Below are 85,742 nucleotides of genomic sequence, written 5' to 3' on the forward strand. Positions count from 1 at the left end.
CTTGACCGTTTCAGTAAGATTTCTTTCCTGTCGGTTCGGTAAATGCCAGTCCATTGCATACTTCCCGATGACTAATGTCAGTTCAATATCAGGTAGTTCTCTTAGAATCTTCTTGCGCCAGGTTTCTGCACAAATAGCTTTCGGTGCCAAGTCACCGGATTTTCCTTTGCCCGGATAGCAAAAGCCCATTGGCACTACCGCCAATTTTTCCGGATCGTAGAAAGTATCTCGATCAATGCCAAGCCAATCGCGCAGCCGATCGCCACTAGCATCATCAAATGGTTTTCCCTTGTGATGGGTGATTTGACCCGGAGCCTGACCTGCTACCAATATTTTGGCTTTGGAACTAAATTGCAAAATTGGATTGGGACCCAGCGGCAGATCCTGACAGATAGTGCAGGCTCTGATTTCTTTAAGAAGTTGCTGGTCACTTTGCATATTAATGATAGGTTAATTTAAGTCCATGTCTTCAGTTGATAGGCTTTTTTGTCGCCGGTTATTGGGCATTGGAAATCTAGCTTGTATGCCATCAGCTGCAAATCTTGGCTTTGCGTCGGCTCGCCATGCAAACGGTCACCTATGATTGGAAAGCCTAGCGAAGACAGGTGAATACGAATCTGATGCTTTCTGCCAGTCAAGATCTGAACCGACAACAAACTACGATCTTTGTCCGCATCATACTCTTTTAAAGTGACAATGCTTTTGGCTGGCTTATTATCAATGGGTTTGTCGATGGTTATTGAATCATGAGGGAATTGCCCGTTAACCCAGGCCAGATAATGCTTTTCTACCGTGCGCTTGGCGAACATAGCTGATAAGGCGGCGGCGGCCTCTTTGTTATGGGCAAGGATGAGCAAACCTCTTGCCGCTTTATCCAGACGATGCACCACATAGGTTTGCCGGTTGTAGTCAAAGTGTTCTTCAACCAGTCGACTGATCGAGCAATGATCGCCCCATTTTGAACCTTGTGACCAGACCCCATTAGGCTTATTCCACACCGAGTAATCGCCCTCGTCCGCTATCAACTCAGGTTTTGCTACCGTCTCGCTGAGTACCTGCTCGTTATAATAGAGATGCAGCTCCTCACCTAAGCGCAATCTGGCATTTTTACGACGCAAAGGTCGCGCCTGTTTGCCATGCGACAGCCAGACAGCGCCTTTTGTCATGGCGTCTTTAACTCTTTGCTTTGACAAACCAGTGGCTTGCACCAATAATTCGAGCGGGTTGGTATCATTCAGATCGGCAACGTCATCTAGGTTTATATGTTGCTCAATAATGGTATTCTGTGCGGGTTCTGTCATCATCTTGTGAATTATTTAAGTGAAGCATTCTTTAGCCTTTTATCAAACCGATTCTACAGCACCGCCATCAATACTGGCTGATTTGCCGGTAATTACTGACGTTGGCGAATTGGATCAATTCGATGGCTATTTCTGTTTTGAGCCAAAGGATGCCAATCAAGAGTTACACTTTTACGCCAAGCTGGATGGACATGCAACCGGCTTTTCGCTGGACTTTACTCAAGGGACCATAGCCTGGCGCCGAAGTCATGGCGGTGGCCGCAAGCAACAGATTGCAAAAGCCTGCGGTTTAAAGCATAACTGGCAGCCCTCAATCCTTGATGCGACAGGCGGTCTCGGTCGTGATGCCTCCGAATTGCGCAACCTCGGTTGTCGCCTGCGTATAATTGAGCGTTCACCTTATGTAGCGGCTTTATTGCAAGATGCCATTGCACGTGCCGCCAATCATCCTGAAACCCAGGAGCTTTTTGGTCAAGATTTCGAACTATATCAGGGGCAAGCAAGCGAGCTGATACCCAAGTTATCGTCTGAGCAACAGCCCGATATCATTTATCTCGATCCCATGTTCCCGCCACGCAATAAAAGCGCTGCGGTGAAAAAAGAGATGCGGCTGGTAAAATTACTGGTTGGTGAAGACCCGGATGCCGATGAGCTGTTGCCGCTGGCGCTTGAACATGCCAAATATCGCGTGGTAGTCAAACGACCCAGTTATGCGCCCTATCTTAATCAGCAAAAACCTTCCATGAGCATCGAAAGCAAAGCCAATCGCTTTGATGTTTATGTGAAACAGGCAATTCCTAACTAATCTCTACGAACTAATCTCTGCGAACTTATCAGCCAAACCTATCAGGAGCTCATCATGGCCAAAGCATCTGCCCTACACATTCTGGTTAAAACTGAAAAAGAAGCTCTGGCGCTCAAAGCCAAGCTCGAGAAAGGTGCCGATTTTTATCAGCTGGCCAAACGCCACTCCATGTGCCCTTCGAAAAAACAGGGCGGTGATCTAGGTGAATTTAAGCGTGGCCAGATGGTCAAGCCATTTGATAATGCGGTATTTGCCAAAGGCAGCGAAGACAAACCCTTAATTGGCCCCGTCAAAACGCGCTTTGGCTATCACTTAATCAAAGTGTTATATAAAAGCGGTTAATCAGTTTAGGTCACAGCAAACAACTTATACTGTAACTGCCCTGCTTTCTTATCTTTTAGCTCTGTCCAGTTCTCTGGCACATTCAGTTCCAGCCCCTGCTCCACTTCAATATAGATTAAAGTCTCAGGTTTAAGCCACTCTGCTGCATCCAGCTGTTCTATGACTTTTTGTGCTATCCCTTTATGAAATGGCGGATCAAGGAAAATAATATCGAATGATTTTTGATTGCTTTGAATAAAGTCGAACGCATCGCCATGCATCACATAAGCATTATCAGCGTTGACCAGTCCGAGGTTTTCTTCTAATTGGTGGAAGGCTTTGCGATTAAGTTCTACAAAAGAGGCTTCTGATGCGCCTCTGGACAGAGCTTCGATTCCGATAGCACCGGAGCCGGCAAATAGATCGAGGCAGTTTGCGCCATGAATCTCATTCTGTAGCCAGTTGAACAGGGTTTCGCGAATGCGATCCAGGCTGGGCCTGAGTCCTTCCACCTCAATAAAGCGCAGTTTACGACCTTTCCAACGACCGCCAATCACACGAAACTGACCCACTTTTTTGGCATGCGGTGATGTGGATTTCTTTTTGCTGTCCTGAACAATCTTATTTCGGTTAGCCATAAATGGCCCCTTCTACTCTGGCGTTCAAGTTTGCCCGCTTGCGGTTTGCAAATCTCTTACGCACCTGCCTTGAAAGTGATAGGATAACGCCTTTATAAAGTTAAACAAGTCATTGATACCTTCACTGCCATGAGCGACTCACAATCAAAAGATAAATCAAAACGCGGCCTGTTTGGCTGGTTTGGCAAAAAAGACTCTAATAATACTGAGCAATCCCCTGATACTGAATCTGAGACGCCTATTGAAGAATCGGCTGCTGAAGAGCAACCTCTCGAAAACAGTACTCCTAAAGACCAACGTCTTGATGAAGAACTTTTAGAACAGGCCGAACATGCTCTGGAAGAGCAACTTGAAGAGCAGGTAGAGCATGATATTGAAGAAGCCTACGAACATCAGGAGCATCAGGGAGAAAAGATTGAAGCGGCTGCTCCAACCCTGACTGACCCCAATCAACAACAGTCAAACGACCACCCTGCCGAGAAACAAGGTTTCTTTTCACGCCTCAAAGCCGGCTTAAGTCGCACCCGTGGTCAGTTAGCCGACAGTTTGGCTAATCTTGTTTTAGGCAGCAAAGAAATTGATGATGACTTGCTTGAAGATATTGAAACTCAATTGCTAATGGCTGATGTCGGCGTAAGTGCTACCCGAAAAATTATCGATGATCTAACTGACAAAGCTGCGCGCAAGGAACTCAAAGACCCTCAAGCTTTGATGGATCGTCTACGCCAATTATTGTCAGAGATCATTGAACCTTGTACCCAGCCGCTGGAACTGACTCACAAGCCCTTTGTTATCTTGATGGTTGGTGTTAATGGCGTCGGTAAAACAACCACCATCGGCAAGCTAGCCAAAAAATTCCAAGGTGAGGGTAAGTCCGTGATGCTGGCTGCCGGTGATACTTTCCGTGCTGCCGCCGTTGAACAGCTTCAAGTGTGGGGCGAACGTAATAATATCCATGTCACCGCACAGCACACTGGCGCAGACAGTGCCTCAGTTATTTTCGATGCACTGCAAGCCGCCCAGGCTCGTAAGATTGATGTGTTGATTGCCGATACAGCCGGACGCCTGCATACCAAGTCTAATCTGATGGATGAATTGTCCAAAGTCCAGCGAGTGATGCAAAAACTTGACCCAAGCGCACCGCATGAAGTGATGTTGGTGGTCGATGCAGGCACCGGTCAAAATGCGCTCAATCAGGCTGAGCACTTTAATAAAGCGGTACCACTTAGCGGAATCACCATTACCAAGCTGGATGGTACTGCAAAAGGTGGTATTATTTTTGCATTGGCTGACAAGATGAAAACACCCATTCGCTTTATTGGGGTAGGCGAAGGCATTGACGATTTACGCGAATTCAATGGCCAGGACTTCATTCAGGCCTTATTCGCAACCGATGATAACACTCAACAATAATAGCCTATTAACACACTATGATTGAATTTCACCAGGTATTTAAGCGCTATGAAGGTGGCCACGAAGCTCTCAAGGGAGTTAGCTTCGAGCTACCGGCTGGTGAAATGGCTTTTCTTACTGGTCATAGTGGCGCCGGTAAAAGTACCCTGCTGAAATTAATTGCTCTAATGGAGCGTCCGACTCGTGGCCAGGTCATTCTTGACGGCCAGAATATCAGCAAAGTTAAAGATCGTCATATCCCCTATCACCGCCGCAAAATTGGCATGATCTTTCAGGACCACCGTTTATTATTCGATCGCACCGTTTTCGACAATGTTGCCCTGCCTTTAATTATTGCAGGCGTATCTGATCGTGAAATTCCGAAACGGGTACGTGCCGCACTGGATAAAGTCGGGCTACTGAGTAAAGAAAAGCAGTTGCCTATCCAACTGTCAGGTGGAGAGCAGCAACGGGTGGGCATTGCTCGAGCAGTCGTCAATAAACCTCCACTATTACTGGCGGATGAGCCGACAGGTAACCTCGATCCAGAATTATCTGCCGACATCATGAATTTATTTGCTGAATTTAATCAGGTTGGTGTTTCAGTGCTGATTGCTTCGCATGATCTGGCCTTGATCGCACGTATGAGGCACCCAGTCATTACCCTCAAAGAAGGTCGCACCATCCGTAACGAACTGGCAGAGGCGGCATTTGATGAGTAAATCCAATCGTCAAAATACTTCCTACAAGGTCAGCTTTCTTGATCGCTTCAAGATGGCTATCAGCCTGCACAAAAAAAATGCTGCTAATACTCTTCTTGATGTTTTGCGTCACCCTACCAACAGTTTGCTGACTATACTCGTTTTAGCTATAGCTTTGGCTTTGCCGACTGCTTTTTATGTATTCAGCTCTAATGCTAAAGCCATTAGCAGTAATTGGAGCGGTGGTGTGCAAATGGCTTTATTCCTCAAAGACAACGTCAGTCAGGAGCAGCGAGCTGAATTGGTTCAAGAATTAAGTTTTCGTCCTGAATTTAAGGAGGTTGTTCTAGTTCCTAAAGAAGAGGCCATTGAGGAATTTAAACACCAATCAGGTTTTGGCGACGCCTTGGATTACTTAGCCGAAAACCCCCTGCCCGACAGCATAATTCTAACGCCCTATGAAACTCACTCTGCTGCGGACTTGCTTGAACAATTGGCACAGGAATTAGAACAAGATCCTATGGTGGATCTGGCTCAACTGGATATGGCCTGGATTCAACGTTATCAGGCAATTCTTGAAATTTCACAGAAGATAGGTACTTTTGTCAGTATTTTGTTAGCCTTTGGCGTTCTTTTAATTGTTGGCAATACCATTCGACTGGCCATTTTAAATCGTCGGGATGAAATCCAGGTTATTAAATTAGTCGGGGCTACCGATGCCTTTATTCGCCGCCCTTTCCTGTATACCGGTTTCTGGTATGGACTTATCGCCGCCCTGCTCGCTGCGTTGATGGTCAATATTGTGCTACTTCTTTTACAAAGCCCTTCTTCGACCCTGGCTGAACTTTACAACAGCGGCTTTTCTTTAATGGGACTGGAACCTAAGCAGACATTGGCACTACTGTTAATTGGCGCAGGTTTGGGCTTATTTGGCGCCTGGTTCTCAGTGAGTAAACATCTAAAAGATATTCAACCCACCTAAACTTCTCTGCTTCTTGCTCATCGGACAGCTAAACCACACACTTCACTTTTTTCTCACAGCAAACCTCTATAGTGTCTATCCTGTATTAACTAACTTGTTACCCGCTATTCCCTGAGGTAATACTCAAAATTACCTTATGCTATTTGCTTATAGGCCAGAAGCTTGTTTGAATATGGCCGTTTATTACCTACATGGTATTTAGAGTCTCACTTTATAAAAGGATATCTGTTTATGAAAACCCTGTTTACCCTCGCTTTAAGCACCATTGCCTTAGTTTTTGCCGGCAACGCTGATGCAAAAGCTGCTGATTATGAATTTGACACCGTTCACAGTCAAATTATCTTTAAAGTCAATCACTTAGGTTATTCTAATTCGTACGGTAAATTTCGTGCATTTGACGGTACTTTAAGCTTTGATCCAGAAGACTGGTCAACGGCCAAAACTGAAGTGTCAATCAATACCAAAAGCATCGATCTTGAAAACAAAAAATGGAATGACCATATGCGCAACCCCGATTTTTTCGATGTTGAGCAATACCCAGCCATGACTTTCAAAAGCACCAAGCTGGAAAAGACCGGCGAAGATACCGGTAAATTACATGGTGATTTAACTATTTTAGACAAAACCTTACCGATTACTTTGGACTTAACCTTAAATCAGGCGGGCATCCACCCAATGAGCGAACAGCCACACGTCGGTTTCTCTGCAACCGGCACAATCAAACGCTCAGAGTGGGGCATGATATATGGTGTTCCAGCGGTTGGTGACGAGGTTGATATCATTATCGAAGTTGAAGCGACTGCAAGATAGGCTACTCTTAGTTTAGCCCTGGTCCCTGCTAACTGACTGATTTCTGGTCTAGCAGGGACCCCTTCTTCAAGTTTGTAATTTCCTGTTACAAAGCGTCCATAAAAGTTTAAGAAGTTTCACTTTATTTCTGCTTACGAGGGGTGTAGGTTACTTATTTCAAAGGTACAAACTAGCCTACAGGCCTTATAGAACCTTGCCTGAAACCTCTTTTTGTATGGAACTTTTTTACTGTTTAGCACTCTTAGACTTAGAGTGCCAAAATATTAGCACTCTCACTTAAACAGTGCTAATATTGGCCAATCCTTATTATTGGAGAGAATACATGAGCAACATTTCACCGAGCATGGCATTAGCCGTCCCAACAGGCAGTATTGATGGTTACGTCAGTACCGTCAGCGCTATTCCTGTCCTGTCGGTCGAACAAGAGCAAAAACTAGCGCATGAATTTCACGACAATAACGATCTTGAAGCAGCGCGCCAGTTAGTAATGGCTCACTTACGCTTTGTTGTTTATATTGCAAGAAGTTACAGTGGCTATGGCTTACCACAAGCCGATCTTATCCAAGAAGGTAATATTGGTCTGATGAAGGCCGTTAAACGCTTCGACCCAACAGTCGGCGTGCGCCTGGTTTCTTTCGCTGTGCATTGGATTAAAGCGGAAATTCACGAATACGTATTGCGTAACTGGCGCATTGTTAAAATTGCGACCACTAAGGCACAGCGCAAGCTATTCTTCAACTTGCGCTCCAAAAAGAAAACACTTAACTGGCTTAATAATGACGAAGTTAATGCTGTCGCGCAGGACTTAGGTGTTAGTGAGGAAGAAGTTCGTCGCATGGAAGGGCGCCTAAATGCCCATGATGCGTCGTTTGATGCGCCGAATGCCAGCGATGACGATGATGCGGTTTACGCACCGATTCATTACCTTGAGTCTCCTAATTCAGATCCAGCACAAGCCATTGAACAGGAAGACTGGCAGGATCAGCGTGAAGTTCGCTTAATGTCTGCGTTGAAAACCCTGGATGAAAGAAGTCAGGACATTTTGCAGCAGCGCTGGTTGAGCGATCAAAAAGCCACCCTGCATGACTTAGCAGACAAATATGGCATTTCAGCTGAGCGTATTCGTCAGCTAGAAAAAAATGCGATGAACAAGATTAAAAATGCTATCAGCTAAGTTGATTAACATTTATTATCAAAAAGCGACCAAAATGGTCGCTTTTTTTATGCCCCTGAGTTCTTCGCGCCAATTATCAAAAATTTTACACTACAAGTCAGTTTTGGTTTGTTTTTTAAGCCATTTGTCGACAAATCAATCAATTATTGGTTGATTTTCAACCCTTTTGTCGGGTTTTTATACAACAAATACTTGATCCAGTTCACATTTAGTAGCAAGATGAATTCTGTGATTATAATTAAAAAGCTTGGGGAGGCTTTATGAATCGTCTAAGCACTTTACTACTTGCCAGTACTTTTTTTCTAGCAGCTTGTGGGGGAGGGGATACAAACCCTTCAACTAATGAGACGGCTACCAACACAAATTACGATTGTGTCATTAAATATGGTTGGGAGCCACGTCCACCCTATCAATTCTTACATAACGGCGAAATGCAGGGCATTGATGTTGAAATATTTAAGAAAGCTGCCGATTCCAATCAATGCAATATTCAGTATGTTCAAAAAAGCTGGACCGAACTACTAACAGCTCTCGAAGCAGGTGAAATTGACGTTTTAGGTGGCGCAACAGAAACCCCTGACCGCCAAGTTTATGCTGACTTCTCTGTACCATACAGAAATGAGTCCTTCAGCCTATTTATTCGCGCCACCAGTGACTTTCAGGACGATAGCCTTGCTAGCTTTTTAAGTGGCGGTAATAAGGTTGGGATAACCAACGACTATTACTACGGCGGGGATGTCTATAACTTGATGAACCACCCACAGTATGGCCCATTATTTATTGACGATAACTCCGGCGAACAGAGTTTTTATAATGTCATTTATAGCACCATTGATGGCGTTTTAACGGACCCTATTGAAGGTCGTTATATTATCAAGCGCAAAGGTCTTGATTCACAAATTAAAGAATCCAATGTCAAAATTCCCAGTGAAAACGTATCCTTTATGTTCAGTAAAGAGGGACTGGCTCCTGAAAAGGTCAAAGCTCTACAAGACACTATTAAAGGGATGGTTACTAATAATGAAGTTAATCCGGTAATGGCTAAATACCAATAATCGTTTTACTCTTTGAAGCAAAGCCACCTACGGGTGGCTTTTTTAATATTCATGGCAAGCAAATGGCTCAACTGCCTGGTTTGAAGTGCTGAATCAAATCGGCTAGACTCTCGCAAGTTAGTAGCCTTTTACAATAGATAGACAGATAATGGATAAAAATACTATAAAACTTAGCGTTCTATCTTCATACTGCTGGATAGACTCAGTCGATAACAAGACCCGAAAACTCCATAATTTAGCCACCCGAGCCGACTTCAATAAAATAAGTTTACAGCAAATCCCACCCATCAAGCGCCGTCGATTAAGCGGGCTCAGCAAATTAGCGATGCACAGCTCTCTAAGCTGTCTTGAGCAATATAATTTTAACCCCGAACAATTAATGACCGTTTTTGCATCTCAACATGGTGAGCTCAATAGAACCATCCGCATTGTGAAGAGTATGTTTGAACAACAGGAAGTCTCTCCAAAAGACTTTAGTTTATCGGTTCATAATGCCTCGCTTGGTTTGTTTTCCATTTTTACGGGCAATAAACACCCAGGCACCAGTATTGCCGCAGACTCCAACACTTTTGGTTACGCGCTTTTGGAATGCTATAACCAACTTCAACGCTTTCCCAATAGCCAAGTTTTGTTAACTTGCTTTGATTTAAAAGTAGAACCACCATTTTCAGAGCTTCAAGGCAGCTTATACCCAAGTTATAGCCTGTCATTACTGCTATCCCAACCTACTGATAATGCCCCTGTCGTTTCCTTTTCGTTTACTTCCCTTAGTGAACACCAAAAACCTGAGTTTCCATTAGCTCTTAGTTTTTTTGATTTCCTACACAGTGACAACCAGCAGCAAACTGTAGACAGCCAGGACACCCGTTGGGGCTTTTGCAAACATGCTTTATAAAATCAATTACCTTTGGCGCGTTTTCGCCACCGGGTTGTCTTTCGCTACATTCGGTATTGGTGGATTAATACTATCCCTTTTAGTTTTTCCAGTGCTTGGTGTTTTTAACCGCGATCCATTTGTTCGTAAGCGTAAAGCACGCTATCTAATACACAAATGTTGGTATGTTTTCATTCGCTTTATGCAAGCGCTAGGCATCTTTACCTTCGATTTAGAACAGGCTAAGAAACAACTGAAAGGCGTTAAAGGTAAGATCATTATTGCTAATCACCCCTCCTTAATTGACGTGGTTGCCCTGATTTCCTTAATCCCCAACGCTGACTGTGTCGTTAAACAAGGCATCTGGAATAATTTTTTCCTCAAGCGAGTGGTCCGGGTCGCGGACTTTGTTAACAATGACCAGGATGTAAATAAACTCATACAAAACTGTAACAAAAGCCTACAAGAAGGTTATAATCTAGTGATATTTCCTGAGGGTACCCGCACAGTTCCTAATAAACCCATTAAGTTACAGCGTGGTGCGGCAAATATTGCCATTCGCTGCCACAAAAATCTTTTACCGGTAATTATTGACTGTGACCCTACCACACTTACAAAACAAGAAAAGTGGTATCAGATTCCTCCTCGTAAAGCACAGTTTTCGATGAGGGTTGTTGAGGAAATTGATATTACTCCGTTTGTTCACAATGAAAAAAATGAATCAATCGCAGCAAGACGCTTAACGGAGCACATTAAGACAGTCTTTTTAGAGGAATTGGCACACAATGAAATCCTTAGAAAACGAGATTAAGACAGTCATTATCGACTCGCTTGATCTTGAAGATATTAGTATTGATGATATAGAAACCGAAGAACCGTTATTTGGTGATGGTTTGGGGCTTGATTCAATTGACGCACTAGAACTTGGTTTGGCGCTAAAGAAAAAATTTGATATTAAATTAGATTCGGACTCTGAAGAATCTAAAAAGCATTTCTACTCTGTCAGCACCTTAGCTACTTTTATTGAACAACAAAAAGGAGCTAGTTAATGGCCAGTTTTGATACAAAAGAACACATCTATCAAGAATTAGTCACCATTTTAGTTGATGACTTTGAAGTTGATGGTGATGACATTACCCTCGAAGCAAATCTCTACACAGATCTGGATCTAGACAGCATTGATACCGTCGATTTGGTTATCAAACTTCAAGAGATGACAGGTAAGTCAGTTAATCCTGAGACATTCAAAGCTGTACGTACAATGCAACATGTAGTTGACGCGGTGTATGACCTAGCGCACAACTAATGATGCAAATTTTGTTGAAGACAATAATCGCTATGGTGGTCATTCTATACCCCATAGCCATTTATTTTGGACTACAACATTTCGAGCCAAAATTTATAGCCATGCTGCTGGCTGCTTTAGTTGTTATTAGAAGCTTTGTTGCTCGAGGTAAGCTCTTTCAAGCAATTAAAGGTCTTTGGATTATAGTTCTTATAGCTGGCCTGGCTATTGCCAGTCTAAGTTACTTTCTTAACTCGACCTTCGGCTTACAGCTTTATCCAGCAATTATCACCACCAGTTTTCTGATCGTATTTGGTTATAGCCTATACTCACCACCTTCTATAATCGAAAGAATTGCACGTTTCCAGGATCCTGACTTACCTGAGGAAGCTATCCCTTATACTGTAAAGGTAACGAAAGTCTGGTGCCTATTTTTTATTTTCAACATTCTCGCTTCGCTTTATACCGTTTTCTTTACCACTATCGAAATATGGACTTTGTATAACGGGCTCATTTCATATGTGTTAATGGGGACTTTATTTCTTGCTGAGCTAATTTATCGAAAAATAGTTCATCAAGCAGGGTAGGGTAGTGGTGTGATCGATTCTGTGAATAAATTCCAACAATTATTAACGCAAAACCATCACTATGATGTTGCCTGTGATAAATCTCATAGTTATAGCCACTCACAGTTTCTAAAAGATGTCACTCAGTGTTCAGCCAATATCTCAGAACTCCCACATCAATCCTATTTGTTATTTGTCGATAACAGTTATGACTTCGCGGTAAACTTTATTGCATTGCTTATTCTTCAAAAAGATATTGTACTGACAGCTAATAACAAACCGGAATGGCTTACACATATCAAGCCAAATTTTGATGCTGCCATTGGCGAGGTTTCTCTAGACTCTGTCTTGCCAAGCAAGCACTTTTCGTCTAACAGTGGGCTGAACTCTCCCGATACCTTGATAGTGCCGACTACTTTAAACAGCACAGTTGTGTTTTTTACTTCCGGTTCAACCAGCAAACCAAAATCTATCAGTAAATCGATCAATCAGATCTTAACGGAGGTCAGTGTCATCGAATCAGTTTTTGGTTCATCGGTCACTCACTGCCAGTTCTTATCAACCGTCTCTCAGCACCATATTTATGGGCTCATTTTCAGACTGTTGTGGCCTTTGCTTTATCGTCACACATTTTATGCCGATATCGTTTTATACCAAGAGCAGCTCAAGTCACTATGTCAGGATAAGAAAGCAATTTGCTTAATCTCAAGTCCCGCATTTCTGTCCAGGCAGGATCTCAACCTTGGTACAGTGTCACTCAAGCAGTGCTTCAGCTCCGGAAGCTTATTAAACCATGCCTCGGCACAAACGGCATGCCACCAGCTAGGCGTATTCCCAACTGAAGTATTCGGCAGTACAGAAACTGGCGGTATCGGTTACCGAAATCAAAATAACTCCAATGATGTGTGGACACTTTTTCCCAATATAACTATTCATAAACAAGCAAACCAACCAGCAATTCTGTCCACACCCTATTTAAATCAAACCATCTTGCTGGATGACGACTTGGAGCTTCTGTCTGATCATCAGTTTAAACTACTCGGCAGAATGGACCGAATAGTCAAAATCGAAGAGAAAAGGGTTTCTCTTGATGCCATTGAGCATACGCTAACATCATCATTATTTATTGAAGAAGCCAAAGTCGTCGTATTACAACATCATCGGACATATCTAGGCGCAATAATAGTTCTCAGTGAACAGGGCAGGGAACTTCTTAATCAATACAACAAGAAGCACCTGAATCAACTCTTTAAGTTACAGTTGGCAGAAACTTACGAATCCGTTGCGATACCGCGCAAATGGCGCTACCTTGAATGCTTACCCTACAATACACAGGGTAAATTAACTTTAGAGCAACTTACGGCCCTATTTTGATATGAACTTTCCAGAAATCATTTCTCAAAATGTTAATGACCATCAGCTAGAACTTGAGCTTCTGATAAATCCGGAGCTTGACGCTTTTGCTGGTCACTTCGATCAATTCCCTATCATTCCAGGTGTTGTACAAATCAGTTGGGCACTACATTTTTTTTCCAGTTTGCTCGCCAATCAATCTGAAGCTTCATCGACAAGACAGGTCTCTTCTATTAAGACCCTTAAATTTCAGCACGTCATTACGCCAAACAGCCGGGTTAAATTAGATTTAAGTTTCGATGACAGTAAACAAATGCTCGCTTTTCGCTTTTATAATTCGCAACACCAATATTCCTCAGGAAAAATTTTGCTAACACACGATGAGTCTCAATCTTGATGAAGTCATCTTACTGTATCGTCATTCCGAATTATAACCATACCCAACACATTGAACAGGTGTTGCAGGCCATCGAGCCTTTAAACCTGCCTGTTATCATTGTTAATGACGGTAGTAATCAACAGACGCATCAAGTCCTCAACCAATTGCCTGATCAGTTCGGTTTTCTGCAGGTCATTAACTTAACTGAAAACTCAGGTAAAGGTGCTGCCGTCATGGCAGGATTCTTAGCAGCACATGAACAAGGATTTAGTCATGCCATTCAAGTTGATGCAGATGGACAACATAACCTGAAAGATATTCCAAACTTTATTGCTTTAAGTAATAACTATCCGGAAGCCGTTATTTGCGGTATTCCTGACTATGATGATTCGGTGCCATTAGGGCGTTTAATTCCTCGTTACCTCACTCACTTCTGGGTTTGGGTAGAAACTCTGTCTTTTAAAATCAAAGACTCCATGTGTGGCTATCGCCTTTATCCACTGGCCGAAACCGTGCAGCTTATACAAAGCTCGAATATCGGCAAGCGAATGGATTTTGATACTGAAATATTGGTCAAGCTTTATTGGGCTTCTGTAGAGATTCTTAATCTTCCCACTAAAGTGACGTATCCCGAAGACGGCTCCTCACACTTTAGAATGTTTCAAGACAATTGGCTGATCACTAAAATGCATACCAAGCTTTTTTTTGGCATGCTTGTTCGTGCACCCAAGTTAATGATGCGCCATTTCAAATCGCAGCCAAAACCGCCGGATACTCATTGGTCAGCAACTCAAGAACGCGGCTCCACTTTTGGCATCCAACTTCTGGTCTGGTTATATCGCTTTTTTGGACAGTGGTTGTTTCGTATCGTAATGATCCCTGTCATTGCTTATTTTGTTTTAACTGGCAGCAAAGCGCGTAGTGCATCTCTCCAGTACTTGCAGCGCATTAACACCTATAACCAATCAACCTCCAAGGTTCGTTGGTATCATGTTTATAAGCACTTCTATCAATTCGGTTTAGCCGCTATCGATAAAATCAGAGCCTGGCTTGGTGATGTGGGTTTAAACGATATTACCTTTCACCATCCGCAGGTATTTGATTCCTTGCGTAAACAGAACCCCAACAAAGGTGCTGTATTTATTGGTTCACATTTAGGAAATTTAGAGCTTTGCCGTGCAATCGGTGAGACTGATTCTGCACTTAAAATCAATGCCCTGGTTTTTACTAAGCATGCTTTAAAATTTCAGAAAGCACTTGAAAAGTTTAATCCCAAAGCTTCTATCAACCTGATACAGGTTGACACTCTCGGGGCTGAAACAGCTATCATGCTTAAGGACAAAGTGGATGCTGGTGAAATAATTATTATCGTTGGTGACAGGACTTCTGTCACTCAATATGGACGTGTCAATTATGCACCATTTCTTGGTTATCCAGCCCCTTTTTCGCAAGGCCCATTTATTTTGGCCAGCATACTTGAATGTCCAACTTACCTATTATTCTGTCTAAAGCAGTCTGGACAGTATCATGTTTATCTGGAACCCTTTGCTGAAAGCCTTAAACTAGCTAGAAGAAACAAAAATGAGCAGTTACAATCAATTATTGAAAGATACTCTGAAAGGCTAGAGCATTATTGTTTAAAGGCTCCCTATCAATGGTTTAACTTCTTCAATTTCTGGCAAAAAGATGACCAGCAAAATATTCAACGAAGCGCATTAAAAACACAAGAGACACATCGCCGTGACAGACACTAAAACAAATATCACCTTTGGCCATTCTTCGCTCACCATTGAGCAGATCTGCCAACTCGCTAAAGGCAATGCCACTGCCAAACTTAATTCTGCACCTGAGTTTAAGCACAAGATCGATCAGGGCGCTGACTTTATTAAAGAACTGTTGCGTGAAGATGGTGTAATTTATGGCGTTACTACAGGTTATGGTGATTCAGTCACCACCCCAGTGCCGGTACAAGATACTCATGAGCTGCCACTGCATCTGACCCGCTTTCATGGCTGTGGCCTGGGATCAATATTTTCTGCCGAACACACTCGCGCCATTCTTGCCACAAGGTTAGCATCTTTAAGTCAGGGTTATTCAGGGGTTAGTTGGTCATTATTACAGCAATTAGAGTTGCTACTGCAGAAGGATATTTTGCCACGCATACCAGAAGAAGGTTCGGTTGGTGCCAGCGGCGATCTGACTCCTCTTTCCTACGTTGCCGCAGCGCTCATAGGTGAACGTGAGGTACTCTATAAAGGTCAGACCCAGCCAACGGAGCAAGTGTTCAAAAGTCTAGGTATTAAACCTATCACGCTTCAACCGAAAGAAGGGCTGGCGATAATGAATGGTACCGCAGTGATGACGGCGCTGGCTTGCCTTGCTTTTCAACGAGCGGATTATTTAACCCAGCTGTGTTCACGTATCACATCACTCTGCTCGATTGCATTACAGGGCAACAGCGCTCATTTCGACGAGCTACTGTTTTCCGTCAAGCCACACCCTGGTCAAAATCAGGTGGCGGCCTGGATTCGTGATGACCTCAATCACTATAAACACCCACGCAATTCTGATCGTCTACAAGATCGCTATTCAATCCGCTGTGCTCCGCACATTATCGGTGCTCTGAAAGATGCCATGCCGTGGATGCGTCAAACCATCGAAACCGAACTAAACAGTGCCAATGATAACCCCATTATTGATGGAGCAGGCCAACACGTTCTACATGGTGGCCACTTTTATGGAGGCCATATCGCGATGGTCATGGATAGCATGAAAACCGGCATTGCCAATCTTGCGGATTTAATGGATCGCCAAATGGCTTTATTAGTAGATAGCAAATTCAACAATGGCTTGCCTAATAATCTATCTGCCGCCTCAGAGCAGCGTCGACCGTTAAATCATGGTTTTAAAGCCGTACAAATTGGGGTTAGTGCCTGGACTGCTGAAGCGTTAAAACTGACTATGCCAGCCAGCGTTTTTTCTCGCTCTACTGAATGTCATAATCAGGATAAAGTAAGCATGGGTACTATTGCTGCTCGCGACTGTTTACGTATTTTGGATTTAACAGAGCAAGTTGCTGCTGCTTCTTTAATGGCTGCCACCCAGGCTGTGACTTTACGTATTAAGCAAAGCCAGCTGGATAAGTCATCATTGTCCGATGGGGTTCTTTCTACCTTGGAGCAGGTGTTCGAACATTTTGAATTGGTCAGTGAAGATCGCCCATTAGAGCATGAGCTGAGACATTTCGTTGCCTTAATTCAGGAGCAACATTGGAGCACCTATGCCAATTAATAATAAACAATTACAGTCGCATCCTATCAACGCAGAATATAGTATTGAAGTGCCTTTTTTTGACCTTGATCCCATGCAAATCGTTTGGCATGGCAACTACATTAAATACTTTGAGGAAGCACGTTGTCAGCTGTTACGAAAGATTGATTATGATTATCCGCAAATGAAAGCCTCAGGTTACTATTGGCCTATCATTGATATTCGAGTGAAGTACGTGAATCCAGCCAGGTACGGACAAAAACTACGCTGTATTGCAACCCTCAAAGAATGTGAAAATCGTTTGCTGATTGACTACCGTATTGAAGATCAGGCAACAGGCAAAAAGCTCTCAAAAGGGCATTCCATTCAGGTTGCAGTTACCGCTGATGAGTTTGAAATGCAATTAATATCGCCTATCGTACTTTCTCAAAAACTAGAAGCCTATTATGCATCTTTATAAGCTAACAATACTCGCGTTCTTTTTGTCGTTTGCTTTGCTCGCTACCAGTCAGGCCAGCACCAACGTCGAGCCGAACTGTAGCCTTCCATCCGTCACAGAGCAGGTGCGTGAACAAGCAACCCTTAATCAATTCCAGCAAACTAAACGCATTGCCATTTTATCAAAACCATTAGTCTCCACAGGTTACCTACTGGTATCAGATGACCATGGCATGGTGTGGCAAACATCCGAGCCCCTCAAGGGCACTATTGTTATTAAGAATGGTTCACTTAAACAATTTAATAAGCATGATCAAGCAGTGTCGGCACCAGCCAATTCGAATCAAAAATCCAGTCAGCTAATTACTTCTACTTTTCTTGCTATTTTAGCGGGTGATTTTGCTCAACTTGAGCGCAACTTTTCTGCTCAGCTGATTTGTGACGAAGAGCAGTGGCAAATTAAATTACAGGCCAAACACGAAGACATGCAACGACTATTAACCGATATCACCATTATTGGTAACACCAATATCCAGCAGCTTATTTTTGCTGAAGCTAATGGAGACTCAACGGAGTTAGTATTCACGCCACTTGATGCTCCAGCCACTGAAGAAGCGCTAGGTCTTTATTTTGTCCGCTAAGCTTAAAGTCCTGATTTGGGTCATTTTCATACTGCTCAGCGCAGGGCTTTTTTATAAGCAGCTAAACTCTGGATCAGATTCTCGCTCTCACTCGAGTGCTGGCTTCGACATCGAAACCAACATTCTTGATTTATTGCCAGAAACTGAAGTTGACCCTTTTGCTGAGGAAGCCTTCGCGCAATTCTCGGACAAGAACTTCAAGCAGATTATTATTGGCATAAAAGCAGATAAGGGCACAAATTTTCAACCGCTGGTAACCTCTTTAGTTACACAACTTGAACGAACCCAGTTGATTGAACGATTCAATACTCAAATTACGGACATCGAGCAACAGGCCATTGCTGAGCAGGTTTTTGAGCATCGCTTTCATCTATTGAGTGAAGCAGATCGCAAGCTCATGTCTTCAGCTGGCGCTGAACCCTTTATTGATGACAGCCAACAAGTTCTTTATTCACCGCTCTCTGGTCAGCTACTGAACCTGCTCCCTCAGGACCCATTGCTGTTATCCTATCGCTACCTTCAAAGTTCCTTAAGCCGTAATCAATCAGCCTCTTCTAACGTACAAATAGTCGATGGTCTGACGGTGTTCCCACAGCCAGAACATGATTTGGTCATTCTATCTGCACTATTACAACGCTCACCGTTTGACACAGAAACCCAGGATCGTATAACTGAAATAACCCATAATTTTTCCAGTAGCCACCCTGAAGTCGAATTATTAACAACTGGCGCGGTATTTTATGCAAAATATGCAGCCGCATCTGCCAAGTCTGAAATTTCTACTATAGGACTCGGCTCTTTGATTGGCGTCATTCTGCTGTTAATCGTGGCCTTTCGAAGTATCGCTCCACTGTTTATGACTTTAACCTCGTTAGCTGTTGGAGTCTTTGTTGCCTTCACAGTGGTTCATTATGTCTTTGGATCTATTCATATATTAACATTGGTTTTTGGTGCCAGCCTGTTAGGCGTGGCGGTAGACTATGCCTTTCATTATTTTTCCAGTGCCATCCACCATGCAAAACCTTTGCCTCATATTTTTATGGCGATTTTGATGGGCCTGATTTCCAGCGTGATCGGTTATGCCGCACTCTATATGGCTCCTTTTCCGGGCTTACAACAAATGGCCGTTTTTTGTGCTACTGGTTTAGTCGGAGCTTTCCTGACCGTAGTGCTGTTATTCGATACTTTTCGCTATAAGGTCTCCACGCCATTAGCATTCCTATCAGTGCTCAATACACATTCTTCTGTTAGTCAAAAACTGGCTCATCCTTATATGATATTGAGCTTGCTGTTACTGCCTATTATTGCTGGTTATCTATTAATAAATACATCTCATGATAACGATAATATTCGCCAGTTACAGGCAGCGCCTGCAGAGCTGATTGCGCAAGAATCCACCCTTACTCAAATCACATCAGCACCTGCGACTAATCAATTCTTTTTGTTGCGTGCCAATTCCAGTGAACAACTTTTAGATACCATTAATCAATTTGACAACCAACTTGACCAATTAGTGGCAGACAATGTTATTAGCAGTTATTCGCACCTTGGACACTTTGTCCCGAGTCGATCGCAACAGGAAGCCGATTATAAACTGATCGGTGAGCAACTGACCTTATCCAACCTAAAACCACTGTTTGATATTGGCATACTGGATCAGCAGTCATTTGCTGAACTTAATCGGTCCTATCGCTCCAGCCAAACGAATTATCTACAGCTACCGGAGTGGTTACAGTCACCTATTGGACAACGTCTGTCTTATTTGTGGTTGGGAAATATCGAAGGTAAAGCCACTTCTATTATCAGCCTCTCAAACATTAAAAACATTCCAGTACTTGAGCAGTTAGCTCGGCAAAACCCTGATCTTTACTTTATTAACAAAGTCGACAAAGTTTCACAGCTCTTTACCAGTTATCGTGAGCTAGCTACCTACATGTTGCTACTGGCTGGCTTGGCAATACTGATCATACTGTCGATTAAATACAAACTATTAATTGCCTGCCATGTTGTATTGGCACCGCTACTTGCAGCTTCTGTTGCGATTATCCTTACCATTCTGGTGACCGGTAGCTTTAATTTATTCAGTACTCTGGCACTGTTTCTGGTATTCGGGATTGGTATTGATTACGGCCTTTTTTACGCCGAAGCCAAGTCTCGAACGATTTACATCCACTTGGCAGTTACTTTATCTGCCACCACAACACTCCTATCATTTGGTCTGTTATCACTCAGTGAAACACCGGCTATCCATGCCTTTGGTTTGACCATGCTAACCGGTATATTAACCGTCTTCTTACTATCACCGATTCTTGGTGGTCGTATTTACCACATTAAAGGACTGAACCATGCCTGAGTTAAACTCGCAATATGACGTCATCATCATTGGTGCAGGCCCCGCAGGAAGTCTTGCAGCGTCTTTGTTAACACAAAATAACGTTAGCGTTCTGGTGGTCGAAAAGCAGCACTTTCCACGCTTCTCTATTGGTGAGAGCCTACTCCCACAGTCGATGGTTTATTTGCAAGAAGCAAACATGGTTGATGCCATTAAAGCAGCAGCCCCAGAGCTTGGCTTTCAATACAAAGATGGCGCTGCTTTCTTTGCCGACAATCATCCATGTCACTTTGATTTCGGAGAAAAGTTTACTCCAGGGCCCGGCAGTACCTTTCAAGTCAAACGCGCTCCCTTTGATCAACTGTTAGCACAGGTTGCTGAACAACAAGGTGCAACCTTTTGTTTTGGCCAGCAGGTAACTCAAGTTCGATTACAGGATCCTTGCATCGTCACCTTGCAGGATGAAGATGGTACTAGCCGTGATATCCAAACCCGTTTTATTCTTGATGCCAGTGGTTTCGCCAAGGTGTTGCCCAGACTCTTGGATTTAACGCTTCCCAGCACCTTTCCGGTTAGAAGTTCGGTATTTTGTCATGTGCAAGACAATATCGACTCTAAGACTTACGATAGAAATAAAATTCTTATTGAAACTCACCCTCAATGTAAGGATGTCTGGTATTGGTTGATTCCGTTTGCAGACGGAACGGCCTCCGTAGGCTGTGTTGCTAAGCCTGATTTTTTTGAGAAATTAGAGTCTGAGCAATTAGAGACCGTCTCTAGTTCTCACGAACACTCTTCCCACGAACACTCTGTCCATGAGCAATGGTTCGATGAAGCTGTTAACCAATCCGTTCGCATCAAGCAACTTTTAGCGACTTCCACAAAAGCCAACTCTGTACAGTACATCACGGCCTATTCCTCCAACGTTAAACAGTTGTTCGGTGAGCGCTACGCTTTGCTGGGTAACGCAGGCGAGTTTTTAGATCCGATCTTTTCTTCAGGGGTGACCATCGCTTTTAAATCCGCCAAGCTGGCTACCGATGTTCTATTAAAGCAACTCAACGATGAAGATGTATGTTGGCAGTCAGAATTTGCTGACCCTTTGCAGCAAGGTGTTCAAACCTTTAAGGCTTTCGTGGAATCATGGTATCAAGGGCAATTGCAGGACATTATCCATTTTGATGATGCTCCTGAGAATATTCGTGAAATGGTCTGCTCGATTCTTGCTGGCTACGCCTGGGATACCAACAACCCGTTCGTGAAACACGCCAAACGTCGACTCAACACATTGGGGCAATTATGCGCAACATCGTAATTCTCTTACTGTGCTTATCCATTTGGGGTTGCAACCCATCTTATATAAGCGACCAACATAAGGTGCAAATAGGCCAAGATGTACAGTTTCAGCTGATCCAAGAGCTTCCCTTTAAACATGGCTTGCAGCTTTTACAAAGTGCCCAGATAGACTTTCAGGATCAATCACGTGATCTATTATTTCAAACCGAGGTACGTGACAATCGCTTAATAATGGTCGGACTCACGCCCACTGGGACGCGTCTGTTTTCTATTGAAATGAACCAGGATCAAATCATTGCCAGTGGTTTGCCGTCCAATGATGAGCTGAAACCTCAATATCTGTTAGCTGATATGCAACTGAGTTTATGGCCTGCGGAACTCGTTTCTAAGGCTTTAACTGGCGCCGAGGTCAATCATAGCAAGCCTCTTGAGCGTGTGATTAGTCATAACCAACAGCCGATTATCATTATTCGTTACACTGAACCAGTTTATTATCGGGGCAATATCGAATTTCATCATTTAGAACGCGGTTATCGCTTAAATATTGAGCTTCTATCCCTTGAAGAGATTTCCAATGCCAAATAAATCATCTATTTACCTCAATCATATGGCTCTGATTAATGCGCTAGGGTTCGAGCATGAAGCGGTTTTTTCAAAGCTCATCAATGGCGATACCTCGGGTATGAAGTCTTATCAATCTCCAGCCACCAATAAACCCTTTCTGGTAGGCATGGTCGAGCATAGCTTGCCCCAGATACAAGAGCCTTTTGCTAAACATAATACTCGCAATAACCGTCTGATTCTTCACTGCCTTGAGCAGCTTTCGGAACCTCTTTCCCAGTTGTTAGAAACCCATCCGACTCATCGTATTGGCGTTGTTATGGGTACCAGCACCTCCGGCATTGCAGAAGGTGAGGTAGCACTTCAATCTCATGCCAATAGCGGAAGCTTTCCTGCAGACTTTGATTATTCCCAAATTCAGATGTCATCCCCAGCTAACTTTATTAAAGACTATCTCCAGTTAAAGGGTCCCGCTTATTCAATTTCTACTGCCTGCTCTTCTAGTGGCAAGGTATTTGCTTCGGCTCGTAGCCTTATCGAGAACGACCTGTGTGATGCCGTGATTGTTGGCGGTGCCGATTCGCTGTGTGATATGACTCTCAATGGATTTGACTCTCTGGAAGCCATCTCTCCTGAATTATGCCTGCCCTTTAGTACTAACCGAAAGGGTATCAACATCGGCGAAGGTGCGGCGCTATTTGTTATGTCAAGGATGCCGGCCCCTGTTGCATTATTAGGTGTTGGAGAATCATCTGATGCGCACCACATTTCGGCACCTCACCCTGAGGGGCAGGGTGCTGCCGCTGCTATGACAATGGCACTTAATGATGCGGGCATTACTGCTAACGATATTGATTATTTGAATTTGCACGGTACCGGAACTGAGTTAAATGACCTGATGGAAGGCAAAGCTGTTTCCAGCACTCTTACAGATTCTACCATTGCCAGTTCTACCAAACCGCTTACCGGTCATACACTAGGGGCAGCCGGTGCCACCGAGCTGGCTTTTTGCTGGCTGGCACTATCACAGACTGTTGCACCTTACCGCTTCCCCAAGCACTATTTTGATCAGCAATATGATGAGGCAATTCCTGTTCTCAATCTTGCTACGGAACAAACCACCTGCACCAGCCTGAAGGTCGCCATGAGCAATTCTTTCGCCTTTGGCGGCAACAATGTCAGTGTTATAATCGGCCGTTCATAGGGGGCAGGACTATGCAACAGATACACAGTACACTCGAATCAAAAAAAGCCGGGATATTATCCAAGCCAGTCTCTGAGTTTGTTCCTCACTCATCGCCAATGGTATTACTCGATGAGATTCTGGATTTCGAGCAAAACACTCTCACCGCTCAGTTTGAAGTTACTGCTCAGAGTCGCTTCTATTGCCCTAAACTAAAAGGTATCGAGTCCTGGGTAGGTATCGAATACATGGCGCAAGCGGTTGCCGCTCTGGCTGGGATCAGAGCCTATCTGGTGGATCAACCGGTTAAGTTAGGCTTTCTACTAGGCACTCGTCATTTTGAGATCCATAAAACCTTATTTGCGGCCAATCAGACCTATCGAGTGGTTATTGCCGAGTTATTTATGGATGATTCTGGGTTGGGTGCATTTGATTGTTCAATTCTGCATAATGAGACCCTTGTCTGTCAGGCAAAACTGAATGTTTTTGAGAGCAATGATACCAATCAGCTCCTGAATTAAGAGAACCATTAACACTATGAGTAGAAGAGTATTAGTTACCGGCTCAAGCCGAGGTATTGGTAAAAGTATCGCCCTACAGTTGGCCCAAGACGGTTTCACTGTCACCGTGCATTGCCGCTCCGGACTTGCACAAGCTCAAGAAACCGTTGATCAGATCATCAAGGCTGGTGGTACTGCTAATTTACTTCAGTTTGATATCGCCGACCGTACTCAGACACAACAAACTCTAGAAGCTGATATTGAACAAAACGGCGCTTACTATGGCGTTGTTTGTAACGCTGGCATTACTCGCGATAATGCTTTCCCGGCATTAAGCGATGACGATTGGGATGATGTCATCCACACCAACCTGGATGGCTTCTACAATGTGGTAAAACCCCTGGTCATGCCGATGGTAAGAAATAAGAAAGGCGGACGTATTGTGGTGATGTCTTCAGTTTCTGGTGTTCTTGGCAATCGAGGTCAGGTCAATTACAGCGCCTCTAAAGCTGGCCTGATTGGCGCATCTAAAGCACTGGCCGTCGAACTTGCTCGTCGTAAGATTACCGTCAACTGCGTAGCTCCTGGCTTAATTGAAACCGATATGGTTGATGATGAGCTTGCAAACGAAGCGCTGAAAATGATTCCGGCCAAAAGAATGGGCAAGCCCGAAGAAATTGCAGGTTTAGTCGGCTATCTTTTTTCCGACACCGCCGGCTATCTTACTCGTCAGGTCATTTCGGTAAATGGAGGAATGGCTTAATGTCACGCGTTGTTATCACGGGGATGTCCGGTATTACTGCCTTTGGCGACAACTGGAATGATGTTCAGTCCCGCTTACTTGAAGGTAAAAATGCCGTTCAAATCATGTCCCAGTGGGCTGAGTGCGAAGGCCTGCGCACCAGCTTGGCAGCTCCCGTTGACTATACTTTCCCAAAGCTTCCACGCAAACGAATCCGTAGCATGGGGAGAGTCTCTTTACTCGCCACTTGTGCTACCCAGGATGCTCTTGCTCAGGCGGGCTTACTCGAACATCCGGCACTAACCAACGGCGATACTGGTATTTCCTACGGCTCATCCTCTGGCAGCACCCGCACCATTCCCGTCTTCGGAGACCTGATTAAAGGCGGCCCCATGACCGGCTTTACATCGACTTCCTACGTCGAAATGATGAGCCACACTGCACCCGTCAATATGGGTGTATTCTTCGGCTGTAAAGGACGGATCATTCCGACCAGTAGCGCATGTACTTCGGGCAGCCAGGGTATCGGCTATGCATACGAAGCGATAAAGTTTGGTCGTCAGAAAGTTATGATCGCAGGCGGGGCTGAAGAATTATGTATTACTCAAGGCGCGGTCTTTGACTCGCTTTTTGCCACCTCGGTTGATAACCAGAATCCGCAGAATACTCCACGCCCTTTCGATAAAGATCGCGATGGTCTGGTAATTGGCGAAGGCGCGGGCACATTAATTCTTGAAGATTATGACCACGCCGTAGCCAGAGGCGCTTCCATACTGGCTGAAATCGTCGGCTTTGGCTGCAACTCAGATGGCGCACATGTTACTCAGCCCCAACAACAAACCATGTCACAGGCGATGCAGATGGCTTTAGACGATGCTCAATTATCAGCAGATGCCATAGGTTATGTTAGCGCACATGGTACTGCCACTGACCGTGGTGATGTCGCTGAAACTCAGGCAACTCGACAGGTATTCAACCGGGCTGTGCCTATTAGCTCGTTAAAGAGCTATTTTGGTCATACTCTCGGAGCTTGTGGCGCGATTGAGGCCTGGCTTTCCATCGAAATGATGAACAATAACTGGTATGCGCCCACTTTAAATCTTACCAATCTCGATCCCGATTGTGCTAACCTTGATTATATTGTTGAGAACAACCGCCAAATGGCTCATGACTACATCATGAGCAACAACTTCGCTTTTGGCGGGATCAATACTTCATTGATTTTCAAAAAGGTGTAGCACCAGCTCTAAATCATTAATCCAGCAAGCCCATCTCGCGCTTGATATTGAGAATATCAGAGTGAATAGAGCTCTTTTTAACTCCACGATCTAATAGATCCTGATAAACCGACATGGCCATTGGTTCAGAGCCACCAACGTAAATATCCATATTGGTCAGATCATCATGATCCAGCATAAAAGCATGGTGAACAAAGCCTTTACGCCCCTGCCATTTCTCATCAAGACCTGACAAAACCGGTATAAAAGTAAAATGGTCAAACTCTTCTGCCCAGGCTTGCGGCTCTTCCAGCAAATACAAATCAGCAGAAGTTTGCGCACCCCAATACAGTGTCAAAGCTCTTTGATCACCGTTTTTTAATGCGGTTTTAATAATGGAATGAAAGGGTGCAAAGCCCGTACCGCCAGCAATAAAGACTGCCGGGCGTTCTGAGTCAGTCAGCACACACTCACCATACGGCATTTGCAATCTAACCAGATTTCGATGTTTCAGCTGGCTGACAATCTTGTCGGCTGCGTCATGCCCAGGTAAACGGCGAATATGCAATTCCAGTACATCCTGTAAAGGCGAGCTGGCAATCGAGAAAGGGCACATCGAGCCATCATCTAATTCCAACATCAAATACTGACCTGCGGTGAATGCAGGCAAACTTGCTTCGGTGGGTGTTAACTGTACCCAGTAAACGTCACGGCCAATTCTGCGGACCAGGGTCACTTCGCAATTAACGAAAGTAGCTTCTAAATTTTCAGTATTTTGTTCTGACATAAGACTCTCGAATCATTTCGCTCCAATCAATTATTTATCGTCTTCTGGATCCAGACCAAGCTCTTGCCACATCGCATCCACTTTATCTTTAACGGCTTGCTCCATGACAATCGGTTTGCCCCATTCACGTTCGGTTTCGCCAGGCATCTTATTGGTCGCATCGATACCCATTTTAGAACCCAGGCCAGAAACAGGCGAGGCAAAGTCGAGATAATCAATCGGCGTGTTATCGATCATGGTGCAGTCACGGCTCGGATCGACACGTGTCGTCATTGCCCAAATAACATCTTTCCAATCTCGAGTATTCACATCGTCATCCACCACAATCACGAACTTGGTGTACATGAATTGGCGCAAGAATGACCAGACACCCATCATGATGCGTTTCGCGTGTCCCGGGTACTGCTTCTTCATAGACACTATCGCCAAACGATAGGAGCAGCCTTCCGGCGGCAGATAGAAATCGACAATTTCCGGGAATTGTTTCTGCAAAATCGGCACAAAGACTTCATTAAGCGCTTCGCCCAGAATGGCGGGTTCATCTGGCGGACGTCCTGTGTAGGTCGAGTGATAGATGGGATCTTCGCGCATGGTAATTCGCTCGACGGTAAAGACCGGGAAGCTATCCACTTCATTGTAATAACCGGTATGATCACCATAAGGTCCTTCATCCGCCATTTCGTCCGGATTGATATAACCCTCTAGAACAAATTCCGCGCTGGCGGGAACCTGCAACTCATTGCCAATCGATTTAACCACTTCGGTTTTTTCGCCACGCAATAAACCAGCAAAGCCGTATTCGCTTAAAGTGTCCGGTACCGGTGTTACAGCACCGAGAATCGTAGCCGGATCAGCGCCAAAGGCCACTGAAACGGGGAAGGGCTGACCAGGATTTTGCTGGCACCACTCGCGGAAATCCAGTGCCCCGCCACGATGTGCCAACCAACGCATAATCAGTTTATTCTTAGCAATTACCTGCTGACGGTAAATGCCCAGATTCTGGCGTTTTTTGTGCGGCCCTTTGGTTATGGTTAAACCCCAGGTCATCAAAGGCGCGGCATCTTCCGGCCAACAGGTCTGCACTGGGATTTTGCTTAAATCAACCTCATCACCCTCAAGCACTACCTTCTGGCAAGGGGCTTTTTTTACCACTTTAGGCGCCATATTCAAGACCTGTTTAAAGACAGGCAACTGCTGCCAGGCATCTTTAAAACCTTCCGGTGGCTTAGGCTCCTTTAAAAAAGCCAGCAACTCACCCAGCTCACGCAAACCAGTCAGATCTTCCTTACCCATCGCCAAAGCCACGCGCCACGTGGTGCCAAACAAATTGCCCAGCACCGGAATCGAATGACCTTTGACATTCTCGAATAAAATCGCCGGACCACCTGCCCGCAAAGTACGGTCACAGATCTCCGTCATCTCAAGATAAGGATCAACTTCCACAGAAACACGCTTAAGCTCGCCCATGGACTCCAGCTTAGCGATAAAATCACGCAGATCTTTGTATTGCATGAGGATTTTGAGTTGATAAGTAGTGAGGGTATTTTAGCAGATTATCAGTAAAACCCTACCGATAAGGGGTAGTAATATTATATTGATGCAATTGGGGGAGTTTATCTTAAAAATTTATTCGTCTAATACGAAATCTAGTTTGTACTTCATTCCATACTGTTTTACAGGCTTACCATCAACAACCTTAACTTTAAACTTCCACTTCTTAATTGCCCTTAAAGCTTCTTTTGTAAATATCCCTTTGGGGTGCTCATATATAACTTTGATATTAGTAGGTGTGCCATCTGTTTCGATATCAAATCTGAATAGTACATAACCATTAATTTCATCTTCCCTTGTTTTGAAGTTAATTAGTTCCCAATCAATAGCCTTCCTTCCTAAACTTGAAACTCGCTCTTTAATTTTAACATTGACAGAGTTAACTAAAGAACTAAGCTCCATATCCTCAATGCAAAACTTATAACTACTATATCGATCATTAAACTCTATTGGCTCTAAATATAAATGACACCAAGCCCTGCTATTTGAGACTTCATTAACTGTCGAATTATATATCTTGTAAGTCTCGGGTTCACCAAACAAGGCATTTTCAACTTTTCCAATACCTACTGACAAGGCATGAAATGAAGCAAGCGTTCCCATTAAAGGCGCAGCAAAAAACACTAGAAATATATTTAGGCACCATTTAAATGAGTATTTTTTAATCTTGTTTCTTGGCAACCAAACTTTAAATTGATATCGAAAAACTGTTATCGAGATCAGGAACCCAAGGACAATGGCTATGTAAAAAGATACTTTTTCCCACCAAAAAACGGGAATGAAATTGTGGGTTAGAGAGAAGCAGAACAATATCCCGACAGGAACAGCTATAGGAAACAAAATCCATTTATCAAACTTTTTCACACCAAATCCTTTTGCCATCTCGTTCTGAAAGATTGAGCCAAAAAAGAGGATTTTTAGGGGTTTTGCGAGGCAGTCTCTCGCGCAGCGAGGGCGCGTATAATAATACGTAACCGAGTGAGCAAGAGACTAACAAAGCAAAAAACTAAAAAGACCTTTTATGGCCTATCTTTTCATGGCGTCAAAAAACTCATCATTCGTCTTCGTCAACGCAATCTTATCGATCAAAAACTCAATCGCATCGATCTCATCCATTGGATGTAGAATCTTGCGCAGTATCCAGTTCTTTTGCAGTTCTTCTGGCGAGGTTAGCAAGTCTTCTTTTCGCGTACCTGAGCGGTTGAAGTCGATTGCTGGGAACACGCGCTTCTCGGAAATTTTACGCGAAAGATGCAGTTCCATGTTACCGGTACCTTTGAACTCTTCGTAGATCACTTCGTCCATTTTTGAACCGGTATCTACTAGTGCGGTTGCGATAATGGTTAAGCTGCCACCTTCTTCAATATTACGTGCGGCACCGAAGAATCGTTTTGGGCGCTGTAATGCGTTAGCGTCGACACCACCGGTTAATACTTTACCGGATGATGGCACTACTGTGTTGTAAGCACGTGCTAGACGAGTAATCGAGTCGAGCAAAATAATAACGTCTTTCTTATGCTCTACTAAGCGCTTAGCTTTTTCGATAACCATTTCGGCAACTTGAACGTGTCGTGCGGCTGGTTCGTCAAAGGTTGAAGCAACTACTTCACCTTTCACCGAACGCTGCATTTCTGTTACTTCTTCTGGACGCTCATCAATCAGCAATACAATTAGCATGCATTCTGGATTATTACTGGTAATTGATTGGGCTATGTTCTGCAAAATCATGGTCTTACCGGCTTTAGGTGGCGATACGATTAATCCGCGCTGTCCTTTACCGATAGGTGCTGCCAGGTCAATTACACGAGCGGTAATATCTTCGGTTGAACCATTGCCTCGTTCCATACGAATACGTTCGTCTGGGTGGAGAGGGGTAAGGTTTTCGAAGAGAAGTTTGTTGCGAGAGTTTTCCGGGCTGTCGTAATTGATTTCTGCGACTTTAAGTAGGGCAAAGTATCGTTCACCGTCTTTCGGTGGGCGAATTTTGCCGAAAATGGTATCGCCCGTTCGCAGGTTAAAGCGTCTGATTTGGCTTGGGGAAACGTAGATGTCATCCGGCCCAGCCAAGTAAGAGCCTTCAGCGGAACGCAGGAAACCAAAACCATCAGGAAGGATTTCGAGAACACCGCCACCGAAAATATCTTCACCACTTTTGGCGTGATTTTTCAGTAGACCGAAGATGATATCTTGTTTGCGCATACGCGCCATGTGGTCAAGACCTACGGCTTTCGCCATTTCAGACAGATCTTGAGCTGACTTTTGCTTTAATTCAGTTAGATTCATAGTATCGAGTTGTTTATTGAAACATAGAAACGTCTTGAAACGAGTTCCTGTGAAATAAAATTATTTGGAAAAGAAACGGAATTTGCCCGGGGGCCTAGAGACGCTTTTTTATTAGCTTGCTCAATGTAGCATTAGTTCTGCGGGGTGTCTAGTGTTTTAGCCAGCCACCGAAAAAGTCAAAAAAGAGGCCGCAGCCTCTTTTATATATTAATCTAGCATTAAACATTGCTGTCGATAAATGCCATTAATTGTGATTTTGATAAAGCACCGACTTTAGTCGCTTCGATATTGCCACCTTTGAATAACATTAAGGTTGGAATACCGCGAATACCATATTTAGGTGGTGTTTCGCTATTTTCATCAATATTGAGCTTAGCCACTTTAACTTTACCTTCATACATCTCAGCAACTTCGTTAAGGATAGGGGCGATCATTTTGCAAGGACCACACCATTCTGCCCAATAATCAACCAATACTGGCTGATCGGAATTTAAAACTTCAGCTTCAAACGTCGCATCCGTTAGATATACAATTTTGTCACTCATCAAATTTCTCCTGCTATTTACTTGCGCTTGGCTCTGTACATACGCACAATGGCACTATTTCAAACAATCACGCTTGTTAATGCAAGCGCTAATGGTAAAAATTACCTTATGGATACATCGCATCTATCAACTATTAGATTTTCCGATCTAGGACTTGATCCCAAATTGCTCAAGGCAGTTGCTGACCTGGGCTTTGAATATTGCACACCGATTCAAGCAAAATCTCTACCTTTATTATTAAAAGGGCAGAATGTTGCCGGTCAGGCACAAACCGGAACCGGTAAAACCATCGCCTTTTTATTGGCGATTATGAACGATATTCTGACGTTGCCAGAAATCGAAGGGCGCCGTAAAAACGAGCCACGCTCATTAATTATGGCTCCAACCCGCGAATTGGCGGTGCAAATCGCTAAGGATGCGGTGCAGCTGGCCAAACATACTGACCTCAAGATTCGAGTAGTATATGGGGGCGAGGATCACGAAAAACAACGGCAGCAATTGATTGATGGTGTGGATATTCTAATTGGTACCACTGGTCGCCTGATAGATTACTTCAAAACTAAAGCATTTGGCCTGGAAGCCATTGATAGCGTCGTTCTGGACGAAGCCGACCGCATGTTTGATCTCGGCTTTATTAAGGATATTCGCTACTTGTTCAATCGCATGCCGCCAGCAACTGACCGCCTCAATATGCTGTTCTCAGCAACCTTGTCGCACCGCGTACAAGAGCTCGCCTATGAACACATGAATAATCCTCAGCATGTGCAGGTTCAAACCCAACAGGTCTCGGCTAATAAAATCCGAGAAGCCCTATTTTACCCTAGTCGCGAAGAAGCTCTGCCATTGCTAGTCGGCCTAATGCAGCGATTAGAACCTGAAAAATCGATTGTTTTCACCAATACCAAACGCGCAGCTGAACACGTCTGGGCTTGCTTAGCAGGTAATGATATCAAAGCTGGATTGTTAACCGGTGATGTTCATCAGAAAAAGCGTTTACGTCTACTAGATGAGCTGAAAAATGACGATGTCAGTGTATTAGTCTGTACCGATGTCGCCGCTCGTGGGCTGCATATTGACGGTGTAACTCATGTCTTCAACTATCATCTACCGGATGATGCCGAAGACTATGTTCACCGCATTGGACGTACTGCACGAGCGGGTGCTGAAGGTGATGCCATCAGTTTTGCCGGTGAAGACTTTGCCATGAACCTGACAGCGATAGAGCAATACGTAGGTCACAATTTGCCTAAACTTGAAATCAAGTCTGAGTATTTAGCTAATTTAAAACCCTCTTTGCCCATTCAACAGAAACGTCGTCATCCGACACAACGACGTGGTGGCGGAAAACCAAGACATCCTCGCAATTCATAAATTTACATATTAGACAGAAGAAAAAAGCTACCCACGTAGCTTTTTTTATTTTCGATAAGCTTTCTTGCTAGCCTATTTTACATCTGTTGTCACCTTCATTAAGATAAGTGCGTCCCTTTAATGGATATTAAACTTTAAGGATAATCATATGAAAAATTTGTTTGCTCTATCTTTAGCCACTTTAATTCTAACGGCATGCTCAACAACCAATAGTAACAATATTGCACCAGACCAGGCAGATGCTGTATCTTCTGAACCGCAAGTCTGCTTCTACACTAAAAGAGTTGGCTGGCATTTCAAACAAAAAAACTGCATGTCAAAAAATACTTATGAAAAGAATAAAGTTTCTCTCATGCCTACCAGTAACCAATCTCAAACAAGCCGGCCTCTTTCCGTTGACCAATTACCACATTCGAGTAAATAGAATATCCATGAGCCAATGAATTATTGGCTCTTACATATTCAGTTACACTTCTAGTCTTTAGCTTTCTTCGGCTATCTGCTAATTTTTCAAATCTATAAAATAAAACGGATTAGTTATGCTTACAAAATTATCTTTTTTATCTGTTATCTTTTTCGTATCTTCTTGCGCAACACAAGCTCCTGTCGCTAGTAAAGGCAATCTAGACCCCGAAGAGAAAGTTGCTTCTGAAGAAACAAAAGAGCCGAGAATTATCTGCAAGCGTACGCATACTGTCGGTACTAACTTTAAGAAAAAGCAATGTTGGACTGTAGAAGACTATGAAGACTTACAACGCAGAAGTAGAGAAGCGGTTGAACGTGCGCAAGGTTCTGAAATGACAGCTCCCCAGGGTCGTTAATAGCTATATCCTTATACAGCCAGAGCTGCTTGAATATAGCTCCTCTGGGTGTATAAGGTTTAGTATCCCGTATTCCTACCTTGACGACTGCAATACTTACTTATTTCCACTTCTCCACAACTTCTTTAATTCTGACCTCTCTACGGCCAACATGATCTTTGATCTGTTGCGCTAATTCGCTCTGCTTCTTTTCTTTATCGGTTTCAATAATCAGCTCTGGCACTTCTGACGGTACTCGCTCCTCATCAAACGCAACCAAGGTAAAGTGAGCTGTTGTGCTCAGTACATCGCCTTCTGCGCCGCCTTTGTCGACAAATACATCGGTTCTTACCATCATTGAGGTTCTTCCAACTAGAACCACTTTTGCTACGGTTTTAATTCGGTCACCGACAAAGATTGGCTTTTTAAATATCACACGCTCCACTGATGCGGTTGATACGGTTTTTTCAGCATAGCGAATGGCCGCCATTGCTGCTGTTGTATCCATAATCGCCAGCAACTCACCACCAAACATGTTGCCATAGGGGTTACTTTGGTTTGGGAAAACGAAGTTCCAGGTTTCAATTTCTTCAGCTTTTTTCTTGATACGTTCTGTCATAATCCTTGCCTACTGATTTAAAAATTTGATTATAGGTTGCCATATTCCTTGGATGATTTCCTGCTTTTTACGAAACAGCCCAAAGTGTCCTATTCGTTTTAGTTCCAAGTCTTGTGGCAGTATGTATTGAGTTACCCGGTGACTGTTTGAATAATGAGCCAACAATGCATCTCTTGAGGATTGTGGGGCATACCAGTCATCTGAAATAGTCAGCGCAAAGATATTGGCCTTTATCTTTTCATAACCGGAAAGATCTAAGCCGTGCCTGGAAGTGAATAGGTAATCTTCAGATTTAGCCCACTCAACCCACTGTTTAACCGCATGTTTAGGTACCGGAATGGGGCCCAGCATTTTCGAATGGAAAAAATCACCACGCTGAAACACCATCATCAATGGCATTAGGCCATACCACATGGCTGCCAATAGATACTTCTGCGCTCCCAGCCATGCTCTCCAGGCACCAACCCCGGTAGCAGCTAAGATTATTTTGTCGAATTGATAAGAGGAGGGGGCCAAGCCTAATATCTGGCCACCAGCACTATGCCCCAGATAATACAGTTCACTCGGCTGATAACTGTTCTGCACGTGTTGAATTACCGACTCTAAGTCTAGCTCTCCCCAATGCTGCATTAGCATGTCTTTAGCAGGCATAACCCCATCTTTTGACTGGCCTATGCCACGATAATCAAAGGTCAGGCAGCTGATACCTTGTTCAGCTAAGTGGTTAGCAATATGTTTGTAGTACTGATGTGGTACGCCAAAAGCAGAGCCTATGATTAACCATCGGTTTTGCTTTAAAGTGTTGCCGTCGGGCTCTTCTTTTGCAGAATAAATTGACGCTGATAGGATAAATCCATCAACGGTCTGTATCTGGAGATTGTGATGTGGATATGACAAACAGACTTCCAGTTAGTGACTAAAGTCATTATAAATACCTGATTCTCAAGCAAAAGGCCAGTGGTCTGGCCTTTTGCTTCAATCTAAATGCTTAAATTATGAGTTTCGTCTTCTACCCAACATCAATCCCAAAAGTATCAGTAACCATAAACCGGTATGGCCACCACCTGAGCCACTATCCTTCTTGGATCTGACGGTCAGGTTAACCTGCTCTTGATTATTCTCCTCCACAGGATCTAATGACTGAGTGCTCACAGTAGTCGTCACTGTAGCCTGGCCAACCCCAACAGCAATAACCCTCAATGGTATCTGTCTTACTTCGCCAACACTAAGGTTATCTAAACTACAACTCATGTTTTCTTGATTGATAGTGCAGCCATCAAGACCGCTGCCAAACTCAAGAATATTCACATTTGAGTTGGTCACTGTTTGAAGTTCAACACTCTGAGCTGAACTTGGTCCATTGTTTTGGACAATAATTTGTATGGTCACCACACCCTGCTCATTCACGGAGGTAGCGCTAGCTACAGCCTCTACACTGATATCTGCAATGGCTTGTCCAAACTCACCATTGCCCTGATTAATATATAGCGCGCTGCCTTCGACCAAATCTTCGGCAAGTATCAGATCTTTTAGGACACCGTCATTCTGAGTGACCCAGGATGCAAATTTTGCTGCCTCATTTATCAGTAATTTTGACGCTAACTCATAAACTCCTGATTCATTTAGATAGATTTGATGGGCTCCCACTTTGTTCAGCACAAATAAGTCTGTATCACCATCATTATCGATATCGGAAACCAGAACTTGAGCAGAGTCCATGCGGCCGATTGACTGCAGCAGATTAAAGCCACCGTTCCAACTATAAACCTTATTGGCCGGAATCTGCTGGCGATCCTGCTCGTCTATTGCACCGGCAAAGATTACTTCATTCATTCCATCGTTATTCACATCAAGCGATCTAATGCCTGTTACCAGCCCTGTGGCTATGCTGGTGAAATTATTGGGAGGTGATAAGGTATCCAGCAATTGGTCATTGCGATAGAAACGGCTGGTACCATCGTCAACCGCAAGCAAGCCATCGATCAACTCATCACCATCAACATCCGATAACACCAAGGCTGTGCTGTTAACAGTATCAATTAAATGACTAAGTTGAAGACCATTGCCTTGGTTTATATAAACTTCGTCAGGCCCATTATTGGCTATGACAACATCGGCTAAATCATCACCATTAAGGTCAGCTATATCCAATGCATTGCTTTCAGCAATTCCCAGCACTTGATTGATAACAAAGTTACCACTGCCGTCGCCGGTATATACCAAGGTTGGCTGATTCTGGCCAGTAGCGACTACTAAATCTAAATGACCATCACCGTTAATATGAGCAAGCTCAGCTGTAACAACAGTTTCTTCTCCAGCAATGTCTGCTGCCTTATTAAAATTACCAGCACCATCGTTAATGAAACTAGAGCCGATAGTGTTTGCTCCTCTTAATAAAACCAGGTCATCAAGGCCATCATTATTGATGTCACCCGTTACCACAATTTGCGAGGCCGCTTCGCCAACTGTTAAGCTTTTGTCATTCATAAGCTCGCTGGTGACTGACAAACCCTGAGCAGATTGATTATTATCGAGTAGTTCATCATTGGAGCCTGTGATCTCAGCATAGCTATATAAATCATCAATTGAGTTTCCAGCAATATTTATCTGGATTTGCTCGGAAGCACCATCATCCATATCACCAATCAAACAGCTGAAGATTAAATTATTTACTGTGCAACGGCTATCATTCTCAATCAGGGCAAGATCACCTGTTAATTCAATTTCTACACCCACATTAGTTGCCTGACTTGGGCCACTATTAGTCACTTCGTAGGTTAATGTAAATGCTTCATCAACTAATGGAGCAATAGTTGATAAGGATTGTGAAATTGCCAGATCATTACTGTTGACTGAAACCACTCTTAACTCAAAGTTCTGCTGACTTTGTCCAGTTCCATCCGAAGCTAAAAGCTCAATATCATAAACCCCAACATCAATATTCTGAGGAATACCAGTTAAGTTATTGCCAACTAGCTGTAACCACAGCGGCTGAGTCAAAGAAGAAATATTGACTGTATCTCCGTCAGCATCAACCGCTTCAATTTGATAGTTATAATTATTACTTTCAACTATTGTCAGAACCGGCTCTGAAGCAAAAACAGGCAAATCATTCACAGGACTCACCGTAATGGCAATGACGGCAACATTAGACTCCTGGCCCACGACATCATCAATTTGATATTGAATCTGATCCTGTCCATTAAAATCTTTTTGCGGACGATAACTCATTTTCCCGTTGTTCTGATTAACAGTCACAGTGCCTGATACAGGCTCTGAAATGATTCTTAACGTTTCTAAATCAAAACCTTGTCCACTATGATCATTATCAAGCGGACTAAATACAGCTACCGAATCTTCATCCACTGTTACAGAGTCATTAGCGAGGATCGGCACACCATCATCTTCTTCTACGGTAATCGAAAAGCTTTGTGTATCCGTTGCATCAAATTGATCCTTTGCCTCAACGGTAATCTCATAAACAGCGCCAGCCTGAGCAATAGTCGGGGTCCAATTAAACTCTCCTGTTACAGAATCAATACTGGCACCAGCCGGTGCGCCTGCAGCTAAGCTATAACTGATCACTGCTGATGGGTCAGGATCGTTCGCCACCACCACAAATGAAACCTCCTGGAGTGGTGCCACTACTTGACTGCTAATCGGATCAATCGTTGGCGGATTATTGACTACATCCACGCTGACCGATGAAGATACGCTACCGCTGACCTCAGGAGAGTTACTAGAATAGGTTGCGGTCAGGCTTCGTGTTCCTGCACTGTTAAATTGAATGGAGCATGAACCCACACTGACATCGGCACTACAGCTTTCTGAACCGCTTGCAACTTCTACTGTTCCCACGATAGGCAAGCCACTGGCTACTGCTTCAATCGCCACCGAGAAATTAAATGTCACAGAATCGCCCGGGAATACTGAAGATGAAGAGAAGGAATCAATAGAGGTCGTCGTATTTGCGGGTACAGCTGAAATATTGCTATCGGTAGTAGCAGAAGCAAACTCTGCATTACCAAGATAATTTGCTGTTACTGTGTAATTGCCGACGGAGAAAGCTTTATTAAAGCTTGCTTCACCCGAAGCATTTAGCGCAACCGTTGTTTCACTAAATCCGTCGATTAAAAACTCAACATTACCGGTTGGTGTTTCTAGATTTAAATCGCTGGTGGTAACCTGAGTGGTAAAGGTCACATTTTCGCTACTGGTTGGCGAGGAGTCAGTTGCATTTAAATTAACCGAGGTGTCTGCGCTATCTATTGCAGTTACCGTAGCATCGTTAGCAGTTACCGTAGCAGGGTCATCAGTCACTAAACTGGTAAAGTTAGCCCCGGATACCGTTGCCTGAGATGAAATTTGATTGCCGCTGGCATCATCATTGACTACCACGTCATAAGTTACGGTCACTGTTTTACCCGCAGGTAGATTACCTAAATTTATTTGCGGCTCAGCCCACGTGCTCGTTGAGTAAGCTAAAGTGACAATCCATAATCCCAGGCCTATAATTCCACGGCTCATTGTTCCATCCTCATAACCAGGTTAGGTTTAATTTTTTGGTGCAAAATACCATTCGTTTGTTACCATGTCTTGCAAATAACTTTTCAAGGAATTCACATGACAACACTTAATCAGGATATATTTAAAAACTCTTTAAACACTCAGTTTTCTATTCAGCATGCAGATGACAAAACTCAACTGACACTGATTGAATGCAGTAATTTAACGTCCGAAAACGTACCTGATTATGAACGTTTTTCGTTAATCTTTGAGTCAAGTGACGCGCTACTGTCTCAAGCAACATATACGCTTGAACATCCCGCGATGGGTAACCAGGATCTTTTTCTGGTACCTATTCACGGTGATGAAAAATGTTTTCAGTATGAAGCCGTCATCAATCGGAAAATTGATGCTGCCTAATGGCTCAGCCTGCGCAACGTATCTGTTGGGCAGGCTTTTCCATCAACCAATAAACACCTTTATCATCAGTCTTTTCAAACCCCAGACGCAGATATAAATTTAACGCGGGGTTATTCTTTTCCACATGAATACGAACGCTCAGTTGCTTCTCTTCTGCATCATCTATGATGCGATTTAACAACTTTGTTCCCAAACCTTTCCCCCGATACTCTGGGAGTAGGGCAATATCAACAATTCTCACTTCATCTTCACGAAAATCTAAGTACAAGCGACCAGCCTCCTGACTTTCATATTGCACAATCTGATACTGAGCATCTGGAAACTGCTGTTTATAGAAAGTATCTTGGGCTTCAAACTGCATTCTTAAAAACTCATCGATCTGCTGTTGCGGCCAACCAGTCACTTGTAACTCTTCAAGTCGCGTACTGGCATACACCTCCGACAAAAAGTCCGAGTCTTTCTCTTCCACTGGTCTAAATGTCACAGTTGCTGCCATCATATTAACTTCTACTCGGGTACAAACCCTGCAACGCAATAATAAAGTTCATACTTAAAAAAGGCTGCATGTTGTTATGGGGCTGACTGCCACCCGTATTTTCAACAGCGGATTCTGAGATCGGCTGTAAGTTGTTGCCATCGGCATACAATTCTTTGCCACCTTCAACACTGCCTGGCAGAGAGCTTTGTGGATTGTTGGTCCCATCAAACTCAGATTCCTCATTCGATCCCAATTGATTATGAGTGTGATTCGGAATCTGTGCTTCACTTAAAGTGACCGTTTCGCTACCTCCTAATTGTCCCAAGCGTTTTTCCGTTAAACCTGGACCTCGGCCTGGATGCATAGGAGCGCGCCCCTGCATATTTGGTAGCGCCATGGTTGTACGACCATCACCGCCATAAGTGGTGCCAATTAATGAAAACAACGCTGTATTTTGCGAAACCGGTAATAGCTGCCCATTACAAAACGCCCAACTACGAGGCGCGAAGTTCCCCGCAAATATTCTTATCTCAGCAATAAATGGTTCTGACATAATGTTCTCCTAATGTCTTGATGGGTAAATGCCAAATAAGGCAACGATGAAATTGACGCATAAAAAGGGCATTTCATTTGTATGCGATCTCGACCCACCTACAGCAGACACAGTATTATTACTCATGGGGGTTGTATTTTGGTTTGGTACATACGCATCGTAACCCACACTTTGCGCTAATGTTTCATTCGCTCCAGGGCTAGTTTCAGTCGCCTGAGCACTTACTCCATAGAATGTATGGCTATGCGTTGGGAGCTCATTTATTGTTACTGTTTCTTGCTCAGTTCCAGCTTTCGAGCCCAGATTTCTAGGTGATAATCCTGGCCCTTGCCCTGCATGAATGGGAATTCTTCCACGCATATCTGGCAAGCCAAAGGTTGTTCTTCCATCACCGCCGTAAATGGTTCCGTACAAAGAAAATAGCGCGTCATTTTGTGACACTGCTAACAGCTGTCCGTCACAAAACGCCCAGCCGCGTGGAGCAAAGTTTCCGGCAAACATTCTTATTTCACCAACAAATGGTTCTGACATGACAACTCCTTAATTTCGCGAAGGGAACAATCCCTGTATCGCAATACAGAAATTTACAGTTAAAAACGGTTGCATATTATTATGCGCCTGGCCGCCACCAGTATTGGCCAAAAAGTCTGGAGCCATGGCAACTTTAGTACTGGCATCATAAGGTGCATAAGTTCGTTCCCTCGCTGTAGCCAGACTTTTGCCACCCGGTTGTCCTGCTGTGGCATTATCCGAAGAAGCAGAAACCGTATGTTTATGAGAGGGGATTTCACTCGCTGATAATGTATGCGCTTCTTCGCCGCTTTTTTGTCCCTCAGGATGCTCAGCACTTACCGCTATGGGTGTCCGTCCGCGTAGGTCTGGAAGAGCAAAGCTGGTTCTTCCATCACCACCATAGGTAGTCCCGATTAATGAATATAATGATTGGTTTTGATTAATAGGCAGTATCTGTCCATCACAGAGTGCCCAGCCCCTCGGGGCGAAATTAAAACCAACCATTCGTACTTCAGCTAAAAATGGTTCTGACATTTATGACTCCTGTTGTTCTCGCTATTTGTTATTGTGTTCGTATAATCACTACGGCAACGGTACGCTGCTACATTGGGTTGAATTAAAGGTTGGCAATTGATCGATAACAGTGACGGTTGAGCCATTATTATCGGTTGCCATAGCTGCTACTGAAGCCTGTGTTACTCGCCCCCCAGCACCAGTTGCGTCAAGATCCAGTTCAATGACACCGAGGCTGTTGCCGGTCATATTAAAACAAGCACTTCGACCTGCATCCCGAATATCTTCAACAACAATATTTTTATCTAGAGGATCTATACCGCTGAAGCTATTGTTTTGAATCGCAACATTTAGTGTCGATGCCCCCGCACTCACATCATCATCACTGAAAATGAAAATACCATCGTCACTATCGGTAGTTACGCCATCATCGCCTGCAATGACACTGAACGTATTGTTTCTAATGGTGAAATTACCGGTTCCTGCAGTATCTCTGAAATCAATACCAACTCCGTCATCATCAAAATCAATGGTGTTATTATTGACGTCAATGGTGGTATTAATTGTGCTACTCCCTGCCACATCGCCATCAAAGTCCAGGTCTATTCCATCTCCATTCATCGAGCTCATTTGATTACCAGAAATAGTTCCATTCATGGTCAAGGTCTGATTAGCTCCTGCCAATCCAACAATTTGTATTCCTTCACCAAACACCTCGGATAAATTGTTGTTATTGATATTAAATGTTGTTGTCGAACCATTAGAACCAACAACCGCAATACCTCCACCATTAGGGAAGTTATCCGGACCACCACCGTTAGTAGTCGTAATACCGGTGACGGTGACGTTGTTAGTACCTGTGCCTTGAGCGAAATAGGCAACTGCATCCAGCTCAAGGTTATTAAAGGTGCCGCCAGAAACCAGAACGTCAGTATTAATTGTGCCTTCGCTTTGTATGCGTATGGCGTCTTCACCTTGAGTATCATCATTATCATTAACGCTAACATTGATAATATCGAGATCGAGACTGCCTGAGCCTTCGTTAACAATATCTATCGCTCTTTCATGCGCATCTGCAATGGTCAGGTTCTGGAACAAGGCCGTACCGGTCAAGCCATTGTCGCCAAGCCCTTCACGCACGAAGCCAAATACATCATCATCCGCATCAGCATCGGTGCTTCCGGCATTGGTCACGCTTGAATTAGTTACCGATATTCCATTCACCCGCACTCCTAGAATGGCCTCTCTGGTGATGTTTGACATGCTTAAGCCATTAAAAGAGGGAGCCAAAGTATCGGTTAAACGGATAGCCTCCTGACTTAAACCGGTGATAGTTCCGCCCGAACCTACGGTTGTCGCCACCCCAGTAACAACCAGGCTACCATTGGTACCCGTGTTGGTTAGGGTAATGGCGTTAGTCCCTCCTGACTGCGAAATGCTTTGGAAGCTTACATCGTTAGCACTGATTGCTGAGTTGACCAAAGTCAGCGCTGTTCCAGAAGTTGTCGTAATACTGTTTCCGGCGCCAGACACTTCTAGCACTCCCGAGGATGTGGCGGAGAGGGCGCTTCCGGTTGTGGTGTCTATATCTAACCCGCCATTGGTGAAGCGTGTTACGAAGCCACTATTATTACTGTTCAGAACTATCGCATTACTGCCAGCTGTTGATAACACTTTGGAAGTACCAGAGAAGACCAGTGTTCCAGCAGTGTTATTGTTAGCGCTGATACCTAAGCCGGTATCTGAAAACTGTCCGCTGACGTTGATAGTGCCACCGGTTCGATTGGTCACTTCTGCTACATGATTTTGACTATTACTCATAGTCGCAGCCAGGGTGATATTGCCAGAGCCTTGATCCACATCCAGTATTTTGCCGGTAACTGCGGTTGTCGCTGCAATGGTGCCGCCATTAATTGTTACTGGATTTGAATTATTGTTAATCACCACAGCGCCGCCGCTGACACCATCAATATTAACCGTCGAGATTGTAATCGCTCCATTAGCGCCATTCAGGTTAATGGCGTTTGCCGCAATGGAATCTGCAGTCAGCGAATCCAAAAGTAGGGAAGCGCTGGAAGACGAAACATCCAAGCCATCCGCTGTGCCGCTTGTGCCCGCAATAGTGACATTACCCAGGCTTACCGAATTATTATTGACACTCGTTAAGCTCACTGCATCACTCGCCACGGTTCCAGTGGTTGCCACACTACTAAAATTCACCCCATCATTATGGACATTAATCCCATTCAAACTTATCGGCACACCGGTTTGGGTTGTAATACTATTGGTAGCTGCACCAAGAGCTAAGGTACCTCCGCCAGAAGCTATCAAACCTTTGCCTGTTGTAGTGGTGATATTCAATTGTCCCGCCAATGAAATAGTGGCGCCAGAATTGTTGGTCAGGCTGATGGCATCAGCAGAGCTTGAACTGAGCGTCATCGCTGGAGATAAAGAGACAGTGCCTCCGGTCAGATCTGAAACAATCACTCCGCTATTTGCACTGTTGTGGCTAATGGTTCCGGCTAAAACGGTCACCGTTGGGCTGGCTGTAGAAACATTGATAGCCGAACCGGAAGGATTGGTAATGCTTAAGTCCGTGAAATTAAAGACGCCACTACTATTGGTGACATCAAGCGCTGCGTCACCGCCATTTAAAGTCGTAACCGCACTAATTTCATAAGTCCCTGAAGCATTGTTAAACTGTAGTCCATTACCACTGGTAGCACCTATTGTTGCGCCATCAAGTGTTATTGTTCCTGAGCCATGATTGGCAACGGACAGTGCTGCGCCACTGGCGGTTTGCTCAATTGCTCCACTGTAATCAATGGTTGCTGTACCGCCACTAACGGTGAAAGGAGAGGCGGAACTGATAGAACCGGTGCCTAAATCTATTGAACCGCTGTTGTTTCCTGAAATTGCAACGCCGCCTGAAGTCAATGAATCAGTTTGTCCTAATGAGACACTATCCAGCGTAACTCCGCCCGAAGTATTGCTAATCAGCAAACCCTGCGCGCCCTGTTGAAGAGCATAATCTCCAAGTGTTATTGGATTGGTAGTATCACTGATGGAAACGCCATGACTAGCCGAACCATTGGTTACGGAAACATTACCTAATGCAATATTACCTAAAGTTGCACCCTCTATTTTGACCGCGCTAAGCCCCGGATTATCGACTACCACTGAGCCGGTTACATTGGAAAGCGCCAGCGTACCTCCGGATAGCAACACTGCATCGGCTGCTGCATCATTGACCGTGATATTGCCCAGCTCCAATGAGCCAGTGATATTGGTTAGATTGAGGCCTTCGCTGGTTGAGTTGCTTGATGCAATGGAATCTAGTGACATGGTGCCAATATTCACATTGGTCAAATCCAGCGCTGGGCCACCGTTGGTGTTAAATAAATTGTTAAAGCTGGCGGCATCAGCAAGTGATATTAGACCTGAATTCGCAACCATTCCAGCGCCATTAGTGGTGCCGAGATTGACGTCACCATTAAACTGATAGGTTGCCGCACCATTATCAACCAGATTGATTGCAGTGCCTGACCCATTCGTTACAGTGATATCAGCAAATTCAAAACCAGGATTTCCACTATTGTTGATGAGATTCAACGCAGAACCGGAATTTATCGTCATTGCCCCGGTCGCTGTAATGCTGCCACCGGTGACATTTTGTACATCGATTGCTCTGCCGCCTGTAAGGCCGATATCGCCACTCACAGTGTAGTTTGCATTACCGCCGTCGATTGCTATCGCAGAAACACTGGTTCCGCCTGAAACATTAGCATCCCAGTTAAAACTACCAGAATGGTTTTGTAGATTGACGATACCGGCACTGCCTGACAGGCTGGCAGAACTATTGGTGATTACGCCACCACTTGCAGCGTTACCACTAATCGAATAGCCAGTGCCGGGATTAAAATTGAAACCTTCGATGGTGTTATTACTAGCTAACTCAAATAAACCACCAAAGTCAGGGGCCACTCCTGCGTTAACATAATCATCACCGTTAATGGTTAAGGCTACACCGGAACCAATTACTTTTTGATCAGCTTCTAACTCTAGACCGTCGCTATAGGTGCCAGCAGCAAAATAAATAATATCGCCTGATTCATCCACATCGCCGACACCGTCAGCACCATTTAAGCTAGTGACATCATTAAATGGCAGCGCTTGCGAGCCATCCCCACCTGCAGCAGCGGCGGCATCTACAAACCAAATTTGTCCGTCCACCGAAATTGACACAACTCCACTATCAGTCATTGCATCATCATCATTGGCTGTATAGCTGAAGGTATCGGTTCCGGTGAAATTTGCTGGTGCCGTATAATTAAAACTACCATCGGCAAACAATGTGGCTGAACCACCTTCTGTTGTAGCAACGGTTTCAGCAACAACCGTCATGCCCGCATTGGTGGGTAAATTGGCATCCTTAGGGTCAAAGTCATTGGCTAATAGGCCATTGGCAACTGAAACACTTAATGTAATCCCGCCATAACTTTGAAAGCTGTCTGCAACTGCAACCGGGGTTACTTTAACCGACCCCGGTACCAGTGTTGTATTAGCGTCTAGTGCGGCTTCGAATAATACGGACTGCGCTTCATCACCACCTGCGGCATTATCAAGCTGCGCCTCGTAGGTCAGCGTATCTCCACGATCGAGATTACCATCGCTATCATCATCGGTTTTCTGTTGATCATCTAAGGTTGCAGTAACCGTTGGAGCCGCAGTAAGACCAATTGCAGGAATTAGACCCAATCCAAATAGGACGGGTAGATATAGTTTAGAAAATGAACGCTTTGGCATAGCACATTCCATGTTGTCGTTAATAGGTTGTCGTTCCCTCGGTTATAGGCTTGGCTCTAATAACACCATTTGCTGTTCTTAAAACTTAGCTTTAGCCGAGATCATCAAACTAGTTGACGGTGGCATCAACTTAATTGATGACCATCCCGCCCTTTGTAAAACTTAAGTGTGAACAACCATGCGGATCATAATCCACAATAACTTCACCTTGCCCTTCGTATCTAAAGTGAGCATCCAGATCGCAACAACGGACCAGATTAACCCACTGGGGCTGAAGGCAAAAAGTATTGCCGAAGGTATATTCAGATGGTTGTGTATCGGTGATATCGATAAAGTTGATAGGTTCTATGCCGGGAACGGAAAGGATGTGATTTCCTCGGCTTTTAGAGATTATTTTGTCACCTAAGCCTGCTAGCTGGGCTTGATTATTGGCGACAGGATAATCTAATGCTATGGGATAACCATAGTCATTCTTGACGGTAACGTCATACATGAATTTGTCCCTATCCTTTTCATATCATTAGTATTGTTATGAGAATCCTTTCGCTTTTTTTATATTTTTTAAGCTCGAATCCTCCTTCAGCTAGTTACTAACATACTGTTATCCTTGATGCGGATCAAGCTTTTGTGAGATAGGTCACACCAGTTTTACTGCTGAGCGAACACTTTTTGCAATAACTCTGTAGTTCTAGCCAATGGATCGCGTCTGATTTTAGCCTCTTCTTCCGCCACCAAGGTAAACAAACCATCCATAGTCTCGGTCATCACATAATCTTCTATGTCCAAATTGGGCTTATCGGTGAATGGGATATTGTCATAGGTGTTTAAAAGCCGACGATAATCGCTGTAAAACCCGACTTTCTGCATACTGGTATTAATGATTGGGGCAAATCTTTGTTCCAATTGGCGCTCGGTCTTATTTCTGAAATACTGGGTAGCAGCGTTTTCACCACCACGCAAAATACCCCAGGCATCCTGTACCGTCATGCCTGATATGGCGCTGAAAAAAACCTGTTTTGCTTCCCCGGATGCTTGTTCCGCTGCACGGTTCATCTGTAACTCAAATTTATCTACATAAGAACCCAAGCCAATCTGTCTGACTTTTGAAGCCACATCACTAAATTGATCCGGAACGATAATCTTGATTAGAGGATTATTACTAAAACCACCGGTTTTATTGGTTTTAAAAACGGCCTTTTCAGTGCCAACCTCTAAGGCCTCTTTAAGCCCAGCCACAACAGTTTGTTCTGATAAAGGCTGATTTGCACCGCCCAAAGTATCCAAAACCCGTTGCACATCGGTGGTTTTGCAAGAGCTTATGGCTATTACCGCTATGATCAGAATGGAGAGTTTGAAATGTTTAAACATTGTGTATTCCCAAGTTGTTTAATAACTCATCATACAAAAGCTTTTAGCGATGCTCTAGCCCTGCACCAGCCAAATGGCAACCGGTATACAAATTACCGAAAGGAGAGTCGAAATGGCAATGGTGCTGTGTGCTACTTGCTTGTCTTGCTCTACTGCCTCAACAAATGGCATCACGCTGATCCCAGTTGGGCAAGCGGCTAGGATGACCAGCGATATTAATACCACTTCATCCAGCTCCATTACCCAGCGACCAAAGCTATAGACCACTATTGGTAGAACGATAAGTTTAATTGCGGTAATCAGAGCTGTTTTTTGCAGTAAATTACCTTTGATTTTTCCCATCTGAGCAAGAGAACTACCGAGAATAATTAAAGCCAAAGGTAGTGCTGCCTCGGCGACCATCTCTAACGGCGTCATTAATTGCTTTGGTAAATTGATGCCGCTGTAATTGAACGCTAAACCAAGCAATAGTCCGATAATCACCGGATTGCTGAACAGGTTCATGCTGGCTTTGAATTTTGAAGGGGTAACGTTAACCTTAGTCGAAAAGAGGTAAAAGGCACTGAACAGAATCAGGCTATGTGCTGAGATCACTGCCAAGGTAATGGTCAATCCTTCCTCGCCGGCTACCGATAAAATAACCGGAATGCCCACCAATACATTATTAGAAAATGTCGACGTTAGCGCCATGCGGTGGTTCATCAGCAAGCCTACCCCTACAAAAACGACGAGGACGGGAACAAAATACGCAATCAGGGTTTGACCAACATCCTGCAACCCACTGCGATAAACACTGACAAACAGAAAGACCGGCACAAAAACCCGGAAAACCAGCTTCGACAGCTCCGGGAAGAAGGCATCTGATACATAACCAGACTTAACCAATAAGACACCAATAATCACCACCAGAGCGATAGGGATTATAGCGTCGATGATTAACATTCTCGGTAAGACTCTATTTTTTATTGAGCCAGATAACGACAGATGTCTTTAGCGAAATAAGTTAACACCCCATCACACCCCGCACGCTTAAAACTCATCATGGCTTCCATCACGATTTGTTCCTCATCCAGCCAGCCATTAGCAGCGGCAGCTTTGATCATGGCGTATTCACCACTGACCTGATAGGCAAAAGTCGGTACTTTAAACTCGTCTTTAACACGACGGACGATATCCAGATACGGCATGCCCGGCTTAACCATAACCATATCTGCACCTTCTTCAATATCCAGTGCGACTTCATGCAGGGCCTCATCAGAATTGGCCGGATCCATCTGATAAGTTTTCTTGTCTGCTTTGCCCAAAGCACCGGCAGAGCCAACCGCATCGCGGAAGGGCCCATAGAAACTGGACGCATATTTAGCTGCGTACGATAAAATCATGGTATTCACATACTCGGAAGCTTCCAGCGCTTCACGAATAGCACCAATACGCCCATCCATCATATCTGAAGGGGCAACCACATCCGCGCCAGCCACCGCATGACTCAAAGCCTGCTTGACCAACACTTCTTTGGTAATGTCATTCAGGATATAACCATTGTCATCTATGATCCCATCCTGCCCGTGTGAGGTATAAGGATCGAGCGCTACATCGGTAATCACTCCCAATTGCGGATACTTCGCTTTAATCGCTTTCACTGTAGTTTGTACCAGACCGTCTGGATTAAATGCTTCTTCTGCATCCAGTGATTTTTTCGAAGCGTCAATCACCGGGAATAGGGCAATTGCAGGGATTCCAAGCTCGATAATTTCCTGACATTCTTCTAATAATAAATCCAGAGTTTTACGCTCAACGCCTGGCATGGAAGCAACCGCTTCTTTTGTATTCTCACCTTCAAGCACAAACACTGGATAGATTAAGTCTTTGGCCGAGATGCTGTTTTCACGCACCAAGTCACGACTGAAAGCATTGGCTCTAGAGCGACGCAAACGACGACTGGGAAAAAATCCGCTATTCATATCTTTTTCCTATCCTCAACCTTATTGGTTTAACCAATCTTTCGGTTTTAAGTAATATTCGGTTAACTCAGCTTCTCGACTGCCAGCTTCTGGCTGCCAGTTATAACGCCAGCGAACCTCGCTGGGCAATGACATCAGAATGGATTCTGTGCGACCCCCGGTTTGCAAACCAAACAAGGTACCGCGGTCCCAGACCAGATTAAACTCCACATAACGACCACGGCGATACAGCTGAAAGTCTCGCTCCGCTTCAGTGTAGGGCTTGTCTTTGCCTTTTGCCAAAATCGGGCGGTAGGCTTTGATGTAATAATCGCCCACTGAGCGCATAAAGGCAAAGCACTGCTCGAAATCCCAGCCAGTTTGTTCACTATTGAGATCATCGAAAAACAGACCACCAATGCCGCGATGTTCGTCGCGGTGCTTTAGATAAAAGTAATCATCGCACCACTTTTTATACTGATCATAGACTTCTTGGCCAAAGGGATCGCAGGCCTGTTTGGCTACTTGATGCCAGAAAATGCAATCCTCTTTATTGGCATAATAGGGCGTTAAATCAAAACCTCCCCCGAACCACCAGATTGGCTCCTCACCTTCTTTTTCTGCAATGAAAAAGCGCACATTCATGTGTGAGGTTGGAGCATATGGATTCTTTGGATGGATGACCAGCGAAACGCCCATTGCTTTGAAACTCCGCCCCGCTAACTCGGGTCGATGTGCGGTAGCCGAGGCGGGCATATTGGTGCCTTCTACATAGGAGTAATTAACGCCACCTTTTTCAATAATGCCACCATTTTCCATCACACGTGTCAGGCCGCCACCACCTTGAGCTCGTTGCCATTCGTCAACTATAAAATCTTTTTCACCATCTTCTTCAGCTAGCTGCTGGCAAATGTCTCGTTGTAACTCCAGTAAATAGTGTTGAACGTCTTCGATATTGATATTTTGCATGTAGGACTCTTATGCTCTTAGAACTTCTCGGGTTTGTGCGTCAATGATGGAGGACGGTCGGGTATGACCTCCTGTCGGGCCAACAATAATCATATCCAACTCACTGCCCATTTGGCAGCGAACCTGTTCAGCCTTTGTCATTTCTGGTTGCCCTGCACGATTTGCGCTGGTCGAGACCAGAGCACTATTGGCCGCATCACAGAGTGCTTTAACAAAAGGGTTGGTGCTTAACCGTACCGCAATTTTTTCATGAGTACCACGAAGCAGCGGGGAAACCTCAGCATGAACTGGCAGTAACCAGGTCACAGGGCGCTTATGCTGCTCATTGAAACAGCTGATTAGCGCTTTACCATCGTCACTCAGGTAAGGCTTAATCTGCTCAACGTTAGAAGCGACCAGAATCAACCCTTTTTGCCAGGGGCGACGCTTAATCTTGAGAATTCTTTGAATCGCCTGTTCGGCTTTGGGATGACAACCGAGCCCATAAACGGCCTCCGTTGGGTAAGCGATTACGCCGCCCTGCTGAATACGCTGAGCGGCATAATGCATTTTGAAGGGATTGATGTAGGCCAATGTCTGTCCTAATCATCGATCATCAAAAATGACCAATTAACCTTTCAGTTTTTCTTGTAGAGCTGCATCTTTTGCAACCACTGCTTCCATGTTGGCAACACGATCGTCAGCAACAGCTTGAGCCACTTTATCGTCAATCAATGCCATGATTTGCGCCGCAAGATAGGCCGCATTTTTAGCACCGGCAGAACCAATCGCAACCGTGGCAACTGGAACACCGCCTGGCATCATAACCGTTGATAATAAAGCATCATGGCCTTGAAGTGGGCCGGCGTCGATAGGCACACCAATCACTGGTTTAACGGTTAAACCGGCAACAGCACCAGCAAGGTGAGCCGCAAGGCCAGCTGCACAAATGAAGACTTTACAGCCACGCTGTTCGGCACTTTTGACATACTCGTGCGTCTGCGCTGGTGTGCGGTGGGCTGAAGTGACCTTCATTTCAACTTTAACACCTAGTTTTTTTAAGGTGTCATACGTTTTTTGCATGGTCGGCAGGTCAGAATCCGAACCCATTAAAATCGCTACAAAAGCATCAGACATGATAAACCTCTAAGTTATGTGGTCTGGTGAATGGAAAGCTGTGCGAATTTTACCGATTTGCGCCTGATTTGTGTAGGTTTTTTGGCCAAAGAAACGACGAACTTGCCTAGATATGTCTTTAATTGGTGTTTTCCTGCTCTTTATCGATCAATTTCTTCAGTTTCGCTTTCAAACTGGCCTTTGATAACTCACCTAAATGCGCATCCACTAACTGGCCCTGACCATTAACAAACAGGGTGGTTGGCAATGCTCTGCTGCCAACCTGATAACCCAGGCTTCCTGCCGTATCCGCCAATACATTATCCAGCAGTAAGGTTTCCTGCTGTAAATATTGCTCAATGATCGCTGAGTGCTCCCCCTGATTGACAAACACAAAGCCGATATCGTCCATTGTTTGCTGCGCTTCTTCTAAGACCGGCATTTCACGACGACAGGGTGGGCACCAGGTTGCCCAAAGATTGATAACTCGTGGCTTTCCATGCTCAACCTCACTCAGGTTAACGGTAGAACCACCCAACTGTTTAACCATAATGTGCGGCAGCTGCTGTGAGGTATCTTTGATTGCCCATAAACTCACAGTGGTCAAGCCCCAAACCGTCACTCCAGCCATAACACCCTTCAACATTGCTTGACGTCCTTTGGCTTGTTTCCAGACAAATCCAATCAACGCAATAAATCCAATAACAATAGCTGTCAGCCCATCAAAACCACCATCGCGAATATCCATCATTGCCCAAACGTTTCCTTGGAATTCTTGCCAATACTGGATCACAAAGCTAATACGGGCCGCTATCAAAGCTATGATAAATATTCCTGCTATACGCCCATCGACTGATGTTTTGTCTTTTTTAGCCGCGACAGCACCGACAATAAAAGCAATTGCCAGACAGATTAATAGTAAGAGGCGATCAAAAGGTAAGCTGATAGGGCCTATCGACAGTGACATCATGGAGTTATGTGGAGTTGTCAGGGTTGGCACTATTGTACGAAAAATGAGTCCCAAAGTGAGTTATTAGCCTGTAAAGATTGGGTAAATAAGGCTAGTTTAGACAGAGATTGGAAATGTTAGTTAGACTGTTTTTTTACTTATTTTTTAACTTATTTCTTAAGTAAGAAGGTATTACGATAACGTTTGCTACCTTAAAGAAGTGATACGGCGCATTGCCGTTGTGGTGTAGCCCGACGCTCAAATTGGTCTTGGGTTCAAGACCAATTAATGAGGATCAGATCTACTTTCCAGATTTTCTACCCAAGCAAACTCGGCATCTCGGTCCTGCAAATTAAACAGCACCATCATCACCACCCAACGCAGGCGATCCAGCTCGGTTTCAACGTCTTCTTGAGGTCCCAACGCCAACATACGATCTATCACCATTTCACGAGCCTGCGGATCTAATATCCCACGTTGCTCAAAGTATAAGATCATGCCTTGGGCTTCTGCTGACATTAACAACTGTTCCTGCGGCGAAAAGACGCGCATGGAATCAGTCACTAAATCTTCAGCATTGCTGGACTCAGACGTGATTTCAACCAAACCATCAAGCCAGTCTATGGCCCCTTTGATTTCGCCGTCGGTAAAACCAACGTCTTCAAGGGCCTCGACCAGTGAGTCATTGGCGAGAATATGATTGCTTTCTTCGTCTTGGAAGTTTTCAAAGATATAGAGTAGTACATCGAGTACGTCTTCTTTCATTTAGCTCTCTTCTGTGGTTACTGGCAAGGCCAGGTTAAAAAGCAAGAGTAAAGCTAGATATACTACATGGTCGCTGTACAGGTGCTTAACGGACGCGCTGATAACCACCGGGCACACTAGCTATGTAGTTATTCAATTCTAACAACAATAACATATGGCTGACTACCTCTATTTCAAGGCCGCTGCGCTGAATAATGGTATCCGCACTAGTGGTGCTATCATCCACATACTGCAGAATTTCCTGATATTCCTTTTCTAAAACAAGGTCTTGTGCTTCAGCTTGCTCATTATGCTCTGTTTGCCAGGTTGCCAGTGCTCCCAATTCTTCGATAATTTCTTCGGCAGTTTCGACCAACTTGGCACCTTGTTTGATAATACTATGGCAACCACGAGCTAAGGTATTATGAATTGAACCAGGAATGGCAAATACTTCACGACCTTGCTCCATGGCCAATCTGGCAGTTATAAGGGAACCACTCCGAATGGCAGCTTCTACCACTAAAGTACCTAAGCTCATGCCGCAGATAATTCGATTGCGAACGGGGAAGTTACTGGCATTAACCGGAGTGCCTAACGCAAACTCAGAAACCAGCGCGCCTTGCTGACTAATTTGTATGGCCATCTCTTTATGGCGTGCAGGATAGACTCGATCAAGCCCTGTTCCTACTACCGCAATGGTCGGCTGACCAACATCTAATGCAGCCTGATGCGCAATTCCATCAACACCCAGTGCCATACCACTAGTTACGACTGCTCCCGCTGCCGCCAGCGTTTTAGCAAATTCACACGTATTATCTTTACCTTGTGCGGTAGGGTTTCTGCTACCTACGATCGCAATTTGATGGCGATTCAATAAACTTTTATCACCCTGTACAAACAATAATTTTGGTGGATCAGGAATTTCTCTAAGTAGAGCTGGGTAGTCACGACTAGTAATAGGAACCAAGGATTTATTTTCAGAATCGAACCACTCTAAGTCTTGATCGATTATATCGTCAGTTACCGAAGACAGCTTTTTTGCCAGGCCGGCACGAAAGCCATGCTCCTGTAATGCTTGTTCAGATAACTCGAACAGTTGGCCAATAGCATATCCAGCCTCAAGAAAAGCTAAAAGTTTATTGGCACCAATATTAATATGAGAAAGCGCCAACCAGTGGCGCAATTCGACTTGTTCCATAATGTTAAACACCTTCCTTGGTGATCAGATCTCTGTAAATTTTCTGCAGTTTATTTAATAAGGATTTTTAGCAACATCTAATAAATGTATAGGACGAGTAGCTTTCATAATTAATGCTAAGCTAACCTTGTCGTAAGTTTTGAAGATCATTAATGTTCCAGCATGCTCTTCAGGCAAAGTAACCTCAGCATCTTCGCCTCGCTCGGCTGCGATTTCATCATGAATCTTTTTACCACGCTGATAAACACTCAAGACATGGCCAGGTTCTAACCCATCGCGCGTCCCTTTATTTAAAGTTACAACGTTGTATTGGCCAATTTGTGAGACGCCGTCATAGACCGAAATAATCTGAGCCTTAACATCGGTATCAGGTGCACGTGGTGCATAGACCGGTGGTAATGGATTTTCATTACGAGGAAGCGCTACATCACCTTTCAAAATTTCTAATTTTGACTTTTTAATAGTCATGGTCGATGGATCGCCTTCACGGCTAATATTACCATTTGCCAGATAACGTGCTTCGACGCCTAATAATTCATCTGTTTCTGGATCACGGTATTCTTTACCCTTGCGGTATAAGCCATAGCTAGAGCCTGTACCAGAATTCAAACCTCTGATATAAACACGATCACCAAAGCCACCACTGATTAAGCGCTGTTCTTCCAAATCAACAACATAAGGAGCTGTGTCGAATACGGAAGGATCAACAACCATTTCATCGATTAGATAAGGTTTGATCATGCTTAAAGGAATGGTTGTGATAGCGTCGCCTTCAGAAAGAACGCGTGCTTCTGGACGTAATTTTATGGTGCCATCGCTAGCTTTAACAATATATGGCTTACCGTCGATATAAACCAGCTTCAGAATATCGCCAGGATAAATTAAGTGAGGATTCTCAACTTTAGGATTAACATGCCAGATTTCCGGCCATAACCATGGATCGGTCAGGAAAGTCGCCGAAATATCCCATAAGGTGTCACCCTTTTGGACAACGTAGGTGTCTGGATGATTATCACGCAACTCGGCAGTATGCGCGATCCCCCCAAATAAGACCGCTACCGAGGCAGTCAAAGCAATTATTAATTTTTTCATGGCTTTCCTTTGTAATTAACTGATATCGGATCCTATTGCGCTTACTATACCTCGAAAAAAAGCAATAGGAAATAGCCAAAACCCGACCTTCCAGTGTGCCTACAGGCCTTATCTAACAAGGTCAAAGTCTAAAAGGATCATCATCTTATCAACATTTCTTATCACATTACTACAACTTAATCACAGTCTAATCATAATTTTAAGCACTATCGCATTGATTTACTCTTTAAAATGGTCTTTGTCGCCGTAATTTATTATGATCTGACTCCCTGATGACACAGATTGATAGATCCATGGCTATTTTAGAGATTTTAGAGTTTCCAGACCCACGCTTACGCACTAAAGCCAAGCCGGTAACCGACTTTGGCGATGAACTGCAACAGCAAATTGATAGTATGTTTGAAACTATGTATGCCGCACCCGGTATAGGTCTGGCGGCAACTCAGGTCAATATTCATAAACAATTTTTTGTTATCGATGTTTCCGATGATAAAAGTGAGCCGTTAGTTTTTATCAATCCTCAAATTGTTGAAAAGCGCGGCGTTGAGGAAATGGAGGAGGGTTGTTTGTCGTTTCCTGGCGTTTACGCCAAGGTTCAGCGGGCCAATGAAATAGTGGTTAAAGCTTTGGATCGTCATGGTAAACCTTTTGAAATGGACACTGGCGAGCTACTGGCAGTCTGCATCCAACACGAAAACGACCATATCGAAGGCAAGCTTTTCGTTGATTACCTTTCGCCATTAAAGCGCAACCGTATTCGTAAAATGCTTGAAAAACAGCAAAACAACAATAGTAAGCACTTACATGCCAAATTCTCTTAAAGTCATCTTTGCTGGCACACCAGACTTCGCTACTGGCTCGTTAGCGGCGGTTTTAAAAAGCCATCACCAAGTAGTGGCGGTCTATACGCAACCCGATCGCAAGGCTGGGCGCGGCAAAAAAATCAGTATGAGTCCAGTCAAGGAGCTGGCTCTTGAACACGATATTCCAGTTGAGCAACCGATTAATTTCAAGTCGGAGGAATCATTGGCTCAGCTAGCCAGCTATGAGGCCGATGTCATGGTGGTGGTCGCTTATGGTCTATTGCTACCACAGTCGGTACTCGATACGCCCAGGCTCGGCTGTATCAATGTTCATGGCTCTCTACTACCGCGCTGGCGTGGTGCTGCGCCTATCCAAAGATCGATTCAGGCTGGCGATACCGAAACAGGTGTTACCATCATGCAAATGGAGGCTGGTCTGGATACCGGCCCAATGTTATTAACCGCTTCCTTACCCATCACCGAGCAAGACACTGGCTCCAGCCTGCATGACAAATTAGCCGAGCAGGGTGCACAACTGTTGGTCGAAGCCTTGGACAAGCTTTCAAATAATCAACTTAGCCCCACCCCGCAAGATGATAGTCTGGCAACTTATGCGCACAAACTAAGCAAGGCAGAAGCTCAACTGGACTGGCAGCTTAGTGCGCAAGAACTTGAGCGTACCATTCGAGCCTTTAATAGCTGGCCGGTTGCCTATAGCCTGATTGATGAAGCAACCGTCAGAATTTGGCAGGCAAATGTATGTCAGTCTCAAACCAAGTCTGAGCCCGGCGTTATTTTACAAGCTGACAGCAATGGCATTCTGGTTGCTTGTGGGCAGGATGGGTTGTTATTAACTGAGCTGCAGTTGCCGGGTTCTCGTGCCATGTCAGCCAAAGACCTGCTCAATGCCCCAAAAAACCAGCAATTATTTGCGCTCGGCCGCCAGTTTGCTAGTCTGTAGTAAGTAATTACACCACTCCTGTCGTTTGGAATAATTCTTTAGGGATACATCGTGCAGTCAACGCTTAATAAGCACACAGTAAACAGCCAACAACTTCGCCAACAGGCCTGTCTGGCGCTGCATGCGATTGCTTTTGAAGGCCGCTCAGCCAATGACGTGCTTAACAGCATTCAATTCGAGCAGGGTTCAGATAACAGCTTATTTCGTGCTCTGGTATTAGGCAGCTGTCGCTACTTTATTCGCCTCGAAAGCATTGCTAAACAATTACTGCAAAAGCCTTTCAAGCCCAAAGATCAGGATCTGCTTTGTCTGATTATTATTGGACTCTACCAACTGGAATACAGCCGTGTGCCCGATCATGCTGCTATTTCTGAAACCGTTTCTGTGTGCGAACAACTCAAAAAACCTTGGGCAACCAAGCTAGTCAATGGCGTCCTGCGTAATTTTGTTCGCCAACAACCAGAACTGCTCAGCCAAGCAGATTCAAACTGGGATACACGTTTTGCCATGCCTGACTGGTTAATTTCAGTGCTAAAACCTTATTACAAGGGGCAGATGGAATCGCTAATGGAGGCGATTAATCAGCAAGCACCCATGACATTACGCGTCAACCGCCAAAGAATCGGGCGCGATCAGTATTTGGAGCTTCTTCTCGAGCAAGGCTTGCCTGCCAGTACGCACCCTATTGCGACCAGTGCTTTGGTGTTAGAGCATCCGGTGAGTGTCGAACAACTGCCACACTTTTCTGACGGTTATGTTTCGGTACAAGATGCCGCCGCGCAGTTAGCTGCTGGAATCTTAGCGCCACCGCCTCATAGTATCGTTTTGGATGCTTGTGCTGCACCAGGCGGTAAAACCTGCCACCTACTAGAATTATGCGACAGCATAGCCCTAACTGCTTGCGATGTTGATCACGAGCGCTGTCAGCGTATTTCAGAAAACCTGCTTAGATTAGACTTATCTGCCAAGCTGGATTGTCAGGACTTAACTGACAGCAACTACCCTGACAATCATTTTGACGCTATATTGCTGGACGCGCCCTGTAGCGCAACCGGTGTTATTCGCCGCCACCCCGATATTAAGTTGTTACGCCATGCCAGCGACATCGATCAACTGGTTCAACTGCAACAACAGATTCTTGAGCATCTGTGGTGCAAACTTAAGGCGGGCGGGCGTTTACTCTATGCCACCTGTTCAATCTTGCCACAAGAGAATGAACAACAAATTACTCATTTCCTAGAGCGTCACAAGGATGCCAAATTAGTTTCTCTGAGCGAACAGATTCAGAATTTGTCGCATACAAAGACAGGCTGCCAGTTGATACCCGGCCAATTATCAATGGATGGCTTTTATTATGCTCTTCTGGAAAAAGCCAATAATTGAACAAAAACCCTTTAGATCAGATGCTTATAGCGTTAGCATAGGCAAAGCTAAGCGAATAATAAGGCAAGGATCTTAATTGTCGTTATGAAAATCATCATTCTCGGAGCCGGTCAGGTTGGCACAACATTAGCGCTTAACCTCGAAGGCGAGGATAACGACATCACGCTGATCGATACTGACAGCAAGCGTTTGCGTGATATCCAGGACCATCTGGACCTTCGTACTATTGTCGGTCACGGCGCTTATCCCGACGTTCTCTATAATGCCGGTATTGAAGATGCGGATATGCTGGTTGCTGTGACCAACAGCGATGAAGTTAATATGATCGCTTGTCAAATAGCCCACAGCCTTTATCAAACTCCCACTAAAATCGCTCGGATTCGATCACCCAACTACCACAACAAAGATATCATTTTTAAAGATAATCATATTCCTGTGGATGTTGTTATTAGCCCGGAAAAACTGGTTACGCAATACATTACTCGCCTGATTGAAAACCCTGGCGCTTTTCAGGTGCTTGATTTCGCCGAAGGCAAAGTTCGTTTAGTAGCAGTTCGTGCATATTACGGCGGCCCACTGGTGGGCAATGCTTTATCAGAATTAAAGCACCATTTACCCAATGTGGATTCCCGTGTTGCCGCTATTTTTCGTCGCGGTGCACCAATCGTACCTACCGGTCATACCATTATCGAAGCAGATGACGAAGTTTTCTTTCTTGCTGCTAAAAAACATATTCGTTCGGTGATGAGTGAGCTACAAAGACTGGAAAAAAACTATACCCGCGTCATGATTGCCGGTGGCGGCAACATTGGGGAAGGGCTTGCCAAGGCGTTAGAAAGCAAAATGCAGGTCAAGATCATTGAGCGAAGCCCAGAGCGAGCCCAGGAGTTGGCCGATGTGCTACATGATACTTTGGTGTTACAGGGCGATGTGTCTGATGAAGACATGCTGAAAGATGAAAACATCGGCGACTTTGATTTGTTTATAGCCGTTACCAATGATGATGAGGCCAACATTATGTCGGCCTTGCTGGCCAAAAAACTCGGTGTCCGCAAAACCATGGTGCTGATTAACCGAACCGCTTATGTCGATCTGATTCAGGGTCACCAGATTGATATCGCCATTTCACCGCAACAGGTCACCATCGGCAGTTTGCTCAAACATATTCGCCGGGGCCTGGTATCCAATGTCTATTCGTTACGGCGTGGTGCGGCGGAAGCTATTGAAGCAGTCGCCAAAGGTAATGAGCAAAGTTCTCTGGTAGTGGGGCGCACTATTGGTGAACTACCTTTACCGCCTGGAACTTCCATCGGTGCCATTGTGCGCGATGACCAGGTTCTGATTGCTCACGAAAATATTATTATTCGTGAAAATGACCATGTGGTGCTTTTCATGGTGGATAAAGCCTATATCCATGACGTTGAGCGCTTGTTCCAAGTCAATGTTACCTACTTCTAACCAGGCCTAGCCGCATGCAATACGCAACTATCATACGCATACTTGGGATACTGCTGATGATTTTCAGTATTACCATGTTGCCGCCTGCGATTGTTTCTGCAATCTACGAAGATGGAGGAGGTAGCGCTTTTATTAGCACCTTCCTACTATCCCTTATCACTGGCTTGGTTCTATTTTGGCCTAAAAGAAAGGCCAAAGCTGAATTAAAAATCCGTGATGGTTTCTTAATTGTTGTTCTGTTCTGGACGGTACTGAGTACCTTTGGTGCTGTTCCATTTATTCTGGCCCAGTCCCTGCCGGTTAGCTTGGCGGATGCAGTTTTTGAATCTTTCTCTGGCTTAACCACCACTGGCGCAACCGTTATTAGCGGCTTAGACGATTTGCCACACTCTATCCTCTTTTACCGCCAGCAGCTCCAATGGCTGGGTGGCATGGGTATTATCGTTCTAGCGGTCGCTATCTTGCCCTTACTCGGCATTGGTGGCATGCAGCTATACAGAGCCGAAATGCCCGGCCCTATGAAGGACAATAAACTGACACCACGAATTGCAGGTACTGCTAAAGCTCTTTGGTATATTTATCTAGGCATGACAATTGCATGTGCCTTAGCCTATTGGATAGCCGGCATGACCACTTTCGATGCTATTGCCCACAGCTTCTCCACGGTTGCCATAGGTGGCTTTTCTACTCATGATGCCAGTATTGGTTACTTTGATAGCAATGCTATTGAATTGATTTGTGCCTTCTTCATGTTTATCGCAGGAATTAATTTTGCCTTACACTTTATCTCTGTTCGCACACTAACCATTCGCCCTTACCTCAAAGATCCTGAGTTTAAAGGTTATTTCGCTATTTTGTGTATCGTCATTCTTTGTTGCACATCTGTTTTACTGTACTACCAGGAATACCCGTTCACTGATGCACTAGTCAAAAGTATTTTCCACTCAGTTTCGATTGCTACTACTGCTGGGTTTGCTAGTGCCGATTTCGCCACCTGGCCAACGTTGCTCCCAGTGTTATTAATTTTTGCCAGTTTCATTGGTGCCAGCGCAGGTTCTACCGGTGGAGGCATGAAAGTTATTCGAGTACTACTCCTGTTCAAACAAGGAATGCGTGAAATTAAACGCTTGATTCACCCCAATGGAATCTTTCTTATTAAGCTGGGTAAAGCGTCGGTTAATGATAGAGTGGTCCAGGCTGTCTGGGGATTTTTTGCAACTTATGTAGTTCTATTTGTGCTACTGATGCTCATCCTTCTAGCGGATGGGCTTGACCAAATTACCGCTTTCTCTGCTGTCGCGGCCTGTATGAATAACCTTGGCCCAGGTCTAGGAGATGTGGCAGTGAACTACAGCGGCTTAAGTGATTTAGCAAAATACGTACTAAGCTTTGCGATGCTGCTTGGCCGGCTTGAAATTTTTACGCTACTGGTCTTATTCACGCCTTATTTCTGGCGCCGTTAATCTCTTTTTCTATTTTCGATATATATTTTTCGAGCCATCTTCAGTGGTCTTAAAGCGTTTATAGGACCACTGATACTGCTCTGGAAATCTTCGAATTATGTTTTCCAAATGCTGATTTACTTTCTCAGCATACTTTAATTCTTCAACTTCTGGATTCATATCTAATGGCTCCAGATGAATATCAAACGTTCCTTTTTCATTTCTAATGGCTGCTATCTGATAGACTTCAGCGTTGCTTTTCTGCTGTACCTTTTGCACTAAGGTCATGGTTAAGGCTGGCTTACCAAAGAAAGGTACAAAAACACCTGCACGACGTCCTGGTTCCTGATCACTCAAAATAGCTGCAACATTACCTGCCTTTAATGATTCAATTAGGTGCATAACCCCTCTGCTATTACCTGCCACCATGGTGGTTGAGTTCTTGCAGCGGCCTTTACAGATCACTTCATCCATTTCTAATTGACGAGGAGGGCGATACATACAATGAAACTTATAGCGACTTCCTAAGTAATATAAAGCAACCTCCCAGTTACCAATGTGTGCCCCGGTTATCAAAACCCCTTTACCCTGAGCTAGGGTAGCTTTAACTTTCTCCTCGCCATAAATAGCATCGATCCAACTTTCGCCATTTTTATTACACCAAACCTTTGCAGCTTCTGAAAACAATTGACCAGTATGAGCCAGGCTCTGATCTACAATAGCTTCTTTTTTTTGGTTTGTTAGGTCGGGAAGGCAGATTTCTATATTGGTTTTACTGGTGGTAAAAGCACGGCTTTTATTCCAACGACTGATCTTGGCAAATAATTGACCGACCCATCTACCTAAAAATCTCGGCATAATCGAAAACAACCGAATCATCGTTCGAATAAAAAAAACCTTAGTAGGGCTGGAAATTACCGCTTTACCTTTTGCCATTAAATACTCTACCTATAAAAAAATGCCGGCTTAACCGGCATTTAGTATAACTCGAATGTGTCTTACTGTGCTTGTTCGATTGGAAACTTGCTCAGCATATAGTCTAATTTCTCATAGCTTTCAATTTTGTATTTTTGGTTCACTACAAACATTGGGAAGCTGGATACTTTGAATTCACGAGCCAATTTCTTTGCATGTTGAACTTTATTTTCTACCGCAAATGAAGAGTAGGCTTTTTCGAATTCTTCTTTTGTTACACCAGCAGCCTCAAAAATCGGAACTAACTCTTCTTTAGATTTAACTATCTTTTTCTGAGCATGCCACTGATTGAAAATTGCTGGATGTACTTTATCTAACACACCTAATACTTCCGCCGTGTAATAACCATAAGTTAAATGCGCCACTTGCGGTAAAAACACTGGCACTTGCTTGAAGCTAACCTCAGCTGGTTTGGTTGGCTCCCACTTATGCAAAAAACCCTCTACGTTGTAGCAGTGTGGGCATGTGTACGAGAAAAACTCCATCACCTCAGGCTTGCTTACGCCCTTAGCCCCCGAAATAACAGAAAAATCTTTACCTTCCTTCGCCTGGCTAGCGCTTGTAGCTTCTGCGCAAGCCACTTGGGTTAATGCCAATAATGCTAAAGCAGCACTAAATAATGTTTTTAATTTCATTGGTGTCTCCGGTTTACTCAACGGTTACAGATTTAGCCAGATTTCTCGGCTGGTCAACATCTGTACCTTTAATAATAGCTACATAATAAGATAATAACTGCATTGGGATGGTGTATACCATCGGTGCAGTAATTGTATACTGACTCTTTATTGGAAAGACGGTTATACCATCCGAACTCTGAATATTAGCTGACTCATCGGCAAAAACAAAGAGTTGACCGCCCCTAGAGCGAACTTCTTCTATATTTGACTTCAGTTTTTCCAGCAAATTATCCTTGGGCGCAACAACCACAATCGGCATTTCTTTGTCGATTAACGCTAACGGACCGTGCTTTAACTCACCGGCAGCATAGGCTTCTGCATGAATATAGGATATTTCTTTTAACTTTAAGGCAGCTTCCATAGCAATTGGATACTGCTGACCGCGTCCAAGAAATAGTGTGTGATGCTTTTCTGCAAATCGTTCCGACAAATCCTCAATCGCTTCAGCCTGGTCTAATGCTGCCTGGATTTCGCTTGGAAGATGTTCGAGTGCCTCAGCGATTGATTTTTCTTTTGACTCTTCAAGTCCCTGCGCTTTTCCGATAGTGACCATCAATAACATCAATGATACTAGCTGCGCAGTGAAAGCCTTAGTTGAGGCTACACCAATTTCTGTTCCTGCACGTGTCAATAATGTAAAGTCTGACTCTCGTACCATTGATGAAGCAGGAGAATTACAAACGGTTAATGTTCCTAAGTAACCCTGTTCTTTTGCTTTCTTTAAAGCTGCCATTGTATCCGCTGTTTCCCCTGATTGGGAAATGGTGACAAACAAACTGTTAGGTAACACCGCTGTTTGTCTATAGCGATATTCACTGGCAATTTCCACCAAACATGGAATCTGTAGATAATCCTCAATCCAATATTTAGCAACTAATGCTGCGTGGTAACTGGTACCACAAGCAATAATTTGGATAGCTTTAGTATCGGCAAAAACCTTATTTGCGTTTGCACCAAGAGTCTCAATAATAATCTTGTGATTCACTAACCGACCCTCAAGGGTGTCATTCACTACTTGAGGTTGCTCGAAGATTTCTTTCAACATGAAATGGCGAAAACGCCCTTTATCTACAGCGTCATGCTGGATATCTGACTTTTCAAAATCACGCTCAACTTTTTGGCCATTACTATCTAATATAGTTACGCCGTCTCTGCGAACTTCAGCCACCTCACCTTCTTCAAGGTAAATAAAGTCTCGGGTTACAGGAAGTAGGGCAAGTTGGTCGGATGCGACAAAGTATTCACCTATACCTTTTCCAATTACTAATGGACTTCCCGATCGTGCTACCACCATTTTATCTGGCTCGTTGGTATCTATCGCTACAGTGCCGTATGCACCATCTAGCTTTTTAGTCGTTTTTTGTAATGCTTCTAATAACGAGTGACTCGTCTTAAGCTCTTCATGCAAGCAGTGCGCCATTACCTCAGTGTCAGTATCTGAGCTAAACACATAACCTTTCGCTTTTAACTCATCTCGTAACTCATCGTGGTTTTCAATTATTCCGTTATGGACTAAAGCAATATTATCTTCTGACATATGAGGATGAGCGTTGCGTTCGCTCGGTTCGCCATGAGTTGCCCAGCGGGTGTGGGCGATACCTAAACCACCAGGTAGGGGAGTTTCCTGCAGTGCTTGATCAAGCTCAGAAACCTTTCCCAGTCGGCGTAATCGCTGGATCTTATTATCATTATAAATAGCCAATCCTGCCGAGTCATATCCTCGATACTCGAGACGTTTCAAGCCTTCCACTAAAATTTGGCTAACATCTCTTTGCGCAATAGCTCCAACAATGCCACACATTTATTTGCTGTCCTCATGATCTTTCTTAGTTTGTTTTTTTACTGGTCTTTGCCAGCCTTCGACGTGCTTTTGGGCAACGCGACTGATACAAAGTTCCCCTGCGGCTACGTCTTTTGTAACAGTGGTTCCTGCTCCTATAGTAGCTCCTTTACCAATTTTTAATGGGGCCACCAACTGGGAGTCCGACCCAATAAATACATTATCTTCGACTACCGTCTTATGCTTGTTGGCGCCATCATAATTACAGGTGATCACACCCGCACCAATATTTACCCCTTGGCCTACCTCGGCATCTCCAATATAACTTAAATGACTGGCTTTACTGGCAGAGCCCAACACCGCATTTTTAGTTTCCACAAAATTACCAATAAAAGCACCCTGCTTTAATTCAGTTCCAGGTCTAATTCTTGCAAATGGTCCTACTGAACAATCTGCCTCTATCACAGCACCTTCTATTATACTGTTTGGTTTAATAATGCAGTTTGGGCCAATTTTGGAGTTAATAATAATACTGTTAGCGCCTATCAAAGTTCCTCGACCGATTGTCACGTCACCTTCTGTAACCACATTGATATCTATTACCACGTCGGCCGCACAACTTAAATTACCTCTTACATCAAAGCGAGCAGGGTCGATTAAAGTAACCCCTTCACTCATAAGCTTCTCTGCTCGTTGTTTTTGGTAGGCTCGCTCTAATTGAGCCAGTTGAACGCGACTATTAACACCCTCAACTTCGATAGCCGAAGCGGGGTGGCAGGCCCGAACACCGCCTTCTGCCGCAGCCATCGCAATCGTGTCCGTTAAGTAGTACTCGCCTTGCGCATTATTATTATCAATATTTGCCAGCCACTTAGTAATATTCTTCGAACCCACCGCCAGGATACCGGTGTTAACTTCGTTAATCGCTAACTGCTCCATACTGGCATCTTTTTGCTCAACGATAGCTGTCACTCGTCCTTCGCTATTACGAATTATTCGACCATAACCAGAAGGGTCTTTTAGTTTTACGGTAAGTAGCCCAAGGCCTTGATTAGGTTGAGCATCTATTAATTGCTTCAAGGTTTCTTTGCTAATGAGCGGAACATCGCCATACAACACCAAAACCTGATTACCTGCAGTGACTAAAGGTAATGCCTGGTCTACCGCATGACCAGTCCCGAGCTGTTCCGATTGTTCGGCAATCAGAATATTCTGCTGCTCAACACTGGCTTTGACCTGTTCAATTTCATGTCCTGCTACGACAATGACCTGTTCTGGCTCTAGTTGCTGTGCAGCGTCAATAACGTGCTGAAGCATGCTTTTGCCTGCAATTTTATGCAGAACCTTTGGCATGTTGGACTGCATACGAGTTCCTTTACCCGCAGCGAGAATAACGACACTTAAACCCATAATTTATTCATGATTCCTAAATAAGCGCGCATTTTAGCACTTTTAACTGTTTTTTAACTCCAGTTACAATATTTTTTTATAAGATCGAATCAAGGTCTCACTTATATCACTTTCTATTTATCATAAAAAAAGGTGGCCAGAGCCACCTTTTTGATTTCGATCGACAATTAAAAATTACTTACCAGCTTTCTTTCTAATAGCTCGTAAGGTTCTTAACTGTGCTACAGCCTCTGCAAGTTCAGCCGCGGCTTTAGAGAACTCAATCTCAGAGCTTTGATCCTGAAGTGCTTCGCGGGCCATTTTTTCCGCTTCCAGAGCTTTCGCTTCATCCACATCTTCTGCACGCACTGCTGTATCAGCTAGCACCGTCACAACATGTGGTAAAACTTCAAGCATACCACCAGAAACAAAGAAGAATTCTTCTTCGCCACCTGGTAACGTGACCTTGATTGGCCCTGGGTTCAGGGACGTTAGCAAAGGGGCGTGGCCTGGTTCAACACCAAGCTCACCCAAGTCACCGTTTGCAATCAATCGCTCAACTTTACCTGAGAAGATTGATTCCTCGGCGCTAACGATATCCAAATGTACTGTCATTGCCATTAGGTCCCCCTAATTTTAGGGCTGGATTAAATATTTTTAGCCTTTTCAACCGCTTCTTCGATTGAGCCGACCATGTAAAATGCTTGCTCAGGTAAGTGATCGTATTCACCGTTCAAAATACCTTTAAAGCCACTAATGGTGTCTTTTAGCGATACGTATTTACCAGGGGCGCCAGTGAATACTTCTGCTACGAAGAATGGTTGCGACAAGAAACGTTGGATTTTACGAGCACGAGCAACAGTTTGCTTATCTTCTTCAGATAGCTCATCCATACCCAAAATCGCAATAATATCCTTCAATTCTTTATAACGCTGCAATACACCTTGTACGCCACGAGCGACATCATAATGCTCGCTACCAATCACTAATGGATCTAGCTGACGAGAGGTTGAGTCTAATGGGTCAACCGCAGGGTAAATACCAAGCTCTGCAATTTGACGAGACAATACAACGGTCGCATCCAAGTGAGCAAAGGTGGTTGCAGGTGATGGATCCGTCAAGTCATCCGCAGGTACGTATACTGCCTGAATCGATGTAATCGAACCAGTTTTAGTCGATGTAATACGCTCCTGAAGAACACCCATTTCTTCCGCTAGAGTTGGCTGATAACCTACCGCAGAAGGCATACGACCCAATAGTGCAGATACCTCAGTACCGGCTAGCGTATAACGATAGATGTTATCGATAAACAATAGTACGTCACGACCTTCATCACGGAATTTTTCAGCCATTGTTAAACCAGTCAAAGCAACACGTAGACGGTTACCTGGTGGTTCGTTCATCTGACCATATACCAATGATACTTTATCGATAACGTTAGAATCTGTCATTTCGTGGTAGAAATCGTTACCCTCACGAGTACGCTCACCAACACCGGCAAATACTGAATAACCAGAGTGCTCAATCGCAATGTTACGAATAAGCTCCATCATGTTTACTGTTTTACCAACACCAGCACCACCGAATAGACCGACTTTACCACCCTTAGCGAATGGACAAACCAAATCGATTACTTTAATACCAGTTTCTAGCAATTCGTTTGCAGGTGCTAACTCTTCTAGCTTAGGCGCTTTACGGTGAATAGACATACGCTCTTTTTCACCGATAGGACCTTTCTGATCGATAGGCTCACCTAGCACATCCATGATACGACCAAGGGTTTCTTTACCCACAGGTACCTGAATTGGCGCGCCAGTATTGGTTGCTTCTAAGCCACGACGTAAACCGTCAGATGCACCCATAGCAATACAACGAACTACACCATCACCTAACTGCTGCTGAACTTCTAGAGTCAGTTCAGTAGCTTTAACGAACAATGCGTCGTACACCTTTGGTACGCTATCACGCGGGAACTCAACGTCGATAACCGCGCCGATAATTTCTACAATCTTACCTGTGCCCATATTGATTTCCTCAATCTTAAGCTTTAAAAACTTTTCAATAAATTATTGCGTTATACCGCAGCCGCACCTGCACAAATCTCAGAAAGCTCCTGAGTAATCGCAGCCTGACGAGCTTTGTTATATACCAATTCAAGATCGTCAATAAGATCACCGGCGTTATCAGAGGCTGCTTTCATCGCAACCATACGCGCCGCTTGTTCACATGCGATATTTTCAACCACAGCTTGATAAACCTGAGACTCGATAAAACGAACCATCAATTTATCTAACAAAGGCTTAGCTTCTGGCTCATACAAATAATCCCAGTGATGCTTAAGCTCATCGTCTTCACCAGCCGGAAGTGGCAGTAATTGCTCAACTTCAGGACTTTGGGTCATTGAGTTAACAAACTCATTGGTGACCACGAATAAACGATCGATACGCTTTTCATCATAGGCTTTTAGCATAACCTTAACTGAACCAATCAGATCCTCGATTTCAGGTGTGTCACCTAAGTTCGAAGTCTTAGCAACCACAGAACCACCAAACTTGCGGAAGAATGAAGTCGCTTTGTTGCCGATTAGGCACAAGTCAATTTCGATATCCTGTTCCGACCAGGTTTTCATATCGTTTAGCGCTGCCTTGAATAAGTTGATATTCAAACCACCACATAAACCACGGTCTGTGGATACGACAATATAACCAACACGTTTTACGTCTCGCTCAGAAACGTAAGCATGTCGGTATTCTGGAGTACCTTGTGCAATGTGCTTGATCACGTTGCGAATTTTCTCGGCATAAGGACGAGAAGCCGCCATACGATCTTGCGCTTTACGCATTTTACTAGCAGCAACCATTTCCATTGCTGAAGTAATTTTTTGCGTATTTTTAATCGACCCTATTTTGGTACGAATCTCTTTAGCGCCTGACATAGTATATTTCCAGTCTTAATCTAATTAATTGGTTAATGCACAAAAGGGTGCTAAGCACCCCATTGTTTTTTACCAAGTTTGGGTAGCCTTAAATTTGGTTACCGCTGCTTCAAGTTTCTCTGCAACTTCGTCGTTATAATCACATTTTTCATTGATTTCTTTCAACAAGTCAGCATGTTGATTCTTGAAGTAATCTAACAATGCAGATTCGAAGTCACCGATCTTGCTAATTTCAACGTCTTTCAAGTGACCTTTTTCAGCTGAGTACAATGAAACTGCCATTTCTGCTACCGAAAGGGGCGCATACTGGTGCTGTTTCATCAATTCAGTAACACGTTGACCGTGTTCTAGCTGAGCTCGAGTCGCATCATCAAGATCCGAAGCAAACTGAGCAAACGCCGCAAGTTCACGATACTGAGCCAATGCAAGACGAACACCACCACCAAGCTTCTTGATGATTTTAGTCTGTGCTGCACCACCTACACGAGATACCGACAGACCGGCGTTAACCGCTGGACGAATACCTGCGTTGAACAAGTCAGTTTCCAAGAAAATCTGACCATCCGTAATAGAGATTACGTTAGTTGGTACGAAAGCAGAAACGTCACCAGCTTGAGTTTCAATGATTGGCAATGCGGTCAATGAACCTGTTTTGCCTTTTACTTCACCGTTTGTAATCTTTTCAACATGTTCAGCGTTAATACGCGATGCACGTTCTAGAAGACGAGAGTGTAAGTAGAATACGTCACCAGGATATGCTTCACGACCTGGAGGGCGACGTAGCAACAACGAGATTTGACGATAAGCCCAAGCTTGCTTGGTTAAGTCATCATAAACAATCAAGCCATCTTCGCCGCGGTCACGGAAGTACTCACCCATGGTGCAGCCAGCAAATGGAGCAATAAATTGCAATGCAGCCGCATCGGAAGCAGTTGCAGCAACAATGATGGTGTGATCCATCGCGCCGTGCTCTTCCAATTTACGAACAATACCAGCAACAGTTGATGCTTTTTGACCAACAGCAACATAAACACAGATAACGCCAGTGCCTTTCTGGTTGATAATGGCATCTACCGCAATCGCAGTTTTACCTGTTTGACGGTCACCAATAATCAACTCACGCTGTCCACGACCAACTGGGATCATGGCGTCAATTGATTTAATACCGGTCTGTACAGGTTGATCAACTGATTTACGTTCAATTACACCTGGTGCAATTTTCTCAACTGGTGAGAAGCCGTCATTTTCAATTGGACCTTTGCCATCAATTGGGTTACCAAGAGCATCAACCACACGGCCTAAAAGACCTCGGCCGACTGGCACTTCCAAAATACGGCCAGTACATTTAGCCGTCATACCTTCAACGATATCAGTATAGTCACCCAGAACAACAGCACCGACAGAGTCGCGCTCAAGGTTTAAGGCCATACCGTACTTACCGCCTGGCAATTCAATCATTTCACCAGCCATAACGTCGGTTAGGCCGTGAATACGTAAAATACCGTCAGACACACTGACGATAGTACCTTCATTGCGAGCTTCACTCACGACTTCAAAAGAGTCGATTCGATTTTTAATTAGCTCGCTAATTTCTGATGGATTCAGTTGCACACTCATGCTTCTTCCTCACTAAGCTCTTAGCGTTTCGGAAAGCTTGTTGAGCTTACCGCGTACGGATCCGTCAATAACCATATCACCAGCCTTAATAACAAGACCACCAATCATGGACGAATCTACCTGTGTTTGAATATTAACTTTACGACCAAGTTTTGCCGTTAACTTTTCAGTTAAACGTTGCAATTGCTCATCGTTAAGCGCTGTCGCAGAAATTACTTCTACATCAACTGCCTTGTCATAGTCCGCCTTTAATACTTCAAAACGGCCTTTTATTGCTGGCAAAGCTTGTAAACGATGGTTTCTTGCAAGTAACTTGATAAAGTTTTCAACCTTATCAGTTATCTGACCTTCACTTATTTTCAAAAGCACTTCACCTTTTTGCTCAGCAGAAAGGGAAGGGTTACTAATAATTGTGGCCACGTCGTCGTTGCTAACGGCTTGAGCGACAAAATCTAACATGCTTGCCCACTCAGATACATCCTGAGCGCCAAGAGCATATTCGAATGCTGCTTTTGCGTATGGTCTTGCAATAGTAGTCAGCTCAGCCATAGTTAACCCTTATAACTCTTTTACTAGCTTGTCGAACAAGTCGTTGTTCGCAGCTGCGTCTATATTACGCTCGATTACTTTCTCGGCACCAGCTACAGCCAAGGTAGCCACTTTCGAGCGAAGCTGTTCGCGAGCGCGGTTAACTTCTTGCTCAATTTCAGCCATAGCGCCATTCTTGATTTTATCGGCTTCGGTACGAGCATCGCCCTTAGCAGAGTCAACAATTTCAGCATGACGTTTTTTGGCAGAGTCAACAATCTCTGCTGACTGTTGCTTTGCTTCACGCAACAATTCAGCCGCTTTCTCTTGAGCCAGCTCAAGGTCTTTCTGGCTTCTTTCAGAAGCAGCTAGACCTTCAGCAATCTTGTCCTGACGTTCTTTGATAGCCTTAATAATGAAAGGCCATACAAACTTCATGCAGAACCACACAAAGCCGACAAAGAAAATCATGTTAATAAATAGGGTAGCGTTGATATTCACGTCTATTCCCCCTCTAGTTGGTTAATCAAAAGTAATCGTTCGGTTGTTTGAATTAACCAATCAATGATTGCAACTGAGCAACATATGGGCTTGCAAATGTGAACCACATACCGATACCAATACCGATCATGGTTACCGCATCAAGAAGACCCGCAACTAGGAACATTTTGGTTTGCAACATAGGAGCTAGTTCTGGCTGACGAGCAGAAGCTTCTAGAAACTTACCACCTAAAAGACCAAAACCAATCGCAGTACCTAAAGCACCAAGACCTAAAATCAACAACACACCTAATGCTGTAAACGCGAACAAAGTTTCCATTGTTTCCTCCAATCGAGAAATAAAGTTAAATGTTAAAACTAAAAGTAAAACCTAAAAATAAAACTCTTTTGTTTAGTGGCAAGTCGTTACGACACGCCTCTAGCAACTAGTGATCTTCGTGCGCCATGCTTAAGTAAACAATGGTTAACATCATGAAGATAAAGGCTTGTAGCGTGATAACCAAAATATGGAAAATTGCCCATATCATGTAGGAAATACCACCACCAACAATTCCGCCAATGCCCGCGCTCATCAATACCGCGATTAAGATAAAGATCAGCTCACCCGCATATAGGTTACCGAACAAACGCAGTGCTAATGAAACTGGTTTTGCTAACAGACCAATGGACTCCATCAGGAAGTTCACAGGAATGAGCAAAACTTGAACGAATTTATTCTTGCTTGAGAAAGGGTGCAGCGTTAACTCACCAATGAAGCCGCCAAAACCCTTAACCTTAATGCTGTAGAAGATAATCAGAACGAACACACCTAATGACAAACTAAAAGTTATGTTTGCGTCAGTGGTTGGAACCACTTTTAGATAATCCGCACCAGCCTGACTTGCTGCCCATGGCAATAAATCCACCGGAACCAAATCCATCAGATTCATTAAGAAAATCCAAACAAAAATGGTTAAAGCGAGCGGTGCAATCATTGGGTTGCGACCGTGGAAGGTATCTTTAACACTTTTATCCACAAACTCAACAATCATTTCTACGAATGACTGCCAGCGACCCGGGTTTTCGATTTTCGCATTTTTCGCGACACGCCAAAACGAAAAGCAGAAAAGGGCACCTAATATAAATGAAAAGAATAAGCTATCGATGTTAAAGGTCCAGAACCCTGCATCTTGACAATGATTCCATACCCAGCCTTCATCTGTCTTACACACTTGTGCGTTTTGCAGATGGTGCTTGATATATTCAACACTTGTTGGATTTTCTGATGAAGCCATTTTGAAGCCTTCTCTTTATCAACGTGTCTTAATTAAGACGATTTAACAATTAAGGGTGCAAACAACTGAGACAACACGATAATCACATAGCCGATTAACAGTGATGGTGGATGCACCGGTAATACTGCAAACGCAACTGCCAGCAAGCCAATCGCCAACAAAATCTTCAAGCTTTCCGCAAATTTGAACGCTTTTTGAATTTCGTGTGCTGCTTGTGCCCCTGACTTTCTAAATACTATTGTGGCAAAAATGAAGTGAAGGATAACTGCTATTAAGCTTCCCACACCTAGCGAGACACTCACTTCCCACGATATTAGCAAACCCACTAACACTAAAACCAAGCTAATACCGAATTGAAGTTGAACCATTTTGTAGGCCTGAGCTCGACCTTTCTTTGCTAATGATTCACTCATAAGGAGTTGCCCCATCCCCATGCTATATAGCATAGGCTCACCACATATTCGGGCGGCAAGTATAAAGATTTAGTGCCCTTTAATCAACCAAACCACCTCGAAAAAGCACAAAATTTAAAGGCTATTCAGCCTCCCACCTATTAGCACAGCTAATGCCCCTATAATTTGTGCTTCAATCCTCTTTAATACCTAGATGTTGTAGTATTCCATCAAGCTCATCCAAACTGTGGTAGTTAATAACCAAGCTTCCTTTGCCTTTATTGCCGTGGTTAATAGCCACGCTGGCCCCGATTTTTTCGGATAACTGCTCTTCTAAGGACTTGATGTGGTGATCTTTTTCCGCGGCTTTCGTTTTTTTCTTCGGTTCATTGATATTTCGAACCAGTTTTTCCGTTTCACGTACTGTCATTGCCTTAGCAACAACTATCTTGGCTGCCTCGGTTTGTCTGGCCGGCTCAAGCGACAGTAGAGCCCGGGCATGGCCCATTTCCAGATCACCGCGTTCTAATAAGGTCTTACAGTGTTCGCTTAATTGCATTAACCGTAATAAGTTGGTCACCGTAGTGCGGCTTTTACCTACTGCGTCAGCGGTTTGTTGGTGGGTTAAATCAAACTCTTCCATCAATCTGTGTAGCGCATAAGCTTCTTCCATCGCATTGAGATCTTCGCGCTGAATGTTCTCAATCAACGACATCGCAATGGCAGCTTCATCCGGCACTTCTTTGATAATTACCGGGACTTCATGCAGTCCAGCTCTTTGTGCCGCACGCCAGCGACGTTCACCAGCTATAATTTCATATTTGTCTTTCCCAACGGAGCGAATAACGATCGGCTGGATCATGCCTTGAGCCCTAATAGAGTCGGCCAGCTCGTCCAAACCTTCCTCTGTCATAACCCGACGAGGTTGGTACTGACCAGGCTGCAAGAACTCAATCGGCATTTCTCTTAAATGACGCTCAGCTTCAGTCGCCTCGTTAGCCGCACCATCGCCACTTTTCTTAGCTTGAGGTTTGCTCATGGCTCCACCAAGCAGAGCATCTAAACCTTTTCCTAATCCTCGCTTACTCATTCTGATCCTCTGTCACTCAATATTCTTCTGTGGTCGCACAGATTAAACCGCTTGGGCCTTGTTGCGACGAATGATTTCACCAGCCAATGCTAAATAGGCTTTTGAACCGCTCGAACCTCTGTCATGGTACATTACTGGAACACCAAAACTTGGCGCTTCAGCCAGACGCACATTACGCGGAATAACAGTTCGATAAACTTTATCAGCAAAGTGATTGAACAGTTGTCGCGAGACTTCCAGCGACAAACGATTCCTTGGATCGTACATAGTTCTTAAAATACCCTCGATCTCTAAATCGGGGTTAATGTGATCCTGAACCTGACCAATTGTATTTAATAGTGCAGACAAGCCTTCCAACGCATAATACTCACATTGCATTGGGATAATCACTGAGTCCGCCGCCACCAGAGAATTCAGTGTCAGCATGTTTAAAGAAGGAGGGCAGTCAATCAATACATAATCATAATAACGGTTTATTTGCTGTATAACCTGACGCAAGCGTTTTTCTTTATCGTCTAACTTTAACAAATGAACTTCGGCAGCGGTCAGATCAGCATTAGCTGGCAACACGTCAAATTTTCCAGCTTCTGAAAGCACAATATGACTTTTTGCCTCAACTGGCTCCATTAGTGAATCATAGACCGAAAGCTCCAGATCACCTTTTTCGACACCAGAGCCCATGGTTGCATTACCTTGCGGATCCATATCAACCAGCAGTACACGCTTACCTTCCTCGGCTAAAGATGCAGCCAGGTTTACGCTGGTGGTTGTTTTACCAACACCGCCTTTTTGATTTGTAATGGCAATTACATGCGCCACGCTTCACCTCTTATTCTATTTGTGCAGCTTGGTTACTGCTTCTGTTTTAAATAGATAAACCAACGACTTGCATTGACACCCGGCAACTTGACTTCATTAGCCTTAACTAACTCAGCGGTTTCCGGCAATTCATCAAGTTCTTGCTGTGGGTATTGACCCTTCATCGCTAACCAATGACCATGCTCTGTAAGCAGGTGCCCCGTCCATTGCACCATGTCGGACAGGCTGGCAAAAGCGCGCGAAAGAATGCAAGCATACCCTGATTGATTCTCAAAGTCTTGTACTCGCTGATTTATCACCGTCACATTATTCAAGCCCAACTCGTAGACCACCTGTTTCAGAAAACGGGTCTTTTTACTGTTGGTATCGAGCAGTGTGAACTGTTTTTCAGGATTTAAAATTGCCAGTGGAATTCCCGGCAAACCTCCTCCGGTGCCTACATCCAACAAAGAACTATAATCTTTAATCGCTGGACTCACTGCCACTGAGTCAAGCAAATGCAAATCCAGCGCTTCCTTCGGATTGGTTATAGCTGTTAGATTAAATGCCTTGTTCCACTTGAGTAGTAAAGAAAGATAATTGAGTAAGCGCTCACTTTCTTCTTTTGATGAATCTATACCTATATTCTGACATTTTTGGTTAAAGGTATCTTGAAGCTTTAATAATTCCGAATTCACAAGCAATGTCTTCTTAAAATAGTTATTGGTACCAATCGTGCATTACACCAAAGATTAACAAGGTAGGTCTCATAAATGATTTTTTATGCAGACTTTAAATGCTGGCGTTTTTTCAAGTGCACTAATAACAACGAAATAGCCGCCGGGGTCACTCCTGATACACGACCGGCCTGGCCAATGGTTTCAGGTTTGATATTCATCAGCTTTTGTACCACCTCGTTGGAAAGCCCTTTGACCTGACTGTAATCGAGATCCTTTGGCAGTACTGTATTCTCATTACGTAGGCTGCGTTCAATTTCGTCTTTTTGACGATCAATATAGCCAGAATATTTGATTTGTATTTCTACCTGTTCCGCCACTTTTGCGGGTACCGGCTGCTCAATCATGCCAGGCAATGCCATCAAACCAGCATAGGTCACATCAGGACGGCGTAACAATTCTTCACCTTTATAGGCACGACTTAAGGGCTTTTCTAATTGTTGATTCAGTTGCTGACCGGCAGGGCTGTCAGGTTGAACCACTAAGTTTTTGATACGGGCTGTTTCTCGCTCAATAGCTTCTTTCTTGTCACTAAAGGCCGACCAGCGATCATCGCTCACCATCCCCAGTTCACGTCCTTTTTCGGTCAGACGTAAATCTGCGTTATCTTCGCGTAAAATTAAACGGTATTCCGCTCTTGAGGTAAACATACGGTAAGGTTCTTGAGTTCCACGGGTAATTAAGTCATCGATCAAGACCCCGATATAGGCTTGATCGCGACGCGGTGACCAGGCTTCTTTGTCTTGTACTTGCAGCGCTGCATTCATACCCGCAATCAAGCCCTGCGCACCGGCTTCTTCATAGCCTGTGGTGCCATTTATCTGACCGGCAAAGAACAAACCATCAATAAACTTAGTTTCCAATGAGGCTTTTAAGTCACGAGGATCGAAATAGTCATATTCAATGGCATAACCGGGACGGGTTATATGCGCATTTTCAAAGCCTTTAATTGAGCGCACCAGATCCATTTGCACATCAAACGGCAAGCTGGTGGAAATCCCATTAGGGTAGAGCTCATTACTGTTTAAGCCTTCTGGCTCGACAAAAATCTGGTGACTGTTTTTGTCACTGAAACGCATGATTTTGTCTTCAATAGAAGGGCAGTAGCGTGGGCCAACCCCTTCGATTACACCTGAGTACATCGGCGAACGATCCAGACCGCTTCGAATAATGTCATGTGTGGCATCGTTAGTATGCGTTATCCAGCAAGAAATCTGTCGCGGATGCTGGTCAGCTGTCCCCATAAAAGAGAAGGTTGGTACAGGGTTATCACCTGCCTGTTCTTCCATCACTGAAAAATCAACACTTTTAGCGTCTATGCGTGGCGGAGTACCTGTTTTCAGCCGATCAACACGGAATGGTAATTCACGTAAACGGTCGGCCAATGCAATGGAAGGAGGATCGCCTGCCCGGCCACCGGAATGATTCTGCATGCCTATATGAATCAAACCGCCTAAAAAGGTACCCACGGTCAACACCACAGATGGCGCATAGAAATCCAAACCCATTTGGGTTTTAACCCCTTGCACCTTGTCCTGCTCAACGATTAGATCAACTACAGCATTCTGGAAGATGGTCAAATTAGGTTGGTTTTCTAAAATTTCACGAATGGCGCTTCGGTATAAGCCGCGATCTGCTTGCGCCCGGGTCGCTCTAACTGCAGGGCCTTTGCTGGCATTGAGGGTTCTGAATTGAATGCCGGCACGGTCAATAGCCTGCGCCATGGCACCGCCCAAAGCATCAATTTCTTTAACTAAATGGCCTTTACCAATCCCGCCTATCGCTGGATTACAGGACATTTGGCCAAGTGTTTCAATATTATGCGTTAGTAATAAGGTTTTCACGCCCATACGAGCTGAAGCCAAAGCTGCCTCGGTGCCAGCATGGCCTCCACCAATCACAATTACTGAATATTTTTCTGGGTAACGCATAATTTACAATCTCTAATTAAATCTTGATATCTGGTTTATATAAACAAAACCCCTTTCCTATAAAGGGAGCGAGATCATACCTATCTTTGTATAACTTTTGAACAGTTTTTCACATTGAATTCACTTCTTTTTATTAGTTTTTCACTAGCTTTCAAGAGGTTAGGCTTAACTGTTGGCTTGCTGTTTATGGTATAACATTGATCATCAGACTATGAGTGAGCTACAAACAAGGGGTTTATGTTTGACCAACCTTAACCAAAAGTATCAGCAGCCTTTCGCCGAGAGTATTATTTTAAGCTGCTTAGCCTTAGTAATGCTTGCTTTCACGACCAGTAGTATTCTATTTGTCGCTTACTTCGTTCTCGATTTACCCCTTGGAACCGATCCTCCCTCAACTATTTTATCGATTTCCGTGAGCCTGGGTTTGCTGATCAGCTATGCACTAATAATACGTCTTAGCCGTTCTTTTTTCTCTGCCATTTTTGTGCCCCAGCTAAAGGCTTCTCTGTTTTGGATTGTTGGTTCAATATTGATCGGAGTCGTGTTTTCGATAGTAGTGTTGTGGTTTGCTCCACTTTTTAAACAGCCATCCGAGATTGACTCTACTTTTGAACAAATTTTAACGGGGGGAGCTACTGCAAAAGCCTTATTGTTTATTTCTGTCGTTTTGCTGGCCCCCATTGGCGAGGAATACCTTTTTAGAGGTGTTTTGTTATCTGGTTTATCCTCGCGTATGAGGACAATTTCAGCTATTTTGTTATCCTCTGTTGTTTTTATGGCCTTTCACCTACTAGAATACTACGGTTATTGGTTTGCTTTGGTGGCCATTTTCCTATTGGGGATACTATTAGCGATGCTACGGCTACGTAGTCAATCTATGTTGGTGCCGATACTTTGCCATGCTAGTTATAACTTAATAATGTTAACCCTTGCTTAGTGGATTGATCATTTTCACTAAACAACAAAAGTGAAGGAGAAAAGGGTGAAACTTTTTATTCGTTTATTTATTTTCTTATTAATCGCCGCAGCTTTAGCTTATGGCTATATCTGGTATAAAAATAAACAAGCTATTGATGATATATTCTCTCAACTTCGTATGTTTACCTCTGCGAGCTACGACACTACTTTTGTGAGTATTGACGGTAAGTCTGTAACCCGCGGTATTAAGTTTACTTTTCCGGGTACAAGCACAGACGCCACCATTGATGAGTTTCAAATAGGTACAGAAAGTCTAATAGAATCTTTTAAGTTGGTACGCAGCATTGAAACTAGAATGTTAAATGATGCACCTTCTTCAATGGTGCTCAAGGTTCAAAACTTCCAGTTTCCGCTAACCTTAGATTTAGAGTCTGATTCATCTTTTGCGACAGAGCCTGACTTTTTCACTAAACTGCAAATGGCTGGCTGTGATAATAAGCGCACTATCAGCATCAGTGATTTGAATGAAATGGGTTATAACCAAATATCCTTGGACTTAAATACCAGCATCAACTACGACCACCATATAAACCAAGCAAAATTCGTTGTCTATGCTGACGCTCGTGATTACGGCAGTTTCCAAATAGACTCTCTAATGGATAACATCAGCCAGAATTCTTATAACTCGAAGCTCAAAAATATAACCATGACCATTAAAAATGATGGTTACGTTAACCGCTTGAATGAATTCTGCGCAGATCTAGTAGGCGTTTCCAAAGAAGACTACTACCAACGCCACCTGGACTACTTTACTCATCTTTTATATAACGAGTCTATTTATCTCAGCGACGAGTTTTATATGCAGTACGCCGATTACGTCGCTAATCCCCGCAGTATTAAAATCTCTACTTATCCCGATAACTCTATGGACCCATTTCAGCTTATGTCCATGTCACCTCAACTCATGGTTAGTAGTTTAAATATGTCGATCACCATCAATGACCATGAAATAAGGCAACTTTTTGGTGCTCGCCCCAATCCCGAAGACTTACCTGAGTTGGATGAGCCTGTTCAAGTGATAGATGACAGCATTGAAACTATTCAAGGCTTAACCTTACAAGAAACCGACACGTCACAACTTGCCAACTACATAAATTATCAGGCTTATTTTGATTATCGAGGTAAGTCCTATAAAGGTGTTATTGAATCAGTAGAAGGTTCTGTTGCACGTATTAATACACAGGTTTCCGCAGGTAATTATTTGCAAATGCCTTTCAGGGTTTCTGAAATTCGTAATCTACAAGTTAGGCGAGAGTTTAATGGTGATTAACACCTGAAAACTTTATCTTTTATATCTACTTTTAATAGTCCCGCCTTAGTGCGGGATTATTTATTTCGTTACAAGTTCCTTCAGTTTTCCATATCTTGCTGATTTATCTCATTTTATGCCTAGCGCTTCACAATGCGGAGACCAGTAAAAAGCTTATTGTGAACTGCTTCATACATATCGCTTTGTAGGTGTCGGGAGGTGTGCAATAATCGCCGGCAATTTTGCATAATTTCATTTGATATCTTTTGATACCAAGCAGAGCTAAAACTATGAAACTTCTCAATCGACAGCAACTTACAACTAAACTCTTAGTTACCAGTTTGTACTTATTGTCTGCCACAGTTCTAATTTTGGCCTTTTTTATTGATCGTCCTGTATCCGATTCACTAATAAGCCTTCGCGTCTTTTTGTTTATTATGGTGTTACCTTTAATTACCAAATTAATGGTTCAACTCTATGCAGCAATAAGATATTCACTCCAACCTGTAAACCAAGGCTACTCCACCATGGTTCCTTACAAAGTGAGTGTCTTATTGCCAGCCTGGAATGAAGAGGTCGGGATTGTCAAAACTATAGAGTCGGTGCTTCAGTCCAATTACCATGACTTTGAATTAATCGTTATAAATGATGGTTCAACCGACAAAACTGATCAATTAGTTCGTCAATTTATTGCTGACTATGAAGCTGACTCTAACCCCAAGGTTTCCATTAAATATTTATCATTACCTAACGGTGGTAAAGCCCACGCCCTAAACAAAGGCTTGGAACTTGCAACCGGTAATATTGTTATTACCATTGATGCTGACTGTATCGTTGATCGCAATGCTATCTATAGATTTATACAACGCTTCGATGATCCGTCAATTGGCGCGGTTGCCGGTAATATTATTGTTGGCAATAAAAGGAAGCCTCTTGAATGGTTGCAACAACTTGAATATGTCTGTGGGTTCTTTTATAAACGAGCTGACTCTTATTTCAATGCCGTCCACATTATTGGTGGCGCTGCAGCCGCTTACCGTAGAGATGTACTTATCAATTTGAAAGGTTTTGATGAAGAAATTATTACGGAAGATATTGATCTTTCGATGAGTATTTTGAGCCATGGATATAAAACACGTTATGCTCATGACGCGGTTGTTTATACTGAAGGTCCAACAGAGTGGAAAGGTATACGTAAGCAACGTCTTCGCTGGAAGTATGGACGTATTCTTTGTTATTTAAAGCATCGTGAATTATTTTTAAGTAGTAATTCACAACACAATCGTTATTTATCCTGGTTTATTTTGCCGCTTGCTGTATACGCGGAAATCATGCTGCTTAATGTTGGTTTGTTTTTATCGTTATTCTACTGTTACGTGATAGCCAGTCAGGATTTTGCACTATTAGCATCAGTTATATTGGTATCATCTAGCCTGGTAGCTTTACAAATTAAGTTGGACTCAAAATCAAGTTATCACAAAAACCTATTGCCGTTTATCCCAGTGGCTTGGTTATTACTTTATGTGATTGAGTTTATTGAGCTGGTTGCTTTAACTATGAGCTTACAGAAACTTTATAACCGAGAATCTGTTAAGTGGCAAAAATGGAATAGGATTGGTCTTCAACAGCAAACAGCCGAACAAACTTCTTAGCTTATTTTCCTATACAGAAACTACTAAATATTCGTCCTAATAAATCATCGGCGGTAAACTCGCCGGTGATTTCTGATAATGCATTCTGTGCTTGACGCAACTCGTCAGCCAATAATTCTCCCGCATGATACACTTCAAGTTGCTGTCTACCATTCTCACAATATAGTAATGCCCGCTCAATGGCATCCAGGTGACGGCGACGGGCAATAAATGACCCTTCTGATGTTTGCTTGAAACCAACAATATCTTTTAAGGTGTTTTTTAGTTCCTCAATACCTTGCCCAGTTTTAGCACTAAGAGGAAGTACCTTATATTCTGTAGCATCTGGAAGTTCTAGCTGGTCCGTAAGATCGACTTTATTGGCAACGATCAGAAGCTTATCTTTAAATTGTTCAAACTTTGTAAATGCTGGATCAATTTCATGAGGTACAAACTGGTGTGTCTCACTTGCGTCAGCTACCAAAACAATTTGATCCGCTTTATCTATTTCTTGCCAGGCACGTTCTATACCAATTTTTTCTACCGTATCGTCACTCTCGCGTAATCCTGCTGTGTCAATGATGTGAACCGGTAATCCATCAATATGTATATGCTCTCGCAATACATCTCGCGTGGTACCCGCAATCTCTGTGACGATAGCTGACTCTTTTCCAGCCAGAGTATTAAGTAAACTTGATTTTCCCGCATTAGGTTTGCCCGCAATAACTACTGTCATACCCTCGCGCAGAATTGAACCTTGCTGGGCTTCTTTTTTTAACTGCTTAATTGCGTCAATAATCGCATAGAGATCTGTTTGTACTTTTCCATCGGATAAAAAATCAATTTCTTCTTCTGGAAAATCAATTGCTGCTTCTACATAAATTCTTAAGTGAATTAAAGATTCAACCAATTGGTTAACTTTGTTTGAAAACTCGCCCTGCAAAGAACGCATTGCCGATCTAGCGGCCTGTTCAGAAGTAGACTCAATTAAATCAGCTATTGCTTCTGCTTGTGCTAAATCAAGCTTGTCGTTCAAAAATGCTCTTTCTGAAAACTCACCAGGCCGGGCAATCCGAGCACCAGCACTTACCACTTCTTTAAGTAGCATATCCAGGATTACAGGACCACCATGTCCCTGCAACTCAAGTACATCTTCGCCGGTAAATGAGTTGGGTGCTTTGAATAAGATGGCTATGCCTTGATCAATGGTGTGACCCAAATGATCTAAGAAGGGGAGGTAGGTTGCTTCACGAACTTTAATAGATTTGCCAAGAATGACTTGGCTAATTTTAGTAGCGTCCTTACCAGAAACTCGAATAATGCCAACGCCACCTCGACCGGGTGGCGTTGCAATTGCAGCAATTGTATCTTGACTGGTCACTTTAACGGATCGTTTATTTACTTTTAGCTGCGTGTTGTTTTTCAATCTTTTTTGTTATGTACTGTTGTTGAGCAACCGATATCAAATTGTTGCATAACCAATAAAGTACCAAGCCAGCAGGGAAGAACAACATAAAGACTGTAAAGACTATAGGTAAATAGCTCATGATTTTTTGCTGCATCGGATCCATTGTTGGTGACTGTGGTTGTAGCTTTTGCATTAACCACATACTACCGCCCATTAATAACGGCAATACGAAATAAGGATCGGCAACTGATAAATCCTGAATCCAAGCCACGAAAGGAGCATGACGCAATTCGACCGCTTCAAACAATACATAGTACAAGGCGATGAAAATTGGGAATTGCAATATCATTGGAAGACAACCACCAAACGGATTAGCGCCTTCATCTTTATACATCTTCATCATTTCTTGTTGCATGCGTTGCTTATCTTCACCGTAACGCTCTTTCAACTGCTGCATTTTTGGAGCCAATTTACGCATATTAGCCATTGAACGGTATTGCGCAGCTGATAATGGATAAAGCAATGCTTTTACTACCAAAGTTACCAATATAATGGCCAATCCCCAGTTACCAACAAACGAAAAGAAAAATTGCATCAGCTTATACAAAGGTAAGCCAATCCACCAAACCCAGCTAAGGTCCAGTGATTTTTCTAAACCAGGCGCAGCTGCTTCCAAACGCTTAAGAATTTTTGGGCCTACATATAAAGTAGCATTAATAACTGATTCACTTTGTGCTGGTACTGAAACCGTAGGCTGGATGAAACGAATAACCGTATCCTGGTTTGACTTTACTGTTGTGGTAACTTTGATTTGTTCCTGTTGCTCAGGAATCCAGGCCGAAATGAAGTAATGCTGTAAATAACCAATCCAACCCCCTTGTCTAGTCACATTTATTGGTTCTTCAACCAAATCTTCGACAGACATTTTTTCATACTTTCTTTCTTCAGGAGAGTAGGCAACGCCGATAAATGGTGACATGCCAAATGATGATTTCTCTTCCAACCCTGTTGGCTTTTGATCTCTTATAAGCTCTGCAACAAAATTATAAGTTCTATCATTGGACGATTGGTTTTTTACCTTATATTCAACACCAATTTCATAATCATCACGTTTGAACTTGAAAGTCTTGGTAAACTCAACACCGTCTTCGTTCACCCAAGTCAGCGGAATTTCTAGCTCATTTTTGCCGTCTGCTAATTGATAAGCATTTTGCTTTACCTGGTAAGTGGCACGAGGTAATTGATTGTCTGGAGCACCATTACCTAGTAAAGCACTTTTGGCCTGATATAAGCGATCGCGATAATCAAATAAGACAACCTTTTCTTTTTCGCTATCAAGCTCGCGGTTATAATCATTCAGCTCTGCATAAACCACATCACCGCCAACTCTATCAATCTTCACTTTGAAGACGTCAGTGACCACTTCAATTAAGTTACTGCTCTTAATTTCACTATCTACAACAGCATCTTTCTGCCCAAACTGTTCGTTCACTTCCTGTTGTTGTGATTGTGGCCCATAATCTTTCTGCCAAGCTTGGTATAACAAGAAGGTGCAGATAGCAAAACCTAAAATAAAAAATCCGCGCATCGATTCCATAGCAATCTCTTTTGTTCTTTGCGTGTTGTGTTAATCGTTTACCGGAGGAACCGGATCGTGTCCGCCTTCGCACCCAGGATGGCAACGAGCAATTCGTTTTATTGTTAACCAACTGCCTTTTATTGCGCCATGCTCTTGCAGTGCCTCTATCGAATAATTAGAGCAGGTAGGATAAAAACGGCATTGATTACCCATAACAGGGCTCAATACCTTTTGGTATCCACGCACTAATACAATTAATATTCGATTGATCACTTGCTAGACCTTTTCTGTAAACGAATCCACAGTTGTTCAAGGTGCCCGAATAATACCTTATTCGGTAACTGACTACTACCACATCGGGCTAATAAAACAATGTCATAAGTCGGTATTTGATGTTGATTTAAACGAAAGCTTTCACGAGCCAAGCGCTTGATTCTATTACGATCAACAGCATTGCGGACATTCTTTTTTGCAACAATTAGACCAATTCTTGAACAGTCTTTAAGATTAGGAACTGCGAGCAGGGTATAAGGGGGGCAAACTATCTTTAGAGGGTTGTTATTAAAAACCCTTTTGTAATCCTCTGCTGTGAGCAAGCGCAGACTTGTTGGAAAGTCAGCTGAAAGCTGTTTTTCACAAGCCTGCTCGTCGCTCACATCAAGGAATGCTTTACTTATCAGGCAGCTAGACGCTTACGACCTTTAGCACGACGACGATTGATAACCTGACGGCCATTCTTAGTTGCCATACGTGCACGGAAGCCGTGAGTACGCTTGCGCTTGATAATGCTTGGTTGAAATGTTCTTTTCATCGGATTAACCCACTAGCCAATAAAATTTGAGCCGAAATTTTAGTATCGCCTGATTGCGACAACTAAAAAGGATGTACAGCCCTACTACAAGGACGCGAGATTTTATAGGATCCACAGGCTTTGTGCAATGATCTTATTGGTTATTTAACAATCTTTTACCAGTTCTTTTTCTGAGCGTAGTCGGCGGATTTTTGTACAAACCGTCTTATCTAGTGTTTTGAGTTTTTAAAACCACAATATCATCGATCTTCTCGTTTATCTTATGCGCAACTGTGGATATTTATTTTTTTGTCTAACTCCAATTTTCTTGGTTTTTCATAAGTTTTATGGGTTCTCAGCTCCAAAGCCAAAATTATACTCAATTTCATAGGTTAAGTAAGCTTAAACTATCTTTTATTGAGTTGTTAAGCGTGTAATATTAATAAAGTTATTTAAAAGATCTTATTATTATTATTAGCAAGTCCATTTGTTGTGTATAAGTCTCTTTTATTTTTGTTTT

The 85,742-nt window shown here is 43.7% G+C and carries 86 protein-coding genes and 1 pseudogene (1 of these 87 cut by a window edge); 38 read left to right on the top strand and 49 right to left on the bottom strand.

Annotated elements, in window-relative coordinates; genetic code table 11:
* Positions 1 to 438, bottom strand: partial view of a uracil-DNA glycosylase family protein gene (locus tag KKOR_RS12855; RefSeq protein ID WP_015781574.1) — the 5' portion only. It extends 162 nt beyond the left edge of the window; the window shows 438 of its 600 coding nt (coding positions 1-438); it begins with the start codon at positions 436 to 438; the stop codon falls past the left edge of the window.
* A 17-nt stretch (positions 439 to 455) separates the two neighbouring features.
* Positions 456 to 1,304: an RluA family pseudouridine synthase gene (locus KKOR_RS12860; protein ID WP_015781575.1), complete on the bottom strand. Its 849-nt coding sequence runs from the start codon at positions 1,302 to 1,304 to the stop codon at positions 456 to 458.
* Between the two features lie 16 nt (positions 1,305 to 1,320).
* Between KKOR_RS12860 and KKOR_RS12865 the strand changes: the two genes are divergently transcribed.
* Together KKOR_RS12865 and KKOR_RS12870 are read left to right on the top strand one after the other, a co-directional pair.
* Entirely contained in the window at positions 1,321 to 2,106 is a 786-nt protein-coding gene (locus KKOR_RS12865) for a class I SAM-dependent methyltransferase (protein WP_015781576.1), read from the top strand.
* A 54-nt stretch (positions 2,107 to 2,160) separates the two neighbouring features.
* Positions 2,161 to 2,448, top strand: a complete 288-nt coding sequence (locus tag KKOR_RS12870) for a peptidylprolyl isomerase (RefSeq protein ID WP_015781577.1) — start codon at positions 2,161 to 2,163, stop codon at positions 2,446 to 2,448.
* A 5-nt stretch (positions 2,449 to 2,453) separates the two neighbouring features.
* On the opposite strand, the gene rsmD is transcribed toward KKOR_RS12870, so the two are convergent.
* Positions 2,454 to 3,065, bottom strand: a complete 612-nt coding sequence (rsmD, locus tag KKOR_RS12875) for a 16S rRNA (guanine(966)-N(2))-methyltransferase RsmD (RefSeq protein WP_015781578.1) — start codon at positions 3,063 to 3,065, stop codon at positions 2,454 to 2,456.
* 129 nt (positions 3,066 to 3,194) lie between these two features.
* Here rsmD and ftsY point away from each other — a divergent pair, with 129 nt between their 5' ends.
* The 24 genes from ftsY (at position 3,195) to KKOR_RS12995 (ending at position 25,837) form a co-directional block, all read left to right on the top strand.
* Positions 3,195 to 4,478 carry a signal recognition particle-docking protein FtsY gene (gene ftsY, locus KKOR_RS12880; RefSeq protein WP_015781579.1) on the top strand — a complete coding sequence of 428 codons (1,284 nt, stop codon included), beginning with the start codon at positions 3,195 to 3,197 and terminating at the stop codon, positions 4,476 to 4,478.
* 17 nt (positions 4,479 to 4,495) lie between these two features.
* On the top strand, positions 4,496 to 5,179 hold the full coding sequence (ftsE, locus tag KKOR_RS12885; protein WP_015781580.1) for a cell division ATP-binding protein FtsE: 684 nt from the start codon (positions 4,496 to 4,498) through the stop codon (positions 5,177 to 5,179).
* A complete protein-coding gene (gene ftsX / locus KKOR_RS12890; protein WP_015781581.1) occupies positions 5,172 to 6,140 on the top strand; it encodes a permease-like cell division protein FtsX in 969 nt (322 codons plus the stop codon). Before ftsE ends, ftsX begins: the two co-directional genes overlap by 8 nt.
* A gap of 231 nt (positions 6,141 to 6,371) precedes the next feature.
* Complete coding sequence (locus KKOR_RS12895) at positions 6,372 to 6,950, top strand: YceI family protein (protein ID WP_015781582.1); 579 nt, start codon at positions 6,372 to 6,374, stop codon at positions 6,948 to 6,950.
* Between the two features lie 322 nt (positions 6,951 to 7,272).
* Positions 7,273 to 8,124: an RNA polymerase sigma factor RpoH gene (gene rpoH, locus KKOR_RS12900; RefSeq protein ID WP_015781583.1), complete on the top strand. Its 852-nt coding sequence runs from the start codon at positions 7,273 to 7,275 to the stop codon at positions 8,122 to 8,124.
* 260 nt (positions 8,125 to 8,384) lie between these two features.
* Entirely contained in the window at positions 8,385 to 9,179 is a 795-nt protein-coding gene (locus tag KKOR_RS12905; RefSeq protein ID WP_015781584.1) for a substrate-binding periplasmic protein, read from the top strand.
* Positions 9,180 to 9,327: 148 nt separating this feature from the next.
* The gene (locus KKOR_RS12910; RefSeq protein ID WP_015781585.1) at positions 9,328 to 10,074 is read left to right on the top strand and encodes a beta-ketoacyl synthase chain length factor; all 747 of its coding nucleotides are present in this window, start codon (positions 9,328 to 9,330) and stop codon (positions 10,072 to 10,074) included.
* The gene (locus KKOR_RS12915; protein WP_015781586.1) at positions 10,064 to 10,864 is read left to right on the top strand and encodes a lysophospholipid acyltransferase family protein; all 801 of its coding nucleotides are present in this window, start codon (positions 10,064 to 10,066) and stop codon (positions 10,862 to 10,864) included. The genes KKOR_RS12910 and KKOR_RS12915 overlap by 11 nt, the downstream gene beginning before the upstream one ends.
* Positions 10,839 to 11,102 carry a phosphopantetheine-binding protein gene (locus KKOR_RS12920; protein WP_015781587.1) on the top strand — a complete coding sequence of 88 codons (264 nt, stop codon included), beginning with the start codon at positions 10,839 to 10,841 and terminating at the stop codon, positions 11,100 to 11,102. The genes KKOR_RS12915 and KKOR_RS12920 overlap by 26 nt, the downstream gene beginning before the upstream one ends.
* Entirely contained in the window at positions 11,102 to 11,359 is a 258-nt protein-coding gene (locus KKOR_RS12925; RefSeq protein WP_015781588.1) for an acyl carrier protein, read from the top strand. The genes KKOR_RS12920 and KKOR_RS12925 overlap by 1 nt, the downstream gene beginning before the upstream one ends.
* Positions 11,360 to 11,361: 2 nt before the next feature.
* On the top strand, positions 11,362 to 11,925 hold the full coding sequence (locus tag KKOR_RS12930; RefSeq protein WP_041296270.1) for a COG4648 family protein: 564 nt from the start codon (positions 11,362 to 11,364) through the stop codon (positions 11,923 to 11,925).
* Between the two features lie 9 nt (positions 11,926 to 11,934).
* Positions 11,935 to 13,278 carry an AMP-binding protein gene (locus KKOR_RS12935; RefSeq protein ID WP_015781590.1) on the top strand — a complete coding sequence of 448 codons (1,344 nt, stop codon included), beginning with the start codon at positions 11,935 to 11,937 and terminating at the stop codon, positions 13,276 to 13,278.
* Position 13,279: 1 nt separating this feature from the next.
* Positions 13,280 to 13,654 (top strand): ApeI family dehydratase, encoded by a 375-nt coding sequence (locus KKOR_RS12940; RefSeq protein WP_015781591.1) that lies wholly within the window; start codon positions 13,280 to 13,282, stop codon positions 13,652 to 13,654.
* Positions 13,654 to 15,390 carry a glycosyltransferase family 2 protein gene (locus KKOR_RS12945; protein WP_015781592.1) on the top strand — a complete coding sequence of 579 codons (1,737 nt, stop codon included), beginning with the start codon at positions 13,654 to 13,656 and terminating at the stop codon, positions 15,388 to 15,390. The genes KKOR_RS12940 and KKOR_RS12945 overlap by 1 nt, the downstream gene beginning before the upstream one ends.
* Entirely contained in the window at positions 15,377 to 16,927 is a 1,551-nt protein-coding gene (locus KKOR_RS12950; protein ID WP_015781593.1) for an HAL/PAL/TAL family ammonia-lyase, read from the top strand. Before KKOR_RS12945 ends, KKOR_RS12950 begins: the two co-directional genes overlap by 14 nt.
* Positions 16,917 to 17,366 carry an acyl-CoA thioesterase gene (locus KKOR_RS12955; protein WP_015781594.1) on the top strand — a complete coding sequence of 150 codons (450 nt, stop codon included), beginning with the start codon at positions 16,917 to 16,919 and terminating at the stop codon, positions 17,364 to 17,366. Before KKOR_RS12950 ends, KKOR_RS12955 begins: the two co-directional genes overlap by 11 nt.
* Positions 17,353 to 17,985 carry an outer membrane lipoprotein carrier protein LolA gene (locus tag KKOR_RS12960; RefSeq protein ID WP_015781595.1) on the top strand — a complete coding sequence of 211 codons (633 nt, stop codon included), beginning with the start codon at positions 17,353 to 17,355 and terminating at the stop codon, positions 17,983 to 17,985. Before KKOR_RS12955 ends, KKOR_RS12960 begins: the two co-directional genes overlap by 14 nt.
* Positions 17,975 to 20,338, top strand: a complete 2,364-nt coding sequence (locus KKOR_RS12965; RefSeq protein WP_015781596.1) for an MMPL family transporter — start codon at positions 17,975 to 17,977, stop codon at positions 20,336 to 20,338. Before KKOR_RS12960 ends, KKOR_RS12965 begins: the two co-directional genes overlap by 11 nt.
* Positions 20,331 to 21,632, top strand: coding sequence for an NAD(P)/FAD-dependent oxidoreductase (locus KKOR_RS12970; RefSeq protein WP_015781597.1), 1,302 nt, complete (start codon positions 20,331 to 20,333; stop codon positions 21,630 to 21,632). The genes KKOR_RS12965 and KKOR_RS12970 overlap by 8 nt, the downstream gene beginning before the upstream one ends.
* The gene (locus tag KKOR_RS12975; protein ID WP_015781598.1) at positions 21,617 to 22,198 is read left to right on the top strand and encodes a DUF3261 domain-containing protein; all 582 of its coding nucleotides are present in this window, start codon (positions 21,617 to 21,619) and stop codon (positions 22,196 to 22,198) included. The genes KKOR_RS12970 and KKOR_RS12975 overlap by 16 nt, the downstream gene beginning before the upstream one ends.
* Positions 22,188 to 23,378: a beta-ketoacyl-[acyl-carrier-protein] synthase family protein gene (locus KKOR_RS12980; protein ID WP_015781599.1), complete on the top strand. Its 1,191-nt coding sequence runs from the start codon at positions 22,188 to 22,190 to the stop codon at positions 23,376 to 23,378. Before KKOR_RS12975 ends, KKOR_RS12980 begins: the two co-directional genes overlap by 11 nt.
* A gap of 11 nt (positions 23,379 to 23,389) precedes the next feature.
* On the top strand, positions 23,390 to 23,878 hold the full coding sequence (locus KKOR_RS12985) for an ApeP family dehydratase (RefSeq protein ID WP_015781600.1): 489 nt from the start codon (positions 23,390 to 23,392) through the stop codon (positions 23,876 to 23,878).
* 16 nt (positions 23,879 to 23,894) lie between these two features.
* The gene (locus KKOR_RS12990; RefSeq protein ID WP_015781601.1) at positions 23,895 to 24,620 is read left to right on the top strand and encodes a 3-ketoacyl-ACP reductase FabG2; all 726 of its coding nucleotides are present in this window, start codon (positions 23,895 to 23,897) and stop codon (positions 24,618 to 24,620) included.
* Positions 24,620 to 25,837 carry a beta-ketoacyl-ACP synthase gene (locus KKOR_RS12995; protein ID WP_015781602.1) on the top strand — a complete coding sequence of 406 codons (1,218 nt, stop codon included), beginning with the start codon at positions 24,620 to 24,622 and terminating at the stop codon, positions 25,835 to 25,837. Before KKOR_RS12990 ends, KKOR_RS12995 begins: the two co-directional genes overlap by 1 nt.
* Positions 25,838 to 25,853: 16 nt before the next feature.
* Here the strand turns inward: KKOR_RS12995 and KKOR_RS13000 are convergent, their stop codons facing one another.
* The 5 genes and pseudogenes from KKOR_RS13000 to trxA form a co-directional block, all read right to left on the bottom strand.
* Positions 25,854 to 26,603: an NAD(P)H-flavin reductase gene (locus KKOR_RS13000; RefSeq protein WP_015781603.1), complete on the bottom strand. Its 750-nt coding sequence runs from the start codon at positions 26,601 to 26,603 to the stop codon at positions 25,854 to 25,856.
* A 30-nt stretch (positions 26,604 to 26,633) separates the two neighbouring features.
* A complete protein-coding gene (ubiD, locus tag KKOR_RS13005) occupies positions 26,634 to 28,115 on the bottom strand; it encodes a 4-hydroxy-3-polyprenylbenzoate decarboxylase (RefSeq protein WP_015781604.1) in 1,482 nt (493 codons plus the stop codon).
* Positions 28,116 to 28,229: 114 nt separating this feature from the next.
* Positions 28,230 to 29,018, bottom strand: a complete 789-nt coding sequence (locus tag KKOR_RS13365; protein WP_228638659.1) for a TonB family protein — start codon at positions 29,016 to 29,018, stop codon at positions 28,230 to 28,232.
* Between the two features lie 162 nt (positions 29,019 to 29,180).
* On the bottom strand, positions 29,181 to 30,437 hold the full coding sequence (gene rho, locus KKOR_RS13015; protein WP_015781606.1) for a transcription termination factor Rho: 1,257 nt from the start codon (positions 30,435 to 30,437) through the stop codon (positions 29,181 to 29,183).
* A 218-nt stretch (positions 30,438 to 30,655) separates the two neighbouring features.
* A pseudogene (gene trxA / locus KKOR_RS13020) lies at positions 30,656 to 31,012 on the bottom strand (thioredoxin TrxA); the annotation flags it as partial.
* Positions 31,013 to 31,090: 78 nt separating this feature from the next.
* On the opposite strand from trxA, the gene rhlB reads away from it, so the two are divergent.
* From rhlB to KKOR_RS13035, 3 genes are all read left to right on the top strand, one after another.
* Positions 31,091 to 32,353, top strand: coding sequence for an ATP-dependent RNA helicase RhlB (gene rhlB / locus KKOR_RS13025; protein ID WP_015781608.1), 1,263 nt, complete (start codon positions 31,091 to 31,093; stop codon positions 32,351 to 32,353).
* 148 nt (positions 32,354 to 32,501) lie between these two features.
* Positions 32,502 to 32,777, top strand: coding sequence for a putative periplasmic lipoprotein (locus KKOR_RS13030; protein ID WP_015781609.1), 276 nt, complete (start codon positions 32,502 to 32,504; stop codon positions 32,775 to 32,777).
* Between the two features lie 115 nt (positions 32,778 to 32,892).
* Positions 32,893 to 33,174, top strand: coding sequence for a hypothetical protein (locus tag KKOR_RS13035; protein WP_015781610.1), 282 nt, complete (start codon positions 32,893 to 32,895; stop codon positions 33,172 to 33,174).
* Positions 33,175 to 33,274: 100 nt separating this feature from the next.
* On the opposite strand, the gene KKOR_RS13040 is transcribed toward KKOR_RS13035, so the two are convergent.
* The 3 genes from KKOR_RS13040 to KKOR_RS13050 form a co-directional block, all read right to left on the bottom strand.
* A complete protein-coding gene (locus KKOR_RS13040) occupies positions 33,275 to 33,772 on the bottom strand; it encodes an acyl-CoA thioesterase (protein WP_015781611.1) in 498 nt (165 codons plus the stop codon).
* Between the two features lie 9 nt (positions 33,773 to 33,781).
* Positions 33,782 to 34,669 carry an alpha/beta hydrolase family protein gene (locus tag KKOR_RS13045; RefSeq protein WP_015781612.1) on the bottom strand — a complete coding sequence of 296 codons (888 nt, stop codon included), beginning with the start codon at positions 34,667 to 34,669 and terminating at the stop codon, positions 33,782 to 33,784.
* Positions 34,670 to 34,765: 96 nt separating this feature from the next.
* Positions 34,766 to 38,299 (bottom strand): FG-GAP-like repeat-containing protein, encoded by a 3,534-nt coding sequence (locus KKOR_RS13050; RefSeq protein ID WP_015781613.1) that lies wholly within the window; start codon positions 38,297 to 38,299, stop codon positions 34,766 to 34,768.
* A gap of 96 nt (positions 38,300 to 38,395) precedes the next feature.
* Between KKOR_RS13050 and KKOR_RS13055 the strand changes: the two genes are divergently transcribed.
* Positions 38,396 to 38,698 (top strand): DUF6916 family protein, encoded by a 303-nt coding sequence (locus KKOR_RS13055; RefSeq protein ID WP_015781614.1) that lies wholly within the window; start codon positions 38,396 to 38,398, stop codon positions 38,696 to 38,698.
* 4 nt (positions 38,699 to 38,702) lie between these two features.
* Here KKOR_RS13055 and KKOR_RS13060 read toward each other — a convergent pair whose 3' ends face one another.
* The 16 genes from KKOR_RS13060 to KKOR_RS13135 all read right to left on the bottom strand — a co-directional run bounded on the left by KKOR_RS13060 (position 38,703) and on the right by KKOR_RS13135 (position 54,916).
* Positions 38,703 to 39,197, bottom strand: coding sequence for a GNAT family N-acetyltransferase (locus KKOR_RS13060; protein ID WP_015781615.1), 495 nt, complete (start codon positions 39,195 to 39,197; stop codon positions 38,703 to 38,705).
* Position 39,198: 1 nt separating this feature from the next.
* A complete protein-coding gene (locus KKOR_RS13065) occupies positions 39,199 to 39,729 on the bottom strand; it encodes a phage tail protein (RefSeq protein ID WP_015781616.1) in 531 nt (176 codons plus the stop codon).
* Positions 39,730 to 39,738: 9 nt separating this feature from the next.
* A complete protein-coding gene (locus KKOR_RS13070) occupies positions 39,739 to 40,260 on the bottom strand; it encodes a phage tail protein (RefSeq protein ID WP_015781617.1) in 522 nt (173 codons plus the stop codon).
* Between the two features lie 9 nt (positions 40,261 to 40,269).
* The gene (locus tag KKOR_RS13075; protein WP_015781618.1) at positions 40,270 to 40,776 is read right to left on the bottom strand and encodes a phage tail protein; all 507 of its coding nucleotides are present in this window, start codon (positions 40,774 to 40,776) and stop codon (positions 40,270 to 40,272) included.
* 48 nt (positions 40,777 to 40,824) lie between these two features.
* The gene (locus KKOR_RS13080; protein ID WP_015781619.1) at positions 40,825 to 45,561 is read right to left on the bottom strand and encodes a beta strand repeat-containing protein; all 4,737 of its coding nucleotides are present in this window, start codon (positions 45,559 to 45,561) and stop codon (positions 40,825 to 40,827) included.
* Positions 45,562 to 45,691: 130 nt separating this feature from the next.
* Positions 45,692 to 46,054 carry a hypothetical protein gene (locus tag KKOR_RS13085; RefSeq protein WP_015781620.1) on the bottom strand — a complete coding sequence of 121 codons (363 nt, stop codon included), beginning with the start codon at positions 46,052 to 46,054 and terminating at the stop codon, positions 45,692 to 45,694.
* A 155-nt stretch (positions 46,055 to 46,209) separates the two neighbouring features.
* Positions 46,210 to 46,929: a DUF4197 domain-containing protein gene (locus KKOR_RS13090; RefSeq protein WP_015781621.1), complete on the bottom strand. Its 720-nt coding sequence runs from the start codon at positions 46,927 to 46,929 to the stop codon at positions 46,210 to 46,212.
* 54 nt (positions 46,930 to 46,983) lie between these two features.
* Complete coding sequence (locus KKOR_RS13095; protein WP_015781622.1) at positions 46,984 to 47,871, bottom strand: AEC family transporter; 888 nt, start codon at positions 47,869 to 47,871, stop codon at positions 46,984 to 46,986.
* A 20-nt stretch (positions 47,872 to 47,891) separates the two neighbouring features.
* Complete coding sequence (gene hemB, locus KKOR_RS13100) at positions 47,892 to 48,890, bottom strand: porphobilinogen synthase (protein WP_015781623.1); 999 nt, start codon at positions 48,888 to 48,890, stop codon at positions 47,892 to 47,894.
* 21 nt (positions 48,891 to 48,911) lie between these two features.
* Entirely contained in the window at positions 48,912 to 49,838 is a 927-nt protein-coding gene (gene hemF / locus KKOR_RS13105; RefSeq protein ID WP_015781624.1) for an oxygen-dependent coproporphyrinogen oxidase, read from the bottom strand.
* 9 nt (positions 49,839 to 49,847) lie between these two features.
* Entirely contained in the window at positions 49,848 to 50,411 is a 564-nt protein-coding gene (locus tag KKOR_RS13110; protein WP_015781625.1) for an L-threonylcarbamoyladenylate synthase, read from the bottom strand.
* 36 nt (positions 50,412 to 50,447) lie between these two features.
* Positions 50,448 to 50,954: a 5-(carboxyamino)imidazole ribonucleotide mutase gene (gene purE, locus KKOR_RS13115; protein WP_015781626.1), complete on the bottom strand. Its 507-nt coding sequence runs from the start codon at positions 50,952 to 50,954 to the stop codon at positions 50,448 to 50,450.
* A gap of 118 nt (positions 50,955 to 51,072) precedes the next feature.
* The gene (locus KKOR_RS13120) at positions 51,073 to 51,957 is read right to left on the bottom strand and encodes a TlpA disulfide reductase family protein (protein ID WP_228638662.1); all 885 of its coding nucleotides are present in this window, start codon (positions 51,955 to 51,957) and stop codon (positions 51,073 to 51,075) included.
* 210 nt (positions 51,958 to 52,167) lie between these two features.
* Positions 52,168 to 52,647, bottom strand: a complete 480-nt coding sequence (locus KKOR_RS13125; protein WP_015781628.1) for a DUF494 family protein — start codon at positions 52,645 to 52,647, stop codon at positions 52,168 to 52,170.
* Positions 52,648 to 52,732: 85 nt separating this feature from the next.
* Positions 52,733 to 53,824: a DNA-processing protein DprA gene (gene dprA / locus KKOR_RS13130; RefSeq protein WP_015781629.1), complete on the bottom strand. Its 1,092-nt coding sequence runs from the start codon at positions 53,822 to 53,824 to the stop codon at positions 52,733 to 52,735.
* A 54-nt stretch (positions 53,825 to 53,878) separates the two neighbouring features.
* Positions 53,879 to 54,916, bottom strand: coding sequence for a LysM peptidoglycan-binding domain-containing protein (locus KKOR_RS13135; RefSeq protein WP_015781630.1), 1,038 nt, complete (start codon positions 54,914 to 54,916; stop codon positions 53,879 to 53,881).
* Positions 54,917 to 55,209: 293 nt separating this feature from the next.
* Here KKOR_RS13135 and def point away from each other — a divergent pair, with 293 nt between their 5' ends.
* The 5 genes from def to KKOR_RS13160 all read left to right on the top strand — a co-directional run bounded on the left by def (position 55,210) and on the right by KKOR_RS13160 (position 60,984).
* On the top strand, positions 55,210 to 55,737 hold the full coding sequence (gene def / locus KKOR_RS13140) for a peptide deformylase (protein ID WP_015781631.1): 528 nt from the start codon (positions 55,210 to 55,212) through the stop codon (positions 55,735 to 55,737).
* The gene (gene fmt / locus KKOR_RS13145) at positions 55,721 to 56,680 is read left to right on the top strand and encodes a methionyl-tRNA formyltransferase (RefSeq protein WP_015781632.1); all 960 of its coding nucleotides are present in this window, start codon (positions 55,721 to 55,723) and stop codon (positions 56,678 to 56,680) included. The genes def and fmt overlap by 17 nt, the downstream gene beginning before the upstream one ends.
* A 51-nt stretch (positions 56,681 to 56,731) precedes the next feature.
* On the top strand, positions 56,732 to 58,063 hold the full coding sequence (gene rsmB, locus KKOR_RS13150; RefSeq protein ID WP_015781633.1) for a 16S rRNA (cytosine(967)-C(5))-methyltransferase RsmB: 1,332 nt from the start codon (positions 56,732 to 56,734) through the stop codon (positions 58,061 to 58,063).
* Between the two features lie 84 nt (positions 58,064 to 58,147).
* The gene (gene trkA / locus KKOR_RS13155) at positions 58,148 to 59,521 is read left to right on the top strand and encodes a Trk system potassium transporter TrkA (RefSeq protein ID WP_015781634.1); all 1,374 of its coding nucleotides are present in this window, start codon (positions 58,148 to 58,150) and stop codon (positions 59,519 to 59,521) included.
* A gap of 14 nt (positions 59,522 to 59,535) precedes the next feature.
* Positions 59,536 to 60,984, top strand: coding sequence for a TrkH family potassium uptake protein (locus KKOR_RS13160; RefSeq protein WP_015781635.1), 1,449 nt, complete (start codon positions 59,536 to 59,538; stop codon positions 60,982 to 60,984).
* Positions 60,985 to 60,993: 9 nt separating this feature from the next.
* Here KKOR_RS13160 and KKOR_RS13165 read toward each other — a convergent pair whose 3' ends face one another.
* The 17 genes from KKOR_RS13165 to mnmG form a co-directional block, all read right to left on the bottom strand.
* Entirely contained in the window at positions 60,994 to 61,899 is a 906-nt protein-coding gene (locus KKOR_RS13165; protein WP_015781636.1) for a lysophospholipid acyltransferase family protein, read from the bottom strand.
* A gap of 62 nt (positions 61,900 to 61,961) precedes the next feature.
* Entirely contained in the window at positions 61,962 to 62,573 is a 612-nt protein-coding gene (locus tag KKOR_RS13170) for a thiol:disulfide interchange protein DsbA/DsbL (protein ID WP_015781637.1), read from the bottom strand.
* Between the two features lie 13 nt (positions 62,574 to 62,586).
* Positions 62,587 to 64,416, bottom strand: a complete 1,830-nt coding sequence (gene glmS, locus KKOR_RS13175; RefSeq protein ID WP_015781638.1) for a glutamine--fructose-6-phosphate transaminase (isomerizing) — start codon at positions 64,414 to 64,416, stop codon at positions 62,587 to 62,589.
* Complete coding sequence (gene glmU, locus KKOR_RS13180; protein ID WP_015781639.1) at positions 64,417 to 65,805, bottom strand: bifunctional UDP-N-acetylglucosamine diphosphorylase/glucosamine-1-phosphate N-acetyltransferase GlmU; 1,389 nt, start codon at positions 65,803 to 65,805, stop codon at positions 64,417 to 64,419.
* 174 nt (positions 65,806 to 65,979) lie between these two features.
* Positions 65,980 to 66,405: a F0F1 ATP synthase subunit epsilon gene (locus KKOR_RS13185; RefSeq protein ID WP_015781640.1), complete on the bottom strand. Its 426-nt coding sequence runs from the start codon at positions 66,403 to 66,405 to the stop codon at positions 65,980 to 65,982.
* Between the two features lie 26 nt (positions 66,406 to 66,431).
* Positions 66,432 to 67,808 carry a F0F1 ATP synthase subunit beta gene (gene atpD, locus KKOR_RS13190; protein ID WP_015781641.1) on the bottom strand — a complete coding sequence of 459 codons (1,377 nt, stop codon included), beginning with the start codon at positions 67,806 to 67,808 and terminating at the stop codon, positions 66,432 to 66,434.
* 50 nt (positions 67,809 to 67,858) lie between these two features.
* Complete coding sequence (gene atpG, locus KKOR_RS13195; RefSeq protein ID WP_015781642.1) at positions 67,859 to 68,719, bottom strand: F0F1 ATP synthase subunit gamma; 861 nt, start codon at positions 68,717 to 68,719, stop codon at positions 67,859 to 67,861.
* A 69-nt stretch (positions 68,720 to 68,788) separates the two neighbouring features.
* Positions 68,789 to 70,336 (bottom strand): F0F1 ATP synthase subunit alpha, encoded by a 1,548-nt coding sequence (gene atpA / locus KKOR_RS13200; RefSeq protein ID WP_015781643.1) that lies wholly within the window; start codon positions 70,334 to 70,336, stop codon positions 68,789 to 68,791.
* Positions 70,337 to 70,348: 12 nt separating this feature from the next.
* Positions 70,349 to 70,885 carry a F0F1 ATP synthase subunit delta gene (locus KKOR_RS13205; RefSeq protein WP_015781644.1) on the bottom strand — a complete coding sequence of 179 codons (537 nt, stop codon included), beginning with the start codon at positions 70,883 to 70,885 and terminating at the stop codon, positions 70,349 to 70,351.
* A 9-nt stretch (positions 70,886 to 70,894) separates the two neighbouring features.
* Positions 70,895 to 71,365: a F0F1 ATP synthase subunit B gene (locus KKOR_RS13210; RefSeq protein ID WP_015781645.1), complete on the bottom strand. Its 471-nt coding sequence runs from the start codon at positions 71,363 to 71,365 to the stop codon at positions 70,895 to 70,897.
* 52 nt (positions 71,366 to 71,417) lie between these two features.
* Positions 71,418 to 71,684, bottom strand: a complete 267-nt coding sequence (atpE, locus tag KKOR_RS13215) for a F0F1 ATP synthase subunit C (protein WP_015781646.1) — start codon at positions 71,682 to 71,684, stop codon at positions 71,418 to 71,420.
* A 106-nt stretch (positions 71,685 to 71,790) separates the two neighbouring features.
* Positions 71,791 to 72,639 (bottom strand): F0F1 ATP synthase subunit A, encoded by an 849-nt coding sequence (atpB, locus tag KKOR_RS13220; RefSeq protein WP_015781647.1) that lies wholly within the window; start codon positions 72,637 to 72,639, stop codon positions 71,791 to 71,793.
* 32 nt (positions 72,640 to 72,671) lie between these two features.
* Positions 72,672 to 73,052, bottom strand: a complete 381-nt coding sequence (locus KKOR_RS13225; RefSeq protein WP_015781648.1) for an ATP synthase subunit I — start codon at positions 73,050 to 73,052, stop codon at positions 72,672 to 72,674.
* Between the two features lie 172 nt (positions 73,053 to 73,224).
* Positions 73,225 to 74,127 (bottom strand): ParB/RepB/Spo0J family partition protein, encoded by a 903-nt coding sequence (locus KKOR_RS13230; RefSeq protein ID WP_323740325.1) that lies wholly within the window; start codon positions 74,125 to 74,127, stop codon positions 73,225 to 73,227.
* Between the two features lie 36 nt (positions 74,128 to 74,163).
* On the bottom strand, positions 74,164 to 74,940 hold the full coding sequence (locus tag KKOR_RS13235) for a ParA family protein (protein WP_015781650.1): 777 nt from the start codon (positions 74,938 to 74,940) through the stop codon (positions 74,164 to 74,166).
* Positions 74,941 to 74,972: 32 nt separating this feature from the next.
* Positions 74,973 to 75,617: a 16S rRNA (guanine(527)-N(7))-methyltransferase RsmG gene (rsmG, locus tag KKOR_RS13240; protein ID WP_015781651.1), complete on the bottom strand. Its 645-nt coding sequence runs from the start codon at positions 75,615 to 75,617 to the stop codon at positions 74,973 to 74,975.
* An 83-nt stretch (positions 75,618 to 75,700) separates the two neighbouring features.
* The gene (gene mnmG / locus KKOR_RS13245) at positions 75,701 to 77,587 is read right to left on the bottom strand and encodes a tRNA uridine-5-carboxymethylaminomethyl(34) synthesis enzyme MnmG (RefSeq protein ID WP_015781652.1); all 1,887 of its coding nucleotides are present in this window, start codon (positions 77,585 to 77,587) and stop codon (positions 75,701 to 75,703) included.
* Between the two features lie 241 nt (positions 77,588 to 77,828).
* Between mnmG and KKOR_RS13250 the strand changes: the two genes are divergently transcribed.
* The 3 genes from KKOR_RS13250 (at position 77,829) to KKOR_RS13260 (ending at position 81,466) form a co-directional block, all read left to right on the top strand.
* Entirely contained in the window at positions 77,829 to 78,524 is a 696-nt protein-coding gene (locus tag KKOR_RS13250; protein WP_143715072.1) for a CPBP family intramembrane glutamic endopeptidase, read from the top strand.
* A gap of 45 nt (positions 78,525 to 78,569) precedes the next feature.
* Positions 78,570 to 79,835, top strand: coding sequence for a hypothetical protein (locus KKOR_RS13255; protein WP_015781654.1), 1,266 nt, complete (start codon positions 78,570 to 78,572; stop codon positions 79,833 to 79,835).
* 506 nt (positions 79,836 to 80,341) lie between these two features.
* Entirely contained in the window at positions 80,342 to 81,466 is a 1,125-nt protein-coding gene (locus tag KKOR_RS13260; RefSeq protein ID WP_228638665.1) for a glycosyltransferase, read from the top strand.
* Between the two features lies 1 nt (position 81,467).
* Here KKOR_RS13260 and mnmE read toward each other — a convergent pair whose 3' ends face one another.
* Genes mnmE through rpmH form a run of 5 tightly spaced genes read right to left on the bottom strand, consistent with a single transcriptional unit; the run spans position 81,468 to position 85,243 of the window.
* Entirely contained in the window at positions 81,468 to 82,826 is a 1,359-nt protein-coding gene (gene mnmE / locus KKOR_RS13265) for a tRNA uridine-5-carboxymethylaminomethyl(34) synthesis GTPase MnmE (protein ID WP_015781656.1), read from the bottom strand.
* Positions 82,827 to 82,839: 13 nt separating this feature from the next.
* Entirely contained in the window at positions 82,840 to 84,450 is a 1,611-nt protein-coding gene (gene yidC / locus KKOR_RS13270) for a membrane protein insertase YidC (RefSeq protein WP_015781657.1), read from the bottom strand.
* Between the two features lie 30 nt (positions 84,451 to 84,480).
* Positions 84,481 to 84,705, bottom strand: coding sequence for a membrane protein insertion efficiency factor YidD (yidD, locus tag KKOR_RS13465; protein WP_015781658.1), 225 nt, complete (start codon positions 84,703 to 84,705; stop codon positions 84,481 to 84,483).
* Positions 84,702 to 85,088: a ribonuclease P protein component gene (gene rnpA / locus KKOR_RS13275; RefSeq protein ID WP_015781659.1), complete on the bottom strand. Its 387-nt coding sequence runs from the start codon at positions 85,086 to 85,088 to the stop codon at positions 84,702 to 84,704. Before rnpA ends, yidD begins: the two co-directional genes overlap by 4 nt.
* Before the next feature lie 20 nt (positions 85,089 to 85,108).
* On the bottom strand, positions 85,109 to 85,243 hold the full coding sequence (gene rpmH, locus KKOR_RS13280) for a 50S ribosomal protein L34 (RefSeq protein WP_015781660.1): 135 nt from the start codon (positions 85,241 to 85,243) through the stop codon (positions 85,109 to 85,111).
* Positions 85,244 to 85,742: the final 499 nt, after the last annotated feature.

The organism is Kangiella koreensis DSM 16069, from assembly GCF_000024085.1.
Taxonomy (GTDB): domain Bacteria; phylum Pseudomonadota; class Gammaproteobacteria; order Enterobacterales; family Kangiellaceae; genus Kangiella; species Kangiella koreensis.

Excerpts from the sequence above, each read along its gene's own strand:
- KKOR_RS12860 (WP_015781575.1), bottom strand. The coding sequence starts at position 1,304 with ATGATGACAGAACCCGCACAGAATACCATTATTGAGCAACATATAAAC.
- KKOR_RS12870 (WP_015781577.1), top strand. The coding sequence starts at position 2,161 with ATGGCCAAAGCATCTGCCCTACACATTCTGGTTAAAACTGAAAAAGAA.
- rsmD (WP_015781578.1), bottom strand. The coding sequence starts at position 3,065 with ATGGCTAACCGAAATAAGATTGTTCAGGACAGCAAAAAGAAATCCACA.
- ftsY (WP_015781579.1), top strand. The coding sequence starts at position 3,195 with ATGAGCGACTCACAATCAAAAGATAAATCAAAACGCGGCCTGTTTGGC.
- ftsE (WP_015781580.1), top strand. The coding sequence starts at position 4,496 with ATGATTGAATTTCACCAGGTATTTAAGCGCTATGAAGGTGGCCACGAA.
- ftsX (WP_015781581.1), top strand. The coding sequence starts at position 5,172 with ATGAGTAAATCCAATCGTCAAAATACTTCCTACAAGGTCAGCTTTCTT.
- KKOR_RS12895 (WP_015781582.1), top strand. The coding sequence starts at position 6,372 with ATGAAAACCCTGTTTACCCTCGCTTTAAGCACCATTGCCTTAGTTTTT.
- rpoH (WP_015781583.1), top strand. The coding sequence starts at position 7,273 with ATGAGCAACATTTCACCGAGCATGGCATTAGCCGTCCCAACAGGCAGT.
- KKOR_RS12905 (WP_015781584.1), top strand. The coding sequence starts at position 8,385 with ATGAATCGTCTAAGCACTTTACTACTTGCCAGTACTTTTTTTCTAGCA.
- KKOR_RS12910 (WP_015781585.1), top strand. The coding sequence starts at position 9,328 with ATGGATAAAAATACTATAAAACTTAGCGTTCTATCTTCATACTGCTGG.
- KKOR_RS12915 (WP_015781586.1), top strand. The coding sequence starts at position 10,064 with ATGCTTTATAAAATCAATTACCTTTGGCGCGTTTTCGCCACCGGGTTG.
- KKOR_RS12920 (WP_015781587.1), top strand. The coding sequence starts at position 10,839 with ATGAAATCCTTAGAAAACGAGATTAAGACAGTCATTATCGACTCGCTT.
- KKOR_RS12925 (WP_015781588.1), top strand. The coding sequence starts at position 11,102 with ATGGCCAGTTTTGATACAAAAGAACACATCTATCAAGAATTAGTCACC.
- KKOR_RS12930 (WP_041296270.1), top strand. The coding sequence starts at position 11,362 with ATGCAAATTTTGTTGAAGACAATAATCGCTATGGTGGTCATTCTATAC.
- KKOR_RS12940 (WP_015781591.1), top strand. The coding sequence starts at position 13,280 with ATGAACTTTCCAGAAATCATTTCTCAAAATGTTAATGACCATCAGCTA.
- KKOR_RS12945 (WP_015781592.1), top strand. The coding sequence starts at position 13,654 with ATGAAGTCATCTTACTGTATCGTCATTCCGAATTATAACCATACCCAA.
- KKOR_RS12955 (WP_015781594.1), top strand. The coding sequence starts at position 16,917 with ATGCCAATTAATAATAAACAATTACAGTCGCATCCTATCAACGCAGAA.
- KKOR_RS12960 (WP_015781595.1), top strand. The coding sequence starts at position 17,353 with ATGCATCTTTATAAGCTAACAATACTCGCGTTCTTTTTGTCGTTTGCT.
- KKOR_RS12970 (WP_015781597.1), top strand. The coding sequence starts at position 20,331 with ATGCCTGAGTTAAACTCGCAATATGACGTCATCATCATTGGTGCAGGC.
- KKOR_RS12975 (WP_015781598.1), top strand. The coding sequence starts at position 21,617 with ATGCGCAACATCGTAATTCTCTTACTGTGCTTATCCATTTGGGGTTGC.
- KKOR_RS12980 (WP_015781599.1), top strand. The coding sequence starts at position 22,188 with ATGCCAAATAAATCATCTATTTACCTCAATCATATGGCTCTGATTAAT.
- KKOR_RS12985 (WP_015781600.1), top strand. The coding sequence starts at position 23,390 with ATGCAACAGATACACAGTACACTCGAATCAAAAAAAGCCGGGATATTA.
- KKOR_RS12990 (WP_015781601.1), top strand. The coding sequence starts at position 23,895 with ATGAGTAGAAGAGTATTAGTTACCGGCTCAAGCCGAGGTATTGGTAAA.
- KKOR_RS12995 (WP_015781602.1), top strand. The coding sequence starts at position 24,620 with ATGTCACGCGTTGTTATCACGGGGATGTCCGGTATTACTGCCTTTGGC.
- KKOR_RS13000 (WP_015781603.1), bottom strand. The coding sequence starts at position 26,603 with ATGTCAGAACAAAATACTGAAAATTTAGAAGCTACTTTCGTTAATTGC.
- ubiD (WP_015781604.1), bottom strand. The coding sequence starts at position 28,115 with ATGCAATACAAAGATCTGCGTGATTTTATCGCTAAGCTGGAGTCCATG.
- rho (WP_015781606.1), bottom strand. The coding sequence starts at position 30,437 with ATGAATCTAACTGAATTAAAGCAAAAGTCAGCTCAAGATCTGTCTGAA.
- rhlB (WP_015781608.1), top strand. The coding sequence starts at position 31,091 with ATGGATACATCGCATCTATCAACTATTAGATTTTCCGATCTAGGACTT.
- KKOR_RS13030 (WP_015781609.1), top strand. The coding sequence starts at position 32,502 with ATGAAAAATTTGTTTGCTCTATCTTTAGCCACTTTAATTCTAACGGCA.
- KKOR_RS13035 (WP_015781610.1), top strand. The coding sequence starts at position 32,893 with ATGCTTACAAAATTATCTTTTTTATCTGTTATCTTTTTCGTATCTTCT.
- KKOR_RS13040 (WP_015781611.1), bottom strand. The coding sequence starts at position 33,772 with ATGACAGAACGTATCAAGAAAAAAGCTGAAGAAATTGAAACCTGGAAC.
- KKOR_RS13050 (WP_015781613.1), bottom strand. The coding sequence starts at position 38,299 with ATGAGCCGTGGAATTATAGGCCTGGGATTATGGATTGTCACTTTAGCT.
- KKOR_RS13055 (WP_015781614.1), top strand. The coding sequence starts at position 38,396 with ATGACAACACTTAATCAGGATATATTTAAAAACTCTTTAAACACTCAG.
- KKOR_RS13060 (WP_015781615.1), bottom strand. The coding sequence starts at position 39,197 with ATGATGGCAGCAACTGTGACATTTAGACCAGTGGAAGAGAAAGACTCG.
- KKOR_RS13065 (WP_015781616.1), bottom strand. The coding sequence starts at position 39,729 with ATGTCAGAACCATTTATTGCTGAGATAAGAATATTTGCGGGGAACTTC.
- KKOR_RS13070 (WP_015781617.1), bottom strand. The coding sequence starts at position 40,260 with ATGTCAGAACCATTTGTTGGTGAAATAAGAATGTTTGCCGGAAACTTT.
- KKOR_RS13075 (WP_015781618.1), bottom strand. The coding sequence starts at position 40,776 with ATGTCAGAACCATTTTTAGCTGAAGTACGAATGGTTGGTTTTAATTTC.
- KKOR_RS13080 (WP_015781619.1), bottom strand. The coding sequence starts at position 45,561 with ATGCCAAAGCGTTCATTTTCTAAACTATATCTACCCGTCCTATTTGGA.
- KKOR_RS13085 (WP_015781620.1), bottom strand. The coding sequence starts at position 46,054 with ATGTATGACGTTACCGTCAAGAATGACTATGGTTATCCCATAGCATTA.
- KKOR_RS13090 (WP_015781621.1), bottom strand. The coding sequence starts at position 46,929 with ATGTTTAAACATTTCAAACTCTCCATTCTGATCATAGCGGTAATAGCC.
- KKOR_RS13095 (WP_015781622.1), bottom strand. The coding sequence starts at position 47,871 with ATGTTAATCATCGACGCTATAATCCCTATCGCTCTGGTGGTGATTATT.
- hemB (WP_015781623.1), bottom strand. The coding sequence starts at position 48,890 with ATGAATAGCGGATTTTTTCCCAGTCGTCGTTTGCGTCGCTCTAGAGCC.
- hemF (WP_015781624.1), bottom strand. The coding sequence starts at position 49,838 with ATGCAAAATATCAATATCGAAGACGTTCAACACTATTTACTGGAGTTA.
- purE (WP_015781626.1), bottom strand. The coding sequence starts at position 50,954 with ATGTCTGATGCTTTTGTAGCGATTTTAATGGGTTCGGATTCTGACCTG.
- KKOR_RS13125 (WP_015781628.1), bottom strand. The coding sequence starts at position 52,647 with ATGAAAGAAGACGTACTCGATGTACTACTCTATATCTTTGAAAACTTC.
- dprA (WP_015781629.1), bottom strand. The coding sequence starts at position 53,824 with ATGGAACAAGTCGAATTGCGCCACTGGTTGGCGCTTTCTCATATTAAT.
- KKOR_RS13135 (WP_015781630.1), bottom strand. The coding sequence starts at position 54,916 with ATGAAAAAATTAATAATTGCTTTGACTGCCTCGGTAGCGGTCTTATTT.
- def (WP_015781631.1), top strand. The coding sequence starts at position 55,210 with ATGGCTATTTTAGAGATTTTAGAGTTTCCAGACCCACGCTTACGCACT.
- fmt (WP_015781632.1), top strand. The coding sequence starts at position 55,721 with ATGCCAAATTCTCTTAAAGTCATCTTTGCTGGCACACCAGACTTCGCT.
- trkA (WP_015781634.1), top strand. The coding sequence starts at position 58,148 with ATGAAAATCATCATTCTCGGAGCCGGTCAGGTTGGCACAACATTAGCG.
- KKOR_RS13160 (WP_015781635.1), top strand. The coding sequence starts at position 59,536 with ATGCAATACGCAACTATCATACGCATACTTGGGATACTGCTGATGATT.
- KKOR_RS13165 (WP_015781636.1), bottom strand. The coding sequence starts at position 61,899 with ATGGCAAAAGGTAAAGCGGTAATTTCCAGCCCTACTAAGGTTTTTTTT.
- KKOR_RS13170 (WP_015781637.1), bottom strand. The coding sequence starts at position 62,573 with ATGAAATTAAAAACATTATTTAGTGCTGCTTTAGCATTATTGGCATTA.
- glmS (WP_015781638.1), bottom strand. The coding sequence starts at position 64,416 with ATGTGTGGCATTGTTGGAGCTATTGCGCAAAGAGATGTTAGCCAAATT.
- glmU (WP_015781639.1), bottom strand. The coding sequence starts at position 65,805 with ATGGGTTTAAGTGTCGTTATTCTCGCTGCGGGTAAAGGAACTCGTATG.
- KKOR_RS13185 (WP_015781640.1), bottom strand. The coding sequence starts at position 66,405 with ATGGCAATGACAGTACATTTGGATATCGTTAGCGCCGAGGAATCAATC.
- atpD (WP_015781641.1), bottom strand. The coding sequence starts at position 67,808 with ATGGGCACAGGTAAGATTGTAGAAATTATCGGCGCGGTTATCGACGTT.
- atpG (WP_015781642.1), bottom strand. The coding sequence starts at position 68,719 with ATGTCAGGCGCTAAAGAGATTCGTACCAAAATAGGGTCGATTAAAAAT.
- atpA (WP_015781643.1), bottom strand. The coding sequence starts at position 70,336 with ATGAGTGTGCAACTGAATCCATCAGAAATTAGCGAGCTAATTAAAAAT.
- KKOR_RS13205 (WP_015781644.1), bottom strand. The coding sequence starts at position 70,885 with ATGGCTGAGCTGACTACTATTGCAAGACCATACGCAAAAGCAGCATTC.
- atpE (WP_015781646.1), bottom strand. The coding sequence starts at position 71,684 with ATGGAAACTTTGTTCGCGTTTACAGCATTAGGTGTGTTGTTGATTTTA.
- atpB (WP_015781647.1), bottom strand. The coding sequence starts at position 72,639 with ATGGCTTCATCAGAAAATCCAACAAGTGTTGAATATATCAAGCACCAT.
- KKOR_RS13225 (WP_015781648.1), bottom strand. The coding sequence starts at position 73,052 with ATGAGTGAATCATTAGCAAAGAAAGGTCGAGCTCAGGCCTACAAAATG.
- mnmG (WP_015781652.1), bottom strand. The coding sequence starts at position 77,587 with ATGCGTTACCCAGAAAAATATTCAGTAATTGTGATTGGTGGAGGCCAT.
- KKOR_RS13260 (WP_228638665.1), top strand. The coding sequence starts at position 80,342 with ATGGTTCCTTACAAAGTGAGTGTCTTATTGCCAGCCTGGAATGAAGAG.
- yidC (WP_015781657.1), bottom strand. The coding sequence starts at position 84,450 with ATGGAATCGATGCGCGGATTTTTTATTTTAGGTTTTGCTATCTGCACC.
- rpmH (WP_015781660.1), bottom strand. The coding sequence starts at position 85,243 with ATGAAAAGAACATTTCAACCAAGCATTATCAAGCGCAAGCGTACTCAC.